This window comes from Catenuloplanes niger (assembly GCF_031458255.1).
GTDB classification, from domain to species: domain Bacteria; phylum Actinomycetota; class Actinomycetes; order Mycobacteriales; family Micromonosporaceae; genus Catenuloplanes; species Catenuloplanes niger.
The window spans coordinates 1,949,916-2,065,258 of the sequence record NZ_JAVDYC010000001.1 but is presented as its reverse complement, the minus strand read 5'-3'; the positions used below and the strand labels follow the sequence as shown (position 1 = coordinate 2,065,258).

Sequence of the window (115,343 nt, the reverse complement as noted above, 5' to 3'; positions counted from 1 at the left end):
GGAAGTCCGGGCGGACGCCGGGCAGCACGCGGAGCAGCCACTGGTGGCAGATCGCGCCGGCCGGTGCGGAGATCCACCGCTCGTCGCGGGTCTGCGCCAGCCGTACCCGTGAGTGGCCGGCCAGCCGGTGCCCGCTCGGCACGATCAGGTCCGCGACGTCCAGGCCCAGCTCCAGGTGGGCGACGCCGGGCGGGTAGTGGAGCGCGACCTCCGGCCAGTCGTCCAGCACGCACAGGTCGACGTGACCGCGCTGGAGCGCGTCCAGCCCTTCGTGCGGGTTGCCCTCGACGATGCCGGTGGCGAGGCCGGGGTGGTCGGCGGCGAGCCGGTGCAGCGCGTGCGGGAGCAGCGCGCGGGCCGCGGTGGCGAACGACGCCACGGTCAGCCGGCCGGTGACGGTGTCGCGGTGGGCGGCGAGCGCGGCCTCGGCCTCGTCGACCGCGGACAGCACGGACTCGGCGTGCCGGGCCAGCACCTGGCCGGCCTCGGTGAGCCGGACGCCGCGGCCGTCCCGCTCCACGAGTGTGGTGCCGGTCTCCCGCTCCAGCTTGCCGATCTGCTGGGAGACCGCGGACGGCGTGCAGCGCAGCGCGGAGCTCGCGGCCAGCACGGTGCCGTAGCTGGCCAGGGCGTGCAGCGCGCGCAGGCGACCCAGGTCGATCATGTAGCGACGGTACATCCTGGGTGCAGCACAATTCGCTGTTGCTGAACGGTCCGGCGCCGGAGGATCACCGCATGAGACCTCGCGACATCGCGCTGGCCGTGGCCGTGGCCGCGGTCTGGGGCGTCAACTTCGTCGTCATCGCGGTCGGCCTGGACCACTTCCCGCCGCTGCTGTTCTCCGCGCTGCGGTTCGGGCTCGCGGCCGTACCCGCGCTGTTCTTCGTGGGTCGTCCGGGGGTGCCGTGGCGGTGGGTGATCGCGGTCGCGCTGACGCTCGCGGTCACCAAGTTCTCGCTGCTGTTCTTCGGCATCGAGGCGGGCATGCCGGCCGGGCTGTCCTCGCTGGTGCTGCAGAGCCAGGCCGTCTTCACCACGCTGTTCGCGGTGCTGCTGCTGCGCGAGCGCCCGCGCGGCGTGCAGCTGGCCGGGCTGGCGGTCGCGGCGGCCGGGCTCGCGGTGGTGGCCGCCCGGCTCGGCCCGGACCGGCCGCCGGCCGCGTTCGCGCTGGTCATCGGCGCGGCCGTGACGTGGGGCCTGTCGAACGTGGCGACCCGCAAGGCGTCACCGCCGGACAGCCTGCGGTTCATGGTCTGGGTGAGCGCGCTCGGCGCGGTGCCGCTGTTCGCGCTGTCGCTGATCGTGGACGGCCCGGCGGCGGACCTCGCGGCGCTCCGGGGCGCGGACCTGCCGGCGATCGGCGCGGTGCTGTTCATCGCGTTCGTCGCCACGCTCGGCGGGTTCGGCGCGTGGGGCTCGCTGATCAAGCGGTACGGCGCGTCCACGGTCGCACCGTTCTCGATGCTGGTGCCGTTCTTCGGCATGGGGTCGGCCGCGCTCTTCCTCGGCGAACCGGTGCACGCGGCGGACGTGCTCGGCGGGGCGCTGGTGATCGGGGGCGTGCTGCTGCCGTTCCTGGTCAAACCTCGGGCGACGACGGTCACCGCGGCCCCGATAGGCTCGTCGGCATGACTGTGGCGGTACGCGTGATCCCGTGTCTGGACGTGGACGCGGGGCGGGTGGTCAAGGGCGTCAACTTCGCCGACCTGCGGGACGCCGGCGACCCGGTCGAGCTGGCCGCGGCCTACGACGCGGCCGGTGCGGACGAGCTGACGTTCCTGGACGTGACGGCCAGCTCCGACGACCGCGGCACGATGCTGGACGTGGTCCGGCGTACCGCCGAGTCGGTCTTCATCCCGCTGACCGTCGGCGGCGGCGTGCGCTCCGTGGCGAACGTGGACACGCTGCTGCGCGCCGGCGCGGACAAGGTCGGCGTGAACACGGCCGCGATCGCCCGCCCGGAGCTGATCTCGGAGATCGCCCACCGCTTCGGCAACCAGGTGCTCGTGCTGTCGCTGGACGTGCGCCGCAACCCGGAGCTCGGCTTCGAGGTGACCACGCACGGCGGCCGCCGCGGCACCGGGCTGGACGCGGTCGAGTGGGCCCGCCGCGTGGCCGAGCTGGGCGCCGGCGAGATCCTGCTGAACTCGATGGACGCGGACGGCACCAAGGCCGGCTTCGACCTGGAGCTGATCGGCCGGGTCCGCGAGGTGGTCGACATCCCGGTGATCGCCAGCGGCGGCGCCGGTGCGGTGGCGCACTTCCCGCCCGCGGTCGAGGCCGGCGCGGACGCGGTGCTCGCCGCCAGTGTGTTCCACTTCGGTGAGCTCACCATCCCGCAGGTCAAGACGGCCCTCCGCGAGGCCGGGAACCCGGTTCGGTAGCCGCGACCGCGACCGGTGGACGTCATCACCGACATCGTCGGCACCATGCGCGCGGGCGGCGCGGCCGGCGGGCACCTGTTCCGCCGCTCGGGACCGTGGGGTCTGCGGTTCCCGGCCGTCGACGGTGCCGGCTTCCACGTGGTGCGGCACGGCACCGGCTGGCTGGTCACGGCGGGGCAACGCCCGGTGCCGCTGCGGCCGGGCGACGTCGTCCTCTCCCCGTACGGCGCGGAGCACGGGTTCGCCGACACGCCGCGGCCGGTCGGCGCGCTGCCGGCCGCCGACCCGAACGAGCCCGGTGCGCCCGGCCCGGCCGACTTCGAGCTCGTTTGCGGCGGCTACCTGCTGAACCGGGGGCGGGTGCACCCCTACCTCCGTACGCTGCCCGAGGTCGTGGTGATGCCGGCCCCGGAGTCGCACCGGGACCCCGCGCTGCGCGCGCTCGTGGACCTGGTGGGCGCGGGCGTCCACCGGGACCGGCGCGCCGCCGCCGTGGTCCTGCCCGCGGTCGTCGACCTGCTGCTCGTGCACGGCCTGGAGTGGGCGCGGGAGCGGTCGGCCGCGCCCGGCGTGCCGGCGGTCACGGACGCGGCGATCGCGGCCGTGCTGCGGGCGGTGCACGACGGCCTGGCCACGCCGTGGACGGTCGGGCGGCTCAGTGCCGTCGCCGGGATGCCGCGGGCCGCGTTCGCCAGGCGGTTCGCCGAGCTCGTGGGCGAGCCGCCGATGACCTGGGTGATCCATCAGCGGCTGGGCCACGCCGCCGGGCTGCTGCGCACGACCGGGGAACCGCTCGCGGTCGTCGCCCGGCAGGTCGGCTATGCCGGTGAGTTCGCGTTCGCCGCGGCCTTCCGGCGACGGTTCGGGATCGCACCGGGCCGGTACCGGCAGAACGCGACCGGCCGGGCCGGCTGATCGCGTATGTTCCGGCACCGATCCGGCATGGTCGCGGACCACGGGCGGCGGAAGGGTTGACGCAGCGGACGCGAACCCTTTCGGAGGAGAACGACGATGACGACGGAACAGCCCGACTACGACACCATCGCGCGGGAGTGGGACGAGCGCGAGTATCTCCGGGAGCAGGTCACCGCTGCGATCGTGGAGCGGCTGCCGGAGATACCGGACGGCGCGCTGGTGCTCGACCTGGGATGCGGCACCGGCGAGCCCGGCTTCACGGTGAAGGCGCGTTATCCGGCGGTCCGGCTGCTGGGCGTGGACGTCTCGGAGCCGATGATCGCGCTCGCCCGGTCCAAGGCCCGGCGGCTCGCCGACGTCTCCTTCGAGGCGCGTCCGATGAGCGACACCGGGGCCGGTCCGGCCTCTGTCGACGTGCTCGTCTCCCGCTTCGCCTTCCTCTACGAGGACCACCGGGACGTACGCCCGTCGCTGGCCGAGGCGGCCCGGGTGCTGCGGCCCGGCGGCGCGTTCTCGGTGGCGGTGTGGGACCGGGCCGAGCTGAACACGCTGATCGCACTGCTGCACACCGCGGTCGGCGACCTGCCGGGCGCGGCGGCGTTGCCGGACCCGTTCGCGTACGACGTCCTCGCCGCGCCCGGTCACCGGGCCCGGCTGCTGCGCGAGGCCGGGTTCGCGTCGGTGGCGGAGGCCGCGTTCACGTTCGACTACCGGATCGCGGGGCGGGCGGCGCTCCTCGAGGTGCTGCACACCAGCCCGTACGGGCCATTCGTCGGCGCGCTCGGCCCCGCGGATCAGGCCACGGTCGAGGACCGCGTCATCGCCGGCGCCGCCGGGCACGCGGAACCGGGCGGCGGCTATCGAATCCCGATCACCTGCCGGCTGCTGTGGGGCCGTCGCTGAGGCGACCACACGGATGCGGGAGCCCGCGGGAGCATGCGGGCCGGACCACGCCGGAAGCGGGAAAATCGATCTCTAGGGGTTCGCCGGAGGCGGGGTCTGGATGACCGTGACGCCCGCCGGGAGCGGGCCGGCCGCGATGAAGTCGAGGAGCGTCTCGCGGAGCGCGGTCGCGGCGTGCGGCAGGACCGACTCGCGGCGGCGGGCCAGCGCGATCGTGCGGTGCACGCCCGGCGTGGCCAGCGGGGTGGCGCGCAGCAGCGGGCGGTTGGCCAGGACCATGCCGGGGACCAGGGCGACGCCGAGCCCGGCCTCGACGAAGGCGAGCACCGCGTCCATCTCGCCGCCCTCGACCGCGTAACGCGGGGTGAAGCCGGCCCGGCGGCAGGCCTCGATGGTGGCGGTGCGCAGGTCGTAGCCGACCCGGAACATGACCAGCGGGGTGTCGCGCAGTTCGGCGAGCGCGAGCCGGTCGGAGAGCGTGGGCGGCGGGCCGCTGGCGACGGACGCCACGACCAGCGACTCGCGCAGGATCTGCTCGGTGTGCAGCGCCGGGTCGCTGCCCTGGTCGGGCAGCACGATCAGGGCCAGGTCGAGCGAGTGCGCGATCAGGTCGACGACCAGGTCCTGCGAGCCGCCCTCGTCGACGTGCAGTTCCACCTCGGGATGGTGCTCCCGGAAGTTGCGGAGCACGCCGGGGACGAGCGACGTGCACAGGCTCGGGGTGGCGCCGAGCCGGACCCGGCCGCGCCGCAGGCCGACGATCTCCTGGACCGCGTGCCGGGCCGCGTCCGCGTCCGTGACGATGCGGCGGGCCAACGGCAGCAGCGTCTCGCCGACCGTGGTCAGCCGGACGTTTCCGGGGTGCCGGTCGAACAGCGGGGCGCCGAGTGTTATTTCCAACGTGTGAATCTGCTTACTGAGCGTGGGCTGTGAGACGCCCAACTGGTCAGCCGCATGGGTGAAATGTCGGAGTTCTGCCACTGCGACGAAGTATCGGAGCTGCTGTAGCTGCACTCAGATAGCCTATGTCTATCGAGTTGATCGTTCCCATGCATTGGACGAATTCCGACGCCGTTCCTACGGTCAAGTTTGTGGCGGTAGATACCTCAGCCCCGGCCAAGAAGGCCACGGGGCAGAAGGCCGGTCCCGGGCGCCCCGCAGGCGCCCGCAAGCCGGCAGCCGGGCGCTCGCGCGCCCGCTCCACTGTGGCGTTGAAGATCATCATGGCGGTCAGTGGTGCCGTCCTGGTCCTTTACCTCTTCGCGCACATGGTCGGCAACCTCAAGATCTTCGTGGGTGCGGCGGACTTCGACCACTACGCGCACTGGCTGCGCGAGCTCGGTGCGCCCGTGCTGCCCCACCAGTGGGGACTGTGGATGGTGCGCATCGGCCTGACGGTCGCGGTCATCGCGCACATCGTCTCCGCGACGATGCTGACGATCCGGGCCCGGAAGGCGCGCCCGGTGAAGTACGCGCACCGGCCCAAGGTGCAGGGCAGCTACGCCGCGCGCACGATGCGCTGGGGCGGCGTGATCATCCTGCTCTTCGTGATCTATCACATTCTCGACCTGACCACCGGCACGGTGCACCCGGACTTCGCCGAGGGCGAGGTCTACAACAACGTGGTCGCGGACTTCGCGCCGGAGCGCTGGTACGTGACGCTGTTCTACGTGGTCTCCGTGGTCGCGGTCGGCTTCCACCTGCGGCACGGCATCTGGAGCGCACTGCGCACGCTGGGCCAGCAGTCCGCGCGCGGGCAGCGCGTCGCCCGGGCGGTCGCGCTGGTGATCTCGCTGGTGCTGACCGCAGGCTTCCTCTCCGTACCCTTCGCCGTGACGACCGGGCTGGTGGGCTGATGACCGAGTTCTGGACCCAGGGCGAGCCGATCGCCGACACCGCCGCGCCGGACGGCCCGGTCGAGACCCGCTGGGAGCGGCGGCAGTTCTCCGCCAAGCTGGTCAACCCGGCCAACCGCCGCAAGCTGACCGTGATCGTGGTCGGCACCGGCCTGGCCGGTGGCTCCGCCGCCGCCACGCTCGGCGAGGCCGGCTACCACGTCAAGTCCTACTGCTACCAGGACAGCCCGCGGCGCGCGCACTCGATCGCGGCGCAGGGCGGCATCAACGCGGCCAAGAACTACCGCAACGACGGCGACTCGATCTACCGCCTGTTCTACGACACGGTCAAGGGCGGCGACTTCCGCGCCCGCGAGTCGAACGTGTACCGCCTGGCCCAGGTCAGCGTGAACATCATCGACCAGTGCGTGGCGCAGGGCGTGCCGTTCGCCCGCGAGTACGGCGGCCTGCTCGACAACCGCTCGTTCGGCGGCACCCAGGTGTCCCGCACGTTCTACGCCCGGGGCCAAACCGGTCAGCAGCTGCTGCTCGGCGCGTACCAGGCGCTGGAGCGGCAGATCGCGGCCGGCAACGTGGAGATGCACGAGCGGCACGAGATGCTCGAGCTGATCATCGTGGACGGCAAGGCGCGCGGCATCGTGGTCCGCAACATGGTGACCGGTGAGATCACCACCGAGGTGGCGGACGCGGTCGTGCTCGCCTCCGGCGGTTACGGCAACGTCTTCTTCCTCTCCACCAACGCCAAGGGCTGCAACGTCACCGCGACCTGGCGAGCGCACCGCAAGGGCGCGTACTTCGCGAACCCCTGCTACACGCAGATCCACCCGACCTGCATCCCGGAGTCCGGCTCGCACCAGAGCAAGCTCACGCTGATGTCCGAGTCGCTGCGCAACGACGGCCGGGTCTGGGTGCCGAAGAAGGCCGGTGACCACCGCGAGGCCGCGGACATCCCGGAGGACGAGCGCGACTACTACCTGGAGCGCATCTACCCGGCGTTCGGCAACCTGGTGCCGCGCGACATCGCGTCCCGGGCCGCCAAGAACGTCTGCGACGAGGGCCGTGGCGTCGGCCCCGGCGGGCTCGGCGTCTACCTGGACTTCGCGGACGCGATCAAGCGGCTGGGCCAGCCCGCGGTCGAGGCGAAGTACGGCAACCTGTTCGAGATGTACGCGCGGATCACCGGCGAGGACCCGTACGTCACGCCGATGCGCATCTACCCCGCGGTGCACTACACGATGGGCGGGCTCTGGGTCGACTACGACCTGCAGTCCAACGTCCCCGGCCTGTTCGTGATCGGCGAGGCGAACTTCTCCGACCACGGCGCGAACCGGCTCGGCGCGTCCGCGCTGATGCAGGGCCTGGCGGACGGGTACTTCGTGCTGCCGAACACGCTCGGCAACTACCTGGCGTCCGGGCCGTACGAGAAGATCGGCGCCGACCACCCGGCCGTGGTCGAAGCCCGCCGCGACGTCGAGGAGCGGATCCAGAAGTTCCTCAGCATCAACGGCGACCGGACCGTCGACTCCTTCCACCGTGAGCTCGGCCACATCATGTGGGAGTACTGCGGCATGGAGCGCACCGAGGAGGGCCTGACCAAGGCGATCGGGCTGATCCGGGCGCTGCGCGAGGAGTTCTGGACCCGGGTGAAGGTGCCGGGCAAGGGCGAGGAGCTGAACCAGAACCTGGAGAAGGCCGGCCGCGTCGCCGACTTCTTCGAGCTGGCCGAGCTGATGTGCATCGACGCGCTGCACCGGGCCGAGTCCTGCGGCGGTCACTTCCGGGCGGAGAGCCAGACCGAGGACGGCGAGGCGCTCCGGCACGACGACGAGTTCGCGTACGTCGCGGCCTGGGAGCACGCCGGCTTCGGCTCGGCGCCCACGCTGCACAAGGAAGACCTCAACTTCGAGTACGTCCACCCCACCCAGCGGAGCTACAAGTAATGAACCTCAAGCTGCGCGTCTGGCGTCAGAAGGGCCCCGAGGACAAGGGCCGGATGGTGACGTACGAGGTCACCGACATCTCCCCGGACGCCTCCTTCCTGGAGATGCTCGACGTCCTCAACGAGCGCCTCATCCTCGAGGGCGACGACCCCATCGCGTTCGACCACGACTGCCGTGAGGGCATCTGCGGCATGTGCGGCATGATGATCAACGGCGTGGCGCACGGCCCGGAGCGGGCCACCACCACCTGCCAGCTGCACATGCGTCACTTCAACGACGGTGACTCGATCACCATCGAGCCGTGGCGGGCCGCCGCGTTCCCGGTGATCAAGGACCTGGTGGTCAACCGCGGCGCGTTCGACACGATCATCCAGGCCGGTGGCTACATCACGGCGCCGACCGGCACCGCGCCGGACGCGCACGCCACGCCGGTGCCGAAGGCGGACGCGGACGCCGCGTTCGAGGCCGCCACCTGCATCGGCTGCGGCGCGTGCGTCGCCGCCTGCCCGAACGGCTCCTCCATGCTGTTCACCGCGGCCAAGGTCGCCCACCTGGGCCTGATGCCGCAGGGACAGCCGGAGCGCTCCTCCCGCGTGGTCAGCATGATCGAGGCCCAGGACGAGGCCGGCTTCGGCGGCTGCACCAACGCCGGCGAGTGCACCACGGTCTGCCCGAAGGGCATCCCGCTCAACCTGATCGGCCGGCTCAACGCCGACTACCTCAAGGCCGTCTCCGGCCGCTGACCCCACTCCCACCGCCGCCGAGGGCGGCGCTCCCACCAGATCACACCCTTCCGGGGGTACGGTCGGGAGCGCCGCCCTCAGCCTTCGCGCGTCAGGTGATGACCTCGGGCGTGCGCCAGCGGGAGCCGGTCCGGATGCGGTCCAGGTCGTAGCGGATCTCCGCTATCCGGCGGACCGCCTCGACCAGGTCCTCGGCCGGCAGCGCGAACGGCAGCCGCAGATAGCGCTCCAGCGTCCCGTCCAGCCCGAACCGTGGCCCCGGGGCCAGCCGGACCCCGACGTCCTCCGCCGCGTGGGACAGCGCGCTCGACACCGGGCCGTCCAGTTCCGCCCACAGCGAGACGCCGCCGGACGGCACGACCACGCGCCACTCCGGGAACGTCGAACGGACCGCGGCGACCAGGGCGTCGCGCTGCTCCGCGAGCTGGCGGCGGCGGGCGGTGACGATCTCGTCGCTCTGCCGCAGCAGCTGCACCGCGACCAGCTGGTCGATGACCGGGCTGCCCATGTCCACGCCGACCCGGGCCGCGGCCAGCCGCTGGACCACCGGGGCGGACGCGCGAACCCAGCCGATCCGCAGACCGCCCCAGTACGGCTTGCTCATGCCGCCGATGGTCAGCACCCGCGAGTGCCGGTCGAACGCGGCGACCGGCGGTGGCATCGGCGTGCCGTCCAGCGGAAGCTCCACGAAGGACTCGTCCGAGACCACGTCCGTGCCGGTCGCGTGGGCCACCGAGGCGAGGCGTTCGCGCAGCTCGAGGGGCATCAGCCGACCGGTCGGGTTCTGGAACTCGGGGATCAGGTACGCGAGCTTCGGCCGGGTCTGCCTGAGCGTGCTGAACAGCAGCTCCGAGTCCCAGCCGGCGGCCGGGTCGAGGCCGTGCGTGCCGATCCGGGCGCGGCGGGCGGCCAGCGCGGCCAGCGCGTTCGGATAGGTCGGCGACTCCACCAGTACGCCGGCGCCGACCGCGAGGTGGTGCCGGAGCACGAGGTCCAGCGCCTGCTGCGTACCGCTGGTGATCATGATTTGTTCCGGGCTGGTGGGCAGGCCGCGGGCCCGGAAGCGTTCCGCGACGGCCTCGCGCAGCTCGATGATGCCGGTCGGGTGGTAGCCGGCGTCGCCCAGGTAGCACGGCAGCGCCTCGGCGGCGGCCCGCGCGGCCGGGACCAGCTGCGGCGGTGGCGGGAGCGCGGCGCAGCCGAGGTCGATCATGCCCAGCGTGTCGGTCGGCGTCCACAGGCCGCTGGTGCTGACCCGGTGGCCGGACGGCAGCGTGGTCCAGCTGCCGGCGCCGCGGCGGCTGGCCAGGTGGCCGGTCTCGCGCAGCTCCCGGTAGGCCGCGGTGACCGTGGTGCGGCTGATCGACAGCGCCTCGGCCAGCTCCCGCTCGGCCGGGAGCCGGACGCCCAGCGCGAGCCGCCCGTCGGAGAGCAGACCGCGGACGGCCTGGGCCAGCGCCGCGTACTCCGGGCTGCGCCGGGTGCCGGGCAACGGATGCCATTGGCCGAGCATCCGGGCCAATTGGCTGCCCCGGATCACCACCGACATGAGCCACCTCCGGGAAATTGGACCTTTGATCGCGACGTATTGGCCACCAGAGTGGCACTCATGACCACCGTGAGCAACTCGCTCGGCACGCCACTCGCGCTCCGTGACCGCTTCGGCCGTCGCTTCACCCAGCTCCAGGCGGGCCTCGTGGCGTACGGCGTGAGCATGGCTTTGATGATCGAGTCGCATCTCGGCCTGGACCCGTGGGACGTGTTCCACCAGGGCCTGGCGCTGCGGACCGGGCTCTCGTTCGGCACCGTCACGATCGTGGTCGGCGCGATCGTGCTGCTGCTCTGGATCCCGCTGCGGCAGCGCCCCGGCGTCGGCACGGTCAGCAACGTGATCGTGATCGGCCTGGTCGTCGACCTCGCGCTGGCGCTGCTGCCCACGCCGGCGCCGCTCTGGGTGCGGATCGCGTTCCTGAGCGGTGGCATCGCGCTGAACGCGTTCGCCACCGGCCTCTACATCGGCGCGCGGCTCGGCCCCGGCCCGCGCGACGGCCTGATGACCGGGTACGTGGCGCGCAATCCGCACCGCTCGATCCGCCTGGTCCGTACCGCGGTGGAGGTGACCGTGCTGGCGCTCGGCTGGCTGCTCGGCGGCGCGGTCGGTCTCGGCACGATCGCCTACGCGCTCGCGATCGGCCCGCTCACCCAGTGGTTCCTGCCGCGGCTGATGATCCGGGACACGCCCGCCGGGCAGTGATCAATTCGGAATGATCCAACTGCTTCGATGTCACCCTGGGCTGCCTGAGTGGTCAGGCAGCCCGGAGCGTGTCACCGGTTCGTCGAGGGATCGTCATGTCGATGATCGCCGAGTCACACTTCCTTCACGAGTCTCGGGTGATCAAGGCATCATGTCGTCATGGGGGACGTTGGCTGGAGCTGGACCGACGCGTGGATCTTCGTTGCGGTGGTCATCGCCGACCGCACCGAACGTGACCGCGCCTCGGCCATCGGCCTGCCCGCCGCCGGCGCCACGCTCGCGGACGTCCTCTCCGCCGCCGACTTCCTGCACCGCAGCCTCCCGCAGCGCGCCGAGGTCGAGACCGCGTTGCAGCGGCTCTCCGGCGCCGGCCTGGTCCTGATCGAGGACGACCTCTTCCAGGTGGCCCCCGCGGGTGAACATCTCTGGCGGACCCGGCCGTTCAGCGGCCTCTCCGCCGCCGTCGACACGCTCCAGGCCCAGCTCAACCGCAACAGCGCCCCCGGCGCCCCGGACGCCTGGACGCTCGAGCCGCGCGACTACGCGATCGCGGTCCGCGAGTTCTCCACCCGCGGCCGCTGACGCCCCTCCCGGCCTCCCTCGGCGCGCGGCCCGGTCACGTCCGAAGCCGCGCACTCCTTTTGTTCGACTCGTCGTGGGTCACCATCGAACTCGCCGCGCGCTGCCCGTTTTGTGGGTATTGGCGACCTTGGTCGATCTCCGCTTGACGCGGTTGGCTAATTGCATTAACTTGTAGCTAACGCACTTAGCCATTCTTCGGAGGTAGAGATGACCGAGTTCCTGAACGTCGACGGTGGCACGCTGGCCTACGAGGTGACCGGCGCGAGCGGCCCGCTGATCGTGCTGGCGCACGGCATGGGCGACAGTCGCGCGGCGTACCGTTTCGTCGCTCCTGCCCTGGTCGACGCCGGTTACCGGGTCGCCGTCACGGACCTGCGCGGCACCGGTGAGTCCAGCGCGGAGTGGCCGTCCTACTCGCGCACCGACATCGCCGGCGACCTGATCGCGCTGATCACCCACCTGGGCGGCCCGGCCGTGCTGGTCGGCCACTCCATCTCCGGCGGTGCCGCCACGATCGCCGCCGCCACCACCCCGGCACTGATCACCGCCGTCGTGGAGCTGGCGCCGTTCACCCGCCCGCAGTCGATCGCGTTCGGCGACCTGGGCGTGGCCCGCTTCCGCCGCGGCATGACCGCGCTGCTCGGCGCCGGCCTGTTCGGCAGCGTCGGCCAGTGGAAGAAATACCTGGACATCGCCCACCCGGGTCGCAAGCCGGCCGACTGGGACGCGCGCCTGGCCGAGATCGAGGCGATGCTGCGCCAGCCCGGCCGGATGAAGGCGCTGCAGAAGATGGGCCAGACCACGCCCGCCGACGCCGGCGCCCAGCTCGCCAACGTCCGCTGCCCGGTGCTGGTCGTGCAGGGCACGCTCGACCCCGACTGGGCCTCGCCGCGCGCCGAGGGTGAGGCGATCGTGGCCGCGCTCCCCGCCGGCCTCGGGCGTCTTGAGATGATCGAGGGCGCGGGCCACTACCCGCACGTCCAGTACCCGGCAGAGGTGGTCACCGCGATGCTGTCCTTCCTGAGCACGGCCCGTGCCTAGGGCCGGGCTGGACCGTGCCACGGTCGTCGCGGCCGGCGCCGCCCTCGCCGACGAGGTCGGCCTGGCCGGCCTCACCATGGGCCTGCTGGCCGAGCGGCTCGGCGTGCGCACCCCCTCGCTCTACAAGCACGTCGAGAACCTGGAGGCGCTGCACCGCGGCATCTCCATCCAGGCCAAGGCCGAGCTCGGGCAGGCACTCGCCCGGGCGACCGCCGGCCGGTCCGGCGCCGACGCGGGCCGCGCGTTCGCCGACGCGTGGCGCCGCTGGGCCCTCGACCACCCCGGCCGGTACGCAGCCGGCGACCGCCTGCCCGCCCCCGGCGACGAGGAGAACCTCCGCGTCACCAACGACCTCCTGCAACTGCTCTACGACGTGCTGGCCGGCTTCGACCTGCACGGCGCCCGCGCAGTCGACGCGGCCCGCGCGTTCCGGGCCGCACTCCAGGGCTTCACCGCCATCGAGACCGCCGGCGGCTTCGGCCTCCCCAGCGACGTCGACCGCAGCTTCCGCTTCCTCATCGACACGGTCATCGCCGGCTTACAGACCCCACACCCCTCCCTCCCACCCGACGACGCCCAGCCCACCCCCCAGTTCCACCCCACCGCCAGCTGACCGACGCTTCGGCTTTGGCCGCCCTACCCACCGTCTGGCTGGCGCCTCGGTCCCATCTGATCGCCGGTTGGCTGACGCTTCGCTCCCACCCGACCGCAGGCCGGCTGACGCTTGGGTCCCACCGATCGCCAGCTGATTTACGCTTCATCCCGTCCGACCGCGGGCTGACTGACGCTGAGGGCCACCCGACCACGGGGTGGCGGGCGCTTGGGTCCCTCCGATCGCCAGCCGAATTACGCTTCGTCCCACCCGACCACCAGCTGGGCGAGTGTTTCGCTTCCGCCCGGTCTCCGGCTGGTCGACGGCTTCGCTTCCGCCGGGTCGCGCCGGCTGGGGGCGCTTCGGCTGCATCCGCTCCCGGGCCGGCCCGGAGCCGCCGGTTCGTGTCGGCCGGCGATTCACCCGATCACCGTCTCGGCCGGCAGCATTGCCCTGATCAACTCCCTGATCAGCGGTTGACCGCTGCTGTCGCCGGTCGGTTCGGCCGGCGGCTCGTCCGGTCGGCGGCTGGCCGGAGCTGCTCGCGGTCGGCTGCATAGCCTGCCCGATGACGTTCGCCGGTTCATCGGTTCCGTGATTCCCTCACGCCGGCTCCCGGCTCCCGGCTCCCGGCTCCCGGCTCCCGGCTCCCGGCTCTCGGCTTTCAGCCCTGGTCACGCACAAACTTCGTGTCTCGCCCGATATGCCGAATGTCCGGCAAGCGCCCGACCGTCGACGGACCGAGCCCATCACGCCTTGCGACCCGCGTCCGCCCCCGCTCCGCACCCAACCCGCGGGATGGATCATTGACCGATACGAAAGGTAGATCAAATATCGAAGTTGACCTACTTTTTGTATCGGTCAATGATCGTTGGGCGCTGGTGGCCCGTGGTGGGCGGCAAGCGATCCGGACTCCGCTGGTGAGCTACCGAGCAGTTGGCGCTTATAACGCGAAATTTCGGGCGCGAAGCGCCCGGCTCCGGTTGGCGACACGCACCGGGCAGTCGACCGGCCCGCAGCCCCGCGCGGCTCCTGGGTTCGCTGCCGCCCGGCCGAGTTCGACGCGTGCGGTTGCGGAGGTGGCCGGACGAGGCGCCGACCGTGTGAGTGATCTCCGTCAACCGCGATTTCGGGACAGGTCGCGGACCGGTCTCGGGTGGACCGGTCTCGGGTGGACCGGTCTCGGGCGGACCGGTCTCGGGCGGACCGGTCCCCGCTGGGTGGGCCGCAATGGTTCCGGTGGGTGGGCCGCAGATCGAGCCGGAGGGGTAAGGCTCGCCGTCACCACCGGTCGTCGAGTTCGGGGATGCGGCGGCGGAGTGTGCGGGCGCCGAGCCGGGGTGGGACGTGGATGACGATGTGCAGAATGCGGCGCAGCTCGACCGAGTCGGGGCAGCAGGCGAGGACGCCGCAGCCGTATGCCGGGTCGAACAGCCGGTGATGGGGGTTGCGCAGGGAGCGGGGCCATGCGTCGAGGGCCTCACGTGCCGCGCCGGGCCACGGCCGGCTTCCTTCGAGTGGGGCGGTCGCGGCGCGGCCGCGTGGGCTCGGCCGGGAATGCCGGAGACGTGCTGGTCAAGGCGGTGGTGTGCGGTGGCGCGTACTCGCGCCGGTGGCTTACGCGTCATCGCCCTTTCTGGTGCTCGTCACGGTGGCCATGGGCGCGTGGAGCTGATCTCGTGCGGTCCCGGGCGCCGGTGGCCGGCGGGGGCCCATGCGTCGCGGAGCATGGCGAACACCACGTCGCAGCGGCGGCGAGCCAGACGGATCAAGGTGGCGTTGCGACGTGTGTCTCGAGCTCTCGCGGTCGTAGCAGGCGCGCTGGGACCGGGGCGATGGGACCGGGGCGATGGCCACCTCGGCGGTGACCCGGTCGCGCCGTCGCAGCGCGTCGTGCGGGACGGGCCCGGTCCGGCCTCGGGGCCGGACCGGGTCGGGGGTGGTCAGAGGTGGGCCAGGGAGCCCTCGTACATGGTTTCGATCTCGTCGGAGAAGTTGGCCTCGACGACGCGACGCTTGATCTTCAGGGACGGGGTCATCTCGCCGTCCTCGATGGTCAGGTCGCGGTGCAGGATCGTGTACTTCTTGATGGTCTCCCAGCGGTTGAGCTGGTCGTTGAGCTGGCGGACGTAGTCGTCGACCATGGCCTTGACCTCGGGGGAGGCGGCGATGTCGGCGTACGGCTTGCCGGCGTGCGGGCCACCGGCGGCCCACGCGGTGATGGCGTCCGGGTCGAGGGCGATCAGCATGGTGCAGAAGTTGCGGGACTGGCCGATCACCACGACCTGTGAGGTGTAGGGGCAGATGGCCTTGAACATGCCCTCGATGTGCGACGGCGCGACGTACTTGCCGCCGGACGTCTTGACCAGGTCCTTCTTGCGGTCGGTGATCTTCAGGAAGCCGTCCGCGTCGAGTTCGCCGATGTCGCCGGTGCGGAAGAAGCCGTCCTCGGTGAACGCGGCGGCCGTCTCCTCCGGGAGGTTGTGGTAGCCGCGCATCACGGGGGTGCCGCGCAGCAGCACCTCGCCGTCGGAGTCGATGCGGCACTCCAGGTCGCCGAGCGCCTTGCCGACCGTGCCGATCTTGACCTTTTCCGGCCGGTTGACGAAGTTGGCGGCGCTGGACTCGGTGAGGCCGTAGCCCTCCAGGATCGGCAGGTTCGCGGCCGCGAAGAACTCGGCGATCTGCGGGCTGAGCGCGGCGGAGCCGGAGACCAGCGCGCGCATGCGGCCGCCGAGCCGGGCCTGGAGCTTGCTGAAGACCAGCCGTTCCGCGACCGCGTACTTGGCGCGCAGCGTGGCCGGCACCGCCATGCCGGTCTGCTCGTGCGCCACCTTCTCCTTGCCGACCGAGACGGCCCAGGTGAAGATCTTCGCCTTCAGTCCGCCGGCACCGGTGCCGTTGGTGACGGCCTTGTTGTAGACCTTCTCGTAGACCCGGGGCGCGGAGCACATCAGCGTCGGGCGGATCACCGCGAGCATGTCGATCAGCTTGTCGACCCGGCCGTCCACGTAGGTGGGCACGCCGACGTGGATGATGCCGCAGATCAGCGACTTGCCGAACGAGTGGGACAGCGGCAGCCAGAGGTACTGCAGGTCGGTCTCGAGCAGCAGGCCGAGCTGCGCCTGCGCCACGCCCTCCCAGGTCCAGCCGCGGTGCAGCAGCTCCACGCCCTTGGGTCGGCCGGTGGTGCCGGACGTGTAGATCAGCGTGGCCAGGTGTTCCGGCGCGATGTTCGCGACCACGCGCTCGATCAGCGACGGGTCCGCGGCCAGCGTGGCCCGGCCCGTCGCCTCCAGGTCGGCGAGCGTGAGCTGCGGTACGGCCGCGGCCGCGTCCGGCTCGCCGTCGATCAGGACGACGTGGGTGAGCGCGGGCAGGTCGGCACCGATGATCTTGCGGGCCTGCTCCGGGTTCTCCGCGATCAGCACCTTGGAGCCGGAGTCGCCGACGATGAACGCGGCGTCGGCCGGCTCCGTGGTGGGGTAGACCGTGGTGGTGGCGCCGCCGGCGAGCATCACGCCGAGGTCGGCGAGCACCCACTCGAGGCGGGTGGTGGAGAGGATCGCGACCCGGTCCTCGCCGCCGATGCCGAGCGCCCGCACGCCGGCCGCGATCGCGGAGGTCCGCTCGCCGACCTGCGCCCAGCTCAGCCAGACCGGGCCGGAATCGTCCGCGCTCGGATGGGCGAACGCGTGCCGGTCGGGCGTCTTCGCCACCCGCTGGAGCAACATGTCCGCAATTGACCGGTAAGGAACGTCAAGGGTCATATGGGCCGCCTCAGGTGGGTATGTGAACGTGACCGGCGTCTCGTAAATTCTGTGTTACCGAAGGGTATGGCCGGGGCGCTGTTTCGTCGAGACCCGAATCGGCACAGCTTGGAAGCCATGTGCAGGGCGACGGCCGATCGGCATCGACACCCTCCGAGGTAACACCCAGTTCAGACGATATGACCGGAGCGAGATGGGAGGACTGCCCGATTCGCTCCCTACGATCTGCGCACCGACTCCGATCACCGATCGGTGCCGATCTCTGGGAGGACTCCATGACGACCCCCCGCACCCCCGGCCGTACCCTCGCGGCTCTGGGCCTGTTCGCCGCGGTCGCGGCCGTCTCGCTGACCGCGGGCAGCCCGGCCAGCGCGGCCCCGAAGGGCGAGGTCCGGTACGCCGGCGCCGAAGCCGCGATCGACGGCAGCTACCTGGTGGTGTTCAAGGACACCGCGGCCGGTGCGCCCGGCACCGCGAAGGCCCGGGCCTCCGTGCCCGGCACCGCGAAGAGCCTGGCCGCGGCGTACGGCGCCGACGTGAAGCAGACCTGGTCCGGCGCGGTGAGCGGCTTCCACGCCGGCATGTCCGCGGCCGAGGCGCAGCGGCTCGCGGCGAACCCGGCGGTCGCCTACGTCGAGCAGGACCAGCGGTTCTCGACCGAGGCCACCCAGACGAACGCGACCTGGGGCATCGACCGGATCGACCAGCGGGCGCGGCCGCTGTCGACCACGTACACCTACCCGAACACGGCGAGCAACGTGCGGGCGTACGTGCTGGACACCGGCATCCTGACCACGCACTCGCAGTTCGGCGGGCGCGCGGTCAGCGGGTACGACTTCGTCAGCAACGACAGCAACGCCACCGACTGCAACGGGCACGGCACGCACGTCGCCGGCACGATCGGCGGCTCCACGTACGGCGTGGCCAAGGCCGTGCAGCTGGTCGCGGTGCGGGTGCTGGACTGCTCCGGCGGCGGCACCACCACCGGCGTGGTCAACGGCATCAACTGGGTGCGCACCAACGCGGTCAAGCCGGCGGTGGCGAACATGAGCCTCGGCGGCGGCGTCAGCACCACGCTGGACAACGCGGTCAACTCGGCCATCTCGGCCGGCATCACGTTCAGCCTCGCGGCCGGCAACAGCAACGCGAACGCGTGCAACTCCTCGCCGGCCCGGGTCGCCGCCGGCATCACGGTCGGCGCCACCACGAACACGGACGCGCGCGCGTCGTACTCGAACTACGGTACCTGCCTGGACATCTTCGCGCCGGGCTCGTCGATCACGTCGGCCTGGTACACCAGCACCTCGGCCACCAGCACGATCAGCGGTACGTCGATGGCGGCGCCGCACGTGGCCGGCGCGGCCGCGCTGGTGCTGTCGGCCAACCCCGCCTACACCCCGGCGCAGGTGCGCGACTACCTGGTCAACAACTCCACGCCGAACGTGGTGACCAGCCCCGGCACCGGCTCCCCGAACCGCCTGCTCTACGTGGTCAACTGACCGTCTCCGCACCGAGGGGCCCGTGGCGCGCACCCGCGCCGCGGGCCTCAGGGCGTGAACGAGGCCGCGGGCCTCAGGGCGTGAACGAGGCCGCGGGCCTCAGAGCGTGAACGAGCCGGTGCGCAGCCGGTCGGCCAGCGCGGCCGGGCCGTCGATCTGCACCCGGGCGGCCCGCTGCCGGCCCGAGATGAACAGCACCAGCTCGCCGGGAGAGCCGATCAGGCGCACCGGCTCACCGCCCGCGCCGCCGGTGAACTCACCGTGGCCGGGCGCGACCACGGTCAGCGCGGCCGGGAACCGCCGCAGCGCCAGCCGGCTGAAGAAGCGGGCGTTGCTCCACAGCTTCGCGTCCAGCTCCGGGTCGAGCGTGCGGGGCTGCCAGCCGGGCGCGCCGCGCCGGACGTCCTCGTGGTGGATGAAGAACTCGCCGGTGTTCGCGGCCGGGTCGGCCACCGGGTTGCTCGTCGGGCTCCACCACGGCGCCGTCCGCACCCGCGCGACCAGCTCCGGATAGGGCAGCGCGGCGGTCCGCAGCCGGACGCGCTCACCGTACCCGTGCAGGGGTTTGATGAAGTTGCCCATCGAGGCGAGCGGTGCGCGGTCCCGGACGACCAGGTGGGCGGCGAGGTCCCGGGCCGTCCAGCCGGTGCAGAGCGTGGGGGCGTCCGGGCCGACGTCGAGCAGAAGATCGGCTAGCGCCGTTCGTTCGGTCAGCGAATGACGCGTCATGCGAACGATCCTAGAGCCGAATGCCTGTGAACCGCATTACAGAGGGGCGGTCGGTGGGCACAGCGAGTGCAGGAGTAAACATTGGTAAGGGATTGAAACGGTTGTAACGCTTACCGGCCGGTGGGCCGCGACGAGCGCGACCGGGGCGGGGGAGCAACGGGGTGAGTGTCACCAGCACAGCGGACATGACCAGGACCGGCGGCGCGGTGCTGCGGCGTGGCCTGGGCATTCTCGGGCAGGGCATCGCGGCCGAGCCGAGACTGTTCTCGATCTCGGTGGCCGGCAGCGTGCTGCACGGCGCGCTGCTGGTCGGCAACGCGTTCGTGATCGGCGAGATCGTCGGTCGCGTCGTCACGCCCGCGTTCGCGGAGGACCGGATCAACACCGCCGCGCTCGCGCTGGCCGCGGCCGTGCTGCTGGCCATCAGCGGACTGCGGGTCGCGGCCATGTTCGCCCGCCGGCTCGCGGCCGGCGCCATGATGTTCCGGCTCCAGGCCGGATACCGCGAACGGATCACCCGCCGCTACCTGGAGCTGCCGCTGGCCTGGCACCAGCGCAACTCGGCCGGCTCGCTGCTGTCCACCGCCACCTCCGACGTGGAGGCCGCGGTCCAGCCGTTCGCGCCGCTCCCGCTCGCGGTCGGCACGGTGGTGATGCTGGTCGGCGCGCTGGGCAGCGTGCTCTGGACCGACTGGGTGCTCGGCCTGGTCGGCCTGGTGCTGGTCCCGTCGCTGTTCGCGCTGAACATCTTCTACTCCCGGCGGATGTCGCCGCTGCAGATGCGCGCGCAGCGGCTGCGGGCCGGCGTCGCCGAGATCGCGCACGAGAGCTTCGACGGCGCGCTCGTCATCAAGACCATGGGCAAGGAGGCGGCGGAGACCGCGCGCTTCGCCGCGAAGGTCGGTGAGCTGCGCGACGGGCTGATCCGCGTCGGGCGGCTGCGCGGGCTCTTCGACCCGGTGATGGACACGCTGCCCAGCGTCGGCACGGTCGCGGTGCTGCTGCTCGGCACCTGGCGGCTCAGCTCCGGCGCGATCACGGTGTCCCAGCTGGTCAGCGTCGCGTTCCTGTTCACCGTGCTGGCGTTCCCGCTGCGCGCGATCGCGTGGCTGGTCGGCGACATGCCGCGCGGCGTCGCCGGCTACGACCGGGTGCACGCGGTGCTCGCGGCCGAGGGCTCCACCCGCTACGGCACCGAGGATCTCGACCGGGCGGTCCCGGCCACGCTGGACTTCGAGGACGTCGGGTTCCGCTACGTCGACGGCGAGCCGGTGCTGCGCGACGTCTCGCTGACGGTCCCGCGGGGGAAGACGGTCGCGCTGGTCGGGCCGACCGGCTCCGGCAAGTCCACGATCGCGTCGCTGGCCGTCCGGCTCGTCGACCCGGACTCCGGCACGGTCCGGCTGGACGGCGCCGACCTGCGCACGCTCACCGCCGAGGCGCTCGCGCGCAGTGTCGCGCTGGTCCCGCAGCTGCCGTTCGTGTTCGACGACACGATCCGGGCCAACATCGCGCTGGACCGGCCGGCCGCGGACGACGCCGAGGTCTGGGCCGCGCTGCGGCTCGCCCAGATCGACTCGTTCGTCGCCGGGCTGCCCGAGTCGCTGGGCACCGAGGTCGGCGAGCGCGGCACGTCGCTCTCCGGCGGGCAGCGGCAGCGGATCACGCTGGCCCGCGCGCTGGCCGGCAAGCCCCGGCTGCTGATCCTGGACGACGCCACCAGCGCGGTCGACCCGCGGGTGGAGGCGGCCATCCTCGGCGCGCTGCGCTCCGCCGCCGGCGAGGGCGCGAGCATCCTGGTCGTCGCGTACCGGCGGGCCACAATCGCGCTCGCCGACGAGGTCGTCTACCTGGAGAGCGGCCGCGTCGTGGCGCGCGGCACGCACACCGAACTGCTGGCCACCGTGCCCGGCTACAAGGACCTGGTCACCGCGTACGAGAAGGCGGAAGCGCTCGATGACTGACAAAGCAGGCGCGTTCGCCACGTTCAAACGCGGGCTGGCGCTGTCGCCGGAGCTGCGCGCCGGGCTGGCCGGCACGCTCGCGCTCGCGCTGGTGTCGATGATCGGCCGGGTCGCCGCGCCGATCGCGATCCAGCAGGGCATCGACCGGGGCATCACCGCGCCCGGCGGACCGCACGTCGGGACCGTCGCGATCATCGCCGGTACCACGCTGGCGGTGCTGGTGGTCACCACGGCCAGCGGTTACTGGATGATGCGCCGGCTGTTCACGGTCAGCGAGACCGCGCTGGCCGGGCTGCGGGTGCGCACGTTCCGGCACGTGCACGACCTGTCCATGCTGCACCAGCAGTCCGAGCGGCGTGGCTCGCTGGTCTCCCGGGTGACCAGCGACGTCGACCAGATCACCACGTTCCTGCAGATGGGCGGCGTGCAGCTGATCGTCAGCGGCGGCCAGCTGATCGTCACCACCGTGGTGATGACGATCTACTCGTGGCAGCTCACGCTCGTGGTGTTCGCCGCGTTCGTGCCGGCCGTGATCGTGATCCGGGCCTACCAGAAGCGGCTCGCGGTGGCGTACGGCGAGGTCCGCGCGCGGATGGCCGCGATGCTGGCCGTGGTGTCGGAGAGCGTGGTCGGCGCCGCGGTGATCCGGGCGTACGGCATCTCCGGCCGCACCGAGGCCCGGCTCGACAAGGCCATCGGCGACGTGCGCACCCGCCAGCAGTACGCGATGCGCACCAGCGTCACCAGCTTCTCCACCGGCGAGGTCGCGACCGGGCTGGCGCTGGCCGGCGTGGTCTGCGCGGGCGTGGCGCTCGGTGTCGGCGGCGACGTGACGATCGGCCAGCTCACCGCGTACCTGTTCCTGGTCACGCTGTTCATCCAGCCGGTGCAGATGGCGACCGAGATGCTCAACGAGGCGCAGAACGCGATCGCGGGCTGGCGCCGGGTGCTGGACGTGCTGGACATCGAGCCGGACGTGGCCGACCCGGGCACGCGGGGCGTCGAGCTGCCGGCCGGGCCGCTGGACGTGGGCTTCGACGCGGTCAACTTCCACTACCCGGACGGGCCGCGGGTGCTCACCGACGTGCGGGTGGAGATCGCGGCGAAGACCAAGGTGGCGGTGGTCGGCGAGACCGGCAGCGGCAAGACCACGTTCGCGAAGCTGCTGACCCGGCTGATGGACCCGACGGCGGGACGGGTGCTGCTGTCCGGCACGCCGCTGACCACGGTCCGGTTCGACTCGCTGCGGTCCCGGGTGGTGATGGTGCCGCAGGACGGGTTCCTGTTCGACGCCACGATCGCGGAGAACGTCCGGTTCGCCCGGCCGTCGCTGACCGACGCCGAACTGGTGTCCGCGTTCGCGGAGCTGGGGCTGGCCGACTGGCTGGGCGCGCTGCCGGCCGGGATCGAGACCCGGGTCGGCGAGCGCGGCGAGGCGCTGAGCGTGGGGGAGCGGCAGCTGGTGGCGCTGGCCCGGGCGTACGTCGCCGACCCGGACCTGCTGGTGCTGGACGAGGCGACGTCCGCGGTCGACCCGGCCACCGAGGTACGGTTGCAGGCCGCGCTGGACACCGTGACGCGCGGCCGGACCACGATCGCGATCGCGCACCGGCTGTCCACCGCGCAGGCCGCGGACGAGGTGCTGGTCTTCGACGCGGGCCGGATCGTGCAGCGCGGCCACCACGACGAACTGCTCAAGGACCCCGATTCGGTGTACGGCCGGCTGTACGCGAGCTGGCTCGAGCAGACGCGCTGACCCGGTTCTTCCCGGCCCGCGCGGGACGTGCAGGGAGGCCCCCCGGGCCGACCGTCGCCCGCGGGAGCACTCGGAGGGTGACCACCCGGGAAGCGGGAAAGGATTCTGAAAAGCACTTCGCCGGCCGCGGGGCCTGAAGCCGCGGCCGGCGAAGTGTGTCCCTGTGCTGGATCAGCGGGCGTAGAACTCGACGACCAGCTGCTCGTCGCAGAGCACCGGGATCTCGGTACGAGTCGGGGTGCGCAGGACGGTGGTCTTGAGCTCGCCCAGCGCGGTCGACAGGTAGGGCGCGGTCGGGCCGTCCACGTGCGCGCCGCTCGCGGCCACCTGGAACGGCGGCTTCACGCGGCTACGCTCGCGCACCTCCACGACCTGGCCCTCCTTGAGCCGGTACGAGGGCCGGTCGACCTTCTTGCCGTCCACGGTGAAGTGCCCGTGGGCGACCAGCTGGCGGGCCTGGTAGATGGTCCGGGCCAGCCCCGCGCGGTGCACGGTGGCGTCCAGACGGCTCTCCAGGATCTGCAGCAGGTTCTCGCCGGTACGGCCCTGCTTGCGGACCGCGTCGTCGAACGCGCGCCGCAGCTGGGTCTCGGAGATGTTGTACTGATGCCGCAGCCGCTGCTTCTCCAGCAGCCGGACCTGGTAGTCCGACGGCTTCTTGCGGGACCGCCCGTGCACGCCCGGCGGGTACGGCCGCTTCTCGAAGTACTTGACGCACTTGCGGGTCAGCGGCATGCCGAGGGCACGGGAAATGCGGACCTTGGGCCTGGTTTGGTTCACGTTCTAGCGCTCCAGAGGTGGTTGTCCGCGGACCCGGGGGCTTGATTGGCTTCCCGGGCCGAGTAAGTTAGCCTTCCCTTACTAAGGCAAGCCTAACGTAAGTCGGAGGGACCAGAACATGCACCCCAGCCCCGCCGAGGTCGCCCGCACGCTGGCCGCCGGTCGGCTCCCCGGCAGCGCGGCGATCGCCTGCCGTCCCGGCCCGCACCCGGTCCGCCACGTCACCGACGGCGCCGGCCGGGTGCTGATGCTCAGCCGCCGCGACGGCACGCTCGCGGAGTCGCTGGCCCCGACGGACGGCGCCGACGACACCGCGATGGTCCTGGACGTCACGGACGTGCCGCCGGTCGCCGGCGCGCCGTCGCTGGGCCGCGCCTGGATCGCGGGCTGGGCCGTCGCGCTCGCCGGCGACGAGGCCCGCGAGGCCGCGATCGAGTTCGCCGCGGTCGACCCGACCGGTGACCTGCTGGACGTGGACGGCGAGTTCGTGCTGCACCGCCTGGACGTGGCCGAGGTCCGGCTGGAGCGCGGCGGCGTCACGCTCGACGTGGACCCGGACGAGTACGCCGAGGCCGAGCCGGACCCGCTGCACGCCATCGAGTGGGACCTGCTCAGCGACCTCGCGGACCACCACGAGCCGGAGATCACCACGTTCCTGAAGGCGCAGCTGGACAAGGCCGGCATGCCGTACGGCGCGCGCGAACCCCGGGTGGTGCGGATGGACCGGTACGGCATGCTGGTCGACATCGGCGCGGCCAAGACCGTCCGGCTCGCCTACGCGCACCCGGTCGCGGACCGCGCGGACCTCTCCCGGCTGCTGCACCCGGTGCTCTGCCCGCGCTGCTCCACCGACTCGGAGGCGTCACACGCCGCTTAGGCTCCTGAGGTCGCCGGTGAGGTAGCGCTGCAGGGTGGGCCCGAGCGTGGCGACGAGCGTCTCGGCCGGTGCCGACGCGATCGGCTCCAGCCTGATCACGTAACGCATCATGATCAGGCCGCCGATCTGGCTGGCCACCAGACCCGACCGGATCGGCGCCTCCGCCGGGTCGATCGCCAGCTCGGTCATCGCGCGGCGCAGCACCTGCGTGGAGATGAACTCGCGGAACAGGCGCGCGGTCCAGTCGTTCGTCATCGCGGACCGGATCAGCGCCACCCCGGCCTTGCCGGCCGGGCCGTCCCACACCCGGAGGATCATCCGGACCATTCGCTCGCCGGCGCCGTCCGGGCCGGCCGCGAGGACCTCGGGCAGCAACTGGCCCGGGTCGATCGGCGACTGCATGGCGGCCAGGAACAGCTGGTCCTTGGTGCCGAAGTAGTGATGCACCAGCGCCGGGTCGACCTCGGCGGCGGACGCGATCGCGCGGATCGAGGCCTTGTCGTAACCCCTGTCGGCGAAGACCGACCGTGCCGCGCCGAGAATCGCCTCCCGGGTGTCCGGGTTGCCCGGCCTGCGCCCGGTCCGTCCCGCCATGTGCTGCGCCCCCTTCGGCCCGATGGTCGGTATCCATCGTGCCAGGGGACCGGCGTGCGTCCCTCAGGGTGTGCGGCGGCGCAGCGTCGTCGCGGCCGGGACCAGTGGCCCTCAGGGGGTGCGGCGGCGCAGTGTCGTCGCGGCCAGCACCAGTGCCAGCAGCGTCGCGACCAGGACCACGGTCACGTCGCGCCACATCGTGCCGGTCGCGTCCGGGTGCGCGCCCACCTCCAGCAGCGCCTCGACCGCGTAGGTCAACGGCAGCGCGTCGCTCACCGCGCCCAGCCAGCCGGCCATGTCGTCGCGCGCCACGAACAGGCCGCAGAGCAGCAGCTGCGGGGCCACCACCACCGGCATGAACTGCACCGCCTGGAACTCGGTGCGGGCGAACGCGCTGCAGAACAGCCCGAGCGCCACGCCCAGCACCGCGTCCGCGACCGCGATCAGCGCCACCAGCGCGGCGCTCCCGGCCGTCTCCAGACCCAGCAGCAGGTACGCCGCGCCGGCGGCCACCGCGGCCTGCACCGCCGCGGCCAGGCCGAACGCGAGACCGTAGCCGAACAGCAGGTCGAGCCGGCCGAGCGGCGTGGTCAGCAGGCGCTCCAGCGTGCCGGACGTGCGCTCACGCAACATCGCGATGCTGGTCACCAGGAACATCACCACGAACGGGAAGATCCCGAGCATGGTCAGCGCGACCCGGTCGAACGCGCGGGGCTGGTCCTGGTACATGAAGTGCAGCAGCGTCAGCAACGCGGTCGGCACGACCACCAGCAACGCCACGGTACGGCGGTCGTGCCGCAGCTGACGCAGGATGCGCCCGGCCGTGGCCAGCGTGATCCGCGGGTTCATGCGCGTGCCCCTTCCCTGATCAGCTCCAGGAACGCCGCCTCCAGGTCGTGCTGGGCGGTGGCGGCGCGGATCGCGTCCGGCGTGTCGTCCGCCACCAGCCGGCCCTCGCGGATCAGCAGCAGCCGGTCGCAGCGGCCGGCCTCGTCCATCACGTGACTGGAGACCAGCAGCGTGGTGCCCCGGCCCGCCATCTCATGAAATGTCGCCCAGAGGTCGGCGCGCAGCACCGGGTCCAGTCCCACGGTCGGCTCGTCCAGCACCAGCAGGTCCGGCCGGCCGACGATCGCGCAGGCCAGCGACGCGCGGTTGCGCTGACCGCCGGAGAGCGTGCCGACCAGCTGCCCCCGCGCACCCGCGAGACCGACCGCGTCCACCGCCTCGTCGGCCTCCGTCGCCGGCCGGCCGTGCAGCGCGGCGAAGTAGCGCGCGTTCTCCCGGACGGTCAGGTCGGTGTAGACGCTCGGCGCCTGCGTCATGTACCCGATCCGGTGGCGCAGCGACGCGCTGCCGGCCGGCTCGCCGAGCACCGTGACCGTGCCGCCGCGCACCACCTGCACGCCGACGATCGCGCGCAGCAGCGTGGTCTTGCCGCTGCCGGACGGACCCAGCAGGCCGGTCACCAGGCCCCGCGGGATCGCGCAGCTCAGCCCGTGCAGCACCCGCCGTCGTCCGCGCTCGACGACGAGGTCCGTGATCGTGATCGCGTCGGTCATGGGCCGGGCCCCTTTCCATGGGGTGGATCCTCAATTCATCGGGTGTTGAAATAACGGTAGCCGAGGCGGCCCCGGAGGGCAACGAAAAGGCGCCCTCCCGACGGGAGGGCGCCTTGCTCACCGCGGTCAGAGCGCGAGGACGCGGTCCAGGAACTCGCGGTAGCGGCGCATCGCGATCCGCATGCTCTCGGTGTCCGGCGTGGCGTTGGTCTTGTGCGGATCCAGGCCCGCCTGCTCCGCCAGCAGCGCGTCCGCCAGGTCGTGCACCGCGTTCGCGCACACGGTCTGCGCCTGCGCCAACGCACCCACCGGGTCGTCCACGAACTGCGCCTTGATCTCGTGCCACTGCTGCCGGAACGGCGCCGCGGCCTCGTCCGTCCACACCGCGATCGGCGTCTCCACCACATCACCGGGCCGCAGCTGCGGCGCGTCGTCCTCGTGGTCGTGGTGGTCGTCGGGGTGGTCGTGGTCCGGTGTCGTGCTGAGCACAGTCACGTCGTCATCCTCGTCATCACGCTCGGGTGCGTTCGTCACGGTCGCCCGATCCTCGGGCGCGCCGGAAAGGTTCGTGTCCGGCGGGGCGGCCGCGGGACCGCTCCGCACGGCCCCGGCCGCGGCGGCCGCCGCGGCCGGGGCCGGAACGGAGTCCGGAGCCGCGGCTGGGGCGGTGGCCGGGATGGCGTCCGGGGCCAGGAGGGCGGCGGTGTCCGGGACGGCGGCCCATCCGGGCTCCTCCGCGGGCGTCCGCGCCCAGCTCGTCCGCCCGGAATACTCCCCGGCGGTGGCCGCCGGAACGTCTCGCAGGTCGTCGTCCGGGCCGGCGGTGTCGTTCGGGCCCGTGGTGTCGTTCGGGCTCCTGGTGTCGTTCGGGGTCGTGGTGTCTTGCCGGCTTTGGGTGCCGACAGGGCTTTTGGTCTCGATCGGGACCGAGGTGGCCGCCGGATCACCGGTGCCGCTGATCTTTGCCGGCGTAGAGGCTTCGATGTCCGGCGTCACCGGGCCGCCAACCGGATCCCGCTGAGCGGCGAAGCCGCCCTCGGCGGCGACGGCGTCCGGGTCCGGGTCTGCAGCGAACGCCGGGACGGTCCGGGAGTGAGCACCGGCTGCCGGCTGAGCAGCGGATGCCTCCGCCTCGGTCACGAGGTCAGCCACGTCATCGCGCGGCTCGGGCGCGGAGAATTCACCGGCTCCGGTCACCGAACCTCGGACGGGCCCCGCGGTGTCCGTCGCGGGACCGCCAGAGGAGTCCGCGACGCTCGTCCCCGGATAGGCGGACTCCGCGATGCCAGTTCCCGGATGGGCGCCGGCTCCCGCGATGCCGGTCACCGATTCGGCGCTGCGGTGCGACGCACCGGGCGCGGACGGGGCACTGAAGTCCGTGATGTCGGTTGCCGCCCGGGTGGCGGGTTTCCCGGTGCCGGGTGTCGGCCGCGCGGCGGATACCGCACCGTCGCCTCCCGCCTGCACGGAGAGTCCAGCGGTGTCGTCCGCCGGTCGCGCGGCGTTCGTTGCGGTGTGATCCGCTGCCTGGGTGACGAGTTCTGTGGTGTCACCTGCTGCCCGGGCGGAGATGACGCTGTCGCCTGCCGCTCGGGCGGAGATCGCGCTGCCGCCGGCCGCTCGGGCAGAAACCGCGCTGTCGTCTGCTGCGCGGGCGGATGGCGTGGTGTCGTCTGCCGCTCGACGGGATAGCGGGCCGTCGTCTGCCGCTCGGACCGCGGATGGTGTGGTCTCGTGTGCCTGCGGGGCGGCGGACTCCCCGGCGCCGGCTGGCGGGTCGACGGCCGATGCGTCGGCCTCGGCGGTGGCCGTGAGCGGATTCTCCTCCGTGTGCTCCGGAGCGGGCTCCCGTCGGCGCGCGATCGCCGCCGGTGTGTAGACGATGCTGCCCGCCTTCCGCGCACCCGAACGGAGGGCGGCGACGGCCGCGCCGATCTCGGCACTTCGCTCGAAGGAGAGGCCCTGCCCGCCCTGTGCCGCGGAGCCCTCCGGCGCCGGCTGGCCCGTGGCGGGGTGCGCGTCGTCCGCATCGGCCCGCGCATTCACGGCGAGATGAGGCACGCCCGGCTCTGCATCATCGGACGGTTCCTGTAGCTCTTCCGGTGCTTCCTCGGGCGTCACACCGGTCCGAACACGGGCGTCAGCGTCGACCCCGACAGCACCGTCCGCGTCGGCCCGCGTACCGCCGTCGGTTTCCGGCCGCATACCGGTGTCGCGATCTGTCCGGATACCGGTATCGCCGTCTGTCCGGTCCTGGGTGGCGGCGTCGACGCGACCTGCGGCGTCGGCGTCCTCCTGCGTACCGGTGTCCTGGCCGGTCAGGGTTCGGGTGGTGGCGTCCGTGGGCACGTGGGCGTCGGTGTCCGGCCGGACACCCGCGTCGTCCGCGCGTGCCCGGTCGCGTTCTGCCGCCGCGGCGGTGTCACCGATCGGCGAGGCCGGGACAGTACCGAACGGCTCCTCGCGGTCCGTGCCGCTCGACGGCGTCGTCTCGACCCTGCCGCCCGACGGGACCGCGGGCAAGCCGGCGGCGGGCGTGTCCGCCTCGCCGTCGACGGACGAGCCACCTCGAGGGATGTCCGCGGAGGGCGAGGCCGGCCCGATTCCGGCGGAAGCAGTCCCCGGACCGCTGGCCGTCGTGACGGTGCCCGCCTCCAGCGAAACGCCGGCGGGCGTGGGCGACCGGTCCTCGTGTTCCCGCGTGGCCGCCGGGCCGCCGGCGGGTGCGGTGGCCCGGTTCTCGTGTCCCGGAGCGCCGGCGGGGCTGGGCGACCGGTCCTCGTGTTCCGGCGTGGCTGCCGGGCCGCCGGCGGGTGCCGCGGCCCGGTGTTCTTCCCCATGCGCGGTCGCCGGAGTGCCGGTGGCTGTGGTCGGCTCGTCTTCGTGTCCCGGTGCGGTCGCCGGGGTGCCGGTGAGGGCGGTCGGCCGGTCGTCGTCTTCCGGGGTGATCGTCGGGATGCTGGCGGGTGCGGTGGCCCGGTCTTCGTGACCCGGTGCGACCGGTGGGACATCGGTGGGGGAGAGCGGCAGTTCGTCGAGTTCCGTGGCCGGGCCTGTTTCGGCAACACCCGCGGCGGGCTCCCGAACGGTCGAGGCCTGCGGGTGTTCGGCTGCGGGCAGCAGGCCACCCGCAGCCCGGAGCGCGTCGGCCGTGGCCTCGGCGGACAGCGAGGTGCCGTTCAGGCCCAGGGCGGCGTCGGACACCGGAACCTGCTCGCCGGTACGCTCCCGCAACGCCTCCATGATGGCCTCGATCACCTCGACCGGGGTCTCGTCCCGCGCGCCGGCGGCCTGGGACGGCAGCGCACCGCCGCCGGTGCGCTGCCGGGGTCGTACCGAGTGCTTACCGGTGACCCGGCCGTCGTCGGACCGGGGCCCCGATGCGCCCTCGTCGACGGTGGCGGGCGGCAGGCCGGCGATGCCGGTCCGTCCGTCCGGAGCGGTGTCGAGGATCGGCTGTTCGTCGGTGCGCGCGTTCCAGCCGGTCGTGGCGTCGCGTGGATCCGGCCCGGTCGCCGGGTCGTCGTCCCGGTCCGGCGGTAGGTCCACGGGCCGCAATCGGGTGGTCGCGACCCACACCGGCGCGGGAGGCGCACTCGCCGGATCCGGTGCCGCCGGATCCGCATTCGCGGTGTGCTCCTCCACCACGGAGCGAGCCGGATCCGTCACGTCATCGGCTGCTGCACCACCGGTCGCCCCGCCGGCGTCGACCGCGGCCGTGCCGGGCCCGGAAACGAGCCTGTCCGCAGCCGGCACCGGCTCGGTGGAGGGTAGCGGCGCGGTCGGTGGTTCAGTCGCGGACGGCCACGCGGAGGCCACCGCTTCGCCGTCGAGCCCGGCCGCTCCCCGAGCGCCGCCAGGAGCCGTCGTCCCGGTGATCGTGGCCTGCGGAGGAATCGGTTGCCAAGTGCGCGGGCGCACACGAGCCGGCGGTTCGGTCCGCACCGCGTCCGTAGTCACGCCGACGTCGGCACCCCCGCCGGCTCCAACGGCTTGACCGCTGCTGGCGACCTCACCGTCGGCCGCGATCCGGTCGTCGCCCTGCTCGGCGTGGCCACCGCCTCCGGCGAAGCCGCCGCTCACCGTGGTGCTGCCGCTCACCGTGGTGCTGCCGCTCACCGTGGTGCTGCCGCTCACCGTGGTGCTGCCGCTCACCGTGGGGCTGCTGCTCACGGCATGGGCGGGGCCGCCGCTCACCGGGGGATTGCCGCTCACGGCATGGGCGGGGCTGCCGCTCACAACGTGCGCAGGATTTCCGCTCGCCGCGGGACTGCCGCCCACGGCGTGAGCAGGGCTGCCGCCCGGCGTGGGATTGCCGCTCACTCGATGGTCACCGCTCCCGGCGGGCTTGCCGCCCGAGCGGTGATCACCCCCCACACTGCGATCTGCGCCGGCGACCGCGGACCCGCCACTCGGCGCCTCACCGCCGCCGTCAGCCGCTGTATCAGTACCAGTAGATGTCGCCTCAGTACCGACACTTTGTGCCGATACATCCGGCCCGACTGTGCCAGGACGTTGTGCTGACACATCGCCAGGCCCCGCGGCGGTGCGGGTATCCGGCGCTGAGTCGTCCGGTGCCGTCCGCGGGGCGAACGGCCAGCCGATGACCTCGGGGGCTTCCTCGACACGCGATGCCCCCGAATGGCCCGGCGCCGGTCCCGACTCCGGCTCGGTCACCGGCGTCCCGCCGCCGAACGGCGCCCACGGGCTGCGCGCGGTGTCCGGGATCGGCGGAACCTCGGGCACGTACGGCCGCCCACTCCACGGGTTCTGCCCGGTCCGCGGTGGCTGCGGGACACCGCCGGCCGGCGTGAGCGGAGCGAACGTGGCATCCTGCTCCACCTCGGGCTCGGCGCCGGTCGCCGGCGCACCCGCCGCACGGGGCGAAAAGCCCTGGCCACCCTGCGCCGGTACGTTCGGTCCGCCGGGTTCACCGGACCGTGCACCCGGCCCGCCCTCCGCCGGCGGCGAGCCGGCCTGCCGCGGAGTGAACGGCCGGACGGCCGGGCGGACTCCCGGCCGGACGCCCGGCGTGATCGGCTGCAGCCCACCGACGTGCCGGCCACCGCCCGACGGCGCGGGCGGCGGCTTCCCGTCCACGTGGTCCCGCGCGCTCAACGGCGAGAACTCGGCCACCGGCGTTCCCGCCGGATCGGCCCCCTGACCTGCCACTCCCGGCCCGGGCGGCGAACCGTCCGCGACTCCCGGCCCGGGCGGCGAACCATCCGCGACTCCCGGCCCGGGCGGCGGACCACCCGCGGACCTCGGCCCCGGCGGGTACCCGCCGGGGCCGGGAGCGCGCGGTACGTCGCCGAGATCGATCGCCTGTGTCGCCTCGGCCTGGCCGGTGCCGAAGTCGAGGCTCGGCCGGTCCGGCTCCGGGTCCCGCGGGTCCGGGCGGTGCGCGGGCGTCGCCCCGGAGGCGTCGGGTTGTGCGTTGGCCGGGTTGAGGCGGGACCAGCCGGCCAGGTCGACCACGGCGGCGCGCTGCTCGCGCGGATCGCCGAAGCGCTCCGTCTCGTACTCGTCGTCGTCCCCGTAGTCGTAGAACCCGTCACCGCGCCCGGCCGTCGGCGGCGGCGCGGCCGGCGGGGCCCACGGGTTGCCCGCGTCGGCCTGCTGCCCGGCGCCGGGGTGGTCGAAGAGCTGCGCCATGTACGGCGGGAGCGGCGCGTCGGACGGCTGGGTGACCTCCGGGCTCTCGCCGGTGTCGGAGAAGAACGCCGCGCTGTCCGCCGCCCGCCGGGGGTGCGGGACCGGTCGCCCGTGCGCCTGCCAGCCGGGAGGGCCGTCGTCGTCGGCCGCGGAGGGGGGCGTCGGGGGCATGGCGTTATCTCCGTCCGCTCGTGAGGTGAGCCGACGGTACCCGGCACACGTCACCGGCACAGCACCCCGGGAGTGCATTTGCCCGGTAAAATGTCTGACTTAATGCGCGGCCGGGCGATTCACCGGGCCCCGCCGATCACGCCGGGACGTGAGCCGTTGTCACGACCGAAGGGCGGGTCGCGGGGCCCGCGGGGCGATGCGAGAGAATCGAGAGCTGTGCCCGACACGACTGATTCCGCACCCCCCATGCTGGACCCGACCATCGCCGAGCGGCTGCGCCGTACCGACGACGGTCTGATCGCCGCCGTGGTGCGTGAGCACGGCACCGGTGAGGTGCTGATGCTGGCCTGGATGGACGACGAGGCGCTGCGGCGGACGCTGACCACCGGGCACGCCACCTACTGGTCGCGCAGCCGCAACGAGTACTGGGTGAAGGGCGAGACGTCCGGCCACCGGCAGTACGTGCGGGCGGCCACGCTGGACTGTGACGGCGACGCGCTGCTGCTCACGGTCGAGCAGGTCGGCCCGGCCTGCCACACCGGCACGCACAGCTGCTTCAGCAACGAGCTGCCGGTGGTCCAGGGGGTGCGCGCATGACCAGCGGTGCGGTGCACCCCGACGAGGCCACGTTCCGCGCGCGGGTCCGTGAGCACCGGGTCGTGCCGGTGACCAGGAAGCTGCTGGCCGACGCGGAGACGCCGGTCGGTGTCTACCGCAAGCTGGCCGGCGGCCCGGGCACGTTCCTGCTGGAGTCCGCGGAGCAGGGCGCGGCGTCGGCCGGCACGGCCTGGTCGCGGTACTCGTTCATCGGTGTGCGCAGCGCTGCCACGCTGACCGAGCGGGACGGCCGCGCGGAGTGGCTCGGCACGCCCCCGGCCGGTGTGCCGGTGACCGGCGAGCCGATGGAGGTGCTGCGCGCCACGGTCGAGGCGCTCACCGGCAGCAACGACGACGGCCCGCCGTTGACCGGCGGCATGGTCGGTTACCTGGCGTACGACGTGATCCGGCGGATCGAGCGGCTGCCCGAGATCGCGGAGAACGACCTGCGGCTGCCGGAGATCGGCATGATGCTGGCGACCGACCTGGTGGTGCTGGACCACTACGAGGGCTCGGCGACGCTGGTGGCGAACGCGATCGTCGGGCCGGACGCCGGCGACGCGGAGGTCGGCGCCGCGTACCACCAGGCGATCGGCCGGCTGGACTCGATGACGACCGCGCTGTCCCGCCCGACGCCGCCGATGGTCTCCACGGTGGAGCGGATCCAGCGCACCGGCCCGCACAGCCGTACGCCGGACGGCGAGTACCAGAAGGCCGTGGCGGTGGCGAAGGAGGCGATCCGGGACGGCGAGTGCTTCCAGATCGTGGTCGCGCAGCGGTTCGAGCGCCCGACGACCGCGGACCCGCTGGACGTCTACCGGGTGCTGCGGACCACGAACCCGAGCCCGTACATGTACCTGCTGCGGTTCGACGACTTCGACATCGTGGGCTCGTCCCCGGAGGCGCACCTCAAGGTCGACGGCCGGCGGGCCATGCTGCACCCCATCGCGGGTACGCGCCCGCGCGGCGCCACCCCGGCCGAGGACGCGAGCCTGGCCGCGGAGCTGCTGGCCGACCCGAAGGAGCGGGCCGAGCACGTGATGCTGGTCGACCTGGGCCGCAACGACCTGGGCCGGGTGTGCCGGCCGGGCACGGTGCAGGTGCCGGAGTTCGCCACGATCGAGCGGTACAGCCACGTCATGCACATCGTCAGCACGGTCACCGGTGAGCTGAGCGAGGACCGGACCGCGTTCGACGCGCTGGCCGCGACGTTCCCGGCCGGCACGCTGTCCGGCGCGCCGAAGGTTCGGGCCATGGAGATCATCGAGGGTCTGGAACCGACCCGGCGCGGCCTGTACGGCGGCACGGTCGGCTACTTCGGCTTCGGCGGCGACATGGACATGGCGATCGCGATCCGGACCGCGCTGCTCCGCGACGGGCACGCCTACGTGGGCGCGGGTGCGGGCATCGTGGCCGACTCGGATCCGGCCGCGGAGGAGCAGGAGACGCGGAACAAGGCCGCGGCCGTGCTCGCCGCGATCGCCGCCGCCGAGACGCTCCGGCCGGCGCGATGACCACCGATCCGGCCGGTCCGGCGACCGGACGCGATCCGGTCGCGTCCGGGCCGGGCGCCGGTGGCCGGCGGGCGTTCACGCTCGCGCTGCTGCTCTGCGTGGCCGGCGCCGGCCTGGCGCTCTACGCGGTGACCCGGGTCTGGCTGGTGGAGGTGACGGAGCGGCCCGCGCCGCTGCCGCCGCGCAGCGCCGACCGTACCGGCTCCGACCTGCTGGTGTGGCTGCAACCACTGGCGGTGGTGGCGCTGGCCGGCGCGGGCGCGCTGATCGCCACCCGCGCGCTGGTCCGGCGCGCGATCGGCGGCCTGGTGGCCGCGCTGGGCCTGGCGATCGCGGCCGGTGCCGCGACCGAGCTGGCCGCGGGCGTCTGGCCGGCGCTGACGTCGCTGGGCGGCGCGGCGGTGGCGGCGGCGGGCGCCTGGACGGTGGCCCGCGGCGCGGACTGGCCGTCGCTCGGCGCCCGTTACGAGCGCCCCGCCGCCGGCCGGTCCGAACCGGCCCCGGCGGTCAACGCCCCGCGCGGCACCCGTCAGGCCTGGGACGCGCTGGACCGCGGCGAGGACCCGACGGACGAGTAGCGCAGAGACGACGAGTAGCGCACAAACGACTAGTAACGCAGGAACGACGAGTAGATCAAGAACGAGGAGCAGAAGCCCGAAAGCCGCCTTCCCGCTTCCGGCGTGGTCGCGTTCCGAGTGCTCCCGCGGGCACCGGTCGGCCGCGGGCGGCCTCCCTGCACGTTCCGCGTGGGGTCACCACGAGCGCGTGACCCACGCGGTCGAGGTCTGCCTAGCGGCGGGTGGCGGTGAGCGCGGCCACCCGGCGGCGCATCTCGTCACGCTGGCGGGCCCGGGCACGGTCGGCGAGCACCGCCTCCCAGGCGTTGCCGCTGGCGGTGCGCACCCGGGTCGGGCCGACGACCACCCGCTCCACGTTCTGCGCGAGGTCGGCGGCGACGGAGCAGACGGTGCGCGTCATGTGAACGAGTCCGTTGGCGCGTTCGGAAGTCATCGGCTAACCCCACACGGTCGATCGCTCGGCTGGCGGGCGCGGGCGCCCGGGACAAGTGTGCCCGGCTCCCATGCTGCCCGAGGTGTGTTTCCGGTCAATGACCGTAGGGCTAACGGTCCACCTCACGCAAAGTGATCATCGCCTGCGCGGGTGGCGACGACGACGCTGGTGAATCCGGTGCGCCGGACGAAACCGGGCACCGACCGTCACCCGGCACTCACGACCGGTCCGGCATTATGCCGGAGCCCATACGGTGAGGCGCGCCATACCCCGGACATGGCCTGCGGTGCGGCGAGACCTAGCATCGGCCCATGACACCCGGAGAGGGGAGTCCTTGGTGACAGCTGAGCATGGTAATGCGAACAACAGCGGCGGCAGCGTGCTCGACGAGATCCTGGCCGGTGTGCGCGAGGACGTCGAGACCCGTCAGCAGCAGGTTCCGCTGGAGCGTCTGAGAGAGATGTGCGCCGAGGTGGCGCCGCCGATCGACGCGTACGCCGCGCTGCGCAAGCCCGGGGTCGGCGTGATCGCCGAGGTCAAGCGCGCGTCCCCGTCGAAGGGGCCGCTCGCGGAGATCCCCGACCCGGCGGTGCTCGCGAGTGACTACGCGGCGGGCGGTGCGCGGGTGATCAGCGTGCTGACCGAGGGCCGCTGGTTCGGCGGCTCGCTGGCCGACCTCGACTCCGTGCGCGCGGCCGTGGACGTGCCGATCCTGCGCAAGGACTTCGTGGTCTCCAGCTATCAGGTGCACGAGGCGCGGGCGCACGGCGCCGACCTGGTGCTGCTGATCGTCGCGGCGCTGGAGCAGAACGCGCTGGTCGGCCTGCTGGAGCGGATCGAGTCGCTGGGCATGACCGCGCTGGTCGAGGTGCACGACGAGGACGAGACGGACCGCGCGCTGGAGGCCGGCGCGAAGGTGATCGGCGTGAACGCGCGCAACCTGCGCACGCTCGAGGTCGACCGGACCGTGTTCGAGCGGATCGCGCCCGGCCTGCCGAACGAGGTCGTCAAGATCGCCGAGTCCGGGGTGCGCGGACCGCACGACCTGATCCGGTACGCGTCCGCCGGTGCCGACGCGGTGCTGGTCGGCGAGGGCCTGGTGACCCAGAGCAGCCCGCGGGACGCGGTGGCCGCGCTGGTCAACGCCGGCAACCACCCGGCGACCCCGAGGCCGGCCCGATGAGCGCCCCGGTCCTGCCCGACCTCGCCGGCCACTTCGGGCGGTTCGGCGGCCGGTTCGTCCCGGAGGCGCTGATCGCGGCGCTGGACGAGCTGGACGCGGCGTACCGGTCCGCGAAGACCGACCCGGAGTTCCAGGCCGAGTTCGGTGGCCTGCTGCGTGACTACGCGGGCACGCCGTCGCTGCTCTACTCCGCGCGGCGGCTGTCCGAACGGCTGGGCGCGCGGATCCTGCTCAAGCGCGAGGACCTGAACCACACCGGCGCGCACAAGGTGCGCAACGTGCTCGGTCAGGCGCTGCTCGCGAAGCGGATGGGCAAGCAACGGGTGATCGCGGAGACCGGCGCCGGCCAGCACGGCGTCGCCTCGGCCACCGCGGCCGCGCTGCTCGACCTCGAGTGCGTGGTCTACATGGGCGAGGTCGACACCGAGCGGCAGGCGCTGAACGTGGCCCGCATGCGCATGCTCGGCGCCACGGTCGTGCCGGTCACGAACGGCTCGCGCACGCTCAAGGACGCGCTGAACGAGGCGCTGCGCGACTGGGTGGCCAGCGTGCAGACCACGCACTACCTGCTCGGCACCGCGGCCGGCCCGGCCCCGTTCCCGGAGATCGTCCGCGACTTCGTCGGCGGGATCGGCACCGAGGCGCGGGCGCAGTGCCTGGAACTGACCGGCGCCCTGCCGGACGCGGTCACCGCGTGCGTGGGCGGCGGGTCGAACGCGATCGGCATCTTCCACGCGTTCGTCCCGGACGAGGGAGTGCGGCTCTACGGCTTCGAGGCCGGCGGCGACGGCATGGAGACCGGGCGGCACGCCGCCTCGATCACCGGCGGCTCGACCGGTGTGCTGCACGGCGCCCGCACCTACATCCTGCAGGACGAGGACGGGCAGACCGTCGAGTCGCACTCGATCTCGGCCGGCCTGGACTACCCGGGCGTCGGGCCGGAGCACTCGTGGCTGCACGACACCGGCCGCGCGTCGTACACGCCGGTCACCGACCGCGAGGCGATGGACGCGTTCCAGCTGCTCTGCCGCACCGAGGGGATCATCCCGGCGATCGAGAGCGCGCATGCGCTCGCGGGCGCAGCCAAGATCATCCCGGCGCTGCGCGAGGAGCTCGGCCGCGAGCCGGTCGTGCTCGTCAACCTGTCCGGGCGCGGTGACAAGGACGTGCACACCGCCGGGGCGTACTTCGGCATCCTGGACCAGAACGAGACGATCGTCCCGGAGGAGAACCTGTGAGCCTCAGCGGCGCGTTCGACAAGGCGCGGGCCGAGGGCCGACCGCTGATCGTCGGCTGCATGCCGGCCGGGTTCCCCACGGTGGACGAGAGCGTCGCGTCGATGGTCGCGATGGTCGAGTCCGGCATCGACGTGATCGAGGTCGAGCTGCCCTACTCCGACCCGGTGATGGACGGCCCGGTCATCCAGAAGGCCAGCGACATCGCGCTGGCGAACGGCGTGCGGACGAAGGACACCTTCAAGATCATCGAGGCGGTCGCGCGGACCGGCGCCACGGTGGTCCTGATGACCTACTGGAACCCGGTCGAGCGGTACGGCGTGGACGCGTTCGCCCGCGACCTGTCCGCGGCCGGCGCGACCGGGATGATCACGCCGGACCTGATCCCGGACGAGGCCGACGAGTGGCTGGCCGCGTCCGACGCGTACCGGCTGGACCGCACGTTCCTGGTCTCGCCGTCGTCGACCGACGCGCGGATCGCGATGACGCTGAAGGCCTGCCGCGGCTGGGTCTACGCCACCGCGCTGATGGGTGTCACCGGCGCCCGCGACGTGGTCTCCTCGGAGGCGTCGGACCTGGTCCGACGCATCCGGGCGATCGACGCGGAGATCCCGGTCGGGGTCGGCCTCGGCGTGCGCGACGGCAAGCAGGCGGCCGAGGTCGGTGCCTACGCGGACGCGGTCATCGTGGGCAGCGCGCTCATCCGCCGCGTGCTGGAGGCGCCGGACCGGGCGGCCGGCCTGACCGCGCTGCGCGAGCTGGGCGCCGATCTCGCGACCGGGGCCCGGTCCGTCACCCGCTGACCGGGGACCGCCCAAACACGCAAAGCGCCCACCGGGTGCGGCGCGCGCCACCGTCGACGGCGGCACCCGGCCGGACACGCTCCCCGTTCGGCCGGACGCCGCCGTCCACCGGAGCGGCGCCGCACCGGTGGAGCGGAGCGACGACCAGGAAAAGCCGCACGGCCCGGGGCTACGCGTGGCGACGGCGCACCGGTAGCGTGTGGAACCGTGATTTCCGCTATCCCGAGCCCCAGCGTCGCGGTCTGGCACGTCGCGGGCTTCCCGATCCGGGCATACGCACTCTGCATCGTCGCCGGCATCGTCGCCGCCGTGCTCATCACGGAGTACCGTCTGCGCCGTCGCGGCGCGGCGCCGTGGGTGACGCTGGACATCGCGGTCTGGGCGGTGCCGGCCGGCATCATCGGTGCCCGCGTCTACCACGTCATCACGTCCCCGCAGGCATACTTCGGCGAGGGCGGCGAACCGATCCGGGCGCTCTACGTGTGGGAGGGCGGCCTCGGCATCTGGGGCGCCATCCTCGGCGGCGCGCTCGGTGCCTGGTTCGCCTGCCGGCAGTACGGCATCCCGCTGACCGTGCTCGCGGACGCGCTCGCGCCCGGCCTGCCGGTGGCGCAGGCGCTCGGCCGGCTCGGCAACTGGTGGAACAACGAGCTCTACGGCGGCCTGACCACGCTGCCCTGGGGCCTGGAGATCCACAAGATGGACGACGAGAACCCGGGCCGCGCGCTGCTCGACGGCGACGGCAACCCGATCCTGGAACCCGGCCTCTACCACCCGACGTTCCTCTACGAGCTGGTCTGGAACCTCGGCGTCGCGGGCGTGGTGCTCGCGCTGGACCGGAAGTTCAAGTTCGGCCGCGGCCGGGCGTTCGCGCTCTACGCGATGGGCTACACGCTCGGCCGGTTCTGGATCGAGATGATGCGCACCGACCCGGCGAACGCGTTCTTCGGCATCCGGCTCAACGTGTTCACCTCGGTGGTCGTGTTCGTCGGCGCGCTGATCTACTTCCTCCGGGCCCGCGGCCCGCGCGAGTTCCTGATCCCGGTGCTGCCGGAGACGGTGCCGCCGGCCGGGAGCGAGCCGGCCGACGGCGACACCGCGCCGGCCAAGCAGGTCATGCCGTCCAGCTATCACGTGGTGACCGAGGAACAGTTCACGGCGTACCGGGAGACCGGTGTCGTCCCGGACGTCGCCGACCCGGAACCGCGGCCGGCGGCGGACGGCCCCGTCGACACGGTGGCGGACAGCGACGTCGACGCGGCACCGGCCGCGCCCGGCGGCGACGACAAGAAGTAGCGGCGATGAGCCGTTTTCAACCCGGCCGGTGGTACGCCACCGGTCCACGATCCGGTGGCGCGGGTTGAAACGAGCTCGGATCGGTGAGAGGGGCCTGTGATGCGCACGGCGATCGTGGTGGGTGCGGGGATCGGCGGTCTCGCCGCGGCGGGCGCCCTCGCACGAGCCGGCTGGCAGGTCACCGTCCTGGAGCGGGGTGATCGCGTCCCGGTCGACCGGGCCGCGCTGATCCTCTGGCCGAACGGCGTGCGTGCGCTGCGCGCGCTCGGCCTGGGCGACGGGCTGCACGCGATCGCCACGCCGCTGCGCGACCGGGGCGTGCGGCGGCCGGACGGGCAGTTGCTCGTCCAGCCGCGCCAGCCCGGCCCGGACGCGCAGCCGCCGGTCGTGGTGCACCGCGAGGACCTGCACGACGCGCTGATCGCCGGGCTCGGCGACGGCGTGGAGATCCGCACCGGCGTGCCGATCGACACGGTCCGGCTGCACACCGGCGACCGGCCGTCCGTCGGGCACGGCCGGTCGCGTCACGAGGCCGACCTGATCGTGGCCGCGGACGGCATCGACAGCGTGCTGCGCAAGCACCTGGCGCCGGAGGCGTCCGTGGTCAGCTCCGGCTGCGCCGCCTGGCGCGCGGTCATCCCCTGGTACCGCGCGCCCCGGCTGCCCGACGACATGTCACCGAACGGCGAGACGCTCGGCGCCGGCTACCGGTTCGTGGCGGTGTCGCTCGGCGAGCGCGGCTCGGCCGGCGGTTCCAGCCGGGGCGGCATCTACTGGGTCGCCACCGCGGCCGGCGCGCCCCGCCCGGAGTCGCCCGCGGTCCAGCTGCACCTGCTGCGCCGCTGGCTGGCCGACTGGCACGCGCCGGTCGGCGAGCTGCTCGCGGCCACCGAGCCGGAGGACCTGATCCAGCAGGAGGTACGGGAGCTGCGCCCGCTGCCCCGGCAGTACGGCTTCGGCTCCGGCCCCGGCGGCGTGGTGCTGCTCGGCGACGCCGCGCACGCGATGCCGCACCACCTCGGGCAGGGCGCGTGCCTGGCGTTCGAGGACGCGGCGACGCTGCGGTCGGTGATGGCCGAGGCGGTGCCGGGCCGCACGCTGACCACCGCGATCGAGCAGTACAGCCGCGCCCGCCGCCCGCGCACCGCGACGATCGTGCGCCAGACCCGCCGGATGTCCGCGGTCATCCAGGCCCGCGGCCGTCTCGCGCTCCGCGCCCGCGACGCCGCGCTCGGCACGATCACCCCGCGCCTGCTCGGCAGCGTCGCCACCACCGCGGGCGAATGGAACCCGCCCGTCTAGCGCACGCCTCGACGGTCCGCCGCGCACGAACGACGCTCGGCCACCGCCGCGCCCCGCCACCGGTCCGTCCGGCTGCCGCCGGTCTGTCCGCCCGCCGTCGGTCTGTCCGCGCCTCGCCGCCGATTTGTCCGCCTGCGGCGGTCTGTGCGCACGTGGCGGGATCCGTGCAGCCGCAGCGGGATCCGGGTGCCCGCGGATCCGTGCGCGGTGACCGGCCCGTGCGCCGGCGACCGAGCCGTGCCCGCGGCCGGGTGGTGCGCGGCGGCGGGTGACGCGGGGCTGGTGTCGCGACCACCCGCTGACTGACAGGGAGGAGCGCCAGCGACGACCGGTGCCCGCGGGAGCACTCGGAACGCGACCACGCCGGAAGCGGGAACAGAGATCTCGCGGGTCTGATCGTGTCGCGGCGCGGCCTCGGGACGCCTGTGGTCTCGGAGCGCCGGTGGTCTCAGGGCGCCGGTGGTCTCAGGGCGCCTGTGATCTCAGGGTGCCTGTGGCGCCGGGACCGCCGCCGGTTCGGCGATGCAGGCCGTGCCGACCCGGCGGAAGCCGAGGCGGGCGTACATGGCGGCGACGTCGTCCGACGCGGCGGACAGGAAGACCAGGCCGGTGCCGGCGTCGAGCGCGTGCCGGGCCAGCGCGGCCGTGACCGCGCGGGCCACCCCGCGGCGGCGGGCGGCCGGCAGCGTGGCCACGCCGACGATCTCCGCGACGTCGTCCGCTCGCTGATACATGCCGCTGCCGACCACGCCGCTGACTTCCGGGTCAGTGGGATTCTTCACCTCGGCCAGCGCGGACGCGGCCTGTCCCGTCTCGGCGCGGCGCCGGTGCAGCGCCAGCGATCCGGCGGACAGCGGTGTCAGCGCCGCGTCCCGCGCGGACGCGCCGGCCGGGCCGGCCGCGGTGCCCGCGTGCCCGAACGAGACCGCCGCGACCGCGCCGCGGATCGCGACGTCGTGCGCGAACGACGCGTCCTCCGGCGCCATTAACCGCACCGAAATGAATTCGTCATCGGTGATGGCCGGCATCGCATCCGGGTCGAGCACCATCAGCGGTGCCTCCAGCACGTCCAGCCCGGCCGACCGGGCCACGGCCAGCAGATCCGGGCTGGTCTCGTGCACCCACTCGAACGCCTCCGGCGCGCCGATGTCCCGCTGGCGCCGCCGCACGGCGGTAATGTCTGCGGCGGACGGCGTTTTCCCCGCCCGCAATGCTGGCCGGGCATAAAGCGGGTACGCGTCGTTACTGCCAATGAAGAGCACCAATGCGCCAAAGTCTTCGGCCCGGGCGGCGAATCGCGGCACCCCGTCGTAGAAGCGTTCCAGGCGGGCGAAGAGGGCGGCGTCGACCTGAGGCATCGAGGGATCGTACATGTCTCAGATCGTGGACGTGTGATCTATCTGTATTGGTGGGAATCGGCGTTCACTCACGTAGACTCTAGAGACTCTGCACAGGGCCGACGTCGTCCCACATCTTCAACCAGCGAGCGACGACAGGAGGCCCGGTGGCTTTTTCGCACCCTCAGGGAGTTCATCTCCCCGTTGCCGGAGCCGCCCACACGGGCGATTTCCCCGCAACGGCCGGCCTGATGTACGACCCGTCGTTCGAGCATGACGCCTGCGGGTTCGCGTTCGTCGCGGATCTGCACGGCCGTCGTTCACACGACGTGGTCGCCAAGGGTGTCTCGGCACTGATCCGCCTTGACCACCGTGGCGCACGGGGCGCCGAGACCAACACCGGCGACGGGGCCGGGATCATGATTCAGGTCCCGGACGAGTTCTTCCGCGCGGTCGCCGGCTTCGCGCTGCCGCCCGCCGGGCAGTACGCGACCGGTCTGGTCTTCCTGCCGCGCGACGAGGCCGACGCGGCCCGCGCCGTGCAGATCTTCGAGAAGTACGCGCTCGTCGAGGGCGCGGAGGTGCTGGGCTGGCGCGACGTTCCGGTGGTCAACGACGACCTCGGCGCGTCCGCGGAGGCGGCCCGGCCGCTGATCCGCCAGGTGTTCATCGCGGCCGAGCAGCTCGCCGCCCGGGACGGTGTCCCGGCCGGTACGCCGCTGTCCGGGCTCGACCTGGAGCGGGTCGCGTTCTGCGTGCGCAAGCAGGCGGAGCGGGAGACGGCCGAGCGGGGCATCCCGGCCTACCTGCCGTCGCTGTCCGCGCGCACGTTCGTGTACAAGGGCATGCTCACGCCGGACCAGCTGCCGGTGTTCTTCCCCGACCTCGAGGACGAGCGGGTGACCAGCGCGATCTCGCTGGTGCACTCCCGGTTCTCGACGAACACGTTCCCGTCCTGGCCGCTGGCCCACCCGTACCGGCTGATCGCGCACAACGGCGAGATCAACACGATCCGGGGCAACAAGAACTGGATGGCGGCCCGCGAGGCGGCGCTGCAGTCGAGGAACCTGCCCGGCAACATCAAGCGGCTGTTCCCGGTCTGCCCGCCGGACGCGTCCGACTCCGCGAACTTCGACGCGGTGCTGGAGCTGCTGCACCTGTCCGGGCGGAGCATCCCGCACGCGGTGCTGATGATGATCCCGGAGGCGTGGGAGAACGACCCGGACATGGACCCGGCGAAGCGGAGTTTCTACCGCTTCCACGCCAGCCTGATGGAGCCGTGGGACGGCCCGGCGGCCGTGGCGTTCACGGACGGCTCCGTGGTCGGCGCCGTGCTGGACCGCAACGGCCTGCGCCCGGGCCGCTGGTGGCGGACCGAGGACGGCCTGGTCGTGGTCGGCTCCGAGGCCGGCGTGCTGGACCTGGACCCGGCGTCCGTGGTGGCGAAGGGCCGGCTGCAGCCCGGCCGGATGTTCCTGGTCGACACGGTCGCCGGGAAGATCGTCGAGGACGACGAGATCAAGGCGGAGCTGGCCGCGGCGCAGCCGTACGACGAGTGGCTGCACGCCGGGCTGATCAACCTTGAGGACCTGCCGGCCCGAGAGCACATCGTCTACACGCACGACTCGGTGCAGCGGCGTCAGCAGACGTTCGGCTACACCGAGGAGGAGCTGAAGATCCTCATCGGCCCGATGGCGAAGGCCGGTGCGGAGCCGCTCGGCTCGATGGGCACGGACACGCCGATCTCCCCGCTGTCGAAGCGGCCGCGGTTGCTGTTCGACTACTTCCACCAGCTGTTCGCGCAGGTGACGAACCCGCCGCTGGACGCGATCCGGGAGGAGCTGGTCACCAGCCTGCAGACGACGATCGGGCCGGAGGGCAACCTGCTCGACCCGGGCCCGGCGTCCTGCCGGCAGATCGTGCTGCCGTACCCGATCATCGACAACGACGAGCTCGCCAAGATCCTCTCCATCGACGAGGACGGTGACCTGCCCGGCTTCAAGGCCGTGCGGGTCTCCGGCCTGTACCCGCTGCGCGACGGCGCGGCCGGCATCCGCGCCCGGCTGATCCAGATCTGCCGGCACGTGTCGGAGGCGATCGAGGACGGCGTGCGGATCCTGGTGCTCTCCGACCGGGACTCCAACGCCGACCTGGCGCCGATCCCGTCGCTGCTGCTCACGGCCGCGGTGCACCAGCACCTGGTGCGCGAGCAGACGCGTACCCGGGTGGCGCTGGTGGTGGAGACCGGCGACGCCCGCGAGGTGCACCACGCGGCCGCGCTGATCGGCTTCGGCGCCGCGGCGATCAACCCGTACCTGGCGTTCGAGTCGGTCGAGGACCTGATTGCCACGGGCGCGCTGACCGGCGTCGAGCCCGGCAAGGCGGTCCGGAACTACGTGAAGGCGCTCGGCAAGGGCGTCCAGAAAATCATGTCGAAGATGGGCATCTCGACGGTCTCGTCGTACTGCGGCGCGCAGGTCTTCGAGGCGGTTGGCCTGGACCGGCGGCTGATCGAGCGCTACTTCGCGGGCACGCCCGGCAAGATCGGCGGAGCGGGCCTCGGCGAGATCCACGCGGAGATCGCGGCCCGGCACGCGAAGGCGTACCCGCTGAACCCGGCCGAGCGCACGCACCGCGCGCTCGAGGTCGGCGGTGAGTACCAGTGGCGCCGCGAGGGCGAGATCCACCTCTTCAACCCGGAGACGGTGTTCCTGCTCCAGCACGCCACCCGGTCCAAGCAGTACGACGTGTTCCGCCGCTACACGGAGAAGGTCGACGCGCTGGCCGCCGAGGGCGGTCACCTGCGCGGGCTGTTCACCTTCAAGAAGGGCACGCCGGTCCCGCTGGACGAGGTCGAGCCGGCGAGCGAGATCGTCAAGCGGTTCGCCACCGGCGCGATGTCGTACGGCTCGATCTCCGCGGAGTCGCACGAGACGCTCGCGATCGCGATGAACAACCTCGGCGGCAAGTCGAACACCGGCGAGGGCGGCGAGGACGTCGAGCGCCTCTACGACCCGGCCCGCCGGTCGTCGGTGAAGCAGGTCGCGTCCGGCCGGTTCGGCGTGACCACCGAGTACCTGGTCAACGCGGACGACATCCAGATCAAGATGGCGCAGGGCGCGAAGCCCGGCGAGGGCGGCCAGCTGCCCGGCTACAAGGTCTACCCGTGGGTGGCCAAGACCCGGCACGCCACGCCCGGCGTCGGCCTCATCTCGCCGCCGCCGCACCACGACATCTACTCGATCGAGGACCTGGCGCAGCTGGTCCACGACCTGAAGAACGTCAACCCGGCGTCCCGCGTCCACGTGAAACTGGTCTCCGAGTCCGGCGTCGGCACGGTCGCGGCCGGGGTGGCGAAGCTGAAGGCCGACGTGGTGCTCATCTCCGGGCACGATGGCGGCACCGGCGCGTCCCCGATGAACTCGCTCAAGCACGCCGGTACGCCGTGGGAGCTGGGCCTGGCCGAGACGCAGCAGACGCTGCTGCTCAACAAGCTCCGCGACCGGATCACGGTGCAGGTCGACGGCCAGCTGAAGACCGGCCGCGACGTGATCGTGGCCGCGCTGCTCGGCGCGGAGGAGTTCGGCTTCGCCACGGCACCGCTGATCGTCTCCGGCTGCATCATGATGCGGGTCTGCCACCTGGACACCTGCCCGGTCGGCATCGCCACGCAGAACCCGGTGCTGCGCGAGCGCTTCAACGGCAAGCCGGAGTTCGTCGAGAACTTCTTCATGTTCATCGCGGAGGAGGTGCGCGAATACCTGGCCGAGCTGGGCTTCCGTACCCTCCAGGAGGCGATCGGGCACGCGGAGTCGCTCGACCTGGTGCCGGCGATCGAGCACTGGAAGGGCCGCGGACTGGACCTGCGCGCGGTGCTCGCGGTGCCGAAGCTGGCGGACGGCGCGGCCCGGGTCAAGGTCCGCGACCAGGACCACGGCCTGGAGCACGCGCTGGACAACCAGCTGATCGCGCTCGCCCGGCCGGCGCTGGACAACCGGGAGCCGGTCACCGTCTCGGTGGACATCCGCAACGACCACCGCAGCGTCGGTGCGATGCTCGGCGGCGAGGTGGCGCGGCGCTTCGGCGGTGCGGGCCTGCCGGACGACACGATCGACGTCACGCTGCACGGCACCGCCGGTCAGTCGTTCGCCGCGTTCGTGCCGCGCGGTGTGACGCTGCGGATCTTCGGCGACGCGAACGACTACGTCGCCAAGGGGCTCGCCGGCGGCCGGGTGATCATCCGCCCGGACGCGTCCGCGCCGTTCACGGCCGAGGACCAGATCATCGCGGGCAACACCATCCTCTACGGCGCGACCCAGGGTGAGCTGTTCATCCGCGGCCGGGCCGGCGAGCGGTTCGCGGTCCGCAACTCCGGTGCGACCGCGATCGTCGAGGGCATCGGCGACCACGGCTGCGAGTACATGACCGGCGGCACCGTGGTGGTGCTCGGCCAGCACGGCCGCAACTTCGCGGCCGGTATGTCCGGTGGCACCGCGTTCCTGTGGCGCCCGGACAAGCGCCGGATCAACCCGGAGCTGGTCGAGCTGTCCACGCTCTCCGACGAGGAGCAGGCCACCCTGCACGGCCTCGTCCGGCGGCACTTCACCGAGACCGGTTCCGCGGTCGCGGAGGACCTGCTCAAGCGCTGGTCCGACGCGGTCGAGGAGTTCGTCGCGGTGGTGCCGCGTGACTACAAGCGAGTGATCGAAACGATCCGTGCCGCCGAAGCCGCCGGCCGAAACGTCGACGAAGCGGTCATGGAGGTCGCACGTGCCTGACCCGAACGGTTTCCTGCGCTACGGCCGGCAGCTGCCGGCCCGCCGCCCGGTGCCGGTGCGGCTGATGGACTACCGGGAGGTCTACCCGGAGGCGAGCGACCAGCTCATCCGGGAGCAGGCCACCCGCTGCATGGACTGCGGCATCCCGTTCTGCCACGAGGGCTGCCCGCTCGGCAACCGCATCCCGGACTGGAACGACCTGGTCCGGACCGGCAACTGGGCCTCGGCGATCGAGTCGCTGCACGCCACGAACAACTTCCCGGAGTTCACCGGGCGGCTGTGCCCGGCGCCGTGCGAGGGTGCCTGCGTGCTCGGCATCGCGGACGACCCGGTCACGATCAAGCAGGTCGAGGTCGAGATCATCAACCGGGCGTTCGCGCTCGGCTACGTGACGCCGCAGGTCCCGGTGACGAAGTCCGGCAAGCGCGTCGCGGTGGTCGGGTCCGGCCCGGCCGGTCTGGCCGCGGCGCAGCAGCTGGCCCGCGCCGGCCACGACGTGACCGTGCTGGAGCGCGACGACCGCATCGGCGGCCTGCTGCGCTACGGCATCCCGGACTTCAAGCTGGAGAAGGAGCACATCGACCGCCGGATGGCCCAGATGGAGGCCGAGGGCGTCGTGTTCCGGACCGGCGTGAACGTGGGCGTCGACCTGTCCGCCGCCGACATCAAGCGCGACTACGACGCGGTCGTGCTCGCCGCCGGCGCGCTCACCGGCCGTGACACCCCGGAGACGCCGGGCCGCGACCTGACCGGCGTCCACCTGGCCATGGACCACCTGGTCCCGGCCAACCGGGTGGTCGCCGGTCTCCAGGAGACCGCGCCGATCTCCGCGGCCGGCAAGTCCGTGGTGATCATCGGTGGTGGCGACACCGCCGCGGACTGCCTCGGCGTCGCGCACCGGCAGGGCGCCACCGCGGTCTACCAGCTGGACATCTACCCGGAGCCGCCGACCACGCGCGTCGGCATCCGCGACCCGTGGCCGACCTGGCCCTACGTGCTGCGCAACTACCCGGCGCACGAGGAGGGCGGCGTCCGCGAGTTCGCGGTCGCGGTCCAGGAGTTCGTCGACGACGGCACCGGGCAGGTCAAGGGCGTCCGGATCGCCGAGGTCGAGGTGACCAAGGTGGACGGCCGGCGCATCATGAGCGTCAAGCCCGGATCGGAGCGCGAGCTCCCGGCCGACCTGGTGCTGCTGGCGATCGGCTTCGAGGGCACCGAGCGGCAGCCGCTGCTGAAGCAGTTCGGCATCGAGCGCAACGCACGCGGCGCGATCGACGCGGACGCCGGCTGGCAGACCGCGGCCGAGGGCGTCTTCGTCGCCGGTGACATGCACCGCGGCGCGTCGCTGATCGTGTGGGCGATCGCGGAGGGCCGGGCGGCCGCCGCGGCCGTGCACAACTACCTCGGCGCGGCCGGCGAACTGCCCGCGCCGGTCGGTTCCGCGGCGAACTCGCTGTCCGTCTGACAAATCGCTGAAGCCGCACCCCGTCACTCATTTCGGGGTGCGGCTTCAGCATTCCGTTACGTTTATGCCGCCACCCGTCACCAAAACGCGAGCGATCTTGTTGATTTCTTTCCGTACTGGCATCATCTTTGGGTGCTGCCACGAGCACGCCCGGCTTGCGGCTGCTTCGACAGCGACACAGAAATCTGAGGGCGGGCAACGCTGATCGCGGCTGAGGAGATCAGATGCTGCTGAAGTTCCGGGTCGCCAATGTCCGGTCCTTCCGCGAAGAGCGGGAGCTGGCATTCGCCGTCCCGACCGGCAAGACCGCCCACGCCTCGCGTCAGGTGCCGGTGGCCGGTGGCCGCAGCATGGACGTCTACCCGCTGATCGGCATCTTCGGGCCGAACGCGTCCGGCAAGTCCAATCTCCTCAAGGGCCTCGTCGAGATGCGCACCGCCGTGCTCGACTCGTACTACCAGTGGGCCACCCAGCGCGGCGTGCCCCGCGAACTGTTCGCACTCGACCCCGCCGCCGAACGGGAGACGTCGCTCTACGAGCTGGATTTCGTCAACGACGGCATTCGCTACACCTACGGATTCGAGCTCGGCCCGGACCGCGTCGTGGCCGAATGGCTGCACGCCTATCCGCGCGGCCGCCGCCAGGTCTGGTTCGACCGCGACGCGTCCCGCCGGCAGCCTTTCGAATTCCCCGGCGACCGGCTCAAGGACCGCGCCGCAATGGTCAAGATGACCCGGCCGAACGCGCTGTTCCTCACCGTCGCCGCCACCAACAACCACCCCGATCTGGCCCCGGTCTTCTACTGGTTCGAGCGCAACCTCTGGTTCCTCACCCCCGAGGACGAGCGCTACCAGCGCGAGGAGTTCACCCGCCAGGCCGTGCTGGGCCCGCAACGCGACCGGATCGAAGCGCTGCTGCGCGCCGCCGACCTCGGCATCGAGGGCGTCGAACCGGTCGAGACCCGCGTCGCCGGCCGCACCGTCACCGACGTCCAGCTCATCCACACCGGCGCGGACGGCACCGCGTACCCGATGCCCTGGGAATCCGAGTCCTTCGGCACCCGCAGCTGGTTCGCCATGCTCGGCCCGATGCTGCTCGCACTCGACGAGGGCGCCGTCCTGCTCGTCGACGAACTCGACTCCAGCCTCCACCCGCGCTTCGCCGCCGAGGTCGTCCGCCTCTTCCAGGACCCCGAGGTCAACACGAACGACGCGCAACTGCTCTTCACCGCGCACGACGTCAGCGTGCTCAGCACCCCGAGCGGCAAACGCCTCCTCGAACCCGGCCAGGTCTGGCTCGTCGAGAAGGACAAAATCGGCTGCAGCGACATCTTCCCGCTCACCGCCGCCCAGCCCGGCCGCCACGAGGACCTGCCGACGTCGTACCTCGCGGGCCGCTTCGGCGCGGTCCCGGACCTCGGCGAGGGCCAGGTCGGCCGGAAACTGCGCGCGGTCAAGACGCCGAAGGCCGGCTGACAGACCCTTCAGAAGCGGATTTCCCGCTTCCGGCGTGATCGCTTCCCAGTGCTCCCGCGGGCACCGGTCGTCGCTGGCGCTCCTCCCTGCCGGTCCCGGCCCGGCCAAACCCCACGGGCCCTCCCACGCCCGGGCGTGCACGACCCACGCGACGGTTCCGTAGCCGCGCGCGTCGGACCGAGTAGCCGGTTAGCTCAGCGCCGCGCGGCTGTTTCCGTGCCGCGTGGCTGGTTCCGCCGTGGGGCTGTTTTCGTGCCGCGTGGCTGGTTCCGCCGTGGGGCTGTTTTCGTGCCGCGTGGCTGGTTCCGCCGTGGGGCTGGTTCCGCCGTGGGGCTGGTGCCGTGCCGCGTGGCTGCCTCCGCGCCGTGGGGATGGTTCCGCCGTGGGCTGGTTCCGCGCCGCGTGGCTGCTTCCGTGCGCGGCTGTTTCCGCGCCGCTGGGCTGCTTTCGTGCCGGCTGGGCTGCTTCTGCGCCGGCTGGCTGCTTCTGCGCCGGCTGGCTGCTTCTGCGCCGGCTGGTTGTTTCCGCGCCGGGTGGCCGTTTGCGTGTCGCCTGGCCGTTGCGTGCCGTCGGGGTCTGCTGCACCAATAGGTGACAGGTCAAGTCACGCGGCCTGACTGGCCGGTGGGGTCATGATGGTCTCGTACTCGATGGGGGTCAACCGGGACAGGCTTCGTTGGCGTCGGCGGCGGTGGTAGGTGCGTTCGATCCAGGTCACGATCGCGGTCCTCAACGCCTGCCGGGTGGGCCAGGTCCGGCGGTCGAGGACGTTGTTCTGCAGCAGGCCGAAGAACGATTCCATGGCGGCGTTGTCGCCGGCGGCACCGACTCTGCCCATCGATCCGATCATGTCGTGACGGTGCAGTTCACCGACAAGCTTCCGGCTACGAAACTGCGACCCACGGTCGGTGTGCAGCACGCAACCGGCCACGTCACCGCGCCGGGTGACCGCATTGCGCAAGGCGTTGACCGCCAGCCTCGACTTCATCCGTGAGTCGATGGAGTAGCCGACGATCCGGTTGGACCATACGTCCTTGATCGCGCACAGGTAGAGCTTGCCCTCACCGGTGCGGTGTTCGGTGATGTCGGCCAGCCACAACCGGTTCGGGCCGCTCGCGGTGAAATCGCGTTTGACCAGGTCGTCGTGGACCGGCGGGCCCGGCCTCCCGCCCTTTCCTCGCCGCCGCTTGCGGCTGCACGTGCTGAACCAGCCCATGCCGGAACAGATCTTCCAGGCAGTACGCTCGGTCATCGCCTGGCCTGCGGCACGGGCTTCGTCGGCCAGGAACCGGTAGCCGAACTCCGGGTCGTCACGGTGAGCGTCGAACAACGCGTCCGCCCGGTAGGCCTCGGCCAGTTCGGCGTCGGTGACCGGGCGGGCACGCCACCGGTAGTAGGGCTGTCGAGCGATGTTCAGCACCCGGCACGTGACCGCGATGGGGATCCCGTCGTCGGCGAGCTCGTTCACGAGCGGGTAGAGCCTTTTCCCGGCAGGTTCGCCTGCGACAAATATGCTGCGGCTCGGCGCAGGACCTCGTTCTCCTGTTCGAGAAGCTTGATCCGCTTACGGGCCTCACGCAGCTCGACCGAGTCGCTGCGGCTCGCACCGGGCTGGGCGCCTTCCTCGATGCCGGCCTGGCGCAGCCACTTGAACAACGTCATCGGGTGGACCCCGAAGTCCTTCGCGATCTGCTCGACCGTCACGCCGGGGTCCCTGTCACGGGCGACCCGCACGACGTCATCGCGGAACTCACGGGGGTAGGGCTTGGGCACAGCAACATCCTTCCAGCCCGCCGTCATGGCAAGCCATCTCAGATGTCACCTATCGGTGCATCAGAGCCTCGGGCTGTTTCCGTGCCGTGTTCCCGCGCAGCCTGGCCGCTTCCATGCCGTGTGGCTGCTTCCGCGCGTGGCTGCTTCCGCGCGTGGCTGCTTCCGCGCGTGGCTGCTTCCGCGCCGCGTGCTGGGTTCGTGACGCCTGCCCATGTCCGCGCCGCGTAGCCGGTTCCGTGCGTGGCCGAGTCGAGCCGCGTGGCCGGTTCCGTGCCGCCTGTTGGGTCCGTGCGGCGTGGCGGTTCTGGGAGTGCGCGCGCCGCAGCTCATCGCCGATGCTTGCGCCCGGGGGAAGTCCGCAGCCGGTCGGCACCGCGGGGCGGTCGCTCGCGGTGCGCGTCACGTTCGGCGGCCAGCATGTCGGATACATCAGGGATAAAGAGCCCAGCCGGTCGCTGGGCCCGTCGCCTCGCGGGGATCGATGCCCGGGAACTCGCTGTGCCGTGCGGTGCCGCGGGCGGTTCGTCGGGTGGTCAGGCGGTCGGCCGGTCGGTGCGTACCGCGCCCACGCTGGCCGCGATCACCAGCAGCACCGCCAGCGCCTCCACCCAGTTCAGGGACTGGCCGAGGACCGTGAAACCGGCCAGGCAGGCGAGTGCGGGGCCGAGGCTCATCATGACCGCGAACGTCGACGACGGCAGGCGGCGCAGCGCGGACATCTCGAACGTGTAGGGGAGCACCGAGCTGAGCAGCGCGACCGCGAAGCCGAGGCCGAGCACCAGCGGGTCGGCCAGCGCGGAACCGGCGGTGACCGCGCCGACCGGGAGCGTCAGCAGCGCGGCGACGCCCAGCGCGAGCGCGAGCCCGTCCGCGCCCGCGAACCGGGTGCCGACGGACGAGCTGAGCAGGATGTACGCCGCCCACAGCGCGCCCGCGGCCAGCGCCAGCAGCACTCCGGGCAGGGTGAGCCGGTGGTAACCGCCGGTGCCGAGCAGGGCCACGCCGGCCAGCGCGACCAGCGCCCAGAGCCAGGTGCCGCGGCGTCGGGCGGTGACGATGGCCAGCGCGAGCGGGCCGAGCACCTCGAGCGTGACTGCGGGGCCCAGTGGGATGCGGGCGATCGCCTGATAGAAGACCGAGTTCATGGTCGCGAAGACGACGCCGAGCCCGACCACGGCGAGCCAGTCGGCCCGCGAGCGGCCACGCAGCCGAGGACGGCAGAGCGCGAGCATCAGCACGGCAGCGACGCCGAGCCGGAGCGCCACCATGCCGGCCGCACCGGCCCGGGGGAAGAGCAGCGTGGCCAGACCGGACCCGAACTGGACGGAAACGGCCGCGCCGAGCACCAGACCCACCGCGCCCAGCTCGCCGCGCAGGCCACCGCGTCTTTGGCGGGCGGGCGAGAAGGGTGCGGTGGGAGTCTCGGGTGCGTGAACGTCAGCCGTCACGTGACGTCACGCTATCCGGTGCCGAAGCGCCGCGGAAATGCCGAACGGGCGGCGGTTATGCTCTGACGTTATGACCGCGGACCTGCGGCACCTGCGTGCGTTCCTGGCGATCGCGGCCGAGGGCACCGTGACCCGCGCCGCGGCGCGGTTGCACGTCACCCAGCCCGCGCTCTCCCGCACCCTCCGGCAACTCGAACAGCACCTCGGCGTGCGGCTCGTCGACCGTTCCACCCACCACCTGCGGCTGACCGCGGCGGGGGAGTCGTATCGCCAGCGCGCGGAGGCGGCGGTCGCGGCCGTCGACGCCGCACTCGACCCGGCTCGGGCCGGCACCTGGCCGCTGCGGCTCGGCCACGCCTGGTCTGCGCTCGGCGTGCACACCACCTCGCTGCTGCGCCGCTGGGCCCGCGCCCACCCGGACGTACCGCTGGAACTGCTCCGCCTGGACGACGACCGGTCCGCCGGTGTGCTGCGCGGCCGGAGCGACGTGGCGATCCTGCGCGACCCGGCGCCGGAGACGCTGACGTCGTTGCGGACCGCACGGCTGCTCACCGAGCACCGGTTCGCGGTCGTGCCGTCGGACGGCCCGCTCGCCGCCCGCCCGGAGTTGAGCCTGGCGGACCTGGCCGCGGAACCGGTCGCGATGAACCCGATAACCGGGAGCACCACCCGCGGCCTGTGGCCACCCGGCGCCGGCCCGGCTCGCGTGATCGATGTCGGCAACACCGACGACTGGCTGATCACGATCGCGGCCGGCCGCGCGGTCGGCGTGAGCACCGAGGCGACCGTCGCCGTCTACCCCAACCCGGACGTCGCCTACGTCCCGCTGACCGACGCACCACCGGTCACGGTCGTGCTGGCCTGGCCCGAGCCGGTGACGCACCCGTCCGTACCCGCGCTGGTGGATCTCGCCTTCGAGGTCGTCGCGGACTAGCGGCGCGCTCGCCCGCTCGAGCCAAATCCACCGACCAACCTCCGTGGGCAGTGCACCTAGAGGTCATGGCGCTCCAGCCAGGCCGCGACCGTGCGGCCGATCGCGTCGGGCTGCTGCTCCGGTGCCTGGTGACCGGCCTTGCCGATGCTCTCCACCTCGAGCCCGGCGATCGTCTCCCGGGCCCACCGCTCGGTCGCGGGCTGCACCAGACCGGTGGACGGCTCGATCAGCATCAACAGCTTCGGCACCGCCGGCGTGGTCGCCATCCACTCCCCGTACGTCACCATGCGCGCGTGCACGTCCGCCGGCGCGCCGTCGATCGGGATCTCCCGCGGCCACTGCAGCAACGGGCGACGGGACTCGCGATCCGGGTACGGCGCGCGGTAGACCGCGAGGTCCTCGTCGGTGAGGTCGGGAACGGTCAGGCGCAGCGACGTCTCGATGAACCAGTTCTCGTCGAGCGCCATCCGCTCGCCCTCGCCCGGCGTGCGCAGCCGCTGGAACAGGTCCACCGCGGCCGGGGCGTAGATGTCCCAGGTCATCGGCCGCAGGAACGTCTCGACCAGCGCGACGCCCGCGACCCGCCCGGGATGTCGCGCGGCGAAGTCGAGCGCGAGCGCACCACCCCAGTCGTGCCCGACGAACGTCACGTCACCCAGCCCGAGCGCGTCGCACCAGTCGGCCAGGTAGCGCGCGTGGTCGGCGAACCGGTACGCGATGTCCGGCCGCTCCGACCGCCCCATGCCGATCAGGTCGGGCGCCAGCACCCGGCCGTGGCCGGTGAGGTGCGGGATCACGTGGCGCCAGATGTGCGACGACGTGGGATTGCCGTGCAACAGCACCACCGGCCGGCCACCCTCGCCGACGTCGGTGTAGTGCATGGAAGCGATGTGAGGCATCTTGCCGCCAATCGTTTGCCGGTCTAACGTTAGTGAGGCGAACGATAGCCGCTCATCGTTAGGAGGGCAAATGAAATATCCTGATCTCCATGGCCGACGACATGCCCGCGAACGAGCAGACCTGGGGCGGCGAGCGATTCCGCCGCACACCCAGCTGGATGATCGGCCAACTCTCCGTCCACGGCTACCGGCTGCTCACCGAGCAGTTCGCGGCCGAGGGCACGAAGCCGTACGAATATCGGGTGCTCGCCTCGCTCGCCGACGGTGGTCCCGCGAGCCAGGCCACGCTCGGCCGCCGCAGCGGCATCCACCTCAGCGACCTGGTGGCCACGCTCAACACGCTGGCCGACCGCGGTCACATCCGGCGCGACCCCGATCCGGCCGACCGCCGCCGCAACATCATCACGCTGACCGATGACGGCTTCGACCATCTGGCCCGCCTCGACATCCGCCTCGCCGCCGCCCAGGACGCCCTGCTCGCCGCGCTGGCACCCACCGACCGCATCACCCTCACCGACCTGCTGAAACGCGCACTGGACGGCCTGAACGCCCGCCCCGGGCGCTAGGCCGGGCTCGGCGGATCCCGTCGAGCCGGGGTGAGATCCAGTCCACCGGCGGGCCGCATCGCCGTGGCTGTTGCGCCGTGCGGTGCGGAATCACCGCCGCCGCTGGCCCGCGGGCTGCGGGATCGCGGCCGGCACCGGCCCGCGTAAGCGCCGCCGCCACCCGGCGCACGAGGGGTCACGGGACCGCTGCGGCTGTTGCGCCGCGTGATGTGGCAGTGCAACAGCCAGCCACTGGCCGTGGGGCCACGGGAAGCGCCACTGCCACTGGCCTCCGGGACCCTAGGGATTGCCACGGCTCGCGCGGCGCCACGAAGCCGATGTCTGATGCGGCCGATGTCTGATGCGGCGGATGGCTGAGGCGGCCCATCGCTGCGGCTGACGTGGCCGACGGCTGACGTGGTCGTCGGCCGACACGCATCGTCGGTCGGCGCGGTGGCGCAAGCGCGCGGTGGCGCAAGCGCGCGGTGGCGCAAGCGCGCGGTGGCGCAAGCACGCGACGGCGCAAGCACGCGACGGCGCGAGCGGTGCGCGGCCTGACTCCGGGGGCGGCCCGCGGTCAGGCCGGGATGAGCTCCCGCTCCTCCGGCGCGGCGGCCTCGGCGCGGCGGGAGCGGCGGAGGGCGCGGATCGCCAGCGTGGCGGCTGCCAGCCAGCCGATGATGATCAGGGCGTAGACCACGGAGGTCGTGCCGCCGGTGATGTCGAAGGACTTCATCAGCGTTCGTGCGTTGGTCAGCACGATCATGCCGCCGACGACCGCGCCGAGCAGTTGTGCCGGGACGATCCGGACCAGCCAGGCCGCGATCGGTGCCGCGATGAGGCCGCCGGCCAGCAGGGCCAGGACCGTGCCCCAGACGAAGCCGGAGGTGCCGAGGCCGAGGAGGAAGCCGGCGCTGGCGGCGAGTGCGACCACGAATTCGGACGTGTCCACCGAGCCGATCACCTTGCGCGGCTCCATCCGGCCGCTGACCAGCAGGGACGGGGTGGCGACCGGGCCCCAGCCGCCGCCACCGGTGGCGTCGACGAAGCCGGCGACCAGGCCGAGCGGGGCCAGGAAACGGCTGCGCAGCGGCGAGCGGTTGATCACGCGGCCGATCGGGCGGGCGAAGCGGACCAGCAGGTAGACGCCGAGCGCGAGCAAGATGCCGGCCATCCACGGCTCGGCGGCCTCGGTGGAGAGTGCGCTGAGCGCGGTGGCACCGAGGAACGCGCCGAGCGCGCCGGGCAGCGCGATCCGCCGGACCACGCGCCAGTCGACGTTGCCGAAGCGCCAGTGCGCGGTGCCGGCGGCGAGCGTGGTGCCGATCTCGGCGAGGTGCACGGACGCGGACGCGGACGCCGGGGTCAGGCCCGCCACCAGCAGCAGCGTGGTGGAGGTGACGCCGTAACCCATGCCGAGTGCGCCGTCGACGAGCTGCGCTGCGAACCCGACCAGTGCCAGCACGACCAGCTTGCGCATCCCACACCACCCATCTGTCAGACAATGTCGATCAGATTAGTGGAGATTAGCCGCGAGGTCGAGCACCGTCCAGCTGATGAGAGGGTCGGGCTATACCCAGGCGCGCGGATCGGCGGCCAGTTCCTGCACCCGGTCGGGCAGCTTGCCGGCGGCGATGTCGGCGAGCGTGACCAGCTCCAGGATCTCCCGTTCACTGGCGCGCAGCGCGATCCAGACCTCCTGGAGCGCCACCGCCGCACCGGAGTAGCCGAGGTCCTCGGGGCGCTGACCGCGCACGTTCGCCAACGGGCCGTCGATCACCCGGATCACGTCCGCCAGCGAGATCTCCGTGGCCGGCCGGGCCAGCCAGTAACCGCCCTCTGGGCCGCGCTGGGCGTGCACGATGCCGCCGCGGCGCAACTGGAGCAGGATGCTCTCCAGGAACTTCGGCGGGATCTCCTGCGCCCGTGCGATGCGCTCGGCGGTGAGCGGGTTACCCGGGCGCGCCGAGCGCGACGTGGGGTCCGGCACCGCGTCGGCGGCGGCTTGGGCGAGTTCGGCGACCGCGCGGAGCGCATAGTCGACCCGTGCGGACAGACGCATAAAAGAAGAGTATCCGCATCGGGAATGAGCCTTTTCCCACCCTGCGTGAAAGCCGGAGCGACACGACGGGGTGACGCCGAACCGCCCGAAGCCGCACCGCGCGACGCGGGCCGCGCGACGCCGCACCGCGCGACGCTGAGCCTCACTGCGCGACACGGGCCGCATGGCGTCTGGGCCGCCTGGCGCCGCACCGAGCGGCGCGTAGCGCCGCACCGAGCGGCGCTGAGCCTCACTGCGCGACCCGAGCGGCGCTGAGCCTCACTGCGCGACCCGAGCGGCGCTGAGCCTCACTGCGCGACCCGAGCGGCGCTGAGCCTCACTGCGCGACCCGAGCGGCGCTGAGCCTCACTGCGCGACACGGGCCCCCGTGACGCCGAGCGACACGGGCCGCATGGCGCTGGGCCGCGTGGCGCCGCACCGAGCGCCGCCGAGCCGCACCGCGCGACGCGAGCCGCGTGACGCCGCGCGACATGGACCGCGCGACACCGGGCCGCGTGACGCGGACCCGCCGAGGCTAGCCGCCCACCCGCCGCAGCAGGCCCTCCTGGACCGCGCTGGCGATCAGGCGCCCGTCCGCGGCGAACATCCGCCCGTCCGCCAGGCCGCGTGCGCCGGACGCGGACGGGCTGGAGCAGTCGTAGAGGAACCACTCGTCGGCCCGGAACGGCCGGTGCAGCCAGAGCGCGTGGTCGAGGCTCGCGCCGACCACGCCGCCCGGGCCCCACACCTCGCCGTGCGTGGCCAGCACCGCGTCGAGCAGCGTCAGGTCGGACGCGTAGGTCAGCGCGGCCGCGTGGATCAGCGGGTCGTCGGGGAGCTTGCCGTCGATGCGCATCCACACGCGCGGTTCCGCGTTGACCGGCCGGTCGCCGGGTGGCACCCAACCGGGTTCGCCGAGGTAGCGCACGTCGATGGCGTGCGGTCCGGCTGCGGCCAGCACGGCGAGCCGTTCCGGGTAGCGCGCCATCCGTTCGGACACGGTCGGCACGTCCTCCGGCGCCGGGACGCCGGCCGGGAACGGCTCGTGGTGGTCCAGTCCTTCCTCGGCCACGTGGAACGAGGCGGACATGAAGAAGATGACCGTGTCGTGCTGGTAGGCGACGGAGCGCCGCACCGAGAACGACCGGCCGTCCCGGATGTTCTCCACCCGGAACTCGATCGGCACGGCCGGGTCGCCCGGCCGTACGAAGTAGCCGTGCAGCGAGTGCACGGTGCGGTCCGGTTCCACGGTGCGCCCGGCCGCGACCAGTGCCTGCGCGGCGACCTGGCCGCCGAAGATGCGCTGCCGGGAGACCTGCGGGGTGTGGCCCCGGAACTCCGACGGGCCCAGCCGCTGGAGGTCGAGCATCTCCAGCAGCTGGTTCACCGCGGCCTGCCCGGAGGCAGGGACGTCACTCACGCGGAGAGCGTGCCGAGCTGGTGCACGCGCAGCGTGTTCGTCGAGCCGGGCGTGCCGGCCGGGGTGCCGGCCACGACGACCACGTAGTCGCCGGGCTTGAACTGGCCGAGGCCGAGCAGCGCGCCGTCGACCTGCCGGAACATGTCGTCGGTGTGCTCCACGAACGCGGTCTGGAACGTCTGCACGCCCCAGCTGAGCGCCAGCTGGTCGCGGACCTCCGCGATCGGCGTGAACGCCAGCAGCGGCAGCTCGCAGTGCAGCCGGGCCAGGCGGCGCACGGTGTCACCGGTCTGCGAGAACGCGACCAGCGCCTTCGCCCCGATGTTCCGCGCGATCTGGGACGCGGCCACGGTCAGCGCGCCACCGTGCGTGCGCGGGTCGTGCTGCAGGCGCGGCACGCCGAACTCGCCGGACTCGGTGGTCTCGATGATCTTGGCCATGGTGCTGACCGTCAGGACCGGGAACTTGCCGACGCTGGTCTCGCCGGACAGCATCACCGCGTCCGCGCCGTCGAGCACCGCGTTCGCCACGTCGGAGGTCTCCGCGCGGGTGGGCCGCGAGTTCTCGATCATGGAGTCGAGCATCTGGGTGGCCACGATGACCGGCTTCGCGTTCTCCCGGCAGAGCTGCACCAGCTTCTTCTGCACGAGCGGCACCTGGTCGAGCGGCATCTCCACGCCGAGATCACCGCGAGCGACCATCACACCGTCGAACGCCTCGACGATCGCCTCCAGGTGGGTGACCGCCTCCGGCTTCTCCACCTTGGCCAGGACGGGGCGGCGGATGCCCTCCTCGTCCATGACGCTGTGCACCAGCTTGATGTCCTCCGGCGTGCGCACGAAGGAGAGCGCGATCAGGTCCGCGCCGATCCGGAGCGCGAACCGCAGGTCCTCGGCGTCCTTCTCGGACATGGCGGGCACGCTGACGGCCACGTTGGGCAGCGAGACGCCCTTGTTGTTCGAGACCTTGCCACCCTCGACGACGAGGACGTGGATGTCGTTGTCCTCGACGTTGGTGACCTCGACGGCGACCCTGCCGTCGTCGATCAGGAGTCGGTCGCCGACCTTGACCTCCTGCGGGAGCTTGCGGTAGGTGCACGAGACGCGGGTGGCCGAGCCGATGATGTCATCGCCGGTGATGACCACGGAGTCCCCGGTGCGCCACTCGTGCGGGCCGTTCTCGAACCGGCCGAGCCGGATCTTCGGCCCCTGCAGGTCCGCCAGGACGGCGACGGCGCGGCCCGAGGCCTTCGCGGCCTCCCGCACCAGCTGGTAGACCTGCTCGTGATCGGAGTGGTCACCGTGGCTGAAGTTCAGCCGGGCCACATCCATGCCGGCCTCCACGAGACCCCGGATGCGTTCCGGGGACGAGGTCGCGGGGCCGAGAGTGCAGACGATTTTCGCGCGGCGTGTCACATACCTCAGGCTAGCCCTGTGCCGGTACCCGCGTGGTGCCCACCCCCAGACGACACGACCTGCCTGAACGTGCCTTAAGTCCTGGTCGTGCCGGGCCGATGGCCACCCGGCGCATGCTTTTGGGATGATCGGCGGATGCCCCGACCGCCGAAGCGCCACGACCACGACGCCGGCGGCCCGGCCGAGCTGCTGGCCGCGAAGGCCGCGCTCCGCGACGAGGTCTGGGACGCGCTGATCGCGGCGAAGGCGGCCCGGTTCCCCGGTGCCCGGCACCGCATCTCCAACTTCATCGGCGCCGAGGCCGCGGCCGAGCGCCTGCGCGCGCTGCCCGAGTGGGCCGCCGCCCGCACGGTCAAGGCGAACCCGGACTCCGCGCAGCTGCCGGTCCGCCAGCGCGCGCTGCAGGACGGCAAGACCGTCTTCATGGCCGTGCCCCGGCTGGCCGAGCCGGAGCCGTTCTTCCTCCTCGACCCCGCGCACCTGGCCGACACGCCACGTCGCGCCGCGTCGATCGCCGGCGCGACCCGTTCCGCCCGCCGCGTCCCGGTCGCCGAGCTCACCGCGGTCGACCTGGTGGTGACCGGCTGCGTGGCCGCCGGCGCGGACGGTGCCCGGCTCGGCTAGGGGGGTGGCTTCGCCGACCTGGAGTACGCGGTCGCGTCCGCCGCCGGCCTGATCGGCCCGCACACGCTGGTGGTCACCACGGTCCACGAGACCCAGGTCCGTCCCGCCGGCGACATTCCCACCACGAGCCACGACGTCCCGCTCGACCTGATCGTCACGCCGTCCCGCGTGATCGACTGCCGCCCGCACCGCCCCGCGCGCGCCACCGGCCGCATCGACTGGGCCGACCTCACCGAGGAGAAGATCGCCGCGATCCCGCTCCTCCAGCAACTGCGCAAAAGCCTTTAAAAGCAGATATTCCCGCTCCCGGCGTGGCCGGGCTCCGAGCGCTCCCGCGGGCACCGGTCGGCCGCGAGCGGCCTCCCTGCACGTCCCGGCCCACTCACCACGACCCCGCGCTCCACCGCGCCGGCCGCCGCCTCGATCGGGGCCTCCCGCCGGAACCGGAACGGCATGGGGCGCGCCCGCTCGCGGTGCGGGGCGCCCCGACGTAGTCGGAACGGTGGGGGAGGCGCCCGGATCGCGGTGCGGGGTGGTCTCGACGTAGCCGGAACGCGGTGGGGCACGTTCCGAGTGTGGTGCGGGGTGGCGGTTGTTCCGGACCACGGCGAATCCGGCAGGGAGGAGCGCCAGCGACGACCGGTGCCCGCGGGAGCACTCGGAGCTCAGCCACGCCGGAAGCGGGAAAATCGTCCTTTATCGATTTTGGGCCGGTGGGTTTCGGGCTCCGGTGGTCTCGCCGCTTGGCGGGTTCAGCCCTTGACCGCGCCGATGATGACGCCCTTGGTGAAGTGGCGCTGGATGAACGGGTAGACGATCAGGGCCGGGATGACCGTGACGATGACGACGGCCATCTTGATGGCGAGGCTGGGCGGGGCGGAGTAGCCGATGCCGGGGATGTGCACGACGGCGCCGCCGCCGACGTTGGGTGGGGCCTGGCCGAGCAGGATGTAGCCCTGGAGCAGGCGTTGCAGCGGCTGCAGGTCGTTGCGGTCGATGTAGAGGATGGCGTTGAAGAACGCGTTCCAGTAGCCGACCGCGTAGAACAGGCCGATGACGGCGACGACCGCCTTGGACAGCGGCAGCACGATGCGGGTGAGGATGCGGAACTCGCCGGCGCCGTCGATCCGGGCGCTGTCGAGCAGCTCGGCCGGGATGTTCATGAAGAACGCGCGCAGCACCACCAGGTTGAACGCCTGGATCGCGGTCGGCAGCGTGAGCGCGAGCAGGTTGTTCTTGAGCCCGAGGCCGGTGACCACCAGGTACGACGGGATCATGCCCGGGTAGATCAGGAATGTGAGCAGGAAGTAGAACAGCAGCGGCCGGTGCGCGACGGAGTTGCTGCGGGACAGGCCGTAGGCGGCGAGCACGGTGAGCGTGAGGCTGATCGCGGTGCCGATGAACGTGATCAGCGTGCTGATCCAGACCGCGCGGCCGATCAGCCCGCCGGAGAAGATCACGACGTAGGCGGACGGGTCGAACTCGCGCGGAACGATCACGTAGCCGCCGGCCTCGTTGATCGTTTCGGCCGAGGAGAGGCTGGTGACCAGCACGACCCAGAGCGGGACCAGGACGGCGGCGGTGACCAGCGTCAGGATGGTGCCCTTGCCGAGCTGGCCGAGGACGCTGGGCTTCTCCGCCCAGACCGGGCGGCGGGAGGTGCGACGCGGCGCGACGACAGTCATGATTTTTGATAGATCCCTTGCTCGCCGAACCGGTGTGCGATCTTGTTGGCGGCCAGGATCAGGACCAGCCCGACCGCGGCCTTGAACAGGCCCGCCGCGGCACCGATGCCGTACTGCTGGACGACCACGCCGCGGTAGTAGACGTAGGTGTCGAGGACCTCGGCGGCCTGCCGGCCGACCGCGTCGCGTTGCAGGATGAACTGCTCGAAGCCGACGTTGAGCGCGTCGCCGAGCCGCAGGATGAGCAGCAGGATGATGACGGAGCGCAGGCCGGGCAGCGTGATGTGCCACAGCCGGCGCCAGCGTCCGGCGCCGTCGGCCGCGGCGGCCTCGTAGAGCGTCGGGTCGATCGCGGCCAGCGCGGCCAGGAAGATGATCATGCCCCAGCCGGCGTCCTTCCAGACCGCCTGCGACGTGACCAGCACGATGAACGCGTCCGGGTTCGTCATGATGTCCGGCGGCGTGTAGCCGGCGTCCCGGACGACCTGGGCGAGCAGCCCGGCGCCGCCCAGCATCAGCTGGAAGAACGAGACGACCAGCACCCAGCTGAAGAAGTGCGGCAGGTAGACCACGCTCTGGATGAACGACCGCAGCCTCGGCGACAGCACGCTGTGCAGCAGCAGCGCCAGGACGATCGGCAGCGGGAAGTAGAAGACCAGCTGGAAGACCAGGATGGCGAGCGTGTTGCGCAGCGAGTCCCAGAACGACGGGTCCTTGAACAGCGCCTCGAAGTTGCCGAAGCCGATCCACTCGCTGTAGAGGAACGCCTCCAGCGGCGAGTCGCCGGCGAACGGGTTGTAGTCCTGGAACGCGACCACGTTGCCCAGCGTCGGCACGTAGTGAAAGACCAGGACCAGCAGGAACGCCGGTACGACCATGAGCAGCAGCGGCCAGTCGCGGCGCAGCCGGTCCCGGAGGTTGCGGCGGTTGCGGCGGTGGCGGCGGTGGCGGGTGGCGGGGATCTCGGCGAGGGGCTGGGCCGGTGCGTCATCCGGCCCGGCCACCTCGACCGCGTTCGGTGCGCTCATCGGCCGTTGTCGGCCAGGACTTTGGCGTAGAACTCGCGGGCCTCGTCACCGCCGGTGTTGCGCCACTCGGTGACGATCGACTCCAGGTCGGTGATCGGCCGGCGGCCGCGCATGATGTCGGTCAGCTTGTCCTCGGTGGGCTGCGCGATCGTGGCGATCCTGGTGGGCGTCTCCACCTTGATGCCGGTCCACGGGTCCGGTTCGGCGTACTGGATCGCGTCGTTGGCCCAGGTGAGGAAGTCCTGCGCGTAGTTCGGCACGTCCGCGCCGCCGACGATGACCGCCGGGCGCCCGCCGAGGAAGCCGAACTGGTTCGCGAACTCCTTGGTGTAGAGGTCGTTGGTGACCGGGGTGCCGTCCGCCGCGCGGGTGAAGTGGGTGCCCTCCACGCCGTACTCGCGCAGCTCGTACTCCTTGGTGCCGAACGGCGCGGCGGTCCAGTTGAGCACGCGCAGCAGTTCCTCGGTGCGGGCCTGGCCGAGGCCCTTCTTGACGAACGTCCAGATGATGCCGGGCGTGCCCTGCCAGCGGACCGGCTTCTGCCCGGGCGCGGCGCCGAACACCTTGATCGGCTGGAGGTTGAACTGCGGGTTGACCCGGGCCTCGTCGCGCTGCAGGCCGCGCCAGACGCCGAGACCGCCCTGCCAGCAGACCACCTTGCCGGCGCGGAGCAGCGCGTTCGCGTCACCGCCCTTGCTGCCGGCCAGGTCCGGGTGCATCAGGCCGTCCCGGTGGATTCGGATCATGAACTCGACGGCCTGCTTGTACTCCGGGGTCTCGTACTTGTGCACGAGCGTGCCGTCCGGGTTCTTCCGCCAGCCCTGCTGCGAGCCGGGCACGCCGAGCGCCTGCTGCACCTCGGCCGCGATGTCACCGAACGCCCAGACGCCCTTGCCCGGGTCGGTGAGCTTCTTGCCGTACGCGTACAGCTCGTCCAGGTTCGTCGGGTCGGCCAGCCCGGCCGCCTCCGCGAGGTCCTTGCGGTGGAACAGCGCGTACGGGAACGGGCTGTCCGTCGGGAACGGCACGCCCATCAGCTTCCCGCCCCAGACCGAGTCCTTCCACGCCGCGGTGGGCAGCCCGGCCAGCATCGGGTAGTTCGCGCCCTTCTCCTTCGCGAGGAACGGCGTGAGGTCCTCGAACAGCACGTGCGCGCCCTCGGAGAAGCGGGCGATGCGCCCGATGTCCCAGCCCGGGATGACCAGCAGCTCCGGCACGTCCCGCGCGCCGACCATCGCGTTGACCTTCTCGCTGTACGTGTTGCCGTCCTGCACGCTGAACTGGATCGGCACGCCGAGCGCGGTGTTCACCGCGTCCACGTAGGCGTTCTGCCCGGTGGCCGGCGGCGGCGGGCCCCACCAGGGCGTGGTCGCGGAGATCGGGGTGCCGCTGGTGCCCGGCTTCTCGGTGATCGCGGCGACCGTGCTGGACGGGTACTTGACGTAGCCGTCCGCGACCGGCGGCGTGCCCTTGATGTCCGGCTGCACCAGCTGGACCGGCTTGTGGTCCGGCACGACCGCGCTGGCCGCGTCCGCGTTCGTGGCGGACCCGGTGGAGCCCGGCTCCCGGCTGCAGCCGGTCAGCAGGCCGCCGCCGGCCACGGACGCGGCACCCAGGCCGACCATGCCTAAAAATGTCCGGCGGTTCGTCACCGGGCGCTCCTCTCGGATATGTCTGAGGCGCTAGAGTTAGTTCGTCTGATGACTAAACAAAGTAGCCGACGGTGCAGGGCCCCACAAGGGAGGCGCCGAGCGGTGGATGGGGCATGATGTGGTCGGGACACCGGGGAGCGGGGCTAAACGTTGATCACCATGCAGACCGGCCCGCAGCCGGCCGACTTCGCCGACGTGCGGGCGACCAACCTGGCCGTCGTGCTGCGCCACGTGCGCGCGCACGGCCCGGTCTCCCGGGCCGGCATCGCGGCCGCCACCGGGCTGAACAAGGCCACGGTCTCCAGCCTGGTCGCGGACCTGATCGAGCGCCGCCTGCTGCGCGAGACCGGCCTGGCGGAGAACCGGATCGGCCGGCCCGCCACCATGCTGGTGCTGGACGGCTCGGCGTACGCGGCGATCGGCATCGAGGTCACCGGCGACCACCTGACCGCGGTCGCGGTCGACCTGGCCGGAGAGCAGCTGCTCTCCTGGCGCCGTGCGTTCGCCGGCCGGTCCGAGTCCGGCCGCGGCGTCAGCGCGATCGCGGCGCTGGCCGGGCGGGCCGCGTCCCGGGCGGCCGCGCAGGGCCGGCAGGTGCTCGGCCTGACCGTGGGCGTGCCCGGCCTGGTCGACGAGGCCGGCGCGGTGCACCGCGCGGACGCGCTCGGGTGGTCCGGCGTCGACCTGCGCGGTGACCTGATCAAGGCGCTGCGCAAGCCGGAGTACGAGGTGGCCGTGGACAACGACGCGAACCTCGCCGCGCTCGCCGAGCAGCGCTACGGCGGCCACGCCGGCGCGCGGAACCTGATCTACGTGGCCGGCGAGACCGGTCTCGGCGCCGGCCTGATCGTCGACGGCCGGTTGCTGCGCGGCGGGCGCGGCTTCACCGGCGAGATCGGCCGGCTCCAGCTGCACGGCGGCACGTTGCAGGAACTGGCCGGCATCGAGTCGCTGATCCAGCGCGCGCTGCCGGACGCGGACGCGGAGGGCCCGATCGCCGACTTCGCGCCGGAGGTGGAGCGGGTCGCCGCCGCGGCCCGGGCCGGCGACGCCCAGGCGCTCGCGGCACTGCGCGACGTGGGCCGCCACCTCGGGCACGGCCTGTCCATGCTGGTCAGTCTGCTCGACCCGGAGGTGATCGTGCTCGGCGGCTACTTCGTGCCGCTGACCGAGTGGCTGCTCCCGGCCGTGCGGGCGGAGATCGGCGTGGAGCCCGGCGGCGTGACGCTCGCCGGTTCCGCGGTCGGGCCGGGCGCGGCCGCGACCGGTGGCGCGGCCCGCGTGCTGGACGCGCTGGACGCCGGCGTGCTGCCGACGCTCACGGCCTGACCGACTTTTTTGATGCGGTGCGTTTCATTGATCTTGGGTGTAGCCGCAGGCTGCGATGGGAGCGGTTCCATCGACGCATGCGACGACATCGAATCGATGCTTCTCACCCCTTGACCGGGCCTGGCCGGGGGTGCAAACCTCAGGTTGCTCCGGGCGTAACACGCTGGAAACCGTGTGACCTCGGAGCTTTTCTCGAACGTTCGTCGAAGCGCTTCGAGGAACCTCTCGCGCTCCCACCAGAGCTGTACGGCGCAGTCAAAGGATGACCCCGTGAGCGAACTTCAGCGCACCGACTTCCGCGACCCCGAGCAAGCGCTTTCCTCCCGGGTCGAGGACCTGCTCGGCCGACTCACCCTCGCGGAGAAGGTCGCGCTGCTGCATCAGTACCAGGCAGCGGTGCCGCGCCTCGGCGTGGAACGGTTCCGGACCGGCCAGGAAGCGCTGCACGGCGTCGCCTGGCTCGGGCCGGCCACCGTGTTCCCGCAGGCGATCGGCCTCGCCAGCAGCTGGGACCCGGACCTGGTCCGCCGGGTCGGCGCCGCGGTCGGCGACGAGGTGCGCGGCCACCACCACAAGGACCCGGAACGCGCCGGGCTCAACGTGTGGGCGCCGGTGGTCAACCCGCTGCGCGACCCCCGCTGGGGCCGCAACGAGGAAGGCTACGCCGAGGACCCGTGGCTGACCGGCGTGATGGGCACCGCCTACGCCCAGGGCCTGCGCGGCGACCACCCGTTCTACCTGCGCACCGCGCCCACGCTCAAACACTTCCTCGGCTACAACAACGAGACCGACCGGGCGCTGACGTCCAGCAACCTGCCGCCGCGCGTCCTGCACGACTACGAGCTGCCCGCGTTCCGGGCACCGCTCGACGCCGGCGCCGCGGTCGCGGTGATGGCCTCCTACAACCTGGTCAACGGCGTGCCCGCGCACCTCAGCCCGCTGATCGCGGAGGAACTGGCGGACGTGCTGGTGGTCGGCGACGCGGCCGCGGTCTCCAACATCGCCCGCGACCAGCGCGTGCTGCCCGACCACGTCGAGGGATTCGCGGCCGCGCTGCGGGCCGGCGTGGACTGCATGACCGAGGACGGCGACGACTCCGGGCCGACGCTGCGGCACCTGACCGAGGCGCTGGACCGCGGCCTGATCGACGAGTCGCACGTGGACGCCGCCGCCCGCCGCATCCTGACCGTGCGGTTCCGGCTCGGCGAGTTCGACCCGCCGGAGCGCAACCCGTACGCGGCGACCACCGCGGACGCGATCAACTGCGCCGCTCACCAGGCCCTCGCCCGCGAGGCCGCGCGCGCCTCCGTGGTGCTGCTGAGGAACGACTGCGGGCCGCTCCTGCCGCTGACCGCCGGCGCCCGGGTCGCGGTGATCGGCCCGCTCGGCGACACCGTGCACGAGGACTGGTACTCCGGCAGCCTGCCCTACCAGGTCACGCCGTACCGGGCGATCGCCGGGCGCGGGCCGGCCACGTTCACCGAGGGCGTCGACCGGATCGCCGTGCAGACCCCGCGCGGGTACGTGTCCGGGCCGGACGACGGCCCACTGCGCGGCGACGCGGACACCCCCGGCCACTACGACGTGCTCGACTACGGGTACGGCGTGATCGCGCTCCGCGCCGTCGCGAACGGGCGGTTCACCGCGGTGTCCGAACCCGGCGGGCCGCTCGTCGCCGACCAGCCCGGCCCGAACGGCTGGGAGGTCCACGAGACGTTCGACACCGCGGACGCCGGCGACGGACGGCTGCACCTGCGGCACCGGCAGACCGGCCGGTGGATCGCGCTCGGCGACGACGGGCTGCTGCGCGCGTCCGCGACGACCGCCGCGGACGCGGTACCGCTCACCGTCGACCTGATCCTCGACGGCACCGGTGCCGCGGTGGCCGCCGCCGCGGACGCGGACGTGGCCGTGGTCGTGCTCGGCAACCACCCCATGGTCAACGGCCGGGAGACCGAGGACCGGCCCGGCCTCGGCCTGCCCGCGTCCGCGGAGTCGCTGCTGCGCGCCGTGCACGCCGCCAACCCACGCACCGTGCTCGCGCTGACCAGCAGCTACCCGTACGCGATCGACGCGACCGGCGTCCCCGCGGTGCTCTGGTCCGCGCACGGCGGCCAGGAACACGGCACCGCGCTCGCCGACGTGCTCTTCGGCGCGGACACCGACGGGCACCCGGTCGACGCGGCCGGACGGCTCACCCAGACCTGGTACCGGTCCGAGGCGGAACTGCCGGACCCGCTCGACTACGACATCGTCGCCACCGACGCCACCTACCTCTACTACCGGGGCACACCGCTGTTCCCGTTCGGGCACGGGCTCAGCTACACCCGGTTCACCTACCGGGACCTGCGGCTCAACGCGACCACGATCGGCCCGGACGGCACCGTCGAGGTGTCCGCCGAGGTCACCAACGCCGGGGACCGCGCCGGCGTGGAGGTCGTGCAGCTCTACACGCACCAGCAGCGCTCCCGGGTCAAACAGCCGCTGCGAGCACTGCGCGGCTTCGCCCGGATCCGCCTCCAACCCGGCGAGAGCACCCGCGTCACGCTGCCCCTGCGCGCGGCCGACCTGGCGTTCTGGGACGTCACCCGCGGCCGGCCGGTGATCGAGGCGGCCCGGCACACCGTCGCGATCGGACGGTCCAGCGCCGACCTCGCGCTGACCACCACGCTCACCGTGCGCGGCGAACGGATCCCGGACCGCGACCCGTCCGCGCCGCTGCGCGCCGTGGACAACGACGACTACGACGGCGTGCTGCCCACGCACCACGACATGCTCACCGCCACCCGCGCGGACGCCTGGGCCGCGTTCGAACACGTCCACTTCCGGGACCAGGCGTGGGTACGGGTCCGCGGCACCGGCCCGGGCACGGTCACGCTGCGGCTCGACGACCCGGCCGGGCCGGTGCTGGCCACCGTCGAACTGCCCGCCCCGCTCGGCGAGGTGACCGCGCCGGTGCCACCGGTGGGTGGTGTACGCGACCTGTTCCTCGTCTACGGCGGCGCGGGCATTACGGTGAGCGATATGACGTTCACGGTGACCGGGAGGGGCGGCGGTGGCTGAGGTCTCCGTACCCGCACAGGGCGGCCCGTCCGACGAGGACCGGCCGGCACCCGGGCGGCGCACCACCGGCCGCCGCGCCGCCGGGAAACGACCGGACATGGTCACCATCACCGACGTGGCCAAGCACGCCGGCGTCGCGGTCAGCACCGTGTCCTACGTGCTCAGCGGCAAACGCGCGATCTCCGCGATCACCCGGGAGCGCGTCCTGGCCAGCATCCGCACGCTCGGGTACCACCCGCACGCCGGCGCCCGCGCGCTCGCCAGCCGCCGCTCCAACGTGATCGCGCTGGTCCTGCCGCTGCGCACCGGCATGCACCTGCCGGTCCTCATGCAGTTCGCCACCGCGGTCGTCACCACCGCCCGGCAGTACGACCACGACGTCCTGCTGGTCACCGCGGACGAGGGACCGCACGGGCTGCGCCGGATCGCCGCGTCCGCCATGGTCGACGGCATCGTGCTGATGGACGTGGAGATGCGCGACCCGCGCGTACCGCTGCTGCACGACCTGGAACGGCCCAGCGTGCTGATCGGCTTCCCGGCCGACGCGGGCGGGCTCACCTGCGTCGACCTGGACTTCTACCGGGCCGGCGCCGCGTGCGTGGAACACCTGGTCGCGCTCGGCCACCGATCGCTGGCACTGCTCGGCGCGCCCGCGGTCGTCTACGAACGCGACACCGGATACGCCCGGCGCACCCGCTCCGGCTTCCTGGAGACCGCCCGGCGCCACGGCGCGGCCGCGATCGCGCAGCCGTGCGAGGAGACCTACCCGGCGGTCCGCGACGGGCTCGCCCGGCTGCTCGCCGAACGCCCCGACCTGACCGGCCTGGTCGTGCACAACGAGGCCGCGGTCGCGCACGTGCTCGCCGCGCTCCCGGCGCTCGGCCGGCGCGTGCCCCGCGACATGTCCGTGGTCGCGATCTGCCCGGACGAACTGGCGGAGCGCTCCGACCCGGCGCTGTCCTCGGTGCTGATACCGGCCGAGGAGGTCGGCCGGCAGGCGGTGTCGCTGCTGATCAGCAAGGTCGAGGGCGAGCCGGTCCCGGACGCCACGCTGCTCGACCCGCGCCTGACCGCCCGCGCCAGCACCGCCTCCGCCCGCCCGGCGATCTCCCTCTCGGCCGGCCTCGACGGCTGACCGGCCGAGAGGGAGATCGGGTTCTCGGGCTTGCGACGCGTGGCGTGCAGGGAGGCCGGCCAACGGCCGACCGGTGCCCGCGGGAGCATGCGGAACCGGAGTCGCCGGAAGCGGGAAGATCGGCCCCTGGAGGTCGGTCCGGTCGCGACAGCGATCGGGGCGCCGGCTGGCCGACGCCCCGATCCCACGTGGACGCCCCCACCATGGCGCGCCACGCCCGGCTAATTTTTCCGTGTGTCCAAACTAAGTGTCAACACTTCACGAGCGTTTCCGTGCCGGGAAATAAATCGACCTGTACGGATGTGTTGTTCGGCAGGCCGACGACCGTCCGCACCCGGCGCGGAGCGGTCAGCGTCGCCTCCAGACCGGCCGGGGACCAGGACATCCGGACGATCCGGACCGGGCCGCGAGCCAGCAGCCCGGACACCGCACCACGCGGCCAGGCCGCCGGCAGCGCCGGCAACAGATCCACCCGCCCCCCGCCGGACCGGACCAGCATCGACGCGACCAGCGCCGGCAACGCACCCGCGACGTCCACGTTGAAAATCTCGCCGCGGTTGTGCGTCGGCACCAGCGACGGCCGGAAATAGCGACCGGCCAGCCGGGTCAGCGCACCGTACGCCTCCGCCGCCAGACCCAGCCGGGCCGCGGCGATGCCGAGCTGCGCCAGACCGTAGGCCATCTCGTCCGCCTCCTGCCCGTCCCACCACGCCAGCCGCGCGCGGATCGCCCGCGCCGCCGCCGCCCGCACCGCCGGATCACCGAACGCGGGATCACCGCCGTACCAGAGCGGATACAGATGACTCGCATGCCGGTGCCCCGGCGCGTCCGCCAGACCCGGATCCACCCACTCGGCCAGCAGACCGTCCGCGTCGACCCGGTACGCCGGCAGCGCCGCCAGCAGCGACCGCCAGCGCGCCGCCCGCGGATCCGCCGGCGCGAACCGCAGCAGATCCCGGAGCAGGCCGGCCGTCGCGGCGACGTCCATCGTCGCGTCCACGCACGCCTGCGAACCCGTGTTCGACGGCGCGTTCTCCGGCGAGTACGACGGGGCGAACCGCGCCCGGCCGTCCGTCACCGTGACGAAACCCAGGTGGAAGTCCGCGACCTCGGCCAGGAACGGCACCGCCCGCTCCCGCAGGAACACCTCGTCGCCGGTGTGCTCGTAGAACTCGGCGAACAACCGCGCCAGCCACGCCGCACCCGCGGTCCAGAACGTCTGGCACCAGCGCGGGCCGAAATGGTTCACCAGCGCGTGCGAGCTCTGATGCACCGGCGCCAGCAGGCCGTCCACGCCGTACAGGCGGCGCGCGTTCACCCGCATGTCCGGCCGCCGGTCCTCCGCCATCCGCAGCACCGGCTCCAGCAGCTCCGGCGTGTCCGTCGGCGCGAACCCCGCGACCGCGGCCGGCAGATTCCCGTCCAGCGTGTACGCGCTGCGCCACGGCGGCCGGTAACCGCCGCTCCACACGCCCTGCAACGTCGGCGGCAACTCACCCGACGCGGAGATCGCCGCATACCGGCACGCGTTCACCAGCGTCTCCGTCCGATCGCCGGACAAATCAAGACGAAACCGGTGATACAACTCCCCGTGCACCGCGACGTGCACGGCCAGCAACTCCTCGAAACCCCGCACCGGCCACGGGGGTACGGCGGAGCCGGCGATCACGGTGCGCGCCAGCAACAGCAGGCCGCCGGCGTCGCGGGACACCCGGCACTCCACCCGGTACCCGGCGAGCGCACCCGGCCAGTCCGCGGCCGGGAAGGTCGCGACCAGCGACAGGCCGTCGACCGTGGTGCGCACCGGGCACTCCGGGACGCCGTCGACCGGGGCGATCGCCAGCGCACCGTCCGCGCCCGACACCCGGAACACGACCACGTCGTCGGCCCGGGACACGAACGCCGCACACACCACGTCACCCCAGGACTGGGTGACCACCCCGGTCGCGAAGTCGGTGCTCCGCGCGTACCCCACCGCACCGGCCGCCGGCGGACCGCCGCCGTCGCCGGTCGTCGTCGCCGGGGTGAAGGTGATAGTGGCGGCGCCGACCAGCGGGTCGACCCAGCGCACGTCCGCGTAACCCGGTTCCGTCGCGGCCGCGTGCGCGCAGACCCGGTCCGCGGCCGCCGCGAACCGGCGCTCCGCCAGCAACCCGCGCAACTCCGGCAGGATCGCGGCCGTGTCCGGCGGCGGCAGCGGCTCGGCGACCGGCAGGAACAAGCGCTCGTGCGACAGCGTCAGATGGATCGCGTCCGGCCCGCCCCAGAACAGCAGCCCCTGCCGGCCGTTCCCGGAGATCATCGCGTGTTCCCACTCGCGCGCCGGGGAGTGATCCGTGTGAAGATCCATTTACTCACTGTGGCGGCGCGTAAGGCCAGCGTCAATCATCGATATGTTCGCCGCGAATCAACCGGTGGCGACCGGACGTGCGGAAATGAACGCGGAATGCGAATTGCCGCTCAGTGGAGGGCGCATCGGAGCCGGTGGAGGCGGGCACCTGCCTCCACCGGCTCCGTCGGTGCGTTGAGGCACCGGAGCGCCGCCTGGCGCGACCCGTGGCGGTCGTGCCGAGCGGGGGAAAGTCTCTGGCCGCGGGTGGTTCGTGCGGCGACATGAAGAACCTTACGCGCTCGTTCCCGGGCCGCGGGTGACGCAGGGATGAAGATCATGTTTCCAAGCGCTTCGTCCGAGTGATCCCGATCTCACCCGATTTCACGACTTGGCTCCCACGAACCCGTCCAACCGCAGTACGGACGCCCGTTTGGCCACCGAAAGTGTATTCCGCCGACTCATCCGCCACTCCACGCCGAGCCGATCGAGTGACCGTCGGCACAGGTCCATTATGTGGGCGGACTCATTGGTGAACATGTATCGCGGATACGAATATGTGCGTCCCCTCACGGTGACCCGGTTGTCGAACCGGCACCCGTCGGAGTGGATCAGCCCGCGCACGAACGGCTCGGCGTGCTCGCCGACGATCGGCTCCTGCCAGTCGGCCAGCTCTATCGGCCGCTCGTGCTTGTGCCCGGGGCCGTGCTGGGGGAAGAGGCAGGGCCAGTGGTTCCAGAGCGCGCTGACCGCGGTGCACCCGATCTTCGCCCGGTGGTGGACCGAGCGGGCGCCGCACGAGCGCATCGCGGCGTCGACCTCCGCGATGATGCCCGGGTACCGGTTGTCGCAGGAGACCGCCAGCAGCACGGTCCGCCGGGCGCGCACGATGTGGCCGTCGCCGAGGTACTGCCCGAGCAGGTAGGCGTAGGCGGCGGGCGCATCCGGCGGCCGGCGCGGATCCGCACATCGCGGGCAGCGGTCGTCCGGTTGCCGCTCGCGACGCTTGCGAGCGCGCTCGCCGTACAGCCAGTTACCGACGGTGCGCGGGGGAAGGCCGAGTGTCCGCCAGATCAGCCGGAACGGCACACCGTCGGCGTGCATGGCGATCGCCCGGTCACGCAGCTCGGGAGGATGCATCGACACATCGTCGACCCTGCGTATGACAGTTTGTGAGTGCCGAGGGCGGGACTCGAACCCGCACACTCTTTCGAGCGGAGCATTTTGAGTGCCCTGTGTCTACCGTTCCACCACCCCGGCGTCACGCGGCATGTAAAACCTCGTTACGCCGCGCTGAGCAAACCTAGCGTACCCACTACGCTGTTGGCGACGGCACCCGACCGGCCGGGTGTCGGGTTCCAGGAACGTTGGGGGTTGTTCGCGTGGCCGACATGCAGGCGGGTTCGGAGCGTCGTCGGGTGCTGATCGCCGAGGACGAGGCGCTCATCCGGCTCGATCTCGCCGAGATGCTGGTCGAGGAGGGTTACGAGGTCGTCGGTGAGGCCGGCGACGGTGAGACGGCCGTGCGCCTGGCCGGCGAGCTGAAGCCCGACCTGGTCATCCTGGACATCAAGATGCCGATCATGGATGGGCTGGCCGCGGCGGAGCGCATCGCCGGCGACCGGATCGCGCCGATCATCATCCTGACCGCGTTCAGCCAGCGTGACCTGGTGGAGCGTGCCCGTGCCGCCGGCGCGATGGCGTACCTGGTGAAGCCGTTCCAGAAGTCGGACCTGGTGCCGGCGATCGAGATCGCGCTGTCCCGGTACTCGGAGATCGCCGCGCTGGAGTCCGAGGTCGCGGGCCTGTCGGACCGGTTGGAGACGCGGAAGGTGGTCGAGCGCGCGAAGGGCACGCTGATGGCCACGTACGGGATGACCGAGCCGCAGGCGTTCAAGTGGATCCAGCGGACCGCGATGGATCACCGGATGACGATGAAAGAGGTCGCGGAGCGCATCCTCGCGGAGACTCCGAGCGCCTGACCAGGCCGTCTCTCGTTGCTTTTTGTTAAACGCCGATAACTGATTGATAACACGGCGTTGAGGGGCTGTGACGCGGGCTATGATCCGCCAGTCCTGAGGTGACACACCGTCAGGACCCGCGTCAGAGACTTTCGAGGAGCACCGTTGCGTAGAGCCGTGATCATGTTCACGGCCCTCCTGGGTTCCCTGTTCTTCGCTCTCGGTGTGAACGCCACAAGCGCTTACGCCGCCGAGGGTGAGGGTCTGCAGGGGTCGTTGAGCAATCAGAACCAGCCGCTGGCTGGTGTCCGGATCAACGTCACTCAGGATGGCCAGCCGGCCGGATCGGCCGTGTCGGGAGCGGACGGGAAGTGGACTCTTTCCGTACCGCCGGGGTCATATGAGGTGGTCCTCGACGAGAGTTCGCTCCCGGAGGGAGTCGGCCTCCAGGGGACCCTCGGCCCGAACCGCACCCTCGAGGTGTACGAGGGCCAGATGCGGAACGTGCTGTATCCGCTCGGCCCGGTCGGTGCGAACGCGCCGCCGGCAGAGGTGGCGCCGACCATCTGGGACCGCCTGCCGAACCTGGTGTACACCGGCGTGCACATCGGCCTGATCCTGGCGCTGGGCGCGCTGGGCGTCTCGCTGATCTTCGGCACGATGGGCCTGACCAACTTCGCGCACGGTGAGCTGATCACGTTCGGTGCGCTGATGGGCTTCCTGTTCAACGTGACGATCGGGCTGCCGCTGTGGCTGTCGCTGATCCTCGCGGTGGTGGTCGGTGGTGCGTTCGGCTGGTTGCAGGACAGGTTCTTCTGGGGCTGGCTGCGCCGGCGGCGTACCGGTCTGATCGGCATGATGATCGTGTCGATCGGTCTGGCGATGGTGCTGCGGTACGTCTTCCTGTTCCAGTTCCGCGGTGGCACGCAGCAGTACCGGGAGTACGCGGCGCAGCCGGGTATCGAGATCGGTCCGCTGCTGATCGCGCCGAAGAACCTGATCATGGACGTGGTGGCGATCCTGGTGCTGGTCGCGGTGTCGTTCGCGCTGCTGAAGACGCGTCTGGGCAAGGCGACGCGCGCGGTGTCGACGAACCCGTCGCTGGCGGCCGCGTCCGGCATCGACGTCGACAAGATCATTCGACTGATCTGGACGATCGGCAGCGCGCTGGCCGCGCTGGCCGGCGTGATGCTCGGTATGTTCCAGGGCCTGAACTTCCAGATGGGCTTCCAGATCCTGCTGCTGGTCTTCGCGGCGGTGACGCTGGGCGGTCTGGGCACGGCGTTCGGTGCGTTGCTCGGCAGCATGGTGGTCGGCATCGTCACGCAGGTCTCCACGCTGTGGGTGCCGACCGAGCTGAAGAACGTCGGTGCGCTGGCTGCGCTGATCATCATCCTGCTCATCCGGCCGCAGGGCATCCTGGGCCGCCGCGAGCGGATCGGTTAAGGGGGCCGCGCCATGAACTGGGAACTGATCTTCCAGGTCTCCGTCGAGTCGATCATCGGCTCCACCGCGATCATCTACGCACTGGCCGCGATCGGCCTGAACGTGCACTTCGGCTACACCGGTCTGCTGAACTTCGGCCAGTCCGCGTTCCTCGGCGTCGCGGCCTACGGTCTGGCGATGTCGGTGGCCACGTACGGTCTGCCGTTCTGGGCCGGCATCGCCGTCGGCCTGGTCGGCGCGGTGGTGCTGGCGCTGCTGCTGGGCATCCCGACGCTCCGGCTGCGCGCCGACTACCTGGCGATCGTCACGATCGCGGCGGCGGAGATCATCCGCCTGCTGTTCCGCTCGGTGAGCCTGAGCGAGTGGACCGGCGGTTCGGACGGTCTGCAGCGCTTCTCCGACGGTTTCTACGACATGAACCCGTACAGCGCGGGCATCAACCTCGGCGGTCTGATCACCTTCGACTCCCGCGAGATGTGGGTGCTGACGGTCGGCTGGCTCCTGGTGGCGATCTCCTGCCTCATCGTCTGGCTGCTGATGCGCAGCCCGTGGGGCCGGGTGCTGAAGGCGATCCGGGAGGACGAGGACGCGGTCCGCAGCCTCGGCAAGGACGTGTTCTCGTACAAGATCCAGTCGCTGATCCTGGGTGGCGTGCTCGGCTCGCTCGGCGGTTTCATGTTCGCGGTCAGCCGCGCGGCCGTGCAGCCGGACACGTACGGCACCGAGTTCACGTTCTTCGCGTACACCATCCTGATCCTGGGTGGCGCGGCTCGCGTCTTCGGCCCGGTGGTCGGCTCGATGATCTTCTGGTTCCTGATCGTCTTCGTGGACGCGATGCTGATCGAGCTGATCAACGTCGGCGCGATCTCCTCGTCGATCATGGACACCACCCAGGCCGGATCGGTGCGGTACATCCTGGTCGGCCTCGGCCTGATGGCCCTGCTGATCTTCCGTCCGCAGGGAATCTTCGGCGACAAGAAGGAGGTCATGCTCGATGCCCGCTGAGACGCTCCCGTCGCTGGCCGACGTCCCCCGCGAGCCGGGGGCCAAGAAGCCGGACCCGATCCTGGTCGCGGACGGCGTCGTGCGCCGCTTCGGCGGCCTGACCGCGGTCAACGTGCAGCACGTCGAGATCCCGCGCGGCCGGATCACGGCCTTGATCGGCCCGAACGGCGCCGGCAAGACCACGTTCTTCAACCTGCTGACCGGCTTCGACAAGCCCGACGAGGGCTCGTGGACGTTCAACGGCAAGCAGCTCGGCGGCGTGGCCGCGCACCGGGTGGCCCGGCTCGGCATGGTCCGCACGTTCCAGCTCACCAAGGCGCTCAACCGCCTCACGGTGATGGACAACATGCTGCTCGGCGCGACCGGTCAGAAGGGTGAGAACTTCTTCCGGGCGCTGATCCCGGCGATCTGGCGCAGCCAGGAGAAGGAGATCATCGCCCGGGCCGAGGAGCTGCTGGTCCGGTTCAAGCTGGACGCGAAGCGCAACGACTTCGCGGGCAGCCTCTCCGGCGGCCAGCGCAAGCTGCTGGAGATGGCCCGGGCGCTGATGGTCCGGCCGGACATGGTGATGCTCGACGAGCCGATGGCCGGCGTGAACCCGGCGCTGACGCAGTCGCTGCTCGGCCACGTCAAGGCGCTGCGCGAGGACGGCATGACCGTGCTGTTCGTCGAGCACGACATGGACATGGTCCGGGACATCAGCGACTGGGTGATCGTGATGGGCCAGGGCGCGGTGATCGCCGAGGGCACGCCGGACGAGGTCATGGCGGACCCGCGGGTCATCGACGCGTACCTGGGCAGCCAGCACGACGAGCCCGGCGCGGACACCCCGGTCGCCGAGGCCCCCGCCGCGTCGCAGCCCGCGGCTACCGTTGCGGACACGGCCGACGGCACACCCGCCGCCGACAAGCCGGCCGGGGAGGAGAAGGCATGACGGACAAGGTCACCCAGGCCGAGGCGCTCGCCGACGACACCGCCGGTGTGCACGTCGTCGACCGCACCGAGCACGTCGCCGCGGCCGAGGGCGCGCTGGTGCGCTGCGACGAGCTGCTGGCCGGCTACCTGCCGGGCGTGAACATCCTCAACGGCGCCGACCTGTACGCCAAGCAGGGCGAGCTGGTCGGCATCATCGGCCCGAACGGCGCCGGCAAGTCGACGCTGCTGAAGGCGCTGTTCGGCCTGGTCAACATCCGGTCCGGCACGGTCACGCTGGACGGGCAGAACATCACCAACCTGAAGGCGCACGACCTGGTCGCCCGCGGCATCGGTTTCGTGCCGCAGACGAACAACGTCTTCGGAACGCTCACCATCGAGGAGAACCTCGAGATGGGCACGTTCCTGCGCCCGAAGAAGTTCAAGGAGCGCTTCGACTTCGTCACCGGCCTCTTCCCGACCCTGGGCACCCGCCGCAAGCAGCGCGCGGGTTCGCTCTCCGGCGGCGAGCGGCAGATGGTGGCGATGGGCCGGGCGCTGATGATGGAGCCCAGCGTCCTGCTGCTCGACGAGCCCTCCGCGGGCCTGTCCCCGGCCATGCAGGACGAGGTGTTCCGCCGCACCAAGCAGATCAACGCCACCGGCGTCACGGTCATCATGGTCGAGCAGAACGCCCGCCGCTGCCTGCAGATCTGCGACCGCGGCTACGTGCTGGACCAGGGTCGCAACGCCTACACCGCGTCCGGCCAGGACCTGATGCACGACCCGAAGGTCATCGAGCTCTACCTGGGCACGCTCGCCACGGCGTAGCAAGCCCCTGAGGGCCCGGTCGCGTCGATGGCGACCGGGCCCTCAGCTTTGTGCCACCCGCGATTCCCACTTCCGGCCATCTGCGATGCAACCGCGATGTTCCCGCTTCCGGCGACTCGCTCTCCGCATGCTCCCGCGGGCACCGGTCGTCGCTGGCGCTCCTCCCTGCCGGTACCGGCGTGGCCACCCCACAACCACCCTTCCGCCCCGGTCCGGGGCGCACGGCGGGGCACCGGGACTACCAGCCGCTTCCCGGTATCGACGTCGGCAAGGACGGCCACCACGCCGTCGCCCTCAACCGCGACGGCAACCGGCCGCACGACGCGGCGCCGGCCAACCCTCGAAGTCGAGCTGCGGCAGGTCTTCGACACACTCGCCCGCCACGGCAAAGTCCTCGTCGTGGTCGACCAACCGCCTCGATCGGTGCGCCGCCCGTCGCGGCCGCCCGGCGGTGGCCAGCGGGTCGTCTAGCTGCCCGGTTCTGCGGACAGCGGGTCGTCCACCTGCCGGGTCCAGTGGGTCGTCTACCTGCCGGGTCCAGCGCGTCGTCTACCTGCCGGGTCTGTGGACAGCGGGTCGTCTACCTGCCCGGCCTGGCGATGCGTCGAATCGCTGACCTGCACCCTGGCGCGGCGAAGACCGACGCCTGCGACGCCTACGTGATCGCCGACGCGGCCCGCACCATGCCGCGCACGCGGCGCCGTCGATGTCGACGACGAAGCCCTCGCCGAACTGGAAGTCCTCGTCGGCTTCGCCGACGACCTCGCCGGCGAAGCCATCCGGCCGGCCAACCGCGTCTGCGGTCTGCTCACCCAGATCCACCCGGCGCCGGAAGGCGCCCTGAGCAGCAATATCGAGCACAAGGCCGTCCTGGCGATGCTGGCGCGGTGCGGCGGACCGGCAGGGCTGCGCAAGGCCGGGCGCCGCAAGCTGTCGATCATGTCAAGAACGCGCCGCACATGGGTGAACGCCTGGTCGACCGGATCATGACTGCGCTGGACGAGCAGACCGTCGTCGTCCCGGGCACCGCCGCGGTCGAGACGGTCGTGCTGCGGTCGAGACGGCGCTGTCGCGGTCGAGACGGTCCTGTCGCGGTCGAGACGGCGCTGCCGCGGCCGAGACGATCGTGCCGCGGTCGAGGCGGTCCTGCTGCGGTCGAGACGTTGCTGCTGCGGTCGAGACGGTCCTGCTGCGACTGGCCGACAGCCCGCGCGAGGTGCTGCACCAGCGCGATCAGGTCGCCGAGGTGGACAGGCTGCTTGACGCACCCCTTGCCGAGGTTCTGATCTCGATGCCCGGCATCGGCGTCAGGACCACCGCGCGCACCCTGCTCGAAGTCGGTGACGGTACCGCCTTCGTCATCCGGGCCACCTGGCCGCCTACGCCAGGCCGGCCCCGGTCACCCGCCGCTCGGGCAGCAGCATCCGCGGCGAACGCCCACTCGCGGCGACAACAACAGCTCAGACACGCGTTCCTCCTGACCGCGTTCGCCGCCCTGACCGACCCGGTCAACCGTGCTCGCTGCAACCGCGAACGCACTCCAGCGCAAATGCCATGACGCCGCCCTGATCCGCCTCGCGAGACGCCGCTGCGACGCCCTGTTCGCCACGCTCCGCGACAAGGCGCCCCACCGGCCACGGCCAGTTCCAGCCCTCACCATCACCATCACCATCATGATGGAACTGGACCTCGACGACTTGACCACCGCGGTGACCGCCCGAGGCGCCCAATGGCGGCATCCAGTGGCAGCTGCGTTACGGGTTGAACCCGTCCACGTCGTTTTCCTGGGTTGACTGCACCACTACCCATCATCTGGCCCAGTTGGTCGTCTGGACCAGCGGCGAAGGCGACCTGGAGGTAGGCGACACCTCCACCGGAGCCGTCGCCGTCACTCGCTACGAAGTGAGCAATGGCGCTGAACTCGCGGGCTGCCTCGACGCCCTCACCCAACGGCTGACCGACCGCACACCTCCGGCCTGACGAAGCCATCGGGACACCCCAGCCGGTCGACAGCGGCACCCGGCTGCCGGAGGACCGGAGTGCTACCCCACGGCGGGGAGTGTCAAGTTAACGGCTGATCTTGGTTGTTGAGGTGGTCAGTTGTCGGCCGGGGTGAGCCGGCCTTCGAAGGCGATCTGGAAGGCGTTCAGGGGTGCCTTCCAGCGCATGGTCCAGCGCCTTCGGCCCGCGCCGGTGGGGTCGAGGCTCATCAAGGCCATGTAGACGCACTTGAGCGCGGCCTGCTCATTCGGGAAGTGGCCGCGAGCTCGCACGGCCTTGCGGATACGGGCGTTGACCGACTCGATCGCGTTCGTGGAGCAGATGACCTTGCGGATCTCGGCGTCGAAGGCGAGGAACGGCACGAACTCGGCCCAGGCGTTTTCCCACAGCTTCACGATCGCCGGATACTTACGGCCCCACGCCTCGGCGAACTCGAGGAACCGCTCGGCCGCGGCGTCCTCGGTCGGTGCGGTGTAGACCGGCCGCAGCGCCTTGGCGATCTTGTCCCAGTCCTGGCGCGCGGCGTAGCGGAACGAGTTGCGCAGCAGGTGCACCACACACGTCTGCACGATCGTGCGAGGCCAGACGGTCTCGACCGCCTCCGGCAGGCCCTTGAGCCCGTCGCAGACGAGCATCAGCACGTCGGCGACGCCGCGGTTCTTCAGCTCGGTCAGCACGTGCAGCCAGTGCTTGGCGCCCTCACCGCCGTCACCGGCCCAGATGCCAAGGATGTCGCGGTGCCCGTCGACGGTGACCGCCATGGCGAGGTAGATCGGCCGGTTCGCGACCTGCCCATCGCGGATCTTGACGTTGATGGCATCGATGAACACGACCGGGTAGACCCGGTCCAGAGGCCGGTTCTGCCACTCCGCCATGCCGTCCATGACCTTGTCGGTGATGGTGGAGATGGTCTGCTTGGACACCTCAGCGCCGTAGACCTCGGCCAGGTGCGCGGCGATCTCGCCGTGGGTCAACCCCTTGGCCGACAACGACAACACCATGTCGTCGACGCCGGTCAGCCGCCGCTGCCGCTTACGCACGATCTGCGGCTCGAACGTGCCCGCGGCATCGCGTGGGACTCGCACCTCGACCGGCCCGACGTCGGTGAGCACGGTCTTGGTTCGGCTGCCGTTACGGGTGTTCCCGCTGCCACGACCTGCCGGGTCGTGCTTGTCGTAGCCGACGTGGTCGGTGATCTCACCGTCCAGCGCTGACTCCAGCACCCGCTTGGTCAGCTGCTGCAGCAGCCCACCCTCACCGGTCAGCTTCAGCCCGTCACCACGAGCCCGATCGACCAGCATCGCGATCAACTGCTCATCCGTGACCGCATCCGCCGGCCTGGCGGCCGGCTCCTGCCCCGAGGTGATCTCGGTCGTCATCTGGCGTCTCTCCCTTGATCGGTCGATCAGCCGTTATTTGTACAGTCCCCCACGGCGCGCACACTGCGGATGCCGCGCCTCCCGCACCTCGCCGCACCGCCGCCGGTGACGACCCGTAGTCGCATCGGCCGTCCGGGCGGGGCTCTCGCGGTGTACAGCCGGCTGATCTATGACCGATGCGAAAGGGAGGTCGGCTTCGACTGTTGACCTCCTTTTTGCATCGGTCATAGATCACTTGAGGCAGGTCGGGTCCTGCCCAGCCGGTGACGGCCAGGCGACGCCATGACGAAATCTCGGGCGCGGGGCACCCGAGACCCGCGGAATGCGGAAGGGACGCGGCCGGGCAGTGTGCGGCCGAGCGGCGTGCGGGCGGTGGCGTGCGGCCGAGCGGTGCGCGGCCGGGTGGTGTGGGGCCGAGTGGCGTGGGGCAGGGTGTTGCGGGCAGGTGGGAGCGGTGGTGGGTGGTGGTCTGTTCTGGCGGAGGCGGCGGTTCGAGCGGTGTGAATGGGGGGACGAATTTCAGAATGTGGGAGTTGGTGGTGGTCTTGCGGCCGCGGATTCGGAAGGGAGGAGCGCCGGCGACGACCGGTGCCCGCGGGAGCATGCGGAAATCGCGCCGCCGGAAGCGGGAATATCAGTCTTTGGGATGTAAAGAAAGTGGTAAATGTGTTTCGAGGATGTTTCGGCGGATCGGGGCGGTGTCGCGGAACGGGAAAGGGCCCGGCCGGAAGGCCGGGCCCTTTCAGGCGTTACGCGTGCGGCGAGATCAGATCTTGCCGGACTTGTAGTCGACGTTCGTGTACTTGTTGTCGTCGCCGTACTGGTAGATGCCGATCGTGGCCTCGGACGGGTCACCGGCGTCGTTGAACGCGATCGGACCGGAGATGCCGTCGAAGTCGAGGTCCGTGCCGGCCTTGATCAGCGCGAGGCAGGCGGCGAAGTCGGTGCACTTCGTGCCACCCTCGGAGACCGCCTTGAGGTTCGCGGCGATCGCGGCGGGAGCGTCCGAACCGGCGGCCTCGGCGGCGAGCGCGGTCAGGATCGCGGCGTCGTAGGACTCCGGCGCGTACGAGAAGTCGGCCAGCTGCGGGTCCTCCTTGAGGACCTTGTCCTTGAAGGCCTGGTTCGCGGCCGCACCCGGCAGCGTGCCCTTGGCGCCCTTGAGCGTGCCGGCCGGGAAGTTGTACTTGTTCGACAGGTTGCCGTCGACGAAGTACCACTTCTTCTTGTCCGTGGTCATCCCGGCCTCGACGAGCTTGGGGATGATCTTCTGGACCTCGTCGAAGCCGATCAGCACGATGGCGTCCGGGTTCGCGGTCTTGATCTGGTCGACCTCGGCGGAGAAGTCGGGCGCCTTCGGGTCGTAGACGGCCTCGGCGACGATCTGGCCACCGGCACCCTCGACGGCCGCGCGGGTGCTGCGGGCCAGGCCGACGCCGTAGGAGTCCTGCATGACCAGCAGGCCGACCTTGGCGTTGCCGTCCTGGATGATCAGGTCACCGAGGACGCGACCCTGCAGGGTGTCCGGCGGGGCGGTGCGGAAGTAGAGGCCCTTGTCCGCGTACGTGGTGAACTCGTCGGAGGTGTTGGCCGGCGAGAAGTGCACGACGCCCGCGCCCGTGATCTTGTCGATGACGGAGAGCGAGACGGACGAGGAGGCGGCACCGATGATGGTGTCGACGCCCTCGGCGAGCAGCTTGTTGACCGACTGGGTCGCGATGTCGGTCGAGGTGTCGCCGGAGTCGGTGTGGCTGACGGTGACCGGCTTGCCGAGCACGCCACCAGCGGCGTTGATCTCGGTGACCGCGGCGTTGACGCCCGCGATCTCCGGCGGGCCGAGGATGGCCAGCGAGCCGGTCTGCGGCAGCAGGGTGCCCAGCTTCAGCGTGCCGTCACCGACCGCGGTGGCGGCGGACGAGGTGCCGGCGTTCGGCGTTTCCTCCGCGTCGTCGGCGCACGCGGTGAGCGCAAGGCACGCGGCGCTCAGCACAGCGACGCTTCGCCATGCGAGGTTCGGGCGGATCATCCAGTCTCCTTAGGTCCAGCGTAAGGGTGCGGGTGAGCGCCCTTGCATGAACGCTGTTGCAGCCACAAATTAATGACCACACCGCCAGTTCACCAGGCCTTGTAACACGCTGGTACAAGGCTGTTGTGTAGTCGTGACAATCCGAGATCGATTGCCGAGGGTGACGAACCCCCATGATCGCGTATTACCGCGGGTCGGGGGATGTGGCGCGCCCGAAACTTGTCGGAGGGGACGACTAGAGTCCTGAGACGTGAATGCTGCGGTTGCTGAGAAGTCCCGGTTGTTGCTGCTCGACGGTCACTCGCTGGCGTATCGGGCGTTCTTCGCCCTCCCGGTGGAGAACTTCTCGACGTCGACGGGGCAGGCGACCAACGCGGTCTACGGCTTCACCTCGATGCTGATCAACGTGCTGCGCGACGAGAAGCCGACGCACATCGCGGTCGCGTTCGACGTCTCCCGCCGCTCGTTCCGCACCGAGATCTACCCGGAGTACAAGGGCGGGCGCTCGGAGAGCCCGAAGGAGTTCGGCGGCCAGGTGAGCCTGGTCAAGGAGGTGCTGGCGGCGCTGCGCATCCCGTTCGTCGAGCTGGCCAACTACGAGGCCGACGACCTGATCGCCACGCTCACCACCCAGGCCCGCGCCGCGGGCATGGAGGTGCTGATCTGCACCGGTGACCGCGACTCGTTCCAGCTCGTCGGCGACGGCGTCACCGTGCTCTACCCGCGCAAGGGCGTCTCCGACCTGGCCCGGATGGACGCGGCCGCGGTGACCGAGAAGTACGGTGTCGGCCCGGAGCACTACCGGCACCTGGCCGCGCTGGTCGGCGACAGCAGCGACAACCTGCCCGGCATCCCCGGCGTCGGCCCGAAGACGGCCGCGAAGTGGATCACGCAGTACGGCGGGCTGGACGGCGTCGTCGCGCACGCCGACGCGATCAAGGGCAAGGCCGGCGACAGCCTGCGCGAGCGCCTGTCCGACGTGATCCGCAACTTCGACATGAACAAGCTCGTCCGCGACCTGGAGATCACGCTGACGCCGGAGGGTGCGCGCTGGCACGGGTGGGACCGGGAGGCCGTCCACCAGGTCTTCGACGCGCTCCAGTTCCGGGTGCTCCGCGACCGGCTCTACCAGTACCTCGACGCGGTGGAGCCGGAGGCCGAGGCCGGGTTCGACCTGGACGGCACGGTGCTCGGCGCCGGCGAGGTCGCGCCCTGGCTGGCCACGCACACCAACGGTGCCGAGGTCGGCGTGGCGGTCGCCGGCACGTTCGGCCGCGGCACCGGCGTGCTGACCGGCGTCGCGCTGGCCACCGCGGACGGGCCGGCCGCCTGGTTCGACCCGGCCGCGCTGGACGCGGCGGACGAGTCGGCGGTCGCGGCGTGGCTGGCCGACCCGGAGCGGCGCAAGGTGCTGCACGACAGCAAGCCGGCCCGGCTCGCGTTCGCCGAGCACGGCTGGACGCTGGCCGGCGTCACCCACGACACCGCGCTCGCCGCCTACCTGGCCCGGCCGGACCAGCGCTCCTACGACCTGGCCGACCTGGCCGTGCGCTACCTGCAGCGGGAGCTGCGGGTGGACGCGCCGGAGTCCGGTCAGCTGACGCTGGACGGGCTCGGCGGCGCGGAGCCCGCGATCGAGCAGAACCTGATGCTCCGCGCCCGCGCCACGCTGGACCTGGCCGCCGCGCTCGACTCCGAGCTCGACCGGGACGCGGCGTCCGGGGAGGGCCCGTCCCGCCGGCTGCTGGCCGAGGTGGAGCTGCCGCTGGCCGAGGTGCTGGCCGTGATGGAGCGCACCGGCATCGCCGCCGACACCGACTACCTCTCGGAGCTCGAGTCCGAGTTCGCGGCCGGGGTGAAGGGCGCGGCCCAGGCGGCGTACGAGGTGATCGGCCGCGAGTTCAACCTGGGCTCGCCGAAGCAGCTGCAGGAGATCCTGTTCGGCGAGCTGAACCTGCCGAAGACGAAGCGGATCAAGACGGGCTACACCACGGACGCGGACGCGCTGCAGAGTCTGTACGCGCAGACCGAGCACCCGCTGCTGGCCCACCTGCTGCGGCACCGGGACGTGGCGAAGCTGAAGACGACGGTGGACGGCCTGCTCAAGTCCGTCTCCGACGACGGGCGCATCCACACGACGTACTTCCAGACCGTCGCCGCGACCGGCCGCCTGTCGTCCACCGACCCGAACCTGCAGAACATCCCGATCCGCACCGAGGAGGGCCGGCGGATCCGGCGGGCGTTCGTGGTCGGCGCCGGCTATGAGACGCTGCTGACCGCGGACTACAGCCAGATCGAGATGCGGATCATGGCGCACCTCTCCGGTGACCGGGCGCTGATCGACGCGTTCAACTCCGGCGCCGACTTCCACGCGGCCACCGCGTCGAACGTGTTCGCCGTCCCGATAACCGAGGTCACCGCGGACCAGCGCCGCAAGATCAAGGCGATGAACTACGGCCTGGCGTACGGGTTGAGCGCGTTCGGCCTGTCCAACCAGCTCAGCATCTCCACCGAGGAGGCGCGCGGGCTGATGGACGAGTACTTCTCCCGGTTCGGCGGCGTCCGCGACTACCTCAACTCCGTGGTCGCCGAGGCGCGCCAGCAGGGCTACACCGAGACGATCCTGGGCCGCCGCCGTTACCTGCCGGACCTGGTCAGCGACAACCGGCAGCGCCGCGAGATGGCCGAGCGGATGGCGCTCAACGCCCCCATCCAGGGCTCCGCCGCGGACATCATCAAGGTCGCGATGCTGCACGTCGACACCGCGCTCCGGGAGGCCGGGCTGCGCTCCCGCATGCTGCTGCAGGTGCACGACGAGCTGGTCCTGGAGGCGGCCGAGGGGGAGCGGGAGCAGCTGGAGGAGCTGGTCCGCCGAGAGATGGGCAACGCACACGCGCTGTCCGTCCCGCTGGAGGTCTCCGTCGGCGCCGGCCGCGACTGGCACACCGCCGACCACTAGGACCGTTATTCGGGGTGCAGGGCGCCGGGCTTGTGCACGGCGTCCTTTCCCGTCTTGTCGCTGGTCACCCGGTACTGCGGTTCGTCCTTCGACGCGGCCACGGTCCGGCCGGCGGTCTTCGTCCGCGAGGTGATCTTCTCCCGGACGGTGCCGTGCACGGTCTCGCCGTGCGACTTCCAGCTGACCTTCCGCCCCTTGCGCAAACTCTTTCCTGCCATGACCAGGCCTTACCCGGCGGGAACGGCGCCTAACGACCGCGGCGGGACTTCCGGGTGAGCTCCTCCAGCGGCAGACGGATGTCGAACGGCTGCTCGACCTCGATCATGCTGTCCGTGTCCGACACGAGCTCGTCGTCGCGAGAACCGGGCCGGCCGCTCGGGTCGCGCAGCTGATGGACGTACGTCCGGCTGCGGCCGCGGGTCCGATCGGCTCAGCGCTCACCCGGAGAGGCCTACGGCGTACCGGCTAGATCATGTGGTCTCCGGTCTGCGGGTGACGAAGATGGCGGTGCCCGGGAAGAGGCGGCCGCGCAGCGGTGACCACTGGCCCCAGATGCCCTCGTGGCCGTCCGGCCACTCCGGCTCGATCAGGTCGCGGAGCACGAAGCCGGCGGCGACCAGTTCGCGGATCCGGTCCCCGAGCGTGCGGTGCTGCTCGACGTAGGTCGGCTCGCCGTCGACGTTCTCCTCGACGTACGGGCGGCGGTCGAAGTACGAGTGGACCGCGCGCAGCCCGCCCTCGCCCGGGTCGTCCAGGAAGATCCAGCGCATCGGGTGGGTGACGCTGAACACCCACCGGCCGCCGGGGCGCAGCACCCGGAACACCTCGCGGTGCGCGGCGGCGGAGTCGGCGACGAACGGGATCGCGCCGAACGCGGTGCAGACGACGTCGAACGTGCCGTCGGCGAACGGCAGCGCGAGCGCGTCCGCCTGGACCAGCGGCACGTCGATGCCAGTGCGCGCGTTGCCGGCGGCGGCGTGCCGGAGCATGCCGGCGGACAGGTCGAGCGCGACCGCGGACGCGCCCTGCGCGGCGAGCCACCGCGCGCCGGCGGCGGCACCGGCGCCGAGCTCCAGGACGCGGCGGCCCGCCACGTCACCGAGCAGCCGGGCGTCGGCCTCGCGCAGCCCCTCGGGGCACCAGACGAAGTCGGCGTCGCCCAGGAACGCGCCGTGTTCGGCCTGGTAGTCGTCCGCGTCGATGTCCCACCAGTGGCGGCTCGCCCGGCGGCTCTCGTCGTCGGTCACGTCCCGGCGGGTCACCTCGGTGCCGATCTCAACGCCGTCCATGGGTTCGCTCACCAGCGGAGGCTACCGGGGGACTGTGACGGGAGTGACATCCGGGACCAACTAGGGCGTTTGGCGACCAAATCGCAGCCCATCTCGGTTGACCTGCCGGGAGGCCTTGCACGCTGTGGTAATGCACAGGGTAAGCTAGTCGATGCGCTCGCGGATCGTGTGCCTCGGCAGGGAGCAGGTCCGCGGTCGGCTTGATTCAGTCGCCCCGCTGCAGCATGATCCGCCAGCTTTCATGTCTACTCCGGGTGTCCGCACTGTGCCCGCCGACAGGCCGTGAGTGCAAGCACCAGTCGCGACACCATCCGTTCGGAGCAACTGTCCACATGACGAGCAGCATCGAGGCCACCTCGAGCGCCAACAAGGTCACCATCGACGACCTCGGCAGCGAGGAGGCATTCCTCGCCGCGATCGATGAGACCATCAAGTACTTCAACGACGGCGACATTGTCGAAGGCACCGTCGTTAAGGTCGACCGGGATGAAGTCCTGCTCGACATCGGCTACAAGACCGAGGGCGTCATCCCCTCGCGCGAGCTGTCGATCAAGCACGACGTGGACCCCGCGGAAGTGGTGTCGGTCGGTGACCACATCGAGGCCCTCGTTCTCCAGAAGGAGGACAAGGAGGGTCGTCTGATCCTCTCGAAGAAGCGGGCGCAGTACGAGCGCGCCTGGGGCACCATCGAGAAGATCAAGGACGAGGACGGCGTCGTTCGCGGCTCCGTCATCGAGGTGGTCAAGGGCGGCCTGATCCTCGACATCGGGCTCCGGGGCTTCCTCCCGGCCTCCCTGGTCGAGATGCGGCGCGTTCGCGACCTCCAGCCCTACGTGGGCCGCGAGCTGGAAGCGAAGATCATAGAGCTGGACAAGAACCGCAACAACGTGGTTCTTTCCCGCCGCGCCTGGCTCGAGCAGACCCAGTCCGAGGTGCGCACCGAGTTCCTCAACAAGCTGCAGAAGGGACAGGTCCGCAAGGGCGTCGTCTCTTCGATCGTCAACTTCGGTGCCTTCGTGGACCTGGGTGGCGTCGACGGCCTGGTGCACGTCTCGGAGCTCTCCTGGAAGCACATCGACCACCCGTCCGAGGTCGTCGAGGTCGGCCAGGAGGTCGAGGTCGAGGTCCTGGACGTCGACCTGGACCGCGAGCGCGTCTCCCTGTCGCTGAAGGCGACGCAGGAGGACCCGTGGCGTCAGTTCGCCCGGACCCACGCGATCCAGCAGATCGTGCCGGGTAAGGTCACCAAGCTCGTTCCGTTCGGTGCGTTCGTGCGCGTCGACGACGGCATCGAGGGCCTGGTCCACATCTCCGAGCTGGCCGAGCGCCACGTGGAGATCCCGGAGCAGGTCGTCCAGGTCGGCTCGGACGTCATGGTCAAGGTCATCGACATCGACCTCGAGCGTCGCCGCATCTCGCTGTCGCTGAAGCAGGCCAACGAGGGCTTCGTCGAGGGCGAGGAGCACTTCGACCCGACCCTCTACGGCATGGCCGCGACGTACGACAACGAGGGCAACTACATCTACCCGGAGGGCTTCGACCCGGAGACCGGCGAGTGGATGGAAGGTTTCGACAAGCAGCGCGAGACCTGGGAGACACAGTACGCCGAGGCGCGGCAGCGCTGGGAGGCCCACACCAAGCAGGTCGTGGCCGCCCGCACCGCCGACACCGAGGCCGCCGCGAACGCGGCTGCCGGCGTCAGCACCTCCACCCCGGCGGCCGGGGGCGCGACCAGCTCGTCGTCGTCCTCCTCGTCCTCGCCGCGTCAGGCCGAGGAGCCGGCGGGCACGCTGGCCACCGACGAGGCGCTCGCCGCTCTGCGCGAGAAGCTCGCCGGCGGCAAGTAAGCCCCAGGTAAGGCAGTAGGGAAGCCCCGGTCGCGGACGCGCGACCGGGGCTTCCCTCATGCCGGGCTAAGATCGCGGCCATGCTCTCCGTGGGTCTGACCGGCGGCATCGGGGCGGGCAAGTCCGCCGTCTCCGCCCGCCTCGCCGAGCTCGGCGCGATCGTGATCGACTCCGACGTGCTGGCCCGCGAGGTCGTCGCACCCGGCACCGAAGGACTGGCCGAGCTGGTCGCCGCGTTCGGCGACGGCATCCTGGCCCCGGACGGCGCACTCGACCGCCCCGCGCTCGGCGCGCTGGTCTTCGGCGACGACGCGGCCCGCCGCCGCCTGGAGTCGATCATCCATCCCCGGGTCCGGGCCCGCAGCGCCGAACTGGCCGAGGCCGCACCGGACGACGCGATCGTGGTCCATGACGTACCGCTGCTGGTCGAGTCCGGGCTCGCCCCGCTGTACCAGCTGGTCGTGGTGGTCGAAACGCCCGAGCCGATCCGGATCGCGCGCCTGACCCGCGACCGCGGCATGACCGAGGACGCGGCACGCGCCCGGATCGCCGCCCAGGCCACCGACGCGCAGCGGCGCGAGGTCGCGGACGTGGTGCTCAGCAACGCGGGCACCCGCGAGGACCTGATCACGGCGGTCGACGCGCTCTGGGAACGCCTCCTGCGCCGGCGGGGGTGACGGCCCGGCAGATCACAATCTTCGGGCCTTTCGTCCCGCTTCCGGCGTGGTCGCGTTCCGAGTGCTCCCGCGGGCACCGGTCGTCGCCGGCGCTCCTCCCTGCACGTCCCGCGGGCGGCCGGCCAAAACCCGCACCGGCGGGCCAAAACCCGCACCGGCGGGCCAAAACCCGCACCGGCGGCGACTCCGCCGCTGTCTCTCCGCGTCCGGTGGCGAGTGCATCGCTGCTGCTTCGCGCGCGGTGGCGAGTCCGTCGCTGCTTCTGCGCGCGCGGCGGCGAGTTCGTCGCCGTTCCTTCGCAGACGGGCGGCCGGGCCGCATCCGCTGCCGGGCCGCGTCGCCGGGGCGGGAACGGTGTGCGTGCGGCGCGGTAGGCGTGGCCGGGCGCAGGGGGTGAACGCCGTTCCGGGGCGGAACGCCACGCGCGTGGTGGGACGTCGGCGGCCGGGGAGTCGCGGTTCGCCCCGGCCGCCCACGGCACCGGCTGCGACGCCGGGTGCGGAGCAGAGCGCCGGCGGAGCCGGAGCACACGGCGGCTTTGCCCGCGGGAGCACTCGGAACGCGGCTACCCGGGAAGCGGGAAGATCAGAAATGTGGTCCCGCGGGCGGGGCGCCTACCCGGACCTCGGCAGACGTGGCAGGTCGGGGACGTTCTCGTCCGGCGTGAGGTCCAGCTGGGCGTAGCCGGCCGCGCGGGTCAGCAGCTCGACCCGGCGCAGCACGCCGTCCGTGCCGACCCAGTAGCGCATCCGCGCGCGGCCCGGCGCCACGTCGCCCTCCGCCGCCTTCGGGATCTCGAACACGCCGACGGCCTCGCCGTTCACCGTGTCGTCGCGCAGGTGCCGGGCCGAGTCGCGGACCACGGACGGCTTCCCGCGTCCCGGGCCGCCGAGCGCCATCGCCTCGGTGAGCAGCAGGTCGAGGTCGAAGCCGCCCATCTCGTCGGAGCGTTCCGCCCACGGCGTGGACGTCCACTCGCCGCGCGGCGCCGTCAGTGGCGGCAGCTGCCAGCCGGCCGTCTCGGGCGGCACCGGCCGGGTGGCCACCGCGGCCGACGTGGCGATCATCAGCTCGTCCGGCGTCCCGCCGCCGGGCGTGCGGAGCAGCAGGTACGCGCGGGTGCGCTCCCAGTCCAGCCAGCCCTCACCGCGGCGCAGCGTGCCGTCCCGCGACGGCAGCGTCACCGAGATCCGGCCGCCGCCCGCGCGCAGGTCCGCGACCCGCAGGCCGGCGAGCTGGCGCGCCTCGTCCGCGGTCACCGCCCGGGGTGCGATCGGCGCGCCGCCGAACGCGGCCACCGCACCGAACGCGATCGCCTCGCCGCGCCGCAGGTCGATCTCGACCGGCAGGTCACCGGGCAGCGTGGCCGCCATCCGCCGCAGGTCACCGTCGCGGCCGAGCCAGTAGCGGACCGCGCCGCCCATGTCGGCCAGACGCGCGGGAGCGGGCGCCGTGGACGGGGACGCGGGCGGGACCGCGGGGCCGAGGAACACGTCCACCACGTCGCCGCCGTCGGTGTCCGTGCTGAGCCAGCGGGCGTCGCTGCCGCGCAGCGTGTCCGCGGAGTCCGGCCGGGTCGCGGACGCTCCGAAGAGGAGGTTGAGCAACGCGTCCACGGACGTGGCGGCCGAGTTGCCCGGCGCGCCGGCGGCCGCGGCCCGGACCCGCCAGTCACCGGCCGGGGGGTCGGTCGGCGGCGGCCCGGCCGAGGCCCGGCCCGCGCCCGCGCCACCGTCCGTGCTCGTGCTGCCCGGCTCGGTCATCGTGGCGACCAGCCCCGGAACGCCCTGCACCAGCGCGGACGCGGTCCCCGGCCGGGTGACGCGCAGGTAGGCCAGCTGCCGTCGCCAGTCGACCCAGCCCTCCGCGCGCAGCTGGTCGCCGCCGATCGTGGCGGTCACCCCGGCCGCACCGTCCGTGTGGTTGCGCACCCGCATGCCGGCCAGCCGGTCCGCCTCCGCCGCGGACAGCGGCCGCGCGGCCGGGCCGTCGCCGGTGGGCGCGCACGAGGCGAGGCCGCCGAGGAGCCCGGCCGCGGCGCTGCCGAGCAGGCCGATCAGGGACGCGAGCGCGATCGCACGCCGTTTGCTGGAAGTCACGGAGGTTGAAACGAGCGACGCACCCTCTGGGCGCGCTCGCGGCGACCGGTCTGCGCCGTTGGCGCCACCGCACGGGGCGCGCTCGCCGGGTGATGAGCCCGGGGCTGCGACCGTCGTGCGCCGGTCGAGCGGCCGGTGTGGGGGCCGCGTCGGTGCCGGACGGCCGCCGCGAGCGGCCTACCCGCCAACGGTACGGGTGCTGACCCGGCCACACAATCGTAATATCGAAGGCGATCAAGCACTCGCTGTGACCGGGAAACTTGTCGGACCCCGGGCGTACCGTGGGGGACATGGCGCTCGACATTCCCCGGATCGACAACCGGTTCCAGGTCATCAGCGACTTCAAGCCCTCCGGCGACCAGCCGGCGGCGATCGACGCGCTGGAGCGCCGCGTGCGGGACGGCGAGCGCCACAGCGTGCTGCTCGGCGCGACCGGCACCGGCAAGAGCGCCACCACGGCGTGGCTGGTGGAGCGTCTGCAACGGCCCACGCTGGTGCTCGCGCACAACAAGACGCTCTGCGCGCAGCTCGCCAAGGAGTTCCGCGAGCTGCTGCCGAACAACGCGGTCGAATACTTCGTGTCGTACTACGACTACTACCAGCCCGAGGCGTACATCCCGCAGACCGACACCTACATCGAGAAGGACTCTTCGGTCAACGAGGAGGTGGAGCGGCTGCGGCACTCCGCCACCATGTCGCTGCTCACCCGCCGCGACGTGATCGTGGTGGCGACCGTCTCGGCGATCTACGGCCTGGGCACCCCGCAGGAGTACCTCGAGCGTGCCGCGCGGGTGTCGGTCGGTGAGGAGATCGACCGCGACAAGCTCCTGCGCCGCCTCGTCGAGATCCAGTACACGCGGAACGACATGGCGTTCCAGCGCGGCACGTTCCGGGTGCGCGGCGACACGCTGGAGATCATCCCGGCGTACGAGGAGCTGGCGCTGCGGATCGAGCTGTTCGGCGACGAGGTGGAGAAGATCTCCTATCTGCATCCGCTGACCGGTGACGTGGTGCGCGAGGTGCCGTCCGCACTGATCTTCCCGGCCAGTCACTACGCGACCGGCCAGGAGCGGATGGAGCGCGCGATCGGCGACATCGAGGTGGAGCTGGCCGAGCGGCTCGACGAGCTGGAGCGGCAGAACAAGCTGCTCGAGGCGCAGCGACTGCGCATGCGCACCACGTACGACCTGGAGATGATGAAGCAGGTCGGTTTCTGCAACGGCATCGAGAACTACTCGATGCACATCGACGGCCGGCTGCCCGGCAGCCCGCCGCACTGCCTGCTCGACTACTTCCCGGACGACTTCCTCACCGTCATCGACGAGTCGCACCAGACGATCCCGCAGATCGGCGGCATGTTCGAGGGTGACGCGTCCCGCAAGCGCATGCTGATCGACCACGGTTTCCGGCTGCCGTCCGCGGCCGACAACCGGCCGCTGCGCTTCGACGAGTTCCTGGAGCGGGTCGGCCAGATGGTGTTCCTCTCCGCCACTCCCGGCAACTGGGAGCTGGACCAGACCGGCGGCGAGTTCGTCGAGCAGGTCATCCGCCCGACCGGCCTGGTCGACCCGGAGGTCGTGATCAAGCCGACCAAGGGCCAGATCGACGACCTGATGCACGAGATCAAGCTGCGCACCGAGCGGGACGAGCGGGTCCTGGTCACCACGCTGACCAAGAAGATGGCCGAGGACCTCACGGACTATCTGCTGGAGCACGGCATCCGGGTGCGCTACCTGCACTCCGAGGTCGACACGCTGCGCCGGGTCGAGCTGCTCAGCGAGCTGCGCAAGGGCGACTACGACGTGCTGGTCGGCATCAACCTGCTGCGTGAGGGCCTCGACCTGCCGGAGGTGTCGCTGGTCGCGATCCTCGACGCGGACAAGGAGGGCTTCCTGCGCAGCGGCACCTCGCTGATCCAGACGATCGGCCGTGCCGCGCGTAACGTCTCCGGCCAGGTCCACATGTACGCGGACAAGATCACCCCGTCGATGCGCCTGGCGATCGACGAGACGGACCGGCGCCGGGCGAAGCAGGTGGCGTACAACACCGAGCACGGGCTCTCGCCGCAGCCGCTGCGCAAGAAGATCCACGACATCCTGGACGACATCTACCGCGAGGCGGAGGACACCGAGGCGATCGTCGGCGGCGCCGGGCGGCAGATGTCGCGCGGCAAGGCCCCGGTCCCGGAGACGCGGTCGAAGGGCGGCAAGGGCACGAGCACGCCGGCCCGCGCCGGCATGGCCCGGGCCGAGCTCGCCGAGCTGATCCAGAACCTGAACGAGCAGATGCTCGGTGCCGCGCGCGAATTGCAGTTCGAGCTCGCGGCGCGGATCCGCGACGAGATCAACGAGCTGAAGAAGGAGCTGCGCGGCATGGACGCCGCCGGCGTGAAATAACCGAGAGTAGGGGATCGGCGTCACTCAGCGCAGTGGCGCCGATCATTTTGTGCGGTTTGTTCCTGCACGTGCAGGAGGGACTGCAGGCGCAGATGACAATGCAGGTTCCTTGATGGACACTTTGTTTGTGCAGGTCACCCCGTGGGGGGACAGTGGTTAGGTTTACGGTCATTAACGCCGATTCGCCGTTTCGCGCGCACTATGTGGATCAACAACTTTCCGTGCGCGTGCCGGCCGTCCTCGAAGTCGCTCCGTGACGCACCCGGGTGGCCCGCCCGCGGAGTTCGTCGATGCGTAACACCGCAGGTCGGGCGCGGGGTGCGTGTCGCCCACGGTGGTGATCGCACGAGTCCGCGAAGTGCCCCGCCGGGATGTCCATATCGCTAAACATGCGAATTGGACTGTCTAATTGCGGATGGCTACCGCAACGTTGCTGCCTGTAATCTCCTTGTCGCCCCGAACATCGGCGCCGGGAGAACCAATGCCACCCCCCAAAAGTCCTACGGTCCGCCGGTTGCGCCTGGGCACCGAGCTGCGACAGCTGCGGCGCAGCGCGACCCTCACCCTGGAGCAGGTCTGCGACCGGCTCGGCTGGGCCTCGACCTCGAAGTTGTCCCGGATCGAGCTGGGACAGAGCCGGCCCGACCTGGCCGACATCATGGACCTGTTGGACATCTACGATGTCGACGGTCCGAACCGGGACAAGCTCATCGTCATCGCCCGGGACGCGGCCGCCGCGCGCGGTTGGTGGAAGGCGCTCGGTGACATGGGTCCCCGCCAGCGTCGATATGCGGAGCTGGAAACCGGCGCCGCTGACATTTTCGAGTTCCACCAGTACGTCGTGCCCGGTCTGCTGCAGACGCCGGAGTACGGCCGGGTCCGCGTCCGTTCCGGCCGCGCGCTCTACCCGGGTCTGGACATGGACGCGGACAGCCGCGCCCGCGCGGCCCGGCACGTGGTGCTGCGCCGCGAACAGCCGCCCCGGTACGAGGCGATCATCGACGAGTCCGCGTTCCACCGGCAGGTCGCGCCGCCCGAGGTGATGCGCGGCCAGCTGCGGCACCTGCTCGCCATGGCCGACCTGCCGAACGTGGCGATCCGGCTGCTGCCGTTCCGGACGCCGCTGCAGGACGCGTACGTGCCGCACACCGCGTTCTCCGTCTATTCGTTCCCGGATCCGGCCGACCCGCGCACGGTGGTGCTGGAGACGATGAGCGAGGACGTGCATCTCACGGACGAGGAGGAGGTGGCGCGCTACCTGCTGGTCGCCGAGTGGCTGCGGGCGGCGGCGCTGCCGGAGGAGGAGACGCGTGCCTACCTGGCCCGGGCGGCCGACGTCCGGCCGGAGCAGGCGCGGGCCATCCCCGCGCAGCGCGGGGTCAACGGTGGTTGATACGGAGGGCGATGGGAGCACGTCGAACTGGCTGGGTGAAGAGCAGCCGTAGCCACGCGAACGGCAACTGTGTCGAGGTCGCGGCGAGCGCGGGAACGATCGCGGTCCGGGACTCCAAGGACCCTGGGCCCCGGCTCCGGTTCGCGGGGCCGGCCTGGCGGGCGTTCGTAGCGCGGATCAAGGGCTGACCAGCACAAGCGGAGAGCCGGGCCCCTGGCAGGGGGACCGGCTCTCTCCGTGGCCGGCGTCGCCGGACGCACGCTGGCGTCGCCGGACGCACGCTGGCGTCGCCGGACGCACGCTGGCGTCGCCGGACGCACGCTGGCGTCGCCGGACGCACGCTGGCGTCGCCGGACGCACGCTGGCGTCGCCGGACGCACGCTGGCGTCGCCGGACGCACGCTGGCGCTGCCGGACGGGGCCGGCGTTGTCGCACGCAGCTAGCGGTGTCGGACGCGGCCGGCAATGTCGAATGCGACCGGCGCATCCGGCGCGAGCGGGTGGGTCGGATCAGGCCGGGACGTCGGTGAAGTGCTCGACCCGCGGCGGTCCGGCGAAGAACGGCCCGATCAGCGCCCGCCACTGACCGAAGCGGTCCGTGGCGCGGAAGTTCTCCTCGTGCGCGGCCACCGAGTCCCACTCGACCAGCAGCACGAACCGGTCCGGCGTCTCGATGCCCCGGGTCATCCGCACGGAGCGGCAGCCGGGCGCGCCGGCCAGGATCGGGTGCCCCTTCGCGTACGCAGCCGCGAACGCGTCCTCGTGCCCGGGCACGACGTCGATCAACGCAACCTCAAGAACCATGCCGGCAGTCTCGCACGACCGAAATGCACCTAGCCTCCTAGGATGACCGAGGCGGCGTGACGGAGCGGGGCGAACCTCGGATCCCGGAGCGTGTCGAGCGGCACTGCGGGTCCCCGTTCCCGGCGTCACCGGAATGAGGCACAATTGCGCCCGAAGGAGGGGAGTATTCCCCTTACGGCGGTGTCGTCAGCACGGCGGAAACCCGGAGACGGGTGGACTCCCGGCGCCGTCGGTCACGGACCATGCCATCCCGTGGCGGAAGAGACCTCCGGACAGTCACATACGAGTGCGCATAGCCGTGAGTGGGTATCTTCTTACTTCAGGTAAGAAGTGGCCGCTGCGGCGAAGTGCTGTGTCTGCCGGAGGATTCCGTTGAACGTACCCGCCTGGGTCTGGGCCGTCACGCTGGCCGCGATGGCCGTCGTGCTGATCATCGATCTCGTCGTGATCGGGCGCCGCCCGCACGAACCCTCCCCGCGCGAGTCCGGGATCTGGGTCAGCATCTACATCGGGCTGGCACTGCTCTTCGGCGTCGGCGTCTGGCTCTTCGCCGGGCCGTCCTACGCCGGGCAGTTCTACACGGGCTGGCTCACGGAGTACAGCCTGTCCGCCGACAACCTGTTCGTCTTCGTGGTCATCATGGGCCGCTTCGCGGTGCCCCGGCAGTACCAGCAGACGGTGCTGCTCGTCGGCATCATCCTGGCGCTGGTCATGCGCGGTGCGTTCATCGCCGCCGGTGCCGCGCTGATCACGCAGTTCTCCTGGGTCTTCTACATCTTCGGCGCGTTCCTCATCTACACCGCGATCAACTTCGCGCGGGAGGGGCTCGACGAGGAGGCCGAGGATTTCAAGGAGAACGTGCTGATCCGGTGGAGCCGCCGCGCGCTGCCGATCTCGCCGAACTTCGACGGCGCCCGCCTGACCACGGTGCTCGCCGGCCGCCGCATGTTCACGCCGATGCTGATCGTCATGATCGCGATCGGCACCACCGACCTGATCTTCGCGCTGGACTCGATTCCCGCGATCTTCGGCATCACGCAGGAGCCCTACCTGGTCTTCACCGCGAACGTGTTCGCGCTGATGGGCCTGGTCCAGCTCTACTTCCTGCTCGGCAACCTGATCGAGCGCCTGGTCTACCTCTCCAAGGGCCTGGCGATCATCCTCGCGTTCATCGGCGTCAAGCTGGTCCTCGAGGCGCTCCACGAGAACAACCTGCCGTTCATCAACGGTGGCGAGCACATCGAGTGGGCCCCGACGATCCCGATCTGGCTCTCCCTGGTCGTCATCCTCGGCACGCTGGTCATCGCCACCGTCGCCAGCCTGGTCAAGACCGCGGCCGACGAGCGCAAGGAGGCCCGTCGCAAGGCCGCAGAGTCGACCGACGAGCCGGTTCTCAAGGCATAACGACCGGATTTTCCCGCTCCCGGCCGGTTTCGGCCCGCATGCTCCCGCGGGCACCGGTCGGCCGCGGGCGGCCTCCCTGCCGGATCCGCGGGTGGTCACCACAAACCCGCGGTGCTCGCCACAAACCCCGCAGGGCTAGCCACAAGCGCGTGGTGCTCACCACGAGCGTGCGGTGGTCGCCACGAACACGCGGTGGTCGCCACGAGCGTGCGGTGGTCGCCACAAACGCGGTGGTCGCCACGAACGCGTGGTGGTTCCGGCGAGCACGCGGTGATCGCCCCACGAACGCGCGGATGGTCGCCTACGAACGACGAAAAGCGCCCCGCTCGCCGGAGATCGGTGAGCGGGGCGCTTTCGTCGTGGTGCGGTGCGGCGCGGGCGGTGCCGCGGTGACCGGGTCCGCGCCGGCCCTCTCGTGATCCAGGCGTCGTGCACGCCGTGGGAACGGCATGCACGACGCCTGGCTCGCCGCGACCGGGCTGCCGCCCGGTGGGCGGGAGGTCAGTTCGAGTGCTTGCGGCGGGCGGTGGCGCGGGCGCGCTCCTGCTGGTTGAGGATCACCTTGCGGATGCGGACCGCGGCCGGGGTGACCTCGACGCACTCGTCCTCGCGGCAGAACTCCAGCGCCTGCTCCAGGGAGAGCTTGCGCGGCGGGATCAGCTTCTCGGTCTCGTCGGAGGTGGAAGCCCGCATGTTGGTGAGCTTCTTCTCCTTGGTGATGTTGACGTCCATGTCGTCGGAGCGGGAGTTCTCGCCGACGATCATGCCCTCGTACACCTCGGTCGACGGCTCCACGAAGAGGCTGCCGCGTTCCTGCAGGTTCGTCATCGCGAACGCGGTGACCGGGCCGGAGCGGTCCGCGACCAGCGAGCCGTTGTTGCGGGTGCGCAGCTCGCCGAACCACGGCTCGTACTTCTCGAAGACGTGGTGCAGGATGCCGGTGCCGCGGGTGTCGGTGAGGAACTCGGTGCGGAAGCCGATCAGGCCACGCGCCGGGACCAGCCACTCCATCCGGATCCAGCCGGTGCCGTGGTTGACCATCTGCTCCATCCGGCCCTTGCGGGTCGCGAGGAGCTGGGTGATCGCGCCGAGGTACTCGTCGGGCGCGTCGATGGTGAGGCGCTCGACCGGCTCGCAGACCTTGCCGTCGATCTCCTTCGTGACGACCTGCGGCTTGCCGACGGTCAGCTCGTAGTTCTCCCGGCGCATCTGCTCGACCAGGATGGCCAGCGCCAGCTCGCCACGGCCCTGGACCTCCCAGGCGTCCGGGCGCTCGGTCGGCAGCACGCGCAGCGACACGTTACCGATCAGCTCCGCGTCCAGCCGGTCCTTGACCATGCGGGCGGTGACCTTGGCGCCCTTGACCTTGCCGACCAGCGGCGAGGTGTTGGTGCCGATGGTCATGGAGATGGCCGGCTCGTCGACCGTGATCAGCGGCAGCGCGACCGGGTTCTCCGCGTCGGCCAGCGTCTCGCCGATCATGATCTCCGGGATGCCGGCGACCGCGATGATGTCGCCCGGGCCGGCCGAGGTGGCCGGCTTGCGCTCCAGGCCCTCGGTCATCAGCAGCTCGGAGATGCGGACCTTCGACATGGTGCCGTCGGTCTTGCACCAGGTGACGGTCTGGCCCTTGTTGATCGTGCCCTCGTGCACGCGGCAGAGCGCGAGCCGGCCGAGGAACGGCGAGGCGTCCAGGTTCGTCACGTGCGCCTGGAGCGGCGCGCCCTCGGTGAACGACGGCGCCGGGATGGTGTTCAGCAGCGTGGTGAACAGCGGCAGCAGCGAGTCGCTGTCCTCCGGCACCGTGCCGTCGGCCGGCTGGGTCAGCGAGGCGATGCCGTCGCGCGCGCACGCGTAGACGATCGGGAAGTCGATCTGCTCCTCGTCCGCGTCCAGGTCGAGGAAGAGCTCGTAGGTGTCGTCCACGACCTCCTTGATCCGGGCGTCCGGCCGGTCCACCTTGTTGATCACCAGGATGATCGGCATGCGGGCGGCGAGCGCCTTACGGAGCACGAAGCGGGTCTGCGGGAGCGGGCCCTCGGACGCGTCGACGAGCAGGATGACACCGTCGACCATGGTCAGGCCGCGCTCGACCTCGCCGCCGAAGTCGGCGTGGCCGGGGGTGTCGATGATGTTGATGGTGACGGGGTCGCCGGTCGGGGGCACGTACCGCACGGCGGTGTTCTTCGCCAGGATGGTGATGCCCTTTTCGCGCTCCAGGTCCATGGAGTCCATGACCCGGTCGGCGGCCTCGGCTCGGGCGGAGAACGCGCCACCCTGTGTGAGCATGGCGTCGACCAGCGTGGTCTTGCCGTGGTCTACGTGGGCGATGATCGCGACGTTACGGAGGTCGGAGCGGGTCTGCATACCTTTAGTGTCCCCAACCTGCGATCCAATCGCCTAATCGGGGGTCGATCCCGAGTCGAGTGTGACAACTGAGTCTTGCGATGCTGTCCGGATGACCTCGGGGGTGCCGTGGAAGGCCTGGTAGAGCGGCTGTCCGACCTGCCGCCCACGCTGATCTACCTGGTCGCGGCCGGGCTGGTGCTGCTGGAGACCGCGTCGCTGGTCGGCCTGACCGTGCCGGCCGAGGCGACGCTGCTGCTTGTCGGATTCCTGGCGTTCCAGGACCGGCTGCATCTCGGCGTCGCGCTGGTGGTGATGATCACGGCGGCCGCGGCGGGTGACTCGCTGGCGTTCCGGTCCGGGCGCCGGTACGGGCCCCGGCTGCGGGCGGGGGCGCTGGGCCGGCGGGTCGGCGCCGCGCGGTGGGCCCGAGCGGACGCGCTGATGACCCGGCACGGCGCCCGGGCGATGCTGCCGGTGCGCTGGGTGGCGTTCGTGCGCACGCTCGCGCCGCGGCTGGCCGGGAGCAGCGGCCTGCCGTACCGCCGTTTCCTGCCCTGGAATCTCGCGGGCGTGGTCAGCTGGGTCGGTGTCTCGGTCGTGGCCGGTTACCTGGCCGGCGAGTCGTACCGGCGGATGTCCGCGGTCCTCGGCGGCGCGACCGGCGCGGTGCTGGCCGTGGCCGGGATCGGGGTGGGCGCGCTGCTGGTCGTCCGGGCGCTGCGGCGGCGTGTGCCGTCGCCGGCCCGCACGGGAGAATCCGGCTCGGCTGGGTAAACAGCCCGCGGACGATCGGAGGTTCGGGGTGCTCGAGTCGGTGGTGACGGCGGTGCTGGGGACCGGGCTGGGCCTGCCCAGGCCGGTGCGGCGCGCGGTCGGGGTGAGACGCGATCTGTCGGTGCGGGCCCGTGATGGTGTCATCCTGCGCACCGACCACTACTCGCCCGGTCACGACGGGCCGGCAGTGCTGATCCGGTCGCCGTACGGCCGGGGCACGGTGGTGGCGCTGCTCGGCCGGCTGCTGGCCGAGCGTGGCGTGCACGCGGTGGTCCAGTCGTGTCGCGGCACCTTCGGTTCGGGCGGCCGGTTCGAGCCGCTGATCCACGAACGTGACGACGGCCTGGACACGCTGGCCTGGCTGCGCCGTCAGCCGTGGTACGCGGGCCGCCTCGGCCTGATCGGCGTCAGCTACCAGGGCGCCGCGCACTGGGCGATCGCGGCCGACGCGGCGCCGGACCTGGCGGCCGTGGTCGCGGTGGTGACCACGGCCGCGATGCGCGACCTCACCTACGCGGGCGAGGCGTTCTCGCTGGACACGGTGCTGACCTGGACCGAGCTGCTGGAGGCGCAGACCGACCCCGCGCTGGCCCGCCTGGTCGAGCTGCGCCGGGGCCAGCCGCGGCTGGCTGCCGGGTTCGCGCACCTGCCGCTGTCCGAGGCGGACCGGGTGGCGACCGGCGGCACGGTGCCGTTCTTCCAGCAGTGGCTGGCCGAGCACACGGCCGGCGCGGAGTACTGGCGGGACCGGGTGTTCGGCGAGCGGCTGGCCGAGGTGAGCGCGCCGGTGATGATGGTGGCCGGCTGGCACGACATCTTCCTGCCGGCCCAGCTGGACGACTTCGCGGTGCTGCACGGGGCCGGGCACCGGCCGAGCCTGACGGTCGGGCCGTGGACGCACGGCAGCCTGGGACTGTTCGCGGCCACGGTCCGGGTCGGCGTGTCGTTCCTGACCGGGCACCTGACCGGCGCGGGCACGCCGCCGCCCGGTGGGACGGTCGACGTCACGCTGACCGGCCGCGGCGGCCACCGGGACAGCTGGCCGCCGTCCTACCGCGCCACCGCCTGGTACCTGCGGCCGGATCGGGAGTTGGGCGCGGCGCCGGCCGGGGAGAGCGCGCCGGACACGTTCACCTACGACCCGGCGGACCCGACGCCGTCGATCGGCGGTCCGGTGCTGATGGCGCACCGGTCCGGGCCGGTGGACAACGCGCCGCTGGAGGCGCGGCCCGACGTCCTCACCTACACCGGCGCGCCGCTGGAGCACGACCTGACCGCGATCGGGCCGGTGCACGCGGAGATCTGGGACCGCAGCTCCAATCCGTACCGTGATGTGTTCGTCAGGGTGTGTGAGGTGGATCGGGCGGGCGTGTCCCGGAACGTCTGTGACGGGCTGGTGCGGGTCGAGCCGGGCCGCTTCGACGAGGACGCGGACGGGGTGACCCGGGTGACCGTGCCGCTGTGGCCGATCGGGCACGTGTTCCGCGCCGGTCACCGGCTGCGCGTGCAGGTCAGCGGCGGTGCGCATCCGCGTTGGTCGCGCAACCCGGGCACCGGTGAGCCGCTGGGTGCCGCGGTGGCGCTGCGGTCCGCGGAGCGCGAGATCTTCCACGATGGGGTACGCCGCTCCGCGCTGTATCTGCCCGTCGAGATCAAGAGCTGATTTCCGGAATTTCCCCTCTTGTCACCCGAATAGGCGCTTACGCTCGGTGGCGGATTCGTCTATGTCGGGAAGGGGGAACCGGCATGCGCAGCGGTTCCGCGGCTCGCCACCTGCGAACGGGTGGCGGGCGGCATCGGAGAAGGGCCCGCAACCGGGGAACGGTGAGCATACGCACGGTCGGCCCGGTCGCACTGGCCGTGGCCGGTACGGTGGCCGCGCTCGGCGGCGCGCCGGTCGAGGCGCTCGGCGCCACGGTCAGCAGCACCGTGCACAGCCCGGACACGCCGCTCAACGTCCGCTCCGGCGGGTCGAGCGCGCACCGGAAGGTCGGCGCGCTGGCGAACGGCGCCGCGATCACCGTCAGCTGCCAGGTCTTCGGTGAGCAGGTCGCGGGCGGCGTCCGGAACAGCCCGTACTGGCTGCGCCTGACCGGCGGGGGATACGTCTCCGACGCCTACGTGCGGTGGACACCGGAGCGGCCGCACGTCGCCTGGTGCGGTCCGACCGCCGCGACCGTGCCGATCGCGCGGCCCGGTGACGCGCCGGGACTCAACGTCCGGTCCGTCTCCAACACCGGCGGCCGGGAACTCCGGAAGATCAGGAACGGCGAGTCGTTGCACGTGGTCTGCCAGGACTGGGGCGAGTCGGTGGCCGGCACCCAGCGGCGGAGCGCGGCCTGGAACAAACTGGCCGAGGGCGGGTACGTGGCGGACGCGAACGTGGTCTGGCCGTCCTCACCGACGCTGCCGTGGTGCGGGCAGGCCCCGCCGACCGTGCCGCCGGCCACGCCGGAGGCGTTCATCACCCGCGTCGCCGGCCCGGCCCAGGAGGGCATGCGGCGGTACAACGTGCCCGCGTCCGTGACGATCGCGCAGGCGATCCTGGAGTCCGGGTGGGGCGGCAGCGGGCTGACCCGGCGCGACCACAACTACTTCGGGATCAAGTGCTTCGGCTCGCCGGCCGGGATCGCGGTCGGCTGCCGGTCGTACGAGACCAGCGAGTGCAACAAGAAGACCTGTTTCCGGACCCGGGCGTCGTTCCGGGCGTACCGCAACGCGTCCGGCTCGATGGTCGACCACGGCCGCTTCCTGACCGTGAACCCGCGGTACGCGCCGGCGTTCCAATGGGACTACGCGCCCGAGCGGTTCGCCCGGGCGATCCACAAGGCCGGGTACGCCACCTCGCCGACGTACGCGGACAACCTGATCAACATCATGCGCCGCTACGATCTCACCCGGTTCGACCTGAAGTGACAGAGGTGCGGCCGAGGTGACGAAGGGGTGGCGGCATGGTGATGGGCGCGGCACGGCGGGTGGCCCACGCGGTCCAGCGCGCGTCCGACCTGAAGGTGCGGCAGCCACCCGCGTTGCGCACCGCCGACTCCGTCCCCGGCCGGCCGCCGACCGTCTACTACCTGACGCCGGACAATCCGCGGCCGAGCGGTGGGCTGCGCCAGATCTACCGGCACGTGGACCTGCTCAACGAGTCCGGCACCGCGGCGGCCGTGCTGCACCACGAGCGTGGGTTCCGGTGTGACTGGTTCGCCAACAGCACGCGCGTGGAGTCCGCGGCGGACACCGTGCTCACCCCGGCGGACCTGCTGGTCGTGGCGGAGTGGTACGGGCCGGCGCTCGGCCGCCTGCCCGCGGAACTGCGCAAGGTGATCTTCAATCAGAACGCGTACCGGACGTTCGACCAGCAGCCGTTCGACTCCACGCCGGCCGGCGCGCCGCTGGCCGGCGTGCCGAACGTGCTGGCGCTGCTCGCGGTCTCCGAGGACAACGAGGAGTTCCTCCGGTACGCGTTCCCGCACCTGCCGGTCGGGCGCGCGCGGGTGGTGGTGGACACCGACCTGTTCTTCCCCGGCGACCGCGACGAGATCCCGGCCCGGCGCGTCGCGTACCTGCCGCGCCGCCGCCGGGCCGACGCGGAACAGGTGCTGCACCTGCTGCGGGCGCGCGGCGCGCTCACCGGCTGGGAACTGGTGCCGGTCGACGGCGTACCGGAGGCGCACGTCGCGGAACTGCTGCGCGGTGCCCCGATCTTCCTCAGCTTCAGCGAGCGCGAGGGGTTCGGGCTGCCGCCGGCCGAGGCGATGGCCAGCGGCGCCTACGTGGTCGGCTTCACCGGGCTGGCCGGGCGCGAGTTCTTCGACGAGATGTTCAGCGTGCCGGTGCCGGAGGACGACGTGCTCGCCTTCGCCAAGCGCGCGGAGCAGGCGCTGCAGACCTACGACCAGGACCCCGCGGGGGTACGGGCGATGGGCCGCCTGGCGTACCACCACATCCGCGACCGGTACTCGGCCGACGGGCTGCGCGACGACCTGGCCGCGTTCTACAGCCGCTTCCTCGCCGGGTGAGCCGGGCGCCGTCCGGGGCCGCCGGGGCGACCGGGACGACTTGGGCGACGCCCGGCACCGGTCAGGTGAGCTCCGCGACGGCCTCGGCGATCATCCACACGCCGAAGAGCGCGAACAGCACGGCCGCACCGATCTTGATGGCCTTCTCCGGCAGGTGCCGGCCGAGCAGGCGGCCGACCACGATCGCGAGCGCGTCCGCGGCCACCATGCCGAGCGTGGAGCCGAGCCAGGTGCCGAACCAGCCGTACCGGGTGGCCAGCGTGATCGTGGCCAGCATGGTCTTGTCGCCCAGCTCCGCGACGAAGAACGCGACGCCGACCGCCAGCACCGCGGACCCGGTCGAGCGCTCGGCCTTCTTCTTCTCGTCGTCGGTCAGCGCGTCGCCGCGCAGCGTCCACGCGCCGAAGAAGATGAACGCGATGCCGGAGATCAGCGCGATCCAGCCGGTCGGCAGCGCGGCACCGAGGCCGTAGCCGATGCCGACCGAGGCGAGGTGCACGACCGCGGTGGCGATCGTGATGCCGAGCAGCACCGGCCACGCGCGGTAGCGCAGCGCGAACGTCATCGCCATCAGCTGCGACTTGTCGCCCAGCTCCGCGACGAAGATGACGCCGAAGCTGACGAGGAATGCGACTACGAAGCCTTCCATGAAGCCCTTCCGGTCCTTCTGAGCCGGATCCAGGGCACGGGCGACCTCGACCCGGCTGTGTGTCCTGCGCACAGGCGTGCAACAGCCAGAGTCGAAGGTCTCGCCCGCCCCGGTCGCGAGACCGAGGCCGCGTGGCCGGACGACGTCAGCACGACGCCGTCAGTATGTCGACCACGACATTGGGAGCTACTCCCCTTCGCGATTCCCGACTATAGCGGCTCTGTCCCGGTGACCAACCGTGATGGCCACCACCACGCTTTCCGGAAAACCACATATGTCGCCCACGGTACGGCCGATGGTGGCTGCCGGAAGCGAAGACCGAGACAGACCGGAGGCCGGTGTGACGATCGCTGAGCGCCCGTCCCGGACGCGGCCACACCTGTGGCTGTGGTTCGTGCTCGGCAGCAGCGCCCTCGCCGGCGTGGCCGTGACCCTGCCCGCGGCGCGACCGTTCGCGTTGCTCGGCGGCGAGATCGTCGCGGTCGCCGCGGTCGTGGCCGGGATCCGGCTGCACCGCCCGCGTCGGATGCTGCCCTGGTGGTGCATCCTGGCCGGCGTCTCGGTGCCGATGATCGCGAACGTCACCTGGCTCGGGCTGGCCGTGGCCGGCGTGCACCCGCCGTACCCGGGCCCGGTGGACGCGTTCTACTTCCTGATGTACCCGCTGCTGCTGGTCGGCATGATGGCGCTGCCGGAGCGCGGCGGCCGCGGCGCCTGGCGGACCGGGCTGCTGGAGACCGGCATCTTCGCCTGCGCGGGTGCGGTCCTCTACTGGACGATGCTGTTCGACCCGCTGCTCAACAGCCACGACGCGCGGCTGACCACGGCCGGGCTGTTCTCCCTGTCGTACCCGCTGATGGATCTGCTGATCCTGTGCGGCGCGGTCCGGCTCGCCGTCATCGGCAGCGGGCGCCCGGGCTGGAGCTTGCTCGCGGTCGGTGCCACGGTCGCGCAGACGCTCGGCGACACCATGGTCCTCATCCACATCGTGGAGGGCGGCGACGGATGGGTCGACCTGCTGCCCGCGTCGCTGTGCTGGCTGGCCGCGGCCGTGCTGGTCGGCGCGGCCGCGCTGCACCCGGCGATGGGCGCGGGCGGGCGGCTCTCCGACGTGCGGCGTACCCACCCGCACTGGATGTTCGCCAGCTATCTGGCGCTGGTGCTGATCGTGCCGGCGGCCACCACGGCCTCGCTGCTGACCGAGCTGCGTTCCGGCTCGATCGACGGTCACGACGTCGTGGTCCCGATGGCCGCCACCGCGGTCACGCTGCTGTTGCTGGTGACGCGCCTGACCCAGATCGCCAGCCTGGCGGAGTCCCGGGCCCGCGCGCTGGACCGCCGCGGCGCCGCGCTGGAGCGCGCGCTCGCCCGGCAGGAATCGCTGCAGGACGAGCTCAGCCACCAGGCGCTGCACGACCCGCTGACCGGCCTGCCGAACCGGCTGCTGCTGCGCCAGCGCGTCGAGGCCGCGCTCAGCGGGCCGGCGCCGGCCACGCTGATCATGCTGGACCTGGACGGGTTCAAGGACATCAACGACCGGTTCGGGCACCCGACCGGCGACGCGCTGCTCGCGGTGATCGCGGATCGGCTGCAGGCCGGCCTGCGCTCCGGCGACACGCTGGCGCGGCTCGGCGGCGACGAGTTCGCGGTGCTGCTGGAGGACGTCGTCGACCTGGACGCGGTCACCATCGGCGAGAAGCTGGTCCAGCTGGTCCGGCAGCCGGTCGAGGTCGGCGACCACCGACTGCACACCACGGCCAGCGTCGGCCTGCGCACGCTCGACTCCCGGCTCAGCACGTCGGAGATGCTCCGCGACGTGGACCTCGCGCTCTACGCGGCGAAGGCGGCCGGCAAGGACCGGGTGGTCAGCTTCGACGAGCGGCTGCGCGCCGACCAGCTGCACCGGACCCGCACGGTCGACGGGCTGCGCGCCGCGATCGACCGCGCCGACTTCGCCGTGCACTACCAGCCGCTGGTCGACCTGAGCGACGAGCACACCGTGTCGGTCGAGGCGCTGGTGCGGTGGACGCCCAGCGACGGCAAGCCGATCCCGCCGGACCAGTTCATCTCGGTCGCGGAGGACTCCGGCCTGATCGTGCCGCTCGGCGCGTGGGTGCTGCGCCGTGCCTGCCTGGACGCGGTCGCCTGGCACCACCGGTACGGCGTGCGGCTGTCCGTCAACGTCTCCGTGCGGCAGCTGCGCGAGCCGGACTTCGAGCAGGTCGTCCGGGAGGCGCTGCGGGACTCCGGACTGCCCGCGCACGCGCTCACCCTGGAGATCACCGAGAGCGTGCTGGTCGCGGACGGCGGCGGCGCGGCGATCGCGCACCTCACGTCGCTGCGCAAGATGGGCGTGAAGGTGGCGGTCGACGACTTCGGCACCGGCTACTCCTCGCTGGCGTACCTGCAGCACCTGCCGATCGACAGCATCAAGATCGACAAGGCGTTCGTGCCGGTCGAGGGTCCCGAGGGCCTGCAGCAGGTCTCGCTGATCCGGGCGATCATCGACCTGGCCCGCAGCCTCGCGCTCGGCACCGTGGTCGAGGGCGTGGAGACCGCGGAACAGGCCCGGCTGCTGCGGAACCTCGGCTGCCAGCTCGGCCAGGGCTACCACTTCTCCCGGCCGATCACGGCGGACTCGGTGGATCGCCTGCTCGCGGCGGACCGCTCGCTCGCTTTTTGACGCGCGTCACGTGGGCATAAGCGCTTTTTCGCCCCGGCCGGGCCACTACGCTTGCGCTGTCGAGTTCGTCCGGCGCCGGGGGGTTGTGCCATGGGGTCGCAGCGTCCCTACACGTTGCTCAGCTGCGCGATGTCGGTCGACGGCTACATCGACGACGCGTCCGCCGAGCGCCTGGTCCTGTCGAACGACGCCGACCTGGACCGCGTCGACCTGATCCGCGCCACCTGCGATGCGATCCTGGTCGGTGCCAGCACGGTCCGCCGGGACAACCCGCGGCTCGTGGTCCGCTCCCGGATCCGCCGCGGCGACCGGGTCGCGCGCAGCCAGCCGCCGTCACCGGTCAAGGTCACGCTGACCCGCTCCGGCGTGCTCGACCCGGCCGCGCACTTCTTCACCGCGGGCGACGCGGCCAAGCTGGTCTACACGGCCTCGTCCGCCTTCGCGGCCCTGTCCGCGTCGCTGGACGGCCTGGCCACCGTGATCGACGCCGGGCCGGACGTCGCGCTCGACTGGGTGCTCGCCGACCTCTCCGCCCGCGGCGTCCACCGGCTGATGGTCGAGGGCGGCGCGGCCGTGCACGCCGAGTTCCTCACCGCCGGCCTCGTCGACGAGCTGCAACTCGTGGTCGCGCCGTTCCTGGTCGGCGACCCGGCCGCGCCCCGGTTCGCCGGCGGCGGCGCGCTGCCCTGGCCGTCCGACCGGCGGATGACCGTCGCCGAGGTCCGCAAGATCGACGACGTGGTGCTGCTGCGCTACCTGCTCACCGACCGCTTCGAGGTGCCGGTGTGACACCGGACCTGCTGTGGCTGCGCCGCGCGGTCGAGCTGTCCCGGCTGTGCCCGGTCTCCGAGACCGCGTTCGCGGTGGGCGCGATCGTGGTCGGCGCGGACGGCCGCGAGCTGGCCACCGGCTACTCGCGGGAGAGCGGCCCACGCGACCACGCGGAGGAGACCGCACTGCGCAAACTGCGCGGCACGGACCTGACCGGCGCGACGATCTACAGCTCGCTGGAGCCGTGCAGCCGCCGGGCATCCCACCCGCGCACCTGCGCCGAACTGATCCTGGAGGCCGGCATCCCCCGGGTCGTCTACGCACTGCGCGAACCCCCGGTCTTCGTCGAGGGCGACGGCGCCGCACTGCTGTCCGCCTGCGGCGTGCAGGTGGTGCAACTGGAGGACCTCGCCGACGAGGTGCGGCGGATAAACGCCCACGTCCTGACGCTGCACTAGCCGCACCCTCCACCGCCGGCCACGCCATTCAACGACGACGGCGATCGGACTCGGCGCTTTCCTTCTCGGGTCTGGAACCAGCCCCTCTGATGTCCGGAAGAAAGGTGCAGAGCACGCCACGGTCGGCGATCCCGCGCCGATTTCGTCATGACCTTATTTATTACGCGGGGCGCTGCGCCGGATATTGTTTCCGTGCCATAATAAGACCGCGTGGCCTGCAATGGCGAGATTCGATTCTCGGCGCCCGTCCGGGCCCGGCGCGGCAGTCAACACCCGCCCTGCCGGAAGGCCCGGTGCCCGCTGCTCCGCACCCGCCCTGCCGGAAGGCCCGGTGCCCGCTGCTCCGCCACCATTCCCGGTCACCACGACACCCGCCTGACAGCCGGCCCGAACGGCGACCGTCCCGAAGCGTCCGCGCAACCACGGAACACGGCCCGTCCCCTGCCCCGCCCCCAGCGCCTTCCGCCGCCGCCCCACAGCCACGTGATCACGCTTCGCCATCTGCGACGGGACTGTGCCACGAGGGGTGTTTCCGGCCCGACACGCCGGGCTGAAGTCCTGGCGGGATGGGCACCGTGAGTGATGACATCGAACGTTGTGAGTCCACGGAAGAAGATCGAGGGTGACGGGCGGCAGCTGTCGCCGGAGCAGGCCGCTGCGGCGGCGATGGTGGCCGAGGCGAAGGCGCGCGGGCTGGAACTGACCGGTCCGAACGGCCTGTTGAAGCTGTTCACCAAGAATGTCCTCGAGGCGGCGTTGAACGAGGAGATGACTGAACACCTCGGTCATGCGAAGAACCAGGCATCGCCGGAGCGTGAGTCGACGAATGTGCGCAATGGCAGCCGCGGCAAGACGGTGATCTCGGATGCGGCCGGTGAGGTGCGTATCGACGTGCCGCGAGATCGGGAAGGGACGTTCGAGCCGCAGATCGTGAAGAAGCGGCAGCGGCGCCTGACCGAGGTCGACGAGATCGTGTTGTCGTTGTATGCGAAGGGAATGACGACCGGGGAGATCTCCGCGCATTTTGCGGAGATCTACGGTGCGTCGGTGTCGAAAGAGACGATCTCGCGGATCACCGATAAAGTCGTGGCGGAGATGACGGAATGGTCGACCCGGCCACTCGATGCCGTTTACGTGGCCGTGTTCATCGACGCCATCGTCGTCAAGGTCCGTGACGGCCAGGTCGCCAACCGGCCGGTCTACGCGGCCATCGGGGTCACCGTGGACGGCCACAAAGACGTCCTGGGGTTGTGGTCCGGCTCCGGTGGCGAGGGCGCCAAGTTCTGGATGAGTGTCCTGGTGGATCTGAAGAACCGTGGCGTGCGGGATGTGTTCTTCGTCGTCTGCGACGGGCTGAAAGGGCTGCCGGACACCGTCGAGGCGGTGTGGCCGCAAGCGATCGTCCAGACCTGCATCATTCATCTGATCCGGAACACTTTTCGTCTGACCTCCCGGGCGGATGCCGACGCGATCAAACGCGACATCAAACCGATTTACACGGCGGTCAACGCCGACGCCGCGCTCGCCGCTCTGGACGACCTCGAGGAGAAATGGGGGAGTAAATACCGGGCGATGATCCGGTTGTGGCGTAACGCGTGGGATGAGTTCATCCCGTTCCTCGATTACGACGTCGAGATCAGGAAGGTGATCTGTTCGACGAACGCGATCGAATCATTGAACGCCCGCTACCGTCGTGCTGTTCGCGCACGCGGGCATTTCCCCAGCGAGCAGGCCGCGTTGAAATGCCTGTATCTTGTGACCCGCAGCCTGGACCCGACCGGGGCCGGCCGCGCACGATGGACGATCCGCTGGAAGCCCGTGCTGAACGCCTTCGCCATCACCTTCGGTGACCGCTGGCCGGCCGCCGAAACCTACTGACCGAAGAGCCGGAAACACCGATCTTGGTACGGACCCTCTGCGACGCCGTGGGTGAGTGATCAGGCGAAGGCGCCTGCGGTGTGGTGGCTGGCTGGTCAGGTGCGGGTGCTTGTGGTGTGGTGGCTGCCCGGTCAGGTGCGGGTGCTTGTGGTGTGGTGGCTGGCTGGTCAGGTGCGGGTGTGGTGGCTGCCCGGTCAGGTGCGGGTGCCTGTGGTGCGATGGCTGCCCGGTCAGGTGAAGGTGTCTGTGGTGAGGCGGGCCTGTCGTCAGGTAAGGGCACCTGCGGTGTGGCATCCGCGCGGTCGTGCGGAGATGCCTGTGGCGCCGCAGGGTCACGGTCACGCTCCGGCGATGCTCCACGGCGCACGCCGTCAACGGCCGCCACAGCCTCGGCATAAGAACAACCTCGCACCCGGCGCAGCCGATCAATATGCCCGCGGCGCTTCCCCCAATCGCGCTGCCGCTGATGTATCCGACGAAATTCATCCCCCGCAGCAGAATAATTCCGAGATTTGGTCCGATCCCGCATCACAGCCAATTCCGCCGAGGTGAAAAACTGCATCTGCCGCATAGAAGAATCCTCCCACAGGTCGTAGATCAATGCCGTCCCTCATGCGTTCCCTGGCCTACAGGATGTCGTTCATAATCTGCGACACAAGACCTTCCGTCTCGGGACGCCATCCATTGGCGAGTGCGTCCAAGCGCGTATAGAATATGACTCGGAGTCGTTGACACATTCCCTCAAATAACTGACAGAAGCGCCGCCAACATAGCCGTGATGGTTTTCATTCACGTGCGCCAGCACGGAACCGGCACCGCCGGGATGCACCGTCTGCCGTCGACCACCCTTGGGGTGCAGATCTTCGGCAGGGCCGCCACACCCGGCGAGTCCGCAGCCAAGGCAGGGTCGGCGCGCCAGCGCCGCCCCTGCCGACCACCGACCAGGCTGGCGGCCCTGCCGAAGATCTGCTCGGCTTCGCCTGGGCGACGGCAGACGGAGCATCCCGGCCCACAGACGCAACCCACACCCGCCACGAAAAAACAGCCGGCCCCACGGACACCAAACCGCCGGAACCCCCGCCATGCACCGGAGCCCGAGATCCGCCGGGGGCAGCCCTTAACGCAACCACAGTCCAATAGCCATCAATAGCCCGAAATATCGGGTGCAAAGCGCCCGATCGCCGCATTTACGCCAGCTTCCCGCAGTCCGCAGTTCGGAAGACCGGAAGACCGGAAGACCGGAAGACCGGAAGGTGGAAGTCCGCAGTCGCAGCCCACAAGGCCGGAAGGCCGCGAGGCGGCAAGCTCGCAAAGCCCGGCAAGGCAGCAAGGCACGCAAGGCGGCAAGGCACGCCGTAAGGCGCGTAAGGAGCGCAAGGCGGCAAGGCGGGCAAGGCGCGCAAGGTGGTAAGACCCCTGCGAGGTCGCGAGGCCCGCAGCCCGCAGCC

The 115,343-nt window shown here is 71.6% G+C and carries 83 protein-coding genes, 1 tRNA gene and 4 pseudogenes (1 of these 88 only partly in view); 55 read left to right on the top strand and 33 right to left on the bottom strand.

All coding sequences use genetic code 11. The features are described from left to right. On the bottom strand, positions 1-664 hold the 5' portion of the coding sequence (locus tag J2S44_RS08895; protein WP_310410613.1) for a LysR family transcriptional regulator. The gene continues 242 nt to the left of window position 1, outside the view; the window shows 664 of its 906 coding nt (coding positions 1-664); its start codon is at positions 662-664; the stop codon falls past the left edge of the window. A gap of 71 nt (positions 665-735) precedes the next feature. On the opposite strand from J2S44_RS08895, the gene J2S44_RS08890 reads away from it, so the two are divergent. From J2S44_RS08890 to J2S44_RS08875, 4 genes are all read left to right on the top strand, one after another. Beyond that, entirely contained in the window at positions 736-1,632 is an 897-nt protein-coding gene (locus J2S44_RS08890; RefSeq protein ID WP_310410611.1) for an EamA family transporter, read from the top strand. After that, a complete protein-coding gene (gene hisF, locus J2S44_RS08885; RefSeq protein ID WP_310410609.1) occupies positions 1,629-2,384 on the top strand; it encodes an imidazole glycerol phosphate synthase subunit HisF in 756 nt (251 codons plus the stop codon). The genes J2S44_RS08890 and hisF overlap by 4 nt, the downstream gene beginning before the upstream one ends. A 15-nt stretch (positions 2,385-2,399) precedes the next feature. Beyond that, positions 2,400-3,299, top strand: a complete 900-nt coding sequence (locus J2S44_RS08880) for an AraC family transcriptional regulator (protein ID WP_310410606.1) — start codon at positions 2,400-2,402, stop codon at positions 3,297-3,299. Positions 3,300-3,395: 96 nt separating this feature from the next. Then, entirely contained in the window at positions 3,396-4,202 is an 807-nt protein-coding gene (locus J2S44_RS08875) for a class I SAM-dependent methyltransferase (RefSeq protein ID WP_310410605.1), read from the top strand. A 72-nt stretch (positions 4,203-4,274) separates the two neighbouring features. Here the strand turns inward: J2S44_RS08875 and J2S44_RS08870 are convergent, their stop codons facing one another. Next, positions 4,275-5,216: a LysR family transcriptional regulator gene (locus J2S44_RS08870; protein ID WP_310410603.1), complete on the bottom strand. Its 942-nt coding sequence runs from the start codon at positions 5,214-5,216 to the stop codon at positions 4,275-4,277. A gap of 197 nt (positions 5,217-5,413) precedes the next feature. Between J2S44_RS08870 and J2S44_RS08865 the strand changes: the two genes are divergently transcribed. The 3 genes from J2S44_RS08865 to J2S44_RS08855 are packed head-to-tail and all read left to right on the top strand — an operon-like array spanning position 5,414 to position 8,741. After that, positions 5,414-6,058 carry a succinate dehydrogenase cytochrome b subunit gene (locus J2S44_RS08865; protein ID WP_310410601.1) on the top strand — a complete coding sequence of 215 codons (645 nt, stop codon included), beginning with the start codon at positions 5,414-5,416 and terminating at the stop codon, positions 6,056-6,058. Further along, on the top strand, positions 6,058-7,998 hold the full coding sequence (locus J2S44_RS08860) for a fumarate reductase/succinate dehydrogenase flavoprotein subunit (protein ID WP_310410599.1): 1,941 nt from the start codon (positions 6,058-6,060) through the stop codon (positions 7,996-7,998). The genes J2S44_RS08865 and J2S44_RS08860 overlap by 1 nt, the downstream gene beginning before the upstream one ends. Next, positions 7,998-8,741 carry a succinate dehydrogenase/fumarate reductase iron-sulfur subunit gene (locus tag J2S44_RS08855; RefSeq protein WP_310410597.1) on the top strand — a complete coding sequence of 248 codons (744 nt, stop codon included), beginning with the start codon at positions 7,998-8,000 and terminating at the stop codon, positions 8,739-8,741. The genes J2S44_RS08860 and J2S44_RS08855 overlap by 1 nt, the downstream gene beginning before the upstream one ends. 91 nt (positions 8,742-8,832) lie before the next feature. Here J2S44_RS08855 and yczR read toward each other — a convergent pair whose 3' ends face one another. Next, positions 8,833-10,290, bottom strand: a complete 1,458-nt coding sequence (gene yczR, locus J2S44_RS08850; protein ID WP_310410595.1) for a MocR-like transcription factor YczR — start codon at positions 10,288-10,290, stop codon at positions 8,833-8,835. 60 nt (positions 10,291-10,350) lie between these two features. Here yczR and yczE point away from each other — a divergent pair, with 60 nt between their 5' ends. From yczE to J2S44_RS08830, 4 genes are all read left to right on the top strand, one after another. Further along, positions 10,351-10,995, top strand: coding sequence for a membrane protein YczE (yczE, locus tag J2S44_RS08845; protein ID WP_310410592.1), 645 nt, complete (start codon positions 10,351-10,353; stop codon positions 10,993-10,995). A gap of 159 nt (positions 10,996-11,154) precedes the next feature. Continuing rightward, positions 11,155-11,577, top strand: a complete 423-nt coding sequence (locus J2S44_RS08840) for a hypothetical protein (RefSeq protein ID WP_310410590.1) — start codon at positions 11,155-11,157, stop codon at positions 11,575-11,577. A gap of 207 nt (positions 11,578-11,784) precedes the next feature. Next, the gene (locus tag J2S44_RS08835; RefSeq protein WP_310410588.1) at positions 11,785-12,618 is read left to right on the top strand and encodes an alpha/beta fold hydrolase; all 834 of its coding nucleotides are present in this window, start codon (positions 11,785-11,787) and stop codon (positions 12,616-12,618) included. After that, positions 12,611-13,231, top strand: a complete 621-nt coding sequence (locus J2S44_RS08830) for a TetR/AcrR family transcriptional regulator (RefSeq protein ID WP_310410586.1) — start codon at positions 12,611-12,613, stop codon at positions 13,229-13,231. Before J2S44_RS08835 ends, J2S44_RS08830 begins: the two co-directional genes overlap by 8 nt. Positions 13,232-15,153: 1,922 nt before the next feature. Here J2S44_RS08830 and J2S44_RS08825 read toward each other — a convergent pair. Next, positions 15,154-16,980: an AMP-dependent synthetase/ligase gene (locus J2S44_RS08825; protein ID WP_310410584.1), complete on the bottom strand. Its 1,827-nt coding sequence runs from the start codon at positions 16,978-16,980 to the stop codon at positions 15,154-15,156. Positions 16,981-17,255: 275 nt separating this feature from the next. Between J2S44_RS08825 and J2S44_RS08820 the strand changes: the two genes are divergently transcribed. After that, a complete protein-coding gene (locus tag J2S44_RS08820; protein ID WP_310410582.1) occupies positions 17,256-18,479 on the top strand; it encodes a S8 family peptidase in 1,224 nt (407 codons plus the stop codon). Positions 18,480-18,578: 99 nt separating this feature from the next. Here J2S44_RS08820 and J2S44_RS08815 read toward each other — a convergent pair whose 3' ends face one another. Continuing rightward, positions 18,579-19,208, bottom strand: coding sequence for a TIGR03085 family metal-binding protein (locus J2S44_RS08815; protein WP_310410580.1), 630 nt, complete (start codon positions 19,206-19,208; stop codon positions 18,579-18,581). A gap of 206 nt (positions 19,209-19,414) precedes the next feature. Here J2S44_RS08815 and J2S44_RS08810 point away from each other — a divergent pair, with 206 nt between their 5' ends. Continuing rightward, positions 19,415-21,172, top strand: a complete 1,758-nt coding sequence (locus J2S44_RS08810) for an ABC transporter ATP-binding protein (protein WP_310429536.1) — start codon at positions 19,415-19,417, stop codon at positions 21,170-21,172. After that, positions 21,165-22,928 carry an ABC transporter ATP-binding protein gene (locus J2S44_RS08805; RefSeq protein WP_310410578.1) on the top strand — a complete coding sequence of 588 codons (1,764 nt, stop codon included), beginning with the start codon at positions 21,165-21,167 and terminating at the stop codon, positions 22,926-22,928. The genes J2S44_RS08810 and J2S44_RS08805 overlap by 8 nt, the downstream gene beginning before the upstream one ends. Positions 22,929-23,099: 171 nt before the next feature. On the opposite strand, the gene rpsD is transcribed toward J2S44_RS08805, so the two are convergent. Next, a complete protein-coding gene (gene rpsD, locus J2S44_RS08800) occupies positions 23,100-23,708 on the bottom strand; it encodes a 30S ribosomal protein S4 (protein WP_310410576.1) in 609 nt (202 codons plus the stop codon). 118 nt (positions 23,709-23,826) lie between these two features. Between rpsD and J2S44_RS08795 the strand changes: the two genes are divergently transcribed. After that, positions 23,827-24,585, top strand: coding sequence for a DUF2470 domain-containing protein (locus J2S44_RS08795; RefSeq protein WP_310410574.1), 759 nt, complete (start codon positions 23,827-23,829; stop codon positions 24,583-24,585). On the opposite strand, the gene J2S44_RS08790 is transcribed toward J2S44_RS08795, so the two are convergent. The 4 genes from J2S44_RS08790 to J2S44_RS08775 all read right to left on the bottom strand — a co-directional run bounded on the left by J2S44_RS08790 (position 24,571) and on the right by J2S44_RS08775 (position 32,567). Continuing rightward, positions 24,571-25,179, bottom strand: a complete 609-nt coding sequence (locus tag J2S44_RS08790; RefSeq protein WP_310410573.1) for a TetR/AcrR family transcriptional regulator — start codon at positions 25,177-25,179, stop codon at positions 24,571-24,573. The genes J2S44_RS08795 and J2S44_RS08790 overlap by 15 nt on opposite strands. 111 nt (positions 25,180-25,290) lie before the next feature. Continuing rightward, positions 25,291-26,028 carry an ABC transporter permease gene (locus J2S44_RS08785; protein WP_310410571.1) on the bottom strand — a complete coding sequence of 246 codons (738 nt, stop codon included), beginning with the start codon at positions 26,026-26,028 and terminating at the stop codon, positions 25,291-25,293. After that, positions 26,025-26,741 carry an ABC transporter ATP-binding protein gene (locus tag J2S44_RS08780; protein WP_310410569.1) on the bottom strand — a complete coding sequence of 239 codons (717 nt, stop codon included), beginning with the start codon at positions 26,739-26,741 and terminating at the stop codon, positions 26,025-26,027. Before J2S44_RS08780 ends, J2S44_RS08785 begins: the two co-directional genes overlap by 4 nt. A 126-nt stretch (positions 26,742-26,867) precedes the next feature. Further along, positions 26,868-32,567 carry a hypothetical protein gene (locus J2S44_RS08775; RefSeq protein ID WP_310410567.1) on the bottom strand — a complete coding sequence of 1,900 codons (5,700 nt, stop codon included), beginning with the start codon at positions 32,565-32,567 and terminating at the stop codon, positions 26,868-26,870. A 246-nt stretch (positions 32,568-32,813) separates the two neighbouring features. Between J2S44_RS08775 and hisI the strand changes: the two genes are divergently transcribed. Genes hisI through J2S44_RS08760 form a run of 3 tightly spaced genes read left to right on the top strand, consistent with a single transcriptional unit; the run spans position 32,814 to position 35,256 of the window. Further along, positions 32,814-33,164, top strand: a complete 351-nt coding sequence (hisI, locus tag J2S44_RS08770) for a phosphoribosyl-AMP cyclohydrolase (protein WP_374727819.1) — start codon at positions 32,814-32,816, stop codon at positions 33,162-33,164. After that, positions 33,161-34,678, top strand: a complete 1,518-nt coding sequence (locus J2S44_RS08765; RefSeq protein WP_310410563.1) for an anthranilate synthase component I — start codon at positions 33,161-33,163, stop codon at positions 34,676-34,678. The genes hisI and J2S44_RS08765 overlap by 4 nt, the downstream gene beginning before the upstream one ends. Then, positions 34,675-35,256, top strand: coding sequence for a Trp biosynthesis-associated membrane protein (locus J2S44_RS08760; protein ID WP_310410561.1), 582 nt, complete (start codon positions 34,675-34,677; stop codon positions 35,254-35,256). Before J2S44_RS08765 ends, J2S44_RS08760 begins: the two co-directional genes overlap by 4 nt. 211 nt (positions 35,257-35,467) lie before the next feature. Here the strand turns inward: J2S44_RS08760 and J2S44_RS08755 are convergent, their stop codons facing one another. Further along, complete coding sequence (locus tag J2S44_RS08755) at positions 35,468-35,689, bottom strand: hypothetical protein (protein ID WP_310410559.1); 222 nt, start codon at positions 35,687-35,689, stop codon at positions 35,468-35,470. 379 nt (positions 35,690-36,068) lie between these two features. On the opposite strand from J2S44_RS08755, the gene trpC reads away from it, so the two are divergent. The 5 genes from trpC (at position 36,069) to J2S44_RS08730 (ending at position 41,508) form a co-directional block, all read left to right on the top strand. Continuing rightward, a complete protein-coding gene (gene trpC / locus J2S44_RS08750; protein WP_306839164.1) occupies positions 36,069-36,872 on the top strand; it encodes an indole-3-glycerol phosphate synthase TrpC in 804 nt (267 codons plus the stop codon). Continuing rightward, positions 36,869-38,110 carry a tryptophan synthase subunit beta gene (trpB, locus tag J2S44_RS08745; RefSeq protein WP_310410557.1) on the top strand — a complete coding sequence of 414 codons (1,242 nt, stop codon included), beginning with the start codon at positions 36,869-36,871 and terminating at the stop codon, positions 38,108-38,110. Before trpC ends, trpB begins: the two co-directional genes overlap by 4 nt. After that, entirely contained in the window at positions 38,107-38,910 is an 804-nt protein-coding gene (gene trpA / locus J2S44_RS08740; RefSeq protein ID WP_310410555.1) for a tryptophan synthase subunit alpha, read from the top strand. Before trpB ends, trpA begins: the two co-directional genes overlap by 4 nt. Before the next feature lie 207 nt (positions 38,911-39,117). Beyond that, positions 39,118-40,206, top strand: a complete 1,089-nt coding sequence (lgt, locus tag J2S44_RS08735) for a prolipoprotein diacylglyceryl transferase (RefSeq protein WP_310410551.1) — start codon at positions 39,118-39,120, stop codon at positions 40,204-40,206. Between the two features lie 99 nt (positions 40,207-40,305). Continuing rightward, positions 40,306-41,508: an FAD-dependent oxidoreductase gene (locus tag J2S44_RS08730; protein WP_310410549.1), complete on the top strand. Its 1,203-nt coding sequence runs from the start codon at positions 40,306-40,308 to the stop codon at positions 41,506-41,508. 482 nt (positions 41,509-41,990) lie between these two features. Here the strand turns inward: J2S44_RS08730 and J2S44_RS08725 are convergent, their stop codons facing one another. After that, positions 41,991-42,677 carry a GNAT family N-acetyltransferase gene (locus J2S44_RS08725; protein ID WP_310410547.1) on the bottom strand — a complete coding sequence of 229 codons (687 nt, stop codon included), beginning with the start codon at positions 42,675-42,677 and terminating at the stop codon, positions 41,991-41,993. Between the two features lie 419 nt (positions 42,678-43,096). Here J2S44_RS08725 and gltB point away from each other — a divergent pair, with 419 nt between their 5' ends. The 3 genes from gltB to J2S44_RS08710 all read left to right on the top strand — a co-directional run bounded on the left by gltB (position 43,097) and on the right by J2S44_RS08710 (position 50,563). After that, complete coding sequence (gene gltB / locus J2S44_RS08720; RefSeq protein ID WP_310410545.1) at positions 43,097-47,623, top strand: glutamate synthase large subunit; 4,527 nt, start codon at positions 43,097-43,099, stop codon at positions 47,621-47,623. Next, positions 47,616-49,088: a glutamate synthase subunit beta gene (locus J2S44_RS08715; protein ID WP_310410543.1), complete on the top strand. Its 1,473-nt coding sequence runs from the start codon at positions 47,616-47,618 to the stop codon at positions 49,086-49,088. Before gltB ends, J2S44_RS08715 begins: the two co-directional genes overlap by 8 nt. A gap of 224 nt (positions 49,089-49,312) precedes the next feature. Then, positions 49,313-50,563: an AAA family ATPase gene (locus J2S44_RS08710; RefSeq protein WP_310410541.1), complete on the top strand. Its 1,251-nt coding sequence runs from the start codon at positions 49,313-49,315 to the stop codon at positions 50,561-50,563. A 604-nt stretch (positions 50,564-51,167) separates the two neighbouring features. Here the strand turns inward: J2S44_RS08710 and J2S44_RS08705 are convergent. Together J2S44_RS08705 and J2S44_RS08700 are read right to left on the bottom strand one after the other, a co-directional pair. Beyond that, positions 51,168-52,336, bottom strand: a protein-coding gene (locus tag J2S44_RS08705; protein WP_310409493.1) for an IS3 family transposase whose coding sequence is annotated in 2 segments (ribosomal slippage) — positions 51,168-52,049 and positions 52,052-52,336 — 1,167 coding nt in all. Because the reading frame shifts where the segments join, the coding sequence is not laid out codon by codon here. A gap of 533 nt (positions 52,337-52,869) precedes the next feature. Beyond that, a complete protein-coding gene (locus J2S44_RS08700) occupies positions 52,870-53,784 on the bottom strand; it encodes an EamA family transporter (protein WP_310410539.1) in 915 nt (304 codons plus the stop codon). Positions 53,785-53,854: 70 nt separating this feature from the next. Here J2S44_RS08700 and J2S44_RS08695 point away from each other — a divergent pair, with 70 nt between their 5' ends. Next, complete coding sequence (locus tag J2S44_RS08695; protein WP_310410537.1) at positions 53,855-54,718, top strand: LysR family transcriptional regulator; 864 nt, start codon at positions 53,855-53,857, stop codon at positions 54,716-54,718. Between the two features lie 56 nt (positions 54,719-54,774). Here J2S44_RS08695 and J2S44_RS08690 read toward each other — a convergent pair whose 3' ends face one another. Further along, on the bottom strand, positions 54,775-55,599 hold the full coding sequence (locus J2S44_RS08690) for a haloalkane dehalogenase (protein WP_310410536.1): 825 nt from the start codon (positions 55,597-55,599) through the stop codon (positions 54,775-54,777). Positions 55,600-55,706: 107 nt separating this feature from the next. On the opposite strand from J2S44_RS08690, the gene J2S44_RS08685 reads away from it, so the two are divergent. Then, the gene (locus J2S44_RS08685; RefSeq protein ID WP_310410534.1) at positions 55,707-56,183 is read left to right on the top strand and encodes a MarR family winged helix-turn-helix transcriptional regulator; all 477 of its coding nucleotides are present in this window, start codon (positions 55,707-55,709) and stop codon (positions 56,181-56,183) included. Positions 56,184-56,739: 556 nt separating this feature from the next. On the opposite strand, the gene J2S44_RS08680 is transcribed toward J2S44_RS08685, so the two are convergent. The 4 genes from J2S44_RS08680 to pyk form a co-directional block, all read right to left on the bottom strand. Continuing rightward, the gene (locus tag J2S44_RS08680) at positions 56,740-57,642 is read right to left on the bottom strand and encodes a sulfite exporter TauE/SafE family protein (protein WP_310410531.1); all 903 of its coding nucleotides are present in this window, start codon (positions 57,640-57,642) and stop codon (positions 56,740-56,742) included. A 90-nt stretch (positions 57,643-57,732) separates the two neighbouring features. Then, positions 57,733-58,224, bottom strand: coding sequence for an RrF2 family transcriptional regulator (locus tag J2S44_RS08675; protein ID WP_310410529.1), 492 nt, complete (start codon positions 58,222-58,224; stop codon positions 57,733-57,735). A 514-nt stretch (positions 58,225-58,738) separates the two neighbouring features. Beyond that, positions 58,739-59,572 carry an acyl-CoA thioesterase gene (locus J2S44_RS08670; protein WP_310429534.1) on the bottom strand — a complete coding sequence of 278 codons (834 nt, stop codon included), beginning with the start codon at positions 59,570-59,572 and terminating at the stop codon, positions 58,739-58,741. Between the two features lie 47 nt (positions 59,573-59,619). Beyond that, the gene (pyk, locus tag J2S44_RS08665) at positions 59,620-61,038 is read right to left on the bottom strand and encodes a pyruvate kinase (RefSeq protein ID WP_310410527.1); all 1,419 of its coding nucleotides are present in this window, start codon (positions 61,036-61,038) and stop codon (positions 59,620-59,622) included. Positions 61,039-61,173: 135 nt separating this feature from the next. On the opposite strand from pyk, the pseudogene J2S44_RS43160 reads away from it, so the two are divergent. Then, positions 61,174-61,950 (top strand): annotated as a pseudogene (locus tag J2S44_RS43160) (5-formyltetrahydrofolate cyclo-ligase). Positions 61,951-62,414: 464 nt separating this feature from the next. Here the strand turns inward: J2S44_RS43160 and J2S44_RS08655 are convergent. From J2S44_RS08655 to J2S44_RS08645, 3 genes are read right to left on the bottom strand one after another with little or no spacing between them, the layout of a single operon-like run. Continuing rightward, complete coding sequence (locus J2S44_RS08655; RefSeq protein WP_310410524.1) at positions 62,415-63,347, bottom strand: carbohydrate ABC transporter permease; 933 nt, start codon at positions 63,345-63,347, stop codon at positions 62,415-62,417. Continuing rightward, a complete protein-coding gene (locus tag J2S44_RS08650; RefSeq protein WP_310410522.1) occupies positions 63,344-64,375 on the bottom strand; it encodes an ABC transporter permease in 1,032 nt (343 codons plus the stop codon). The genes J2S44_RS08655 and J2S44_RS08650 overlap by 4 nt, the downstream gene beginning before the upstream one ends. After that, entirely contained in the window at positions 64,372-66,000 is a 1,629-nt protein-coding gene (locus tag J2S44_RS08645; RefSeq protein ID WP_310410521.1) for an extracellular solute-binding protein, read from the bottom strand. The genes J2S44_RS08650 and J2S44_RS08645 overlap by 4 nt, the downstream gene beginning before the upstream one ends. A 186-nt stretch (positions 66,001-66,186) precedes the next feature. Between J2S44_RS08645 and J2S44_RS08640 the strand changes: the two genes are divergently transcribed. The 3 genes from J2S44_RS08640 (at position 66,187) to J2S44_RS08630 (ending at position 71,554) form a co-directional block, all read left to right on the top strand. After that, positions 66,187-67,356, top strand: a complete 1,170-nt coding sequence (locus tag J2S44_RS08640; RefSeq protein WP_310410520.1) for an ROK family transcriptional regulator — start codon at positions 66,187-66,189, stop codon at positions 67,354-67,356. 270 nt (positions 67,357-67,626) lie between these two features. Further along, positions 67,627-70,419, top strand: coding sequence for a glycoside hydrolase family 3 C-terminal domain-containing protein (locus J2S44_RS08635; RefSeq protein WP_310410519.1), 2,793 nt, complete (start codon positions 67,627-67,629; stop codon positions 70,417-70,419). After that, entirely contained in the window at positions 70,412-71,554 is a 1,143-nt protein-coding gene (locus tag J2S44_RS08630; protein WP_310410517.1) for a LacI family DNA-binding transcriptional regulator, read from the top strand. Before J2S44_RS08635 ends, J2S44_RS08630 begins: the two co-directional genes overlap by 8 nt. A gap of 250 nt (positions 71,555-71,804) precedes the next feature. Here J2S44_RS08630 and J2S44_RS08625 read toward each other — a convergent pair whose 3' ends face one another. From J2S44_RS08625 to J2S44_RS08615, 3 genes are all read right to left on the bottom strand, one after another. Then, positions 71,805-73,904 carry a glycosyl hydrolase family 95 catalytic domain-containing protein gene (locus J2S44_RS08625; protein ID WP_310410516.1) on the bottom strand — a complete coding sequence of 700 codons (2,100 nt, stop codon included), beginning with the start codon at positions 73,902-73,904 and terminating at the stop codon, positions 71,805-71,807. 363 nt (positions 73,905-74,267) lie between these two features. Further along, positions 74,268-75,023: a transcriptional regulator gene (locus J2S44_RS08620; RefSeq protein WP_310410514.1), complete on the bottom strand. Its 756-nt coding sequence runs from the start codon at positions 75,021-75,023 to the stop codon at positions 74,268-74,270. Positions 75,024-75,060: 37 nt separating this feature from the next. Beyond that, positions 75,061-75,143: transfer RNA gene (locus J2S44_RS08615), tRNA-Leu, on the bottom strand. A gap of 131 nt (positions 75,144-75,274) precedes the next feature. Between J2S44_RS08615 and J2S44_RS08610 the strand changes: the two genes are divergently transcribed. From J2S44_RS08610 to J2S44_RS08575, 8 genes and pseudogenes are all read left to right on the top strand, one after another. Then, positions 75,275-75,865 carry an ANTAR domain-containing response regulator gene (locus J2S44_RS08610; protein ID WP_370879381.1) on the top strand — a complete coding sequence of 197 codons (591 nt, stop codon included), beginning with the start codon at positions 75,275-75,277 and terminating at the stop codon, positions 75,863-75,865. 384 nt (positions 75,866-76,249) lie between these two features. Continuing rightward, the gene (locus J2S44_RS08605; protein ID WP_310410512.1) at positions 76,250-77,290 is read left to right on the top strand and encodes a branched-chain amino acid ABC transporter permease; all 1,041 of its coding nucleotides are present in this window, start codon (positions 76,250-76,252) and stop codon (positions 77,288-77,290) included. 12 nt (positions 77,291-77,302) lie between these two features. Further along, positions 77,303-78,295 carry a branched-chain amino acid ABC transporter permease gene (locus tag J2S44_RS08600; protein ID WP_310410510.1) on the top strand — a complete coding sequence of 331 codons (993 nt, stop codon included), beginning with the start codon at positions 77,303-77,305 and terminating at the stop codon, positions 78,293-78,295. Then, positions 78,285-79,229: an ABC transporter ATP-binding protein gene (locus J2S44_RS08595; protein ID WP_310410508.1), complete on the top strand. Its 945-nt coding sequence runs from the start codon at positions 78,285-78,287 to the stop codon at positions 79,227-79,229. Before J2S44_RS08600 ends, J2S44_RS08595 begins: the two co-directional genes overlap by 11 nt. Beyond that, on the top strand, positions 79,226-80,038 hold the full coding sequence (locus tag J2S44_RS08590; protein ID WP_310410506.1) for an ABC transporter ATP-binding protein: 813 nt from the start codon (positions 79,226-79,228) through the stop codon (positions 80,036-80,038). The genes J2S44_RS08595 and J2S44_RS08590 overlap by 4 nt, the downstream gene beginning before the upstream one ends. 257 nt (positions 80,039-80,295) lie before the next feature. Then, positions 80,296-80,484 (top strand): annotated as a pseudogene (locus tag J2S44_RS42870) (IS110 family transposase); the annotation flags it as partial. A 57-nt stretch (positions 80,485-80,541) separates the two neighbouring features. Further along, positions 80,542-81,557: pseudogene (locus tag J2S44_RS42865) on the top strand (transposase); the annotation flags it as partial. Between the two features lie 218 nt (positions 81,558-81,775). After that, positions 81,776-82,018, top strand: a complete 243-nt coding sequence (locus tag J2S44_RS08575) for an immunity protein TriTu family protein (RefSeq protein WP_488193092.1) — start codon at positions 81,776-81,778, stop codon at positions 82,016-82,018. Between the two features lie 116 nt (positions 82,019-82,134). Here J2S44_RS08575 and J2S44_RS08570 read toward each other — a convergent pair whose 3' ends face one another. Together J2S44_RS08570 and J2S44_RS08565 are read right to left on the bottom strand one after the other, a co-directional pair. Continuing rightward, the gene (locus tag J2S44_RS08570; RefSeq protein WP_374727795.1) at positions 82,135-83,418 is read right to left on the bottom strand and encodes an IS256 family transposase; all 1,284 of its coding nucleotides are present in this window, start codon (positions 83,416-83,418) and stop codon (positions 82,135-82,137) included. A gap of 766 nt (positions 83,419-84,184) precedes the next feature. Then, the gene (locus J2S44_RS08565; protein ID WP_310410503.1) at positions 84,185-85,444 is read right to left on the bottom strand and encodes an ABC transporter substrate-binding protein; all 1,260 of its coding nucleotides are present in this window, start codon (positions 85,442-85,444) and stop codon (positions 84,185-84,187) included. A 250-nt stretch (positions 85,445-85,694) separates the two neighbouring features. Between J2S44_RS08565 and polA the strand changes: the two genes are divergently transcribed. Continuing rightward, positions 85,695-88,403: a DNA polymerase I gene (gene polA, locus J2S44_RS08560; protein ID WP_310410501.1), complete on the top strand. Its 2,709-nt coding sequence runs from the start codon at positions 85,695-85,697 to the stop codon at positions 88,401-88,403. A 5-nt stretch (positions 88,404-88,408) separates the two neighbouring features. Here the strand turns inward: polA and J2S44_RS08555 are convergent, their stop codons facing one another. Continuing rightward, positions 88,409-88,621, bottom strand: coding sequence for a hypervirulence associated TUDOR domain-containing protein (locus J2S44_RS08555; protein WP_310410499.1), 213 nt, complete (start codon positions 88,619-88,621; stop codon positions 88,409-88,411). Between the two features lie 252 nt (positions 88,622-88,873). Beyond that, positions 88,874-89,692: a class I SAM-dependent methyltransferase gene (locus J2S44_RS08550; protein ID WP_310429532.1), complete on the bottom strand. Its 819-nt coding sequence runs from the start codon at positions 89,690-89,692 to the stop codon at positions 88,874-88,876. A 332-nt stretch (positions 89,693-90,024) separates the two neighbouring features. Here J2S44_RS08550 and rpsA point away from each other — a divergent pair, with 332 nt between their 5' ends. Together rpsA and coaE are read left to right on the top strand one after the other, a co-directional pair. After that, positions 90,025-91,539, top strand: a complete 1,515-nt coding sequence (gene rpsA / locus J2S44_RS08545) for a 30S ribosomal protein S1 (protein ID WP_307238552.1) — start codon at positions 90,025-90,027, stop codon at positions 91,537-91,539. A gap of 80 nt (positions 91,540-91,619) precedes the next feature. Further along, a pseudogene (gene coaE / locus J2S44_RS08540) lies at positions 91,620-92,201 on the top strand (dephospho-CoA kinase); the annotation flags it as partial. A gap of 629 nt (positions 92,202-92,830) precedes the next feature. Here coaE and J2S44_RS08535 read toward each other — a convergent pair. After that, the gene (locus J2S44_RS08535; protein ID WP_310410497.1) at positions 92,831-94,315 is read right to left on the bottom strand and encodes a hypothetical protein; all 1,485 of its coding nucleotides are present in this window, start codon (positions 94,313-94,315) and stop codon (positions 92,831-92,833) included. A gap of 290 nt (positions 94,316-94,605) precedes the next feature. Here J2S44_RS08535 and uvrB point away from each other — a divergent pair, with 290 nt between their 5' ends. The 3 genes from uvrB (at position 94,606) to J2S44_RS08520 (ending at position 98,292) form a co-directional block, all read left to right on the top strand. Next, positions 94,606-96,711, top strand: a complete 2,106-nt coding sequence (gene uvrB, locus J2S44_RS08530; protein ID WP_310410495.1) for an excinuclease ABC subunit UvrB — start codon at positions 94,606-94,608, stop codon at positions 96,709-96,711. A 481-nt stretch (positions 96,712-97,192) separates the two neighbouring features. Further along, positions 97,193-98,104 (top strand): helix-turn-helix domain-containing protein, encoded by a 912-nt coding sequence (locus J2S44_RS08525; RefSeq protein ID WP_310410493.1) that lies wholly within the window; start codon positions 97,193-97,195, stop codon positions 98,102-98,104. 11 nt (positions 98,105-98,115) lie between these two features. Next, a complete protein-coding gene (locus J2S44_RS08520) occupies positions 98,116-98,292 on the top strand; it encodes a DUF397 domain-containing protein (RefSeq protein WP_310410491.1) in 177 nt (58 codons plus the stop codon). 321 nt (positions 98,293-98,613) lie between these two features. Here J2S44_RS08520 and J2S44_RS08515 read toward each other — a convergent pair whose 3' ends face one another. Continuing rightward, entirely contained in the window at positions 98,614-98,907 is a 294-nt protein-coding gene (locus tag J2S44_RS08515; protein WP_310410489.1) for an antibiotic biosynthesis monooxygenase family protein, read from the bottom strand. A gap of 414 nt (positions 98,908-99,321) precedes the next feature. Between J2S44_RS08515 and J2S44_RS08510 the strand changes: the two genes are divergently transcribed. Continuing rightward, complete coding sequence (locus tag J2S44_RS08510; protein WP_374727965.1) at positions 99,322-100,311, top strand: TerC family protein; 990 nt, start codon at positions 99,322-99,324, stop codon at positions 100,309-100,311. 501 nt (positions 100,312-100,812) lie between these two features. Here J2S44_RS08510 and typA read toward each other — a convergent pair. Then, entirely contained in the window at positions 100,813-102,678 is a 1,866-nt protein-coding gene (gene typA / locus J2S44_RS08505) for a translational GTPase TypA (RefSeq protein ID WP_310410486.1), read from the bottom strand. Between the two features lie 108 nt (positions 102,679-102,786). Here typA and J2S44_RS08500 point away from each other — a divergent pair, with 108 nt between their 5' ends. From J2S44_RS08500 to J2S44_RS08485, 4 genes are all read left to right on the top strand, one after another. After that, on the top strand, positions 102,787-103,434 hold the full coding sequence (locus J2S44_RS08500) for a DedA family protein (protein ID WP_374727816.1): 648 nt from the start codon (positions 102,787-102,789) through the stop codon (positions 103,432-103,434). 28 nt (positions 103,435-103,462) lie between these two features. Then, positions 103,463-105,097, top strand: coding sequence for a CocE/NonD family hydrolase (locus J2S44_RS08495; protein WP_374727815.1), 1,635 nt, complete (start codon positions 103,463-103,465; stop codon positions 105,095-105,097). A gap of 161 nt (positions 105,098-105,258) precedes the next feature. Beyond that, positions 105,259-106,350, top strand: coding sequence for a sporangiospore maturation cell wall hydrolase GsmA (gene gsmA, locus J2S44_RS08490; RefSeq protein WP_310410484.1), 1,092 nt, complete (start codon positions 105,259-105,261; stop codon positions 106,348-106,350). 35 nt (positions 106,351-106,385) lie between these two features. Continuing rightward, positions 106,386-107,456 carry a glycosyltransferase gene (locus J2S44_RS08485; protein ID WP_310410482.1) on the top strand — a complete coding sequence of 357 codons (1,071 nt, stop codon included), beginning with the start codon at positions 106,386-106,388 and terminating at the stop codon, positions 107,454-107,456. A gap of 61 nt (positions 107,457-107,517) precedes the next feature. Here the strand turns inward: J2S44_RS08485 and J2S44_RS08480 are convergent, their stop codons facing one another. Further along, a complete protein-coding gene (locus J2S44_RS08480) occupies positions 107,518-108,105 on the bottom strand; it encodes a TMEM165/GDT1 family protein (protein ID WP_310410480.1) in 588 nt (195 codons plus the stop codon). 340 nt (positions 108,106-108,445) lie between these two features. Between J2S44_RS08480 and J2S44_RS08475 the strand changes: the two genes are divergently transcribed. The 4 genes from J2S44_RS08475 (at position 108,446) to J2S44_RS08460 (ending at position 113,895) form a co-directional block, all read left to right on the top strand. Beyond that, entirely contained in the window at positions 108,446-110,788 is a 2,343-nt protein-coding gene (locus J2S44_RS08475; RefSeq protein WP_310410478.1) for a putative bifunctional diguanylate cyclase/phosphodiesterase, read from the top strand. 90 nt (positions 110,789-110,878) lie between these two features. Next, the gene (locus J2S44_RS08470; RefSeq protein WP_310410477.1) at positions 110,879-111,577 is read left to right on the top strand and encodes a RibD family protein; all 699 of its coding nucleotides are present in this window, start codon (positions 110,879-110,881) and stop codon (positions 111,575-111,577) included. Beyond that, the gene (locus J2S44_RS08465; RefSeq protein WP_310410475.1) at positions 111,574-112,017 is read left to right on the top strand and encodes a deaminase; all 444 of its coding nucleotides are present in this window, start codon (positions 111,574-111,576) and stop codon (positions 112,015-112,017) included. Before J2S44_RS08470 ends, J2S44_RS08465 begins: the two co-directional genes overlap by 4 nt. 597 nt (positions 112,018-112,614) lie before the next feature. After that, on the top strand, positions 112,615-113,895 hold the full coding sequence (locus J2S44_RS08460; RefSeq protein ID WP_310410473.1) for an IS256 family transposase: 1,281 nt from the start codon (positions 112,615-112,617) through the stop codon (positions 113,893-113,895). Positions 113,896-115,343: the final 1,448 nt, after the last annotated feature.

Bases quoted from the DNA above. Each gene is read 5' to 3' on its own strand.
- J2S44_RS08890 (WP_310410611.1), top strand. From the start codon at position 736: ATGAGACCTCGCGACATCGCGCTGGCCGTGGCCGTGGCCGCGGTCTGG.
- hisF (WP_310410609.1), top strand. From the start codon at position 1,629: ATGACTGTGGCGGTACGCGTGATCCCGTGTCTGGACGTGGACGCGGGG.
- J2S44_RS08875 (WP_310410605.1), top strand. From the start codon at position 3,396: ATGACGACGGAACAGCCCGACTACGACACCATCGCGCGGGAGTGGGAC.
- J2S44_RS08860 (WP_310410599.1), top strand. From the start codon at position 6,058: ATGACCGAGTTCTGGACCCAGGGCGAGCCGATCGCCGACACCGCCGCG.
- J2S44_RS08855 (WP_310410597.1), top strand. From the start codon at position 7,998: ATGAACCTCAAGCTGCGCGTCTGGCGTCAGAAGGGCCCCGAGGACAAG.
- yczR (WP_310410595.1), bottom strand. From the start codon at position 10,290: ATGTCGGTGGTGATCCGGGGCAGCCAATTGGCCCGGATGCTCGGCCAA.
- yczE (WP_310410592.1), top strand. From the start codon at position 10,351: ATGACCACCGTGAGCAACTCGCTCGGCACGCCACTCGCGCTCCGTGAC.
- J2S44_RS08840 (WP_310410590.1), top strand. From the start codon at position 11,155: ATGGGGGACGTTGGCTGGAGCTGGACCGACGCGTGGATCTTCGTTGCG.
- J2S44_RS08835 (WP_310410588.1), top strand. From the start codon at position 11,785: ATGACCGAGTTCCTGAACGTCGACGGTGGCACGCTGGCCTACGAGGTG.
- J2S44_RS08825 (WP_310410584.1), bottom strand. From the start codon at position 16,980: ATGACCCTTGACGTTCCTTACCGGTCAATTGCGGACATGTTGCTCCAG.
- J2S44_RS08820 (WP_310410582.1), top strand. From the start codon at position 17,256: ATGACGACCCCCCGCACCCCCGGCCGTACCCTCGCGGCTCTGGGCCTG.
- J2S44_RS08815 (WP_310410580.1), bottom strand. From the start codon at position 19,208: ATGACGCGTCATTCGCTGACCGAACGAACGGCGCTAGCCGATCTTCTG.
- J2S44_RS08805 (WP_310410578.1), top strand. From the start codon at position 21,165: ATGACTGACAAAGCAGGCGCGTTCGCCACGTTCAAACGCGGGCTGGCG.
- J2S44_RS08795 (WP_310410574.1), top strand. From the start codon at position 23,827: ATGCACCCCAGCCCCGCCGAGGTCGCCCGCACGCTGGCCGCCGGTCGG.
- J2S44_RS08790 (WP_310410573.1), bottom strand. From the start codon at position 25,179: ATGGCGGGACGGACCGGGCGCAGGCCGGGCAACCCGGACACCCGGGAG.
- J2S44_RS08785 (WP_310410571.1), bottom strand. From the start codon at position 26,028: ATGAACCCGCGGATCACGCTGGCCACGGCCGGGCGCATCCTGCGTCAG.
- J2S44_RS08780 (WP_310410569.1), bottom strand. From the start codon at position 26,741: ATGACCGACGCGATCACGATCACGGACCTCGTCGTCGAGCGCGGACGA.
- J2S44_RS08775 (WP_310410567.1), bottom strand. From the start codon at position 32,567: ATGCCCCCGACGCCCCCCTCCGCGGCCGACGACGACGGCCCTCCCGGC.
- hisI (WP_374727819.1), top strand. From the start codon at position 32,814: ATGCTGGACCCGACCATCGCCGAGCGGCTGCGCCGTACCGACGACGGT.
- J2S44_RS08765 (WP_310410563.1), top strand. From the start codon at position 33,161: ATGACCAGCGGTGCGGTGCACCCCGACGAGGCCACGTTCCGCGCGCGG.
- J2S44_RS08760 (WP_310410561.1), top strand. From the start codon at position 34,675: ATGACCACCGATCCGGCCGGTCCGGCGACCGGACGCGATCCGGTCGCG.
- J2S44_RS08755 (WP_310410559.1), bottom strand. From the start codon at position 35,689: ATGACTTCCGAACGCGCCAACGGACTCGTTCACATGACGCGCACCGTC.
- trpB (WP_310410557.1), top strand. From the start codon at position 36,869: ATGAGCGCCCCGGTCCTGCCCGACCTCGCCGGCCACTTCGGGCGGTTC.
- J2S44_RS08730 (WP_310410549.1), top strand. From the start codon at position 40,306: ATGCGCACGGCGATCGTGGTGGGTGCGGGGATCGGCGGTCTCGCCGCG.
- gltB (WP_310410545.1), top strand. From the start codon at position 43,097: ATGTACGACCCGTCGTTCGAGCATGACGCCTGCGGGTTCGCGTTCGTC.
- J2S44_RS08710 (WP_310410541.1), top strand. From the start codon at position 49,313: ATGCTGCTGAAGTTCCGGGTCGCCAATGTCCGGTCCTTCCGCGAAGAG.
- J2S44_RS08695 (WP_310410537.1), top strand. From the start codon at position 53,855: ATGACCGCGGACCTGCGGCACCTGCGTGCGTTCCTGGCGATCGCGGCC.
- J2S44_RS08690 (WP_310410536.1), bottom strand. From the start codon at position 55,599: ATGCACTACACCGACGTCGGCGAGGGTGGCCGGCCGGTGGTGCTGTTG.
- J2S44_RS08685 (WP_310410534.1), top strand. From the start codon at position 55,707: ATGGCCGACGACATGCCCGCGAACGAGCAGACCTGGGGCGGCGAGCGA.
- J2S44_RS08680 (WP_310410531.1), bottom strand. From the start codon at position 57,642: ATGCGCAAGCTGGTCGTGCTGGCACTGGTCGGGTTCGCAGCGCAGCTC.
- J2S44_RS08675 (WP_310410529.1), bottom strand. From the start codon at position 58,224: ATGCGTCTGTCCGCACGGGTCGACTATGCGCTCCGCGCGGTCGCCGAA.
- J2S44_RS08670 (WP_310429534.1), bottom strand. From the start codon at position 59,572: ATGCTCGACCTCCAGCGGCTGGGCCCGTCGGAGTTCCGGGGCCACACC.
- J2S44_RS08655 (WP_310410524.1), bottom strand. From the start codon at position 63,347: ATGACTGTCGTCGCGCCGCGTCGCACCTCCCGCCGCCCGGTCTGGGCG.
- J2S44_RS08650 (WP_310410522.1), bottom strand. From the start codon at position 64,375: ATGAGCGCACCGAACGCGGTCGAGGTGGCCGGGCCGGATGACGCACCG.
- J2S44_RS08645 (WP_310410521.1), bottom strand. From the start codon at position 66,000: ATGGTCGGCCTGGGTGCCGCGTCCGTGGCCGGCGGCGGCCTGCTGACC.
- J2S44_RS08640 (WP_310410520.1), top strand. From the start codon at position 66,187: ATGCAGACCGGCCCGCAGCCGGCCGACTTCGCCGACGTGCGGGCGACC.
- J2S44_RS08625 (WP_310410516.1), bottom strand. From the start codon at position 73,904: ATGGATCTTCACACGGATCACTCCCCGGCGCGCGAGTGGGAACACGCG.
- J2S44_RS08620 (WP_310410514.1), bottom strand. From the start codon at position 75,023: ATGCATCCTCCCGAGCTGCGTGACCGGGCGATCGCCATGCACGCCGAC.
- J2S44_RS08610 (WP_370879381.1), top strand. From the start codon at position 75,275: ATGCAGGCGGGTTCGGAGCGTCGTCGGGTGCTGATCGCCGAGGACGAG.
- J2S44_RS08600 (WP_310410510.1), top strand. From the start codon at position 77,303: ATGAACTGGGAACTGATCTTCCAGGTCTCCGTCGAGTCGATCATCGGC.
- J2S44_RS08595 (WP_310410508.1), top strand. From the start codon at position 78,285: ATGCCCGCTGAGACGCTCCCGTCGCTGGCCGACGTCCCCCGCGAGCCG.
- J2S44_RS08590 (WP_310410506.1), top strand. From the start codon at position 79,226: ATGACGGACAAGGTCACCCAGGCCGAGGCGCTCGCCGACGACACCGCC.
- J2S44_RS08570 (WP_374727795.1), bottom strand. From the start codon at position 83,418: ATGACGACCGAGATCACCTCGGGGCAGGAGCCGGCCGCCAGGCCGGCG.
- J2S44_RS08565 (WP_310410503.1), bottom strand. From the start codon at position 85,444: ATGATCCGCCCGAACCTCGCATGGCGAAGCGTCGCTGTGCTGAGCGCC.
- J2S44_RS08555 (WP_310410499.1), bottom strand. From the start codon at position 88,621: ATGGCAGGAAAGAGTTTGCGCAAGGGGCGGAAGGTCAGCTGGAAGTCG.
- J2S44_RS08550 (WP_310429532.1), bottom strand. From the start codon at position 89,692: ATGGACGGCGTTGAGATCGGCACCGAGGTGACCCGCCGGGACGTGACC.
- rpsA (WP_307238552.1), top strand. From the start codon at position 90,025: ATGACGAGCAGCATCGAGGCCACCTCGAGCGCCAACAAGGTCACCATC.
- uvrB (WP_310410495.1), top strand. From the start codon at position 94,606: ATGGCGCTCGACATTCCCCGGATCGACAACCGGTTCCAGGTCATCAGC.
- J2S44_RS08525 (WP_310410493.1), top strand. From the start codon at position 97,193: ATGCCACCCCCCAAAAGTCCTACGGTCCGCCGGTTGCGCCTGGGCACC.
- J2S44_RS08520 (WP_310410491.1), top strand. From the start codon at position 98,116: ATGGGAGCACGTCGAACTGGCTGGGTGAAGAGCAGCCGTAGCCACGCG.
- J2S44_RS08515 (WP_310410489.1), bottom strand. From the start codon at position 98,907: ATGGTTCTTGAGGTTGCGTTGATCGACGTCGTGCCCGGGCACGAGGAC.
- J2S44_RS08510 (WP_374727965.1), top strand. From the start codon at position 99,322: ATGGCCGTCGTGCTGATCATCGATCTCGTCGTGATCGGGCGCCGCCCG.
- typA (WP_310410486.1), bottom strand. From the start codon at position 102,678: ATGCAGACCCGCTCCGACCTCCGTAACGTCGCGATCATCGCCCACGTA.
- J2S44_RS08485 (WP_310410482.1), top strand. From the start codon at position 106,386: ATGGTGATGGGCGCGGCACGGCGGGTGGCCCACGCGGTCCAGCGCGCG.
- J2S44_RS08480 (WP_310410480.1), bottom strand. From the start codon at position 108,105: ATGGAAGGCTTCGTAGTCGCATTCCTCGTCAGCTTCGGCGTCATCTTC.
- J2S44_RS08470 (WP_310410477.1), top strand. From the start codon at position 110,879: ATGGGGTCGCAGCGTCCCTACACGTTGCTCAGCTGCGCGATGTCGGTC.